The organism is Campylobacter massiliensis (genome assembly GCF_014253065.1).
GTDB classification, from domain to species: Bacteria; Campylobacterota; Campylobacteria; order Campylobacterales; family Campylobacteraceae; genus Campylobacter_A; species Campylobacter_A massiliensis.
The window spans coordinates 683,168-797,618 of sequence record NZ_JACLZK010000002.1 but is presented as its reverse complement, the minus strand read 5'-3'; the positions used below and the strand labels follow the sequence as shown (position 1 = coordinate 797,618).

126 protein-coding genes and 1 tRNA gene (2 of these 127 cut by a window edge) are annotated in these 114,451 nt (G+C 44.5%); 96 read left to right on the top strand and 31 right to left on the bottom strand.

What is annotated here, in order from left to right; translation table 11 throughout:
• On the bottom strand, positions 1–759 hold the 5' portion of the coding sequence (gene rho, locus H7R39_RS10575) for a transcription termination factor Rho (RefSeq protein ID WP_002949963.1). The gene continues 588 nt to the left of window position 1, outside the view; the window shows 759 of its 1,347 coding nt (coding positions 1–759); the start codon lies at positions 757–759; the stop codon falls past the left edge of the window.
• 142 nt (positions 760–901) lie between these two features.
• Between rho and H7R39_RS11510 the strand changes: the two genes are divergently transcribed.
• The 5 genes from H7R39_RS11510 to H7R39_RS10555 all read left to right on the top strand — a co-directional run bounded on the left by H7R39_RS11510 (position 902) and on the right by H7R39_RS10555 (position 6,058).
• The gene (locus H7R39_RS11510; RefSeq protein WP_267455035.1) at positions 902–1,357 is read left to right on the top strand and encodes a cation diffusion facilitator family transporter; all 456 of its coding nucleotides are present in this window, start codon (positions 902–904) and stop codon (positions 1,355–1,357) included.
• A gap of 19 nt (positions 1,358–1,376) precedes the next feature.
• Positions 1,377–2,012, top strand: coding sequence for a cation diffusion facilitator family transporter (locus H7R39_RS11505; protein WP_407644570.1), 636 nt, complete (start codon positions 1,377–1,379; stop codon positions 2,010–2,012).
• A 268-nt stretch (positions 2,013–2,280) separates the two neighbouring features.
• Entirely contained in the window at positions 2,281–4,680 is a 2,400-nt protein-coding gene (locus H7R39_RS10565; RefSeq protein WP_185899245.1) for a heavy metal translocating P-type ATPase, read from the top strand.
• The gene (gene ccoS, locus H7R39_RS10560; RefSeq protein ID WP_185899243.1) at positions 4,680–4,892 is read left to right on the top strand and encodes a cbb3-type cytochrome oxidase assembly protein CcoS; all 213 of its coding nucleotides are present in this window, start codon (positions 4,680–4,682) and stop codon (positions 4,890–4,892) included. Before H7R39_RS10565 ends, ccoS begins: the two co-directional genes overlap by 1 nt.
• 617 nt (positions 4,893–5,509) lie before the next feature.
• The gene (locus H7R39_RS10555) at positions 5,510–6,058 is read left to right on the top strand and encodes an NAD(P)H-dependent oxidoreductase (RefSeq protein ID WP_185899240.1); all 549 of its coding nucleotides are present in this window, start codon (positions 5,510–5,512) and stop codon (positions 6,056–6,058) included.
• Between the two features lie 217 nt (positions 6,059–6,275).
• On the opposite strand, the gene H7R39_RS10550 is transcribed toward H7R39_RS10555, so the two are convergent.
• Entirely contained in the window at positions 6,276–6,578 is a 303-nt protein-coding gene (locus tag H7R39_RS10550; RefSeq protein ID WP_185899238.1) for a c-type cytochrome, read from the bottom strand.
• Positions 6,579–6,721: 143 nt separating this feature from the next.
• Positions 6,722–7,027: a c-type cytochrome gene (locus H7R39_RS10545; protein ID WP_122861939.1), complete on the bottom strand. Its 306-nt coding sequence runs from the start codon at positions 7,025–7,027 to the stop codon at positions 6,722–6,724.
• Between the two features lie 142 nt (positions 7,028–7,169).
• Between H7R39_RS10545 and gmhB the strand changes: the two genes are divergently transcribed.
• The 6 genes from gmhB (at position 7,170) to H7R39_RS10515 (ending at position 12,287) form a co-directional block, all read left to right on the top strand.
• Positions 7,170–7,694 (top strand): D-glycero-beta-D-manno-heptose 1,7-bisphosphate 7-phosphatase, encoded by a 525-nt coding sequence (gmhB, locus tag H7R39_RS10540; RefSeq protein ID WP_185899236.1) that lies wholly within the window; start codon positions 7,170–7,172, stop codon positions 7,692–7,694.
• A complete protein-coding gene (gene rfaD / locus H7R39_RS10535) occupies positions 7,691–8,677 on the top strand; it encodes an ADP-glyceromanno-heptose 6-epimerase (RefSeq protein WP_185899234.1) in 987 nt (328 codons plus the stop codon). Before gmhB ends, rfaD begins: the two co-directional genes overlap by 4 nt.
• Positions 8,670–10,073, top strand: coding sequence for a D-glycero-beta-D-manno-heptose-7-phosphate kinase (rfaE1, locus tag H7R39_RS10530; RefSeq protein WP_185899232.1), 1,404 nt, complete (start codon positions 8,670–8,672; stop codon positions 10,071–10,073). The genes rfaD and rfaE1 overlap by 8 nt, the downstream gene beginning before the upstream one ends.
• The gene (gene gmhA / locus H7R39_RS10525; protein WP_185899230.1) at positions 10,063–10,629 is read left to right on the top strand and encodes a D-sedoheptulose 7-phosphate isomerase; all 567 of its coding nucleotides are present in this window, start codon (positions 10,063–10,065) and stop codon (positions 10,627–10,629) included. The genes rfaE1 and gmhA overlap by 11 nt, the downstream gene beginning before the upstream one ends.
• A 94-nt stretch (positions 10,630–10,723) precedes the next feature.
• Positions 10,724–11,986, top strand: coding sequence for a Y-family DNA polymerase (locus H7R39_RS10520; protein ID WP_185899228.1), 1,263 nt, complete (start codon positions 10,724–10,726; stop codon positions 11,984–11,986).
• A complete protein-coding gene (locus H7R39_RS10515; protein WP_185899226.1) occupies positions 11,979–12,287 on the top strand; it encodes a YolD-like family protein in 309 nt (102 codons plus the stop codon). The genes H7R39_RS10520 and H7R39_RS10515 overlap by 8 nt, the downstream gene beginning before the upstream one ends.
• Positions 12,288–12,569: 282 nt before the next feature.
• On the opposite strand, the gene waaF is transcribed toward H7R39_RS10515, so the two are convergent.
• A complete protein-coding gene (gene waaF / locus H7R39_RS10510; protein ID WP_407644569.1) occupies positions 12,570–13,754 on the bottom strand; it encodes a lipopolysaccharide heptosyltransferase II in 1,185 nt (394 codons plus the stop codon).
• A complete protein-coding gene (locus H7R39_RS10505) occupies positions 13,738–14,769 on the bottom strand; it encodes a glycosyltransferase family 4 protein (protein WP_185899224.1) in 1,032 nt (343 codons plus the stop codon). The genes waaF and H7R39_RS10505 overlap by 17 nt, the downstream gene beginning before the upstream one ends.
• A gap of 133 nt (positions 14,770–14,902) precedes the next feature.
• On the opposite strand from H7R39_RS10505, the gene H7R39_RS10500 reads away from it, so the two are divergent.
• From H7R39_RS10500 to H7R39_RS10485, 4 genes are read left to right on the top strand one after another with little or no spacing between them, the layout of a single operon-like run.
• Positions 14,903–15,835 carry a glycosyltransferase family 9 protein gene (locus H7R39_RS10500; RefSeq protein ID WP_185899222.1) on the top strand — a complete coding sequence of 311 codons (933 nt, stop codon included), beginning with the start codon at positions 14,903–14,905 and terminating at the stop codon, positions 15,833–15,835.
• A complete protein-coding gene (locus H7R39_RS10495) occupies positions 15,832–16,884 on the top strand; it encodes a glycosyltransferase family 4 protein (RefSeq protein WP_185899220.1) in 1,053 nt (350 codons plus the stop codon). Before H7R39_RS10500 ends, H7R39_RS10495 begins: the two co-directional genes overlap by 4 nt.
• Positions 16,871–17,944, top strand: a complete 1,074-nt coding sequence (locus H7R39_RS10490) for a glycosyltransferase family 9 protein (protein WP_185899218.1) — start codon at positions 16,871–16,873, stop codon at positions 17,942–17,944. The genes H7R39_RS10495 and H7R39_RS10490 overlap by 14 nt, the downstream gene beginning before the upstream one ends.
• Positions 17,941–19,128 (top strand): glycosyltransferase family 4 protein, encoded by a 1,188-nt coding sequence (locus H7R39_RS10485; RefSeq protein WP_185899216.1) that lies wholly within the window; start codon positions 17,941–17,943, stop codon positions 19,126–19,128. The genes H7R39_RS10490 and H7R39_RS10485 overlap by 4 nt, the downstream gene beginning before the upstream one ends.
• Here the strand turns inward: H7R39_RS10485 and H7R39_RS10480 are convergent.
• The gene (locus H7R39_RS10480) at positions 19,076–20,365 is read right to left on the bottom strand and encodes a glycosyltransferase family 9 protein (RefSeq protein WP_185899214.1); all 1,290 of its coding nucleotides are present in this window, start codon (positions 20,363–20,365) and stop codon (positions 19,076–19,078) included. The two genes, H7R39_RS10485 and H7R39_RS10480, sit on opposite strands and share 53 nt — an antisense overlap.
• 164 nt (positions 20,366–20,529) lie before the next feature.
• On the opposite strand from H7R39_RS10480, the gene H7R39_RS10475 reads away from it, so the two are divergent.
• The 4 genes from H7R39_RS10475 to H7R39_RS10460 all read left to right on the top strand — a co-directional run bounded on the left by H7R39_RS10475 (position 20,530) and on the right by H7R39_RS10460 (position 24,109).
• The gene (locus H7R39_RS10475; protein ID WP_185899212.1) at positions 20,530–21,867 is read left to right on the top strand and encodes a hypothetical protein; all 1,338 of its coding nucleotides are present in this window, start codon (positions 20,530–20,532) and stop codon (positions 21,865–21,867) included.
• Positions 21,857–22,615: a polysaccharide deacetylase family protein gene (locus H7R39_RS10470; protein ID WP_185899210.1), complete on the top strand. Its 759-nt coding sequence runs from the start codon at positions 21,857–21,859 to the stop codon at positions 22,613–22,615. The genes H7R39_RS10475 and H7R39_RS10470 overlap by 11 nt, the downstream gene beginning before the upstream one ends.
• Before the next feature lie 149 nt (positions 22,616–22,764).
• Complete coding sequence (locus H7R39_RS10465) at positions 22,765–23,592, top strand: hypothetical protein (protein ID WP_185899208.1); 828 nt, start codon at positions 22,765–22,767, stop codon at positions 23,590–23,592.
• Between the two features lie 88 nt (positions 23,593–23,680).
• Positions 23,681–24,109, top strand: a complete 429-nt coding sequence (locus H7R39_RS10460; RefSeq protein WP_185899206.1) for a hypothetical protein — start codon at positions 23,681–23,683, stop codon at positions 24,107–24,109.
• Positions 24,110–24,307: 198 nt separating this feature from the next.
• Here H7R39_RS10460 and rfaQ read toward each other — a convergent pair whose 3' ends face one another.
• From rfaQ to waaC, 4 genes are read right to left on the bottom strand one after another with little or no spacing between them, the layout of a single operon-like run.
• The gene (rfaQ, locus tag H7R39_RS10455) at positions 24,308–25,396 is read right to left on the bottom strand and encodes a putative lipopolysaccharide heptosyltransferase III (protein ID WP_185899204.1); all 1,089 of its coding nucleotides are present in this window, start codon (positions 25,394–25,396) and stop codon (positions 24,308–24,310) included.
• Entirely contained in the window at positions 25,393–26,157 is a 765-nt protein-coding gene (locus H7R39_RS10450) for a glycosyltransferase family 2 protein (RefSeq protein ID WP_185899202.1), read from the bottom strand. The genes rfaQ and H7R39_RS10450 overlap by 4 nt, the downstream gene beginning before the upstream one ends.
• Positions 26,151–27,044 carry a lipid A biosynthesis lauroyl acyltransferase gene (locus tag H7R39_RS10445; RefSeq protein WP_185899200.1) on the bottom strand — a complete coding sequence of 298 codons (894 nt, stop codon included), beginning with the start codon at positions 27,042–27,044 and terminating at the stop codon, positions 26,151–26,153. The genes H7R39_RS10450 and H7R39_RS10445 overlap by 7 nt, the downstream gene beginning before the upstream one ends.
• Positions 27,037–28,023 (bottom strand): lipopolysaccharide heptosyltransferase I, encoded by a 987-nt coding sequence (waaC, locus tag H7R39_RS10440; RefSeq protein ID WP_185899199.1) that lies wholly within the window; start codon positions 28,021–28,023, stop codon positions 27,037–27,039. Before waaC ends, H7R39_RS10445 begins: the two co-directional genes overlap by 8 nt.
• Positions 28,024–28,086: 63 nt before the next feature.
• On the opposite strand from waaC, the gene H7R39_RS10435 reads away from it, so the two are divergent.
• The 29 genes from H7R39_RS10435 (at position 28,087) to H7R39_RS10295 (ending at position 58,398) form a co-directional block, all read left to right on the top strand.
• Positions 28,087–29,004, top strand: a complete 918-nt coding sequence (locus H7R39_RS10435) for a 3'-5' exonuclease (protein ID WP_185899197.1) — start codon at positions 28,087–28,089, stop codon at positions 29,002–29,004.
• Positions 29,005–29,055: 51 nt separating this feature from the next.
• Positions 29,056–30,114 (top strand): NAD-dependent epimerase, encoded by a 1,059-nt coding sequence (locus H7R39_RS10430; protein ID WP_185899195.1) that lies wholly within the window; start codon positions 29,056–29,058, stop codon positions 30,112–30,114.
• Positions 30,111–31,022, top strand: a complete 912-nt coding sequence (locus tag H7R39_RS10425; RefSeq protein WP_185899193.1) for a DNA ligase — start codon at positions 30,111–30,113, stop codon at positions 31,020–31,022. Before H7R39_RS10430 ends, H7R39_RS10425 begins: the two co-directional genes overlap by 4 nt.
• Before the next feature lie 310 nt (positions 31,023–31,332).
• A complete protein-coding gene (locus H7R39_RS10420) occupies positions 31,333–31,548 on the top strand; it encodes an excalibur calcium-binding domain-containing protein (protein ID WP_185899191.1) in 216 nt (71 codons plus the stop codon).
• Between the two features lie 35 nt (positions 31,549–31,583).
• Positions 31,584–32,570 carry a UDP-glucose 4-epimerase GalE gene (gene galE, locus H7R39_RS10415; RefSeq protein WP_185899189.1) on the top strand — a complete coding sequence of 329 codons (987 nt, stop codon included), beginning with the start codon at positions 31,584–31,586 and terminating at the stop codon, positions 32,568–32,570.
• The gene (locus H7R39_RS10410; protein ID WP_185899439.1) at positions 32,567–33,889 is read left to right on the top strand and encodes a UDP-glucose dehydrogenase family protein; all 1,323 of its coding nucleotides are present in this window, start codon (positions 32,567–32,569) and stop codon (positions 33,887–33,889) included. Before galE ends, H7R39_RS10410 begins: the two co-directional genes overlap by 4 nt.
• Complete coding sequence (locus H7R39_RS10405; RefSeq protein ID WP_185899188.1) at positions 33,886–34,329, top strand: ecotin family protein; 444 nt, start codon at positions 33,886–33,888, stop codon at positions 34,327–34,329. Before H7R39_RS10410 ends, H7R39_RS10405 begins: the two co-directional genes overlap by 4 nt.
• Positions 34,326–35,558 (top strand): Vi polysaccharide biosynthesis UDP-N-acetylglucosamine C-6 dehydrogenase TviB, encoded by a 1,233-nt coding sequence (gene tviB, locus H7R39_RS10400; RefSeq protein ID WP_185899186.1) that lies wholly within the window; start codon positions 34,326–34,328, stop codon positions 35,556–35,558. Before H7R39_RS10405 ends, tviB begins: the two co-directional genes overlap by 4 nt.
• Positions 35,558–37,072, top strand: coding sequence for an MATE family efflux transporter (locus H7R39_RS10395; RefSeq protein ID WP_185899184.1), 1,515 nt, complete (start codon positions 35,558–35,560; stop codon positions 37,070–37,072). The genes tviB and H7R39_RS10395 overlap by 1 nt, the downstream gene beginning before the upstream one ends.
• A complete protein-coding gene (locus H7R39_RS10390; protein WP_185899182.1) occupies positions 37,069–37,824 on the top strand; it encodes a glycosyltransferase family 25 protein in 756 nt (251 codons plus the stop codon). The genes H7R39_RS10395 and H7R39_RS10390 overlap by 4 nt, the downstream gene beginning before the upstream one ends.
• A 93-nt stretch (positions 37,825–37,917) precedes the next feature.
• Positions 37,918–38,982 (top strand): glycosyltransferase, encoded by a 1,065-nt coding sequence (locus tag H7R39_RS10385; RefSeq protein WP_185899180.1) that lies wholly within the window; start codon positions 37,918–37,920, stop codon positions 38,980–38,982.
• A 1-nt stretch (position 38,983) separates the two neighbouring features.
• Positions 38,984–39,967: a glycosyltransferase family 2 protein gene (locus H7R39_RS10380; RefSeq protein ID WP_185899178.1), complete on the top strand. Its 984-nt coding sequence runs from the start codon at positions 38,984–38,986 to the stop codon at positions 39,965–39,967.
• Positions 39,964–41,091, top strand: a complete 1,128-nt coding sequence (gene pglJ, locus H7R39_RS10375) for an N-acetylgalactosamine-N,N'-diacetylbacillosaminyl-diphospho-undecaprenol 4-alpha-N-acetylgalactosaminyltransferase (protein ID WP_185899176.1) — start codon at positions 39,964–39,966, stop codon at positions 41,089–41,091. Before H7R39_RS10380 ends, pglJ begins: the two co-directional genes overlap by 4 nt.
• A complete protein-coding gene (locus H7R39_RS10370; RefSeq protein WP_185899174.1) occupies positions 41,081–43,441 on the top strand; it encodes an STT3 domain-containing protein in 2,361 nt (786 codons plus the stop codon). Before pglJ ends, H7R39_RS10370 begins: the two co-directional genes overlap by 11 nt.
• Before the next feature lie 151 nt (positions 43,442–43,592).
• Positions 43,593–44,720: a N,N'-diacetylbacillosaminyl-diphospho-undecaprenol alpha-1,3-N-acetylgalactosaminyltransferase gene (gene pglA, locus H7R39_RS10365; RefSeq protein WP_185899437.1), complete on the top strand. Its 1,128-nt coding sequence runs from the start codon at positions 43,593–43,595 to the stop codon at positions 44,718–44,720.
• Positions 44,713–45,318, top strand: a complete 606-nt coding sequence (gene pglC, locus H7R39_RS10360) for an undecaprenyl phosphate N,N'-diacetylbacillosamine 1-phosphate transferase (protein WP_185899172.1) — start codon at positions 44,713–44,715, stop codon at positions 45,316–45,318. Before pglA ends, pglC begins: the two co-directional genes overlap by 8 nt.
• Positions 45,305–45,910 (top strand): UDP-N-acetylbacillosamine N-acetyltransferase, encoded by a 606-nt coding sequence (gene pglD / locus H7R39_RS10355; protein ID WP_185899169.1) that lies wholly within the window; start codon positions 45,305–45,307, stop codon positions 45,908–45,910. Before pglC ends, pglD begins: the two co-directional genes overlap by 14 nt.
• Positions 45,911–46,145: 235 nt before the next feature.
• Complete coding sequence (gene pglE, locus H7R39_RS10350; RefSeq protein ID WP_185899167.1) at positions 46,146–47,234, top strand: UDP-N-acetylbacillosamine transaminase; 1,089 nt, start codon at positions 46,146–46,148, stop codon at positions 47,232–47,234.
• The gene (gene pglF, locus H7R39_RS10345) at positions 47,235–49,013 is read left to right on the top strand and encodes a UDP-N-acetylglucosamine 4,6-dehydratase (configuration-retaining) (RefSeq protein ID WP_185899165.1); all 1,779 of its coding nucleotides are present in this window, start codon (positions 47,235–47,237) and stop codon (positions 49,011–49,013) included.
• Between the two features lie 2 nt (positions 49,014–49,015).
• A complete protein-coding gene (locus H7R39_RS10340; RefSeq protein ID WP_185899163.1) occupies positions 49,016–49,912 on the top strand; it encodes a PDC sensor domain-containing protein in 897 nt (298 codons plus the stop codon).
• Complete coding sequence (gene hisH, locus H7R39_RS10335) at positions 49,909–50,520, top strand: imidazole glycerol phosphate synthase subunit HisH (protein ID WP_185899161.1); 612 nt, start codon at positions 49,909–49,911, stop codon at positions 50,518–50,520. The genes H7R39_RS10340 and hisH overlap by 4 nt, the downstream gene beginning before the upstream one ends.
• Positions 50,520–51,230, top strand: coding sequence for a 1-(5-phosphoribosyl)-5-[(5-phosphoribosylamino)methylideneamino]imidazole-4-carboxamide isomerase (gene hisA, locus H7R39_RS10330; RefSeq protein WP_185899435.1), 711 nt, complete (start codon positions 50,520–50,522; stop codon positions 51,228–51,230). The genes hisH and hisA overlap by 1 nt, the downstream gene beginning before the upstream one ends.
• Before the next feature lie 66 nt (positions 51,231–51,296).
• Positions 51,297–51,662 carry a chemotaxis response regulator CheY gene (locus H7R39_RS10325; RefSeq protein ID WP_039888294.1) on the top strand — a complete coding sequence of 122 codons (366 nt, stop codon included), beginning with the start codon at positions 51,297–51,299 and terminating at the stop codon, positions 51,660–51,662.
• 12 nt (positions 51,663–51,674) lie between these two features.
• Positions 51,675–52,505, top strand: a complete 831-nt coding sequence (locus H7R39_RS10320) for a 50S ribosomal protein L11 methyltransferase (protein ID WP_185899159.1) — start codon at positions 51,675–51,677, stop codon at positions 52,503–52,505.
• 18 nt (positions 52,506–52,523) lie between these two features.
• Positions 52,524–54,452: an ATP-dependent zinc metalloprotease FtsH gene (ftsH, locus tag H7R39_RS10315; RefSeq protein ID WP_185899157.1), complete on the top strand. Its 1,929-nt coding sequence runs from the start codon at positions 52,524–52,526 to the stop codon at positions 54,450–54,452.
• A 4-nt stretch (positions 54,453–54,456) separates the two neighbouring features.
• Entirely contained in the window at positions 54,457–55,101 is a 645-nt protein-coding gene (locus H7R39_RS10310; RefSeq protein ID WP_185899155.1) for a phosphatidylserine decarboxylase, read from the top strand.
• A complete protein-coding gene (gene pssA / locus H7R39_RS10305) occupies positions 55,082–55,861 on the top strand; it encodes a CDP-diacylglycerol--serine O-phosphatidyltransferase (RefSeq protein ID WP_185899153.1) in 780 nt (259 codons plus the stop codon). Before H7R39_RS10310 ends, pssA begins: the two co-directional genes overlap by 20 nt.
• Before the next feature lie 125 nt (positions 55,862–55,986).
• Complete coding sequence (locus H7R39_RS10300) at positions 55,987–57,504, top strand: 2-isopropylmalate synthase (protein WP_185899150.1); 1,518 nt, start codon at positions 55,987–55,989, stop codon at positions 57,502–57,504.
• Positions 57,505–57,699: 195 nt separating this feature from the next.
• Positions 57,700–58,398, top strand: a complete 699-nt coding sequence (locus tag H7R39_RS10295; protein WP_122861985.1) for a vWA domain-containing protein — start codon at positions 57,700–57,702, stop codon at positions 58,396–58,398.
• A 225-nt stretch (positions 58,399–58,623) separates the two neighbouring features.
• Here H7R39_RS10295 and H7R39_RS10290 read toward each other — a convergent pair whose 3' ends face one another.
• The 6 genes from H7R39_RS10290 to der form a co-directional block, all read right to left on the bottom strand.
• The gene (locus tag H7R39_RS10290) at positions 58,624–61,011 is read right to left on the bottom strand and encodes a tetratricopeptide repeat protein (RefSeq protein ID WP_185899148.1); all 2,388 of its coding nucleotides are present in this window, start codon (positions 61,009–61,011) and stop codon (positions 58,624–58,626) included.
• Complete coding sequence (gene serS / locus H7R39_RS10285; protein ID WP_185899146.1) at positions 61,011–62,255, bottom strand: serine--tRNA ligase; 1,245 nt, start codon at positions 62,253–62,255, stop codon at positions 61,011–61,013. The genes H7R39_RS10290 and serS overlap by 1 nt, the downstream gene beginning before the upstream one ends.
• A gap of 9 nt (positions 62,256–62,264) precedes the next feature.
• Positions 62,265–62,705: a copper resistance protein CopD gene (locus H7R39_RS10280; protein WP_185899144.1), complete on the bottom strand. Its 441-nt coding sequence runs from the start codon at positions 62,703–62,705 to the stop codon at positions 62,265–62,267.
• Positions 62,706–62,720: 15 nt separating this feature from the next.
• Complete coding sequence (gene trpS / locus H7R39_RS10275; RefSeq protein WP_185899143.1) at positions 62,721–63,686, bottom strand: tryptophan--tRNA ligase; 966 nt, start codon at positions 63,684–63,686, stop codon at positions 62,721–62,723.
• 448 nt (positions 63,687–64,134) lie between these two features.
• Positions 64,135–64,647: a shikimate kinase gene (locus H7R39_RS10270; RefSeq protein ID WP_185899141.1), complete on the bottom strand. Its 513-nt coding sequence runs from the start codon at positions 64,645–64,647 to the stop codon at positions 64,135–64,137.
• A complete protein-coding gene (gene der, locus H7R39_RS10265; protein ID WP_185899139.1) occupies positions 64,640–66,043 on the bottom strand; it encodes a ribosome biogenesis GTPase Der in 1,404 nt (467 codons plus the stop codon). The genes H7R39_RS10270 and der overlap by 8 nt, the downstream gene beginning before the upstream one ends.
• Positions 66,044–66,145: 102 nt before the next feature.
• Here der and H7R39_RS10260 point away from each other — a divergent pair, with 102 nt between their 5' ends.
• From H7R39_RS10260 to H7R39_RS10205, 12 genes are all read left to right on the top strand, one after another.
• On the top strand, positions 66,146–67,075 hold the full coding sequence (locus H7R39_RS10260) for a DMT family transporter (protein ID WP_228724781.1): 930 nt from the start codon (positions 66,146–66,148) through the stop codon (positions 67,073–67,075).
• Positions 67,075–67,881 (top strand): 3-deoxy-8-phosphooctulonate synthase, encoded by an 807-nt coding sequence (kdsA, locus tag H7R39_RS10255; protein WP_267455033.1) that lies wholly within the window; start codon positions 67,075–67,077, stop codon positions 67,879–67,881. The genes H7R39_RS10260 and kdsA overlap by 1 nt, the downstream gene beginning before the upstream one ends.
• Positions 67,871–68,200 carry a DMT family transporter gene (locus H7R39_RS10250; RefSeq protein ID WP_002952856.1) on the top strand — a complete coding sequence of 110 codons (330 nt, stop codon included), beginning with the start codon at positions 67,871–67,873 and terminating at the stop codon, positions 68,198–68,200. Before kdsA ends, H7R39_RS10250 begins: the two co-directional genes overlap by 11 nt.
• A complete protein-coding gene (locus H7R39_RS10245; protein WP_185899133.1) occupies positions 68,197–68,520 on the top strand; it encodes a DMT family transporter in 324 nt (107 codons plus the stop codon). Before H7R39_RS10250 ends, H7R39_RS10245 begins: the two co-directional genes overlap by 4 nt.
• A 9-nt stretch (positions 68,521–68,529) precedes the next feature.
• Positions 68,530–69,648, top strand: coding sequence for a cation diffusion facilitator family transporter (locus tag H7R39_RS10240; protein WP_185899131.1), 1,119 nt, complete (start codon positions 68,530–68,532; stop codon positions 69,646–69,648).
• Between the two features lie 17 nt (positions 69,649–69,665).
• Positions 69,666–70,136: a 6,7-dimethyl-8-ribityllumazine synthase gene (gene ribH / locus H7R39_RS10235; protein WP_103576413.1), complete on the top strand. Its 471-nt coding sequence runs from the start codon at positions 69,666–69,668 to the stop codon at positions 70,134–70,136.
• A 1-nt stretch (position 70,137) separates the two neighbouring features.
• The gene (nusB, locus tag H7R39_RS10230; RefSeq protein WP_002952859.1) at positions 70,138–70,533 is read left to right on the top strand and encodes a transcription antitermination factor NusB; all 396 of its coding nucleotides are present in this window, start codon (positions 70,138–70,140) and stop codon (positions 70,531–70,533) included.
• A complete protein-coding gene (gene pyrF, locus H7R39_RS10225; protein WP_185899129.1) occupies positions 70,530–71,216 on the top strand; it encodes an orotidine-5'-phosphate decarboxylase in 687 nt (228 codons plus the stop codon). Before nusB ends, pyrF begins: the two co-directional genes overlap by 4 nt.
• A gap of 214 nt (positions 71,217–71,430) precedes the next feature.
• Positions 71,431–71,673, top strand: coding sequence for a helix-hairpin-helix domain-containing protein (locus tag H7R39_RS10220; protein WP_185899127.1), 243 nt, complete (start codon positions 71,431–71,433; stop codon positions 71,671–71,673).
• Between the two features lie 143 nt (positions 71,674–71,816).
• Positions 71,817–71,907: transfer RNA gene (locus tag H7R39_RS10215), tRNA-Ser, on the top strand.
• 153 nt (positions 71,908–72,060) lie between these two features.
• The gene (locus H7R39_RS10210; RefSeq protein WP_185899125.1) at positions 72,061–73,353 is read left to right on the top strand and encodes a tyrosine-type recombinase/integrase; all 1,293 of its coding nucleotides are present in this window, start codon (positions 72,061–72,063) and stop codon (positions 73,351–73,353) included.
• Positions 73,354–73,444: 91 nt separating this feature from the next.
• The gene (locus H7R39_RS10205; protein WP_185899123.1) at positions 73,445–75,049 is read left to right on the top strand and encodes a tyrosine-type recombinase/integrase; all 1,605 of its coding nucleotides are present in this window, start codon (positions 73,445–73,447) and stop codon (positions 75,047–75,049) included.
• 112 nt (positions 75,050–75,161) lie between these two features.
• On the opposite strand, the gene H7R39_RS10200 is transcribed toward H7R39_RS10205, so the two are convergent.
• Together H7R39_RS10200 and H7R39_RS10195 are read right to left on the bottom strand one after the other, a co-directional pair.
• Positions 75,162–75,869, bottom strand: coding sequence for a mobilization protein (locus H7R39_RS10200; protein ID WP_323874603.1), 708 nt, complete (start codon positions 75,867–75,869; stop codon positions 75,162–75,164).
• A 167-nt stretch (positions 75,870–76,036) separates the two neighbouring features.
• Positions 76,037–76,486, bottom strand: a complete 450-nt coding sequence (locus tag H7R39_RS10195) for a hypothetical protein (protein WP_185899119.1) — start codon at positions 76,484–76,486, stop codon at positions 76,037–76,039.
• A gap of 406 nt (positions 76,487–76,892) precedes the next feature.
• On the opposite strand from H7R39_RS10195, the gene H7R39_RS10190 reads away from it, so the two are divergent.
• The 4 genes from H7R39_RS10190 to H7R39_RS10175 all read left to right on the top strand — a co-directional run bounded on the left by H7R39_RS10190 (position 76,893) and on the right by H7R39_RS10175 (position 80,551).
• Entirely contained in the window at positions 76,893–77,327 is a 435-nt protein-coding gene (locus H7R39_RS10190) for a hypothetical protein (protein ID WP_185899116.1), read from the top strand.
• 17 nt (positions 77,328–77,344) lie between these two features.
• Complete coding sequence (locus H7R39_RS10185) at positions 77,345–78,385, top strand: hypothetical protein (protein ID WP_185899114.1); 1,041 nt, start codon at positions 77,345–77,347, stop codon at positions 78,383–78,385.
• A 71-nt stretch (positions 78,386–78,456) separates the two neighbouring features.
• Entirely contained in the window at positions 78,457–78,855 is a 399-nt protein-coding gene (locus tag H7R39_RS10180; RefSeq protein WP_185899113.1) for a hypothetical protein, read from the top strand.
• Positions 78,856–79,066: 211 nt separating this feature from the next.
• Positions 79,067–80,551 (top strand): type IV secretory system conjugative DNA transfer family protein, encoded by a 1,485-nt coding sequence (locus H7R39_RS10175; RefSeq protein WP_185899112.1) that lies wholly within the window; start codon positions 79,067–79,069, stop codon positions 80,549–80,551.
• Between the two features lie 188 nt (positions 80,552–80,739).
• On the opposite strand, the gene H7R39_RS10170 is transcribed toward H7R39_RS10175, so the two are convergent.
• Both H7R39_RS10170 and H7R39_RS10165 read right to left on the bottom strand, forming a co-directional pair.
• Positions 80,740–81,417, bottom strand: a complete 678-nt coding sequence (locus H7R39_RS10170) for a metallophosphoesterase (protein ID WP_185899111.1) — start codon at positions 81,415–81,417, stop codon at positions 80,740–80,742.
• Between the two features lie 135 nt (positions 81,418–81,552).
• The gene (locus H7R39_RS10165; RefSeq protein WP_185899110.1) at positions 81,553–81,945 is read right to left on the bottom strand and encodes a hypothetical protein; all 393 of its coding nucleotides are present in this window, start codon (positions 81,943–81,945) and stop codon (positions 81,553–81,555) included.
• Between the two features lie 247 nt (positions 81,946–82,192).
• Here H7R39_RS10165 and H7R39_RS10160 point away from each other — a divergent pair, with 247 nt between their 5' ends.
• A complete protein-coding gene (locus tag H7R39_RS10160; protein WP_185899109.1) occupies positions 82,193–83,320 on the top strand; it encodes a Cj0814 family flagellar-dependent secreted protein in 1,128 nt (375 codons plus the stop codon).
• Between the two features lie 44 nt (positions 83,321–83,364).
• On the opposite strand, the gene H7R39_RS10155 is transcribed toward H7R39_RS10160, so the two are convergent.
• Together H7R39_RS10155 and H7R39_RS10150 are read right to left on the bottom strand one after the other, a co-directional pair.
• Complete coding sequence (locus tag H7R39_RS10155) at positions 83,365–83,721, bottom strand: type II toxin-antitoxin system HicB family antitoxin (RefSeq protein ID WP_185899108.1); 357 nt, start codon at positions 83,719–83,721, stop codon at positions 83,365–83,367.
• Entirely contained in the window at positions 83,721–83,945 is a 225-nt protein-coding gene (locus H7R39_RS10150) for a type II toxin-antitoxin system HicA family toxin (protein WP_185899107.1), read from the bottom strand. The genes H7R39_RS10155 and H7R39_RS10150 overlap by 1 nt, the downstream gene beginning before the upstream one ends.
• Before the next feature lie 144 nt (positions 83,946–84,089).
• On the opposite strand from H7R39_RS10150, the gene H7R39_RS10145 reads away from it, so the two are divergent.
• From H7R39_RS10145 to H7R39_RS10100, 10 genes are all read left to right on the top strand, one after another.
• The gene (locus H7R39_RS10145; protein WP_185899106.1) at positions 84,090–86,054 is read left to right on the top strand and encodes a response regulator; all 1,965 of its coding nucleotides are present in this window, start codon (positions 84,090–84,092) and stop codon (positions 86,052–86,054) included.
• 297 nt (positions 86,055–86,351) lie between these two features.
• The gene (locus tag H7R39_RS10140; RefSeq protein WP_185899105.1) at positions 86,352–86,591 is read left to right on the top strand and encodes a hypothetical protein; all 240 of its coding nucleotides are present in this window, start codon (positions 86,352–86,354) and stop codon (positions 86,589–86,591) included.
• Position 86,592: 1 nt separating this feature from the next.
• Positions 86,593–86,877 carry a type II toxin-antitoxin system RelE/ParE family toxin gene (locus H7R39_RS10135; protein WP_185899104.1) on the top strand — a complete coding sequence of 95 codons (285 nt, stop codon included), beginning with the start codon at positions 86,593–86,595 and terminating at the stop codon, positions 86,875–86,877.
• Between the two features lie 128 nt (positions 86,878–87,005).
• A complete protein-coding gene (locus H7R39_RS10130; RefSeq protein ID WP_185899103.1) occupies positions 87,006–88,073 on the top strand; it encodes a Cj0814 family flagellar-dependent secreted protein in 1,068 nt (355 codons plus the stop codon).
• Positions 88,074–88,158: 85 nt separating this feature from the next.
• On the top strand, positions 88,159–88,977 hold the full coding sequence (locus H7R39_RS10125; protein ID WP_185899460.1) for a cell surface protein: 819 nt from the start codon (positions 88,159–88,161) through the stop codon (positions 88,975–88,977).
• A gap of 9 nt (positions 88,978–88,986) precedes the next feature.
• Positions 88,987–90,168, top strand: a complete 1,182-nt coding sequence (locus H7R39_RS10120; protein WP_185899102.1) for a Cj0814 family flagellar-dependent secreted protein — start codon at positions 88,987–88,989, stop codon at positions 90,166–90,168.
• 10 nt (positions 90,169–90,178) lie between these two features.
• Positions 90,179–90,487: a hypothetical protein gene (locus H7R39_RS10115; RefSeq protein WP_228724780.1), complete on the top strand. Its 309-nt coding sequence runs from the start codon at positions 90,179–90,181 to the stop codon at positions 90,485–90,487.
• Positions 90,488–90,544: 57 nt separating this feature from the next.
• Positions 90,545–91,615, top strand: a complete 1,071-nt coding sequence (locus tag H7R39_RS10110; protein WP_185899101.1) for a Cj0814 family flagellar-dependent secreted protein — start codon at positions 90,545–90,547, stop codon at positions 91,613–91,615.
• Entirely contained in the window at positions 91,615–91,998 is a 384-nt protein-coding gene (locus H7R39_RS10105; RefSeq protein ID WP_185899100.1) for a hypothetical protein, read from the top strand. Before H7R39_RS10110 ends, H7R39_RS10105 begins: the two co-directional genes overlap by 1 nt.
• 92 nt (positions 91,999–92,090) lie before the next feature.
• On the top strand, positions 92,091–93,938 hold the full coding sequence (locus H7R39_RS10100; protein WP_228724779.1) for a response regulator: 1,848 nt from the start codon (positions 92,091–92,093) through the stop codon (positions 93,936–93,938).
• 96 nt (positions 93,939–94,034) lie between these two features.
• Here the strand turns inward: H7R39_RS10100 and H7R39_RS10095 are convergent, their stop codons facing one another.
• Positions 94,035–94,706, bottom strand: a complete 672-nt coding sequence (locus H7R39_RS10095; protein ID WP_185899099.1) for a hypothetical protein — start codon at positions 94,704–94,706, stop codon at positions 94,035–94,037.
• Between the two features lie 49 nt (positions 94,707–94,755).
• Positions 94,756–94,881 carry a hypothetical protein gene (locus H7R39_RS11500; protein WP_267455032.1) on the bottom strand — a complete coding sequence of 42 codons (126 nt, stop codon included), beginning with the start codon at positions 94,879–94,881 and terminating at the stop codon, positions 94,756–94,758.
• A gap of 340 nt (positions 94,882–95,221) precedes the next feature.
• Between H7R39_RS11500 and H7R39_RS10090 the strand changes: the two genes are divergently transcribed.
• The 6 genes from H7R39_RS10090 (at position 95,222) to H7R39_RS10065 (ending at position 97,389) form a co-directional block, all read left to right on the top strand.
• Positions 95,222–95,401, top strand: coding sequence for a hypothetical protein (locus H7R39_RS10090; RefSeq protein WP_185899098.1), 180 nt, complete (start codon positions 95,222–95,224; stop codon positions 95,399–95,401).
• A gap of 355 nt (positions 95,402–95,756) precedes the next feature.
• Positions 95,757–96,134, top strand: coding sequence for a RepB family plasmid replication initiator protein (locus H7R39_RS10085; protein ID WP_185899431.1), 378 nt, complete (start codon positions 95,757–95,759; stop codon positions 96,132–96,134).
• A gap of 6 nt (positions 96,135–96,140) precedes the next feature.
• Positions 96,141–96,323, top strand: coding sequence for a hypothetical protein (locus H7R39_RS10080; protein ID WP_185899097.1), 183 nt, complete (start codon positions 96,141–96,143; stop codon positions 96,321–96,323).
• Between the two features lie 27 nt (positions 96,324–96,350).
• Positions 96,351–96,635, top strand: a complete 285-nt coding sequence (locus tag H7R39_RS10075; RefSeq protein WP_185899096.1) for a hypothetical protein — start codon at positions 96,351–96,353, stop codon at positions 96,633–96,635.
• Between the two features lie 236 nt (positions 96,636–96,871).
• Positions 96,872–97,129, top strand: coding sequence for a type II toxin-antitoxin system RelB/DinJ family antitoxin (locus H7R39_RS10070; RefSeq protein WP_185899095.1), 258 nt, complete (start codon positions 96,872–96,874; stop codon positions 97,127–97,129).
• Positions 97,130–97,131: 2 nt separating this feature from the next.
• Positions 97,132–97,389: a Txe/YoeB family addiction module toxin gene (locus H7R39_RS10065; protein ID WP_185899094.1), complete on the top strand. Its 258-nt coding sequence runs from the start codon at positions 97,132–97,134 to the stop codon at positions 97,387–97,389.
• Between the two features lie 29 nt (positions 97,390–97,418).
• Here the strand turns inward: H7R39_RS10065 and H7R39_RS10060 are convergent, their stop codons facing one another.
• Both H7R39_RS10060 and H7R39_RS11370 read right to left on the bottom strand, forming a co-directional pair.
• The gene (locus H7R39_RS10060; RefSeq protein ID WP_228724778.1) at positions 97,419–97,988 is read right to left on the bottom strand and encodes a tetratricopeptide repeat protein; all 570 of its coding nucleotides are present in this window, start codon (positions 97,986–97,988) and stop codon (positions 97,419–97,421) included.
• A gap of 42 nt (positions 97,989–98,030) precedes the next feature.
• Entirely contained in the window at positions 98,031–98,258 is a 228-nt protein-coding gene (locus tag H7R39_RS11370; protein ID WP_228724777.1) for a hypothetical protein, read from the bottom strand.
• Between the two features lie 378 nt (positions 98,259–98,636).
• Here H7R39_RS11370 and H7R39_RS10055 point away from each other — a divergent pair, with 378 nt between their 5' ends.
• The 6 genes from H7R39_RS10055 to H7R39_RS10030 all read left to right on the top strand — a co-directional run bounded on the left by H7R39_RS10055 (position 98,637) and on the right by H7R39_RS10030 (position 101,308).
• Complete coding sequence (locus tag H7R39_RS10055) at positions 98,637–98,804, top strand: type II toxin-antitoxin system HicB family antitoxin (protein WP_185899093.1); 168 nt, start codon at positions 98,637–98,639, stop codon at positions 98,802–98,804.
• 239 nt (positions 98,805–99,043) lie between these two features.
• The gene (locus tag H7R39_RS10050) at positions 99,044–99,352 is read left to right on the top strand and encodes a hypothetical protein (protein WP_185899092.1); all 309 of its coding nucleotides are present in this window, start codon (positions 99,044–99,046) and stop codon (positions 99,350–99,352) included.
• A complete protein-coding gene (locus H7R39_RS10045; RefSeq protein WP_185899091.1) occupies positions 99,349–99,771 on the top strand; it encodes a toprim domain-containing protein in 423 nt (140 codons plus the stop codon). The genes H7R39_RS10050 and H7R39_RS10045 overlap by 4 nt, the downstream gene beginning before the upstream one ends.
• Positions 99,772–100,059: 288 nt before the next feature.
• Positions 100,060–100,704: a hypothetical protein gene (locus H7R39_RS10040; RefSeq protein WP_185899090.1), complete on the top strand. Its 645-nt coding sequence runs from the start codon at positions 100,060–100,062 to the stop codon at positions 100,702–100,704.
• 26 nt (positions 100,705–100,730) lie between these two features.
• Complete coding sequence (locus H7R39_RS10035; RefSeq protein ID WP_185899089.1) at positions 100,731–100,997, top strand: hypothetical protein; 267 nt, start codon at positions 100,731–100,733, stop codon at positions 100,995–100,997.
• Between the two features lie 65 nt (positions 100,998–101,062).
• Positions 101,063–101,308: a hypothetical protein gene (locus H7R39_RS10030; RefSeq protein ID WP_185899088.1), complete on the top strand. Its 246-nt coding sequence runs from the start codon at positions 101,063–101,065 to the stop codon at positions 101,306–101,308.
• Between the two features lie 48 nt (positions 101,309–101,356).
• Here H7R39_RS10030 and H7R39_RS10025 read toward each other — a convergent pair whose 3' ends face one another.
• Both H7R39_RS10025 and H7R39_RS10020 read right to left on the bottom strand, forming a co-directional pair.
• Positions 101,357–101,614 (bottom strand): hypothetical protein, encoded by a 258-nt coding sequence (locus tag H7R39_RS10025; protein WP_185899087.1) that lies wholly within the window; start codon positions 101,612–101,614, stop codon positions 101,357–101,359.
• A gap of 3 nt (positions 101,615–101,617) precedes the next feature.
• Entirely contained in the window at positions 101,618–102,175 is a 558-nt protein-coding gene (locus H7R39_RS10020; protein WP_185899086.1) for a P-loop NTPase family protein, read from the bottom strand.
• Positions 102,176–102,707: 532 nt separating this feature from the next.
• Between H7R39_RS10020 and H7R39_RS10015 the strand changes: the two genes are divergently transcribed.
• The 8 genes from H7R39_RS10015 (at position 102,708) to H7R39_RS09980 (ending at position 109,866) form a co-directional block, all read left to right on the top strand.
• Positions 102,708–103,034, top strand: coding sequence for a hypothetical protein (locus H7R39_RS10015; RefSeq protein ID WP_185899085.1), 327 nt, complete (start codon positions 102,708–102,710; stop codon positions 103,032–103,034).
• 85 nt (positions 103,035–103,119) lie between these two features.
• Positions 103,120–103,938, top strand: a complete 819-nt coding sequence (locus H7R39_RS10010) for a cell surface protein (protein WP_185899084.1) — start codon at positions 103,120–103,122, stop codon at positions 103,936–103,938.
• 35 nt (positions 103,939–103,973) lie between these two features.
• Positions 103,974–104,801, top strand: a complete 828-nt coding sequence (locus H7R39_RS10005; protein ID WP_185899083.1) for a cell surface protein — start codon at positions 103,974–103,976, stop codon at positions 104,799–104,801.
• Between the two features lie 9 nt (positions 104,802–104,810).
• Complete coding sequence (locus H7R39_RS10000) at positions 104,811–105,836, top strand: hypothetical protein (RefSeq protein ID WP_185899082.1); 1,026 nt, start codon at positions 104,811–104,813, stop codon at positions 105,834–105,836.
• A gap of 10 nt (positions 105,837–105,846) precedes the next feature.
• A complete protein-coding gene (locus H7R39_RS09995; RefSeq protein WP_185899081.1) occupies positions 105,847–106,938 on the top strand; it encodes a hypothetical protein in 1,092 nt (363 codons plus the stop codon).
• Between the two features lie 1,178 nt (positions 106,939–108,116).
• Positions 108,117–108,731, top strand: a complete 615-nt coding sequence (locus H7R39_RS09990; RefSeq protein ID WP_185899080.1) for an Arm DNA-binding domain-containing protein — start codon at positions 108,117–108,119, stop codon at positions 108,729–108,731.
• Positions 108,728–109,255 carry a tyrosine-type recombinase/integrase gene (locus tag H7R39_RS09985; RefSeq protein WP_185899429.1) on the top strand — a complete coding sequence of 176 codons (528 nt, stop codon included), beginning with the start codon at positions 108,728–108,730 and terminating at the stop codon, positions 109,253–109,255. Before H7R39_RS09990 ends, H7R39_RS09985 begins: the two co-directional genes overlap by 4 nt.
• Before the next feature lie 404 nt (positions 109,256–109,659).
• Positions 109,660–109,866, top strand: coding sequence for a helix-turn-helix domain-containing protein (locus H7R39_RS09980; RefSeq protein ID WP_185899079.1), 207 nt, complete (start codon positions 109,660–109,662; stop codon positions 109,864–109,866).
• A gap of 308 nt (positions 109,867–110,174) precedes the next feature.
• On the opposite strand, the gene sdhE is transcribed toward H7R39_RS09980, so the two are convergent.
• From sdhE to sdhA, 3 genes are read right to left on the bottom strand one after another with little or no spacing between them, the layout of a single operon-like run.
• Positions 110,175–111,035, bottom strand: coding sequence for an 8-methylmenaquinol:fumarate reductase membrane anchor subunit (gene sdhE, locus H7R39_RS09975; RefSeq protein WP_185899078.1), 861 nt, complete (start codon positions 111,033–111,035; stop codon positions 110,175–110,177).
• 3 nt (positions 111,036–111,038) lie between these two features.
• The gene (gene sdhB / locus H7R39_RS09970; RefSeq protein WP_185899077.1) at positions 111,039–112,001 is read right to left on the bottom strand and encodes an 8-methylmenaquinol:fumarate reductase iron-sulfur subunit; all 963 of its coding nucleotides are present in this window, start codon (positions 111,999–112,001) and stop codon (positions 111,039–111,041) included.
• The gene (gene sdhA / locus H7R39_RS09965) at positions 112,001–113,845 is read right to left on the bottom strand and encodes an 8-methylmenaquinol:fumarate reductase flavoprotein subunit (RefSeq protein WP_185899076.1); all 1,845 of its coding nucleotides are present in this window, start codon (positions 113,843–113,845) and stop codon (positions 112,001–112,003) included. The genes sdhB and sdhA overlap by 1 nt, the downstream gene beginning before the upstream one ends.
• Before the next feature lie 231 nt (positions 113,846–114,076).
• On the opposite strand from sdhA, the gene H7R39_RS09960 reads away from it, so the two are divergent.
• On the top strand, positions 114,077–114,451 hold the 5' portion of the coding sequence (locus tag H7R39_RS09960; protein ID WP_185899075.1) for a LysR family transcriptional regulator. 516 nt of this gene lie beyond the right edge of the window; 375 of the gene's 891 nt are visible here — the first part of the coding sequence; it begins with the start codon at positions 114,077–114,079; the stop codon falls past the right edge of the window.

Genomic DNA, 114,451 nt, shown 5'->3' with positions numbered 1-114,451 from the left:
TACGCAGCGCTGCATGTCGGTGACCTCCTCGGGACGCTCGTCCACGAGCAGCACCATGAGATGCGACTCGGGGTGGTTGCGCGCGATACCGTGGGCTAGCTCTTTCATGAGCTCGGTTTTACCGCTTCTAGGAGGGGCGACGATGAGGCCGCGCTGACCCTTGCCAAGTGGTGTAAAGAGATCGAGCACACGGCCGGTTAGCTTCATCGGGTCGTATTCGAGGCGAAGTTTTTCCGTCGGGAAAAGCGGGGTTAGGTTGTCAAATAGCGGTCGCTCCTTGGCCTCGATTAGCGGCATATAGTTTAGCGCTTCGATTTTTAGCAGGGCGTAGTATTTTTCCTGATCTTTTGGCTCGCGTACTTGACCCGTCACTATGTCGCCCACGCGCAGGGCAAATTTGCGAATTTGAGAGTTTGATACGTAGGCGTCGTTTGAGCTGTCGCTGAGGTTTGCGTCTACCGAGCGCAAAAAGCCGTAGCCCTCGCTCGTGATCTCTAAAATGCCCGTGAAAAGTATAAATCCGCCTTGTTTTGTTTGGGTTTTTAGGATCTCAAATATCAAATCTTGTCTGCGAAATTCGCGCGGATTCTCGACGCCTACGCTGTTTGCGATAGCGATGAGCTCCTCTAGACTAAGAGTTCTTAGCTCTTCGATTTTGTGTCCATCGACTGGGATGTGAGTGCGCGAGTTTTGGTGTTTTTTCGTGGTTTTTTGACTTTCCTGCGTGGAATTTGCAGGCTGGGTCGCGTTATTTTCCATTGTGTCCTCTTTAAAATTACGGAATAATTTTGTAGATAAATTTAAGTTTCAAAAGAAGTTTTTGAAAGTCGCATTTTATAAAATTTTGGCTTTGATGTCAAGAAGTGATATAATCTCGCCAAAAATGAAAAGGAATCTCAAAATGATGGATTTTAAAGATGGCAAGCGCGAAAAAACGATCATAAAAACCGCGCTTATCGGCATAGTTACGAATTTTATCTTAGCTGGAGCGAAAATCTTTATCGCTATGGTCTCAAACTCGGTCGCGCTGATATCAGACGCCGTAAATAACCTTAGCGATGCAGGCTCAAGTATCATCATGATATTTGGTTCAAAACTAGCTAGCAAGATGCCCGACGAAGACCACCCCTACGGCTACGGCAGGACCGAGTATATCGGCGGTCTTATAGTCTCGGTCATCGTGCTGATGCTGGGATTTCAGTTTCTAAAAACTTCGGTCGAAAATATTTTTGCGCCGGAGCCCACCAGCTTTACGATGCCGTTTTTAGCGTTTTTGTTCTGCGCGATATTCGTCAAATTTGCGCTCGGCTTTTACTATAATAAAGATCGGCAAACAGACCAGATCTATCTCGCTTAGAGCCGTCGGACAGGAGGCCTTGGGCGATGCGATCATATCGTGCGTTATCCTCGTTTCCGCCGCGCTATCGTACTTCGCCGATATCCAGATAGACGGTTACGCGGGCGCTTTGGCCTCGCTTTTTATTATCGTAAACGGCATGCTTTTGATAAAAGAAACCTTCGATAAAATCATCGGCCAGCGCGTCGAAAAGGAGATCAGCGACGAAATTTACGCCGCCGTAAATCGCTGCGAGATCGTGCGCGGCGCATACGACCTGATCCTGCACAACTACGGCGCGCAGCGATACGTCGGCTCGGTAAACGTCGAGATAGACGAGCATTTGCCTCTTAGCGAAGTTTCGCAGAGGTTAAACGAGCTTCAGATCGAGATTTATAAAATTTACAGGATTTATCTGGTTTTCGGCGTTTATAGCGTAAATTTGGGGCAGGAGCAAAGCCGCGCATGCGTGGCAAATTTGCTCTCGCACTTTAGTAGCGTGCGCGGATTTCACGCGTTTTTTATCGATACTAAGAAAAAGAGCGTGAGGTTTGACGTGGTGGTCGATTTTGCCGAGAAAAATCTAAGCCGTCTGCGCGCCGAGATAGAGCGCGAGATCTCGCTAAGCTTTCCCGGGTATAAAATTTTCATCGTGATAGACAGGGAGTTTGCGTGAGAGCGATTGATTTTATTTTGTTAAATTTGAGGTTAAAATTTAAAGCCGTTTAAAAGGTGGTTTGTAAAATTTAACTGATTTGAAATATGTGGGTTTTGGCTAAATCTGATCAAAATTTATAGTTACGTTTATGCGTGAGCAAAACTTCTCAAATTTGCCGTCAAATTCGGGCGCAAGGAAAATCCGCGCCAAAGCTTGCAAAATCAAGCGAGGCTTTAGAATTTTTTCGTATAATCTAAAATCTTAAAACGAAAGAAAAAAGTAACCGATGGGCAAATTTAAGTGCGCGCATTGCAGGGGCGAATTTGAGCGCGAGGCGCTGATGGAGCGCGGCGGGGAGCTGTTTTGCTGCGAGGGGTGCGCGGGAGTTTACGAGATACTTAACGCAAGCGGGCTTAATGAGTTTTACGAAAGGCTCGGTAAAACTACGCTAAATCCCGCCATAAGCGCAAAAAACGCGGCGCAAAAGTTGCAAGAAGACCTCGCGGCTATTTATCAAAACTACGTCAAAAACGAGAACGGATTTAATAAAATCTCGCTCATCATCGAGGGCATCCACTGCTCGGCTTGCGTCTGGCTAAACGAGAAGGTTTTATTTGCGCAGAAGGGAATTTTAGAGGTAAATATAAACTCGGTTAACAATAAAGCCCTCATCGTCTGGGACGAAAAAGAGATAAATTTGGCTCAAATTTTCGCCCTCATCCGCTCTATCGGCTATGAGCCCTACCCATACGACGCGCAGGCTCAGGAGCAAAGACTTGCGGGGCAGAGGCGAGAGTTTTACGCGCGGCTGCTTGTGGGGATATTTTGCACGATGAACATCATGTGGCTGGCCGTCGCGCAGTACGGCGGCTACTTCACGGGCATGCGCGCCGACGTGCGCTCTATCATAAATTTCGCCGAATTTATCCTCGCTACGCCGGTGCTTTTTTACACGGGAAGTGGGTTTTTTAGGGGTGCTTGGAGCGCGCTAAAAAACAAAACTCAAAACATGGATAGCCTCATCGTAACGGGTACGCTCGCGGCTTATATTTTCTCTATATATGCGATGTTTTCTAGGCGCGGCGAGGTGTATTTCGACTCGGTCGCGATGATAATCACTTTCGTATTTATCGGCAAATATCTGGAAGTCTTGAGCAAGAAAAAGGCCGCCGACACGCTTGATAATCTAAACTCGCTAAATTTAAACTCCGTTAGCGTCAAAAACGGCGACGAAATAACCATAAAAAGCGCGCAGGAGGTGCGTGTGGGCGAACTTGTAGTCGTGCGAGCGGGCGAGCGCGTGCTACTTGACGGCATCGCCATCAGCGGCGCGGCGAGCTTTGATCTCTCGAGCCTTAGCGGCGAGAGCGCACCCGCGTATCTTAGCGCGAAAGAGGGCGAAAACGAGATAAAAAGCGGCTCGGTTTGCGTGGACGGCACGCTGGTTTACGAGGTCGGCGCCGTCTTTAGCGAGTCAGTGCTAGCGCGTATCATAAATCTGCTAGAAACCGCTGCAGCCAAAAAGCCTAAAATTCAGGCGCTTGCAGACGCTATCGCGGCGAGGTTTTCGGCTGCTATCACGGCTCTAGCGCTAGCGACGTTTGCGTTTTGGTTCTGGCGCACTGGCGAGTTCTCCGCCGCGCTCATCGTCGCGATCTCGGTCGTGGTAATCTCGTGCCCCTGCGCGCTGGGTCTTGCTACGCCCGTTAGCACGCTCGTCGCGCTTGGGGCGGGCTTTAGGCGCGGGATACTTTTTAAAGAGGCGCGAATCATCGAAAGCCTCGCCAAATGCGATACGGCCGTGTTTGACAAGACCGGCACGCTCACGTCCGGGCGGCTTAAGGTGAGTAAATTTAGGCACTCGGATAAATTTGACGCAAGCGTGCTTTTTTCGCTGGTTAGCGGCTCGGATCATCCCGTTAGCCGCGCCGTTGGCGAGTATCTGCGCGCAAATTTCAGGGATTTAAAACTTTTAGAGCTAAGCGGCTTTGAAAACATCGCAGCGCGCGGCACGCAGGCTAAATTTGACGGCATAAATCTAGCCGGCGGGAGCGAGAAATTTATGCGAGAGCTAGGGTTTTATAACGGCGAAGCGGTGCGCGGGACTTGCTATTTTTTCGCCGCAGACGGGGAGATCGTGGCGGTATTTGAGCTGGAGGAGAGCCTAAAAGATGGCGCCAAAGAGTGCGTATACGCGCTAAAAAACGCGGGCATGCGCGTGGCGATGCTAACGGGCGATAATGAATACGCCGCAAAGCGCGTGGCGGAGGAGCTAGGCGTGGGTGAAACGATCGCAAACGCTCTGCCTATGGACAAGGCCGCATACGTGGAGAGACTGGCGCAGCAAGGGCGAAACGTGCTGATGATAGGCGACGGGATAAACGACGCCGCCGCGCTCGCGCTCTCAAGCGTGGCCGTGTGTATGGGTAGCGGAGCGGCCGTGAGTATCGCAAAAAGCGACGTCGTGCTAATGAGAGATGACCCAGCCTCGCTCGCGGCTGCCGTAGCGCTCGCGCGTAAAACCTACTGCATCGTGCGGCAAAATTTGGCCTTTTCGCTCGTTTATAACGCCGTGACGATACCGTTAGCTATGGCCGGCTACGTAGCGCCGGCAGTGGCTGCGCTATCGATGTCGCTAAGCTCGGTCGCGGTCGTGCTAAACGCGATGCGGGCTAGGAGCGAATGATGAGCGGGGCGGTCGTGGCGATGATGATCGGCGTCTCTACGCTGCTTGGCGCGTGCGGGCTGGCGGCGCTGCTGTGGGGGCTTAAAACTAGGCAGTTTGACGACGAGCGAAAGTTTTTGGACGGGACGAAATTTGACGACGAAGATGCGCTAAACGACGCCTATGAGCTAGAGCTTCGCCGCAAAGAAAAGGGCTACAGGCCGCCTGATTGAGGTGAATTTACGCACTTATTTGACTCGTCTTTGTCGCTAAAATTTGGTTATTTTGGGTCGTAAAATTTGCCGCGAAATTTGATTTTGAGCGTAGGCGACATTTGCGTTTTAAATTTGACGGCAAGGATTTTGGAGTCAAATTTGGACCGTAAATTTAATCCGTTGCGGTTAAATTCGTCGTTAAATTTTGACTAACTACGGCATAATGACGGGCAAAAAATTTGAGCATTGGATTTTGGCGTCTTGGACGGCAAATTTGTCGTGCAAAATGGTAAAAGTGCGCAAGTGTAATCTGGCAGAGTAAAAATCGGTTGCCTTTTGCTAGCAAGCGGGTCGTCGGCAAATTTAGCCTCTTGTCGGCCAAATTTACTCAGTCTAGTGATGCCCCGCAATCACATCAAGATCGTCGCTTGACGCACCCGTCGGGTATGTTGCCCGCTTGGAGTTTAGGTGGCTTGGAGCCGTTTTAAATTTAATCGCTGCAATCACCTAGCGGGCGCGTTTTAATCCTGTAAATTTTGTTTTCTTGCTTGCAAAAGTTCGCTCTCGCAAGCCTCCTTAATCTATTTTTAGCTTTTTAACGATATGATTTCGCAAAATTTAACAAAGGAAACAACATGAAAACGCTAGTTATCTTATCGCACCCAAATCTCGCCGCATCTCGCGTAAACAAAGCCTTGTCACAGGTAGCAAAGTCCGCCGCGGACGCTAAAGTGCGCCATTTGGAGAGGCTTTACGGCCTAGATATCGCGCGCATAGACGCCCGCGCAGAGCAAGACGCGTTGGCGGGTGCCGAGCGCATCGTATTTTTGTACCCGATGTACTGGCTAAACGTGCCGCCTATGCTAAAAGCCTATATCGACATCGTCTTTTCGCACGAGTTGGTGGGTTCCGGCGCGCTTAAAGGCAAGGTCTTGCAGCTTGCGCTAAGCGTCAGCACCCCGCTTGACGAATACTCTAAGCAAGGCGCTATCGGCTTTAGCTTGGATGAGATTTTAACGCCGCTTAAGATCGCGGCAAACTACTGCGGGATGGACTTTGCCGTGCCGTTTATCAGTAGCGGATTTGAGCCGGGCGAGTTTGGCGACGATGCCGTAGATGCCGCAGCCACGCGCTTTGGCAAGCTTTTACGAGGAGAGCTAAGTCCTAACGAGTATCAAATTTAGTTTTGCCGTCCGTAGTTACAAGCTCGTGATTTTAAGTGAAGCCGCCGGCCCGGTTTTTAGCGAGTCGGCGCTGGCGTATATAATAATTTTGCTCGAAACCGCCGCGCTCAAAGTATGATTTAAGCATTGCGAGTAAAGTCTATGTGTGAGATTGATGCGGTCGCTTCGTAGTTCATCTCATCGACCGCCGATATTTTTTATGTTAAAATCGCATGTATTATTTCAAGCTATCGATATACTCGCTAACAGCCGCCATATCCTCGTCGCTTAGGTTTTTGGCGTGCAGTTGCATGACTTTGCCCATGCCAAAGGCGTTGTTTGAGCCGTCTTTGTAGCTTTGTAGTGCTTTTATGCGGTCCTCTTTGCTGATGCTAGTTAGCGCAGGCACTTTGTTTGCGTATTTTGCGTCCGCTTTTTCGCCGTGACAGGCTGCGCATTTTTTGTAAATAGCCGCGCCATCGGCCGCAAGCAGAGATAAATTTAACGCCAAAACGGCAGTTGCAATGTGATAGATTTTCATCTTTCGTCCTTTTTGATAGAAATTTAGACGAGATTATAGCCCTAAAAGCTTAAAAGAAAAGAAATTTTATAAAAAAGTTACTAAAATGAAGCGCAAAATAAAAAGCAGAGAAAAATCGGCGGAAAAAGTTCCGCCGAAAAGGGTTATTTTAGAGTAGGGATGTACTCTGATAGAGCTGCGATGTCGTCGTCGCTAAGTGGTTTTGCGATAGGCTTCATCATAGCTGCGCTTTTAAATTTATCTAGAGTGCCTGCTTTATAGCCTTTTAGGCTCTCGGCGATCTCTTCTTTTGAAAGCGTGTTAAGCGCAGGAACTTTATTTAGATACACTTTTTCCGCTTTCGGTCCGTGACAGGCTGCGCATTTTTTGTAAAGAGTCGCGCCGTCAGCGGCAAATAGGCTACCCGCTAGCAATGCGGCTGCACCTGAAACAACGATTAGTTTTTTCATTTTATATCCTTTTGTGGGAGTTGTTGCGGGCAAATTATAGTACAAAAAGCTAAATTTTACATTAGTTTTTAGCATTAGTTTCTAGCGCGTCGCGGGCGGCGATTTTCGGTTAAATTTAGATTTTTTTTGTATAATTTTCGCCATGGATAAAACAGTGTTTAAAGCAGCGCCCAAAAAGGCGCTATTTCTTGATCGCGACGGCGTGATAAACGAGGATGCGGGCTATGTTTATAGGCGCGAGGATTTCGTTTTTAAAGAGGGCATTTTTGCCGCTTTGAGGGAATTTGCTCAGGCGGGCTACGCGCTAGTCGTGGTGACGAATCAATCAGGCATCGGGCGAGGCTACTACACGCAAAAGCAGTTTGACGAGCTTTGCGGCTTTATGCTTGGCGAGTTTGAAAAAGAGGGCGTAAAGATAGAGAAAATTTACTTTTGCCCGCATGCGCCGGAGGCTCTTTGTAGCTGTCGCAAGCCAAAGCCAGGCATGCTATTAAAGGCCGCAAACGAGCTAAACATCGACCTTGCGCGCTCAATCATGATAGGCGACAAGGATAGCGACGTGCAGGCGGGGCAAAGTGCGGGCGTAGGGGTAAATTTAAAGCTTGGCGACCGGCTAAAAAGCGTGGCTGAGGCGCTAGAGTTTTTAAAAAAAGAAGGAAAAATATGAAAGATATAAAAAAGGTCGTAATAACGGGCGCTGCGGGCTTCATCGGCTCAAATTTGGCGCATTATTTCGATGAAAATTTAAAAGACGTAGAAGTGCTCGCCGTGGATAAATTTAGAAGCGACGAGAAATTTAGCAACGGAAACCTCAAAAGCTTCGGGCATTTTAAAAATTTGCTCGGCTTTTCGGGGGAAATTTACGAGGGCGACATAAATTGCGCAAAGACGCTAGCTATGATCGAGAAATTCGCCCCAGACGCGATCTTTCACGAGGCGGCGATCTCGGATACTACGGTAACCGAGCAAGGTGAGCTAATGAGGACTAATCTAAATAGCTTTAAAGACCTACTATATATCTGCGAAAAAACGGGCGCGCGCATGATATACGCAAGCTCGGGTGCCACATACGGCAACGCAAAAAGCCCGCAAAGAGTCGGTGAATGCGAAGCGCCAAATAACGTCTACGGCTTTTCAAAGCTAAAAATGGACGATCTGGGACGAAAATACGCTAAAAGAGGCGTTGCGGTCGTGGGGCTGAGATACTTTAACGTCTACGGCGCGAGGGAGTTTTATAAAAACAAAACCGCCTCGATGGTGCTGCAGTTTGGTCTGCAAATTTTGAGCGGGAAAAATCCGCGCCTCTTTGAGGGTAGCGACAAAATCAAGCGCGACTTCGTTTATATAAAAGACATCGTGCAGGCAAACCTGCTCGCTCTAAACGCACCAAGCGGCGTGTATAACGCGGCGACGGGCACGGCAAGAAGCTTCCAAGAGATCGTGGATATCTTGCAGCGCGAGCTGGGGTCAAATTTGCCTTGCGAATACATCCCAAACCCGTATGCGCGCTCATATCAGTTTCATACGCAAGCCGATATCGAGCCGACCAAAAAGGCGCTGGGATACGAGCCTAAATTTAGCCTAGAAGAGGGCATAAAAGACTACGCAGCCGAGATAAAAAGGATATATGAGGAAGAAACAAATGCGTGAAGTACGTGCTTTGGTCGTGGGCGATCTGATGCTCGATCACTACATCTGGGGCAGCTGCGAGCGTATTTCGCCGGAAGCTCCCGTGCAGGTGGTAAAGATAAAAAACGAAACCAAACGCCTAGGCGGAGCGGGCAACGTGGTGCTAAATTTGCTTTCACTAGGCGCAAAAGTTGGCGTCATGAGCGTGCTCGGAGACGACGAAACGGGTGACGAGATAGAGTGGATCCTCCGAGAGCAGGGCGCTAGGGCTGAGTTTATAAAAAGAGAAAAAGGACGCACGAGCTCGATAAAAAGCCGCGTGATGGCGACGCATCAACAAGTCGTGCGCATCGATAAAGAAAGTGTCGAAGCCGTAACGTGCGAGGACGAGCTGGCGGCAAATTTCGCCCGCGCACTAGAGGGCTACGACGTCGCGCTGCTATCGGACTACGGCAAGGGCGTGCTAACGCCGTCGCTGTGCCAAAAGCTCATAAAAGCATGCGCGGATGCCGGCAAGCCCGTGCTAATCGATCCAAAGGGCGCGGACTACTCAAAGTACAAGGGCGCTACGCTACTAACGCCCAATAAAAAAGAAGCGGGCGAGGCTGTGGGCTTTAAGATAGAAAACGACGAGCAGCTTTTTACAGCGCTAAATTTGCTAAAAACCGAGCTAAATTTGACCCATTCGCTGATAACGATCTCGGAGGAGGGCATCGCGCTTTTAGATGACGGACGGGCGGTTAAATTTCCTGCTCTGGCAAAAGAGGTCTTTGACGTCACGGGCGCGGGAGATACGGTGCTAGCGACGCTGGGCGTGATGCTGGGTGCGGGCGAAGGTATCAAAAAGGCGATCGAGACGGCAAATTTAGCCGCCGCAGTCGTCGTGGCTAAGGTCGGCTCAGCCACGGCTAGCTTTGAGGAGATAAATGAGCTCGTGCGCCGTAAAAATGCGGCAGGCTTCGAGGAAAAAATAAAAAGCGCGGATGAACTGGCCGCGACGCTGGCAAACCGCGGCGAAAAGCGGCTCGTTTTTACAAACGGCTGCTTTGACATCCTGCACGCGGGACACGTGAGCTATCTAGCTAAGGCGCGGGAATTTGGCGATATACTAGTCGTTGGGCTAAACTCCGATGCCTCGGTGCGCGCGCTAAAAGGCGACGCTCGCCCCGTAAACGCGCAAGCCGACCGCGCTACCGTGCTAGCGGCTCTCGGGGCGGTTGATTACGTGACGATATTTGACGAGCTAACGCCTCTAAATTTGATCGAAAAGCTGCGTCCCGACGTGCTTGTAAAGGGTGCCGACTACGAAGGTAAAGAGGTCGTGGGAAGCAGCATAGTAAAAGACGTGCGGCTAGTGGATTTTGTAGCCGGCAAAAGCACGAGCGCGACGATAAAAAGGATAAAAAATGAAGACTGAAGAGATGATAAAAAGCGAGCTAGAGGGACATCTAGCAACGATACAGGCAACCTTTGCGCTGGAAGCGGATATCAAAAAGGCCTGCGAAACGGCGGTAGCGACGCTAAAGGCGGGCGGTAAAATTTTACTTTGCGGAAACGGCGGAAGTGCAGCAGACGCGCAGCATATCGCAGCCGAGCTAACGGGTCGCTATAAAACCGAGCGCGGCGCGCTAGCTGGCGTAGCTCTAACGACCGATACTTCCGCGCTCACGGCGATCGGCAACGACTACGGATATGAGTTTGTTTTCTCGCGTCAGCTGGAGGCTCTGGGCCGCGAGGGTGATCTGCTTATAGCGATCTCTACTAGCGGAAATAGCGGCAACGTCGTAAAAGCGCTCGAGCTCGCGCGAAAAATCGGCATCAAAACCATCGGTCTAAGCGGCCGCACGGGAGGCGCTATGAACGAGCTTTGCGAGCTAAATTTGGTCGTGCCGTCAAACGACACGCCGCGCATTCAAGAGATGCACATAATGATAGGGCATATCATCTGCCAAGCTATCGACGATGCGTTTTAGACTAAATTTAAAAGCATTTGCGGCGGCAGAGTCAAATTTGGCCCGCCCAGCTGCTCTCTAACTCCGCCTAGCGCGCAAGCAAATTTAATCACCCATGAAAACCCAAACTCCAGCCTACGCCGTCATCGATCTAAAGTCCTTCTACGCCTCGGTCGAGTGCGTGGAGCGAGGACTTGATCCATTTGAGGCGAATTTAGTCGTCGCCGACGCCACTAGAGGCGAGGGCAGCGTGTGTTTAGCCGTTAGTCCCGCGCTAAAGGCGCTTGGTGTAAAAAACAGATGCAGGCTGTTTGAAATCCCTAAAAATATCAAATACATCATCGCTCAGCCCAGGATGCAGTTTTACATCGACTACGCGGCTAAAATTTACGGCATCTATCTAAAATACGTCGCCAAAGAGGACATCTACGTCTACTCCATCGACGAGGCGTTTATCGACCTTACTTCGTATCTAAAATTTTATAAACTAGAAGCCAGAGCCATGGCAAAGATGATAATGGACGACATCCTAAAAACAACGGGCGTAACGCCTACTTGCGGTATGGGGACGAATCTATATCTAGCCAAAATAGCCCTTGATATCCTAGCCAAACACAGTGAGGACGGTATCGCTTTTTTGGACGAAGCGCTCTATAAAGAAAAGCTCTGGACGCACCAGCCACTAAATGATTTTTGGCGCATAGGCAAGCAAACTAGGGCCAAGCTTGAGAGATACGGGATATTTTGTATGAAAGATATGGCAAACGCGCCATTTAGTCTGCTAGAAAGAGTGTTTGGCATCGACGCCTATATCGCGCTAGATCACGCAAACGGCATCGAGCCCACCACCATAGTCGACATCAAGGCCTATAAACCCTCGACCAAATCATATTTTAGCTCGGAAATTTTACCTAGAGACTACGAGAGACTAGAGGCTCTAATCGTGCTAAAAGAGATGACCGATAGGCTAGCTCTAAAGATGATAAACGAGGAGGTGCGGGCTAGCGGGCTCACGATAAATATCAAATTCGCCGATAAAAACGAGCCCGCGCAAAGAGCTACGGTAAGGTTTAAAACCCCGAGTAATATCGCTAGCGTACTCATGGACGCAGCACAAGAGCTATATCTAAAAAAGATAAAAAACGCAGGCCTCATAAGGCAAATCGGCATATCTGCAAACGACGTCGTAAAGGAAAGCAAAACCGAAAGAAGCCTCTTTGAAGAAGAAAACGCAAAAGAAAAAACAGTGCTAAAAACCCTAAATAAGATAAAAGAAAAATACGGCAAAAACTCCATCCTAAGGGCTATCGACCTGCTGCCTGAAGCCACCGGACGAGATAGAAATAAAAAGATAGGAGGGCACAAAAGCGGTGAATAAGGACAGAGCCAAAATATTTAGCTCGTTTAATCCTCTCTCAACTCTAGAAAAAGCCCTAAAAGCGCAGGAGCGAGAAAAGAGCGAAAAGCTAGATCTTGACGAATCAAAAATAGAAGAAATCCTAAATAAAATAAGTAAACTAAAGCCCGCCGACAAGGTAAAAATCACGTATCACGACGGGCAAGGATACGTGAGCATAGAGGGGCTGGTTTCAAACGTAAATTTGATAGATAAAAGCCTAACTGTGGTAAAGACGAGAGTTAAATTTGACGATATCTACGCGGTTGAGGTTGTTTCGTGAGGCGGGATTTTGGTCGTTTTGCGGCGCGCGAGACGCTGTGGACGGCACAAATTTTGATCTGCCCGCACTTCTCTTGACGGCTAAAAATGCGGCGAAATTTTAGTCGCACAAAAAATCGGTTTAGTAAAATTTACCTTGATTAAGCGGTCTTGCGCTATCTCAAATGCTAGCTTTGCGCGCGTTAAATTTGGTCGCGCGCCTTTTTCAAAGCATTTGTGCACGAGGAGCTTTTGCTTATTTGCGGTTACTCAAGAAAATGAGCCTCGCGCTCGCCAAAACAGCCTAATCTCCTTGCGCTTTGGCAAAAAACTCTCGCTCGATCGTCTGGATAACGGCTTGCGGCGAGAGATCCTTCATGCAGGCGTGAGTTTTTAGCGGGCAGGCGCGCTTCATGCACGGCATACACTCTAGATTTAGGTGTAAGATGCGGGCGTTTTCGTTGCGCCACGGACAGGTCTGCGTAAATCTCGTTGGCCCAAAAAGCGCGATCGTAGGCGTCTTGTAGGCTGCTGCGATATGCATCGGGCCGCTGTCGTTCGTGACGAATATACCGCCGCTTTGTCCGATGCCGCCGATCATCTCGCAAAGCTCGCGCACGCTCGTTTTGCCCGCTAGATTTTCGCACTCCGCGCCGTTTTCGCGTAAAATTTGCTCGATCTGCTCGCATATATCCCGCTCGCCCGCGCCGCCGAAAATCATAATCTTAAATTTATCTTTAAAATGCAGCGCCACCTGCGCGAAGTAGGCCGGATACCAGCGTTTGGCGCTTCCGTAGCTAGCGCCCGGATTTAGCCCGAGCACGGGCGCGTCAAATTTACGCGGCTCAAAGTAAAGCTTTAGCTCGTCGTCAGCTCGTTTTAAATTTAACGCGGCTTTGACGAATTTTAGATATTTTTGCACCTGATGCGCGCTATCGTTGTTCTTTTGGAAAATAAATTTTCGCCCCGCCCGCGCTCCGAAAAGCAAAATTTTACTCGAAAACGAGCTTCTAAAGCTAAACGCCGCGTCGAATTTACCGAGATTTCTAGCCTGCCAAAATAGCCGCCAGAGCCTAAATTTAGCCTTTTTGCTGTTATCCGCGATGACGCGTTCGCAGTTTGGATGAGCTTTAAAAAGCTCGCACGCTGCAAACGAGCCGAAAAATACGATTTTGACTTGCTCTTGTGCCTCTTTTTGTAAATTTTGCGGATTTTGATTTTCTTGCGCGTTTGCGGTCAAATTTTCGCCGCGGTCAGCTTCAAATTTACCGTCCAAATTTGGCGTATCGTTTTTAAAAATTTGAATTTCTTGCGTTACCGAGCCGAAATTTTGCGACGAAAAGCTAAAATCCGGCTCGCCTGGGTCCTCAAATTTGCCCGTCAAATTCCCCGCATCAAACGCTTCCGCGTGCTTTGCGATAGCCTCTACCGCGGCGCTTGCCATCACGGCATCGCCCAGCCAGGTCGGTAGCTCAATCAAGATTCGCACGCACTATCTCCAGCGTCGCGTTCGCGTTTTTTTCGATGCTAAACTCGCTAGCAAGCGCCAAATTTCGCTCTTGCAGCATTGCGAGGCGTTTGTCATCGTTTAGGATCTCGTCGATCAGAGCGCAGATACCGTAGTCTTGCGGCGAGCTCATCACAAATTCCCCAGGCAATATCTCCGCCGCGCCGTTTTGAGCGGTCGTGATAGCGACGCAGCCGTAGCTAAGCGCCTCTAAAACGACGTTTGAAAAGGGCTCGTAAGCAGTCGGAAACAAAAACAGCTCGCTGCCTTCGTAAAATCTCGCCGCGTTTTTTTGAGCGCCCGTAAATACAGCGTTTAACCCTAGCTCCTTGGCTAGATTTTTGTAGCGGGCGGCGTTTTTGTCGCGGCCGACGATCAGGCAGTTTACGCGCGTTTTTAGACGAGCCGCGATGCGTAAAAACTCCTCCGCGCCCTTGCGTTTAAAGCCGCTTCCCACAAACAGCAGTGTCGGCAGGTGAAAATCAAGCCCGAACTCCTCGCAAAGAGCGAGCTTTGCTGAGCCTTTTTGCACGCGCATAGGCAAATTTACGCCGTTATAGACGACTGCGATCTTTTCATCTGCGATGCCGTAGGTTTCGCAAATTTGACGCTTTATGAAATTTGAGTTGGCGATGATTTTTTTGGCATTTTTAAAAGTGCGCTTCTCAAGGTAGGGAATGACGAAATTTAGGGGATTTGTGAACCAAAAAGGCTTGGTTTTCATATAGACTTTATGCACGCCGTCGCCCGCTCGGTAGATGTCGGCGCAGGTGATGCGCTCAAGGCTAAAATAAATCTCGTCCGCACCCTTTTGCCGCTTTGCTTGCGAGTTAAAAAGCAGAGCTTTGATCCACGAGCTTAGCTTTTTGCTGCCGTTAAATCCGCGCGTCTCGCACGCAACGCCCGAGTCTTTTAGAGCCTTAACGAGCCGCGAGAGATCCCTCTGCGCCCCGCCGATAGCGTCCAGATCGAGCCTTAAAAATACTATTTTTTTCATGTTCGCCTTTTAAAATTTAGCGGTATTTTATAAGCTTTTTGATGAATTTTAGGTTATGCCGGGCGTGCGAGGGATGAGGGCGTAAATAAGTATAAGCGTAAAATGGGTATAATCGCGCCAAAAAAGGAAAATCGTGAAAATTTTGCTCGTTAGAAACGATAACATCGGCGATCTCATCTGCACGACGCCCTCGATAGAGGCGCTGCGAAAGGCTCATCCGGGCGCGCAAATAGATATCGTGGTAAATAGCCTAAACGCATGCGTTGTTCGCGGCAATCCATTCTTAAACAAAATCTATATCTATACTAAACCAAAGCACGTAAAAGGAGTAGCGGCAAAAGTGCGGGCTTTTTGGGGAAAATGTAAAATTTTGTTTCAAATTTGCCGCGAAAAATACGATGCAACCGTGATTTTTAGGAGCGCTTATTCGCCCTCTGCCGCGATATTTGCCAGAGCCGCCGGAGCTAAAACGACGATAGGCGTGGCAAAGCAAAACGAGGGCGGGCCACTAATAACGCATAAACTAAGCTTTAATCCGCCGCCTCACGAGGTGTTGCTTTGCTGCGAGCTAGTAGCGCCGCTGGGAGCGAAATTTGACGGGGAAAAGATGCTTTACGTACCTAGCTTTAAAAGCGAGAAATTTAAGGATTTTGTATTTTTTCACGTATCCTCGAGGGTGGAGCAAAACCGCATGGACGAGGCTAAAATTTTACGGATTTTGGGATTTTTAAAGCAAAATTTCGGACGCGTCGCCGTTAGCGCAGAGGACGTAAAATTTGGCGAAAAAGTAGCGCAAGAAGCGGGCGTAGAGTTTGACTCGACTAAAAATTTAGACGAGCTAGCCGGCTATATCTGGGCGGCTAAATTTGTCCTCACGCTTGACGGCGGCGTTGCGCATTTAGCTCCTGCGCTTGGGGTAAAAACGGTACTCGTGCTTGGCAAAACAGACGCCGCTCGCTGGGCTCCGATTTACGGCGGCGCGGAGTGTACCGTGCTACAAAGCTCGAGTAAAAGGGCGCAGGACGTCGCGGACGAGGAAATCTACGAGGCGGTCAAAAATATATGAAAAAAACGGACAAAATCAACATCCTAGAGCTTGAAAGCTCGCTGGGCTTTGGCGGTCAGGAGCACCGCACGCAGCGCGTCATAAACGGGCTAAACAAGGATAAATTTAAGGTATTTTACGCGCTAAATCCCGGCTCAAAAAGCTTTGAAAAGCCGATTGATTGCGAGTTTGTGAAATTTAACCTAAGCAAGGTCTATAATATTTTTGAAATTTTTAAAATTTGCCGTTTCGTGCGCGAAAAAAATATCTCCGTCATCGCCACGCACTCGGGCAAGGATGGCAACATTGGCGCGATCGTCTCAAAGCTAACGGGTGCTAAAGTAGTGCGCACCAGACACCTGCAAACGCCGATCAGATCGGCATTTAGTTATAATGTAAACGATAAAATCGTAGCCGTTTCAAACGCCGTCAAAACTCAGCTAGTCTCGCAGGGCGTGCGGGAAAATTTGATAGACGTTATCTACACGGGCGTAGATACGGCGCGGTTTAATCCAAATTTTACTAAAAATATAAAAGAGGAGCTAAATTTGAGCTCGGAGTGCGTCGTGGTGGGTATCGTGGCGGTCTTGCGCGCGGCGAAAAATCATCAGCTTTTGTTTGAAGCCTTTAGTGAGCTAAATCTACCAAATACCGCTCTAGTCGTGGTCGGTGACGGTCCGCAGGAGGAAAATCTAAAAAAAATAAAAACGCCAAACATCTATATGCTAGGCTCGCGCACCAACGTGAGCGAGTTTTTGGGCAGTTTTGATATTTTCGTGCTGCCCTCAAAGATGGAGGCACTGGGCACGGCGCTACTCGAGGCGCAGTCGTGCGGGGTGCCTTGCATCGGTAGCGACGCGGGCGGTATCGGTGAGGCGATAAATAGCGGCGAAACGGGGCTTTTGTTTAAAAACGGCGACAAAGAATCGCTCAAAGAGGCTTTAAAAACGCTGATAGAAGACGCGGCGCTTCGGGCGAAATTTAGCGTGAACGCGAGGGAATTTATCGTGCGAAACTTCTCGATAGAGACGATGGTTGCGCAGACGGAAGCGATGTATGAGGCTTTTTGAGGGCGCGGCGCGGCTCATTTTGCGATTTAAAAGCGTACGCAAAACGCAGCTGGTTACGCAGCCCGTCCAAACGGTCTGTTTTTTTAGCAACACCGCGCTTGGCGACACGATTTTTAACACGCCCGTTTTTCGCGTCTTTCGGCAAAATTTCCCGCACGTACGCACGGTTGCCTTGCTAAATCCATCTACCGCGCCGCTTTTTAAAACCGATCCGAATATCGATGAAATTTTGCTTTATGACGGCAAAAAAGGCGGCTTTTTGCGCTCTTTATCGCAGCTAAAAAAGATAAAGCCGGACATAGTTTTTATCCTGCACTCAAACGAGCCGCAGGCTACGCCGCTAGCCGTTTTAAGCGGAGCCAAATACGTCTTTAAACTACCCAATGCCGGCAGTAAATTTAGCCCCTTTCACTCAAATGAGCCAGAGCCATACGGAGATGAGAGGTACGTCGTACTAAACCGCCTCGAGCAGCTTAAATTCGTAGGCATCAAAAGTCGCGACACGAGGCTAAATTTGTATCTGCGCGATGAGGATTTCGCCCGCGTCGATGAAATGCTAAAAAAAGACGGCAAACGCAAATTTATCGGCTTTCAGATGGGGGCTAGCACGGTTTCCAGGCAGTGGTTTTGGCAGCGTTGGCGGGAGCTGGCGGGAATTATTTTGGAGCGCACGGACGCCGTCATCGTGCTAACGGGCAGCCCCGCCGAGCGAGCGATGACCGCGCAGTTAGACGAGGAGTTAAGAAGCGCGCACGTGATAGATGCGGCGGGTAAATTTAGTCTGCGAGAGGCCGCGGCGCTGATAGCTAGGCTTGACGTGCTTGTCACGCCCGATACCGGCCCGCTGCACGTCGCAGCCGCGCTAAGGACGCCCACGATCGGGCTTTTTGCCGTCGCCTCGCCCGTAAACTCAAATCCGGATTTTGACGAAAATATCCATAAATTTATCAAAAAGCCGCGCACCTGCTCGCCTTGCGTCGGCAAAAACTGCAAATTTCAGGAGTGTATGCTGCAAATTGAGGCGCGCGAGGTCTGGGAGATGTTAAAGGAAATGATTTGAAAAAGATTTTTTTCGTCGATACGGGGCGCGAATACGGCGGCGGAACGAAGAGTTTTTTGTATCTTTTGCGCGGGCTTGCCGCGCAGCAAAAATACGAGCTTTGCGCTTTTTTTGAGACTGATTACGAGGCGGGCGGGCGCAATATCTCGCAAATCATAGAAGAAGCCGGGGCGAAATTTATAAAATTTAAGCCCAAAAAACAGCCCTCAAAGCTAAAAAAAGAGCTTTTGCGCGCGCTAGGCGGTCAAATTTTAGCAAAATACCTCTACAAAAAAGACTACGACTACGCGCTTTGCTTGCTGCGGCAGGTGCGGCCAGACGTAGTGCATTTAAATAATCACTTTTCAACCAATCTCGCCTACATCGCCGCCGCAAACACCCTAAATATCGCGGTAGTACAGCATCTGCGCAAAAACTCGGCCGTCGAGCCCTTTAAGCTTGAGATTTTAAAGCGGCTAAAATTTACGCCCGTTTGCGTTTCAAACGCGACTTACGATTTTTACGCCGCGCAGATAAAAATGACCAAAAACGTTGTTTATAACCCCGTGGAGGCGCCTGCTTTAAGGCGGGAAAAGTCTGAGACGGATGAAAATTTGAGCCATTCTCGGTCAAATTTAAAAAATAGCGGCGACGATAAAAGCGCCACCCTAAAAGCCAAATTTGACGCCGAAAAAATAAATATCGTAATGCCCGCAAATTTCTTGACGCTAAAGGGGCACGAGCTAGTTTTTGACGCGCTTGCGGGACTAAAAAGAAGCGATATAAAGGTTTATTTCGCAGGCGGAGGCGAGCTAAAGGCGGGCGCGAAAGCCAAATTTGACGCACTGATAAAATCGGACAAAGCCGAGTATCTGGGCTTTGTCTCCAAGATGGACGAGATTTACGCAGCGTGCGACTACGTGCTTGGATTTTCTAGCGACGAGGGACTACCTAGAGTCGTGATCGAGGCGCTTGGCTGCGGGCTTGGCGTGGTGTACTCTGATATCGCCGTCATAAGGGAGATTTATGAAATCTCCTCAAAAAAGCAAGATTTTTTTATAGTTCAAAGAAGCTCGGACGCGCTTTTGGCCTGCTTTGAAAGCTTGCGAAAACCCAGCTCAAAAAGCCCCGATGAAGCCGTTATAAAGGCATTTAGCATAGAAAATTATCTTCGCGGGATAGATAGGATATATAGCGAACTTTGACGAAGGCCTCGATGTCTGCGAGGTTTTGCTCGCTAAGCTCGAAAAACGCGCTCGCGTCGATATCCCGCACGGTTTTAAACACGGAGCTAACGGGCGATAAATTCGAGTTTATCACGAGCGAGTCGGCGACGCCTCTTTGTTCGCTAGCAAAGCAGGGCCCCATCAGGCAGATCGTGGGCGTGCGAACGCTATCTGCGACGTAGTAGTTGCCCGTATCCGAGCTCGCGTAAAGCTGCATCTGCGAGAGGTAAAACGGCAGCTCCTCAAGTTTGATTTTATCTATCAAAGAGATGATTTTTAGCTCGTTTTCACCGAATTTTTTCACGTAAGTATCGCAAATTTGCGAGCTAAAATTTGACTCGCCGCCAGTACTGCTTTCGCTGCAAATTTGAGCTTTTGGTTGCTCTTCGTTTGCATTTTTAAGATCGCCGCAAATTTCGCTCGTATCGCTACCGGCTAAATTTGCGCAAATTTGTCCATCGCTCGGATTTTCCGTCTGTTTTTTGTCCGTATTTTCCGCGAGCAGGTTTTTTAGCAGCGCAGCCTCTTCGCCGACGCCGAAAATGTAAACCTCGCAGTCAAATTTAGCGAAAATTTCAAATATTTTTTCCCAAGTATGTTTTGGCGGCATTTTCATTTTGTTGCCCGCGCTCAGGCTTACGCCAATCTTAAATTTGCCGCTTTTTATTAGATTTTCTTGCGGGATAAAGAGCGGTTTTTGCAAACATTTTTCATATTTTAGCTCGCTCTCGCCCAGCGTTTTTAGGTAGGTTAGCAGCGTGAGGTCTTGCAGGGTATGCGGCACTTTTTTCATACCGAGCGCCAGCAGGGCAAAGTCGCTAGATGCCGCGTAGTGGTGCACGGCGACTATGTTTTTAGCTAGCGTGCAGCGCGCTATAAAGAGATTTAGACTGTTTGGCATCAGCACGTAGACGCTCTCGTAGTTGCGCGAAAAAAGCTCGAGTGCGAGTCCTAGTTTGGAGGTTTTTTTGCGTTTTACGCCGTTTATCGTAAATATTTTTTCTATTCGGCTGTCGTGTTTTGCGAAGGCTAGATTTATCTCGTCGATGAGTACGTCAAATTTGCCCAGTTTTTCAAAGATCACGGTCGAGTTTGCGTAGTCGCCGATTTTAGCGGTTTGGATGAGTAAAATTTTGCCTTTTTCGCCTTTAAATTTTAGCTTTTTCATCGCAAAAAGATACGGATATAGCAGCAAATAAATGAGAAAATATATCAAAACGTAAGCCTTTATTATTTATAAAATTTAGCCTAAATTTAGCATAAATTTATAAATTTACGGACATTTTTGAGCGAGCGAGAGTGAAAATTTGACTCAAAAACCGCTTACTGGATTTTAATGATTTTATCGTTATAATGGGCGTTTAAAATTTAAGGAAAAAAATGACGAAACTGCAAAACCGCCTGCAAAACACCGCCTTATATCTCGTTTGCGTTTTTATCGCTTGCGAGCATATGCCGCGTATGACGGCGGCGAAAAACGTCTCGCTTTATCTCGCGCTTGTCTGCGCGATCTGGCTTTATTTCACGGATAGGACGCGATTTGCCGCAAGGGTCGGCGTAAATTTTAGCCTTTCTCGCTCGCCCGCGTTTTGCCTTATCGCATTTACCTTTTATGCGTTTTTGATCTCGGCCTTTCCCTACGCGCCGCAGTTTGATTCGCTGGGCAACGCTGCGGGCGAATTTGGGCGCGGATTTGCTTTTTTGCTCATTGTCTACGTCGCGGCAAACGGCGAGGCCGCTCAAGCAAAATCATTTTTTTACGCGCTGATAGCGGCCTTTGCGGTTATCAGCGTTTATTACGCCGCGCCGCTTTTTAGCGAGTTTGGGAGGCTTGGCAGCGCGGGCGAATTTGACGCGCGGGTCGTGCGCCGAGCGTACGCGGACTACGTGGATAGATTTTTGCCTTTTGTGCTGGCGGGAGTTTTTATCTTTAGGCGGCTTTGGGCGCGAGTTTCGTGCGGCGCGCTTTGTCTTGCGGCCGTAGGGCTTGATATTTTGAGCGGCACTAGGGGTAGCTGGGGTGCGGTACTGGCTTGTTTTGTTTTATTTGGTTTTTGTTTGTATATCTTAGGCGGCGAAGCGAAACGTAAATTTAAACTCTTTGCCGTTATTTTCGCCGTTTGCGTAGCGGGCGCATCGGTGGCGGTTTTGAGCTCGCCCACGGCGATGTATAAATTTTTGCAGATCGGGATAGTGAGCGAGGCAAACCTCGAAAACGAGAGCATGAGAGAGCGTATCGCGGGTGCGGGCTTTAGCTCGGGGCGCGACCTAATCTTAAAGGAGCGCTTGCCGCTGCTTTTTGCTAGTCCGCGCGCGCTAACCGGGCTTGGATACGGCAAGGAGCAGTACGATGCATTTTTGCGCGACGAGGCGGACAAAGGCGCACATATCTCGATGATGCAGACGAGGCCAAACGGCGAGCGGTACTGGTTTAACGACGAGCCTTTTTTTATCGGGCATTACTACTACTACGGCGCGGTCGGCACGGCGCTGTTGTTTGGCGGTTTTATCTCTCTCTTGGCGTATGCGTTTAGGCATTTTTTACGCTCGCGCGAGCTGCTTTTTGCTGCGATTTTTATCTCGCTAGCGTGTTATTTCGGCGTGCGCGGGCTATTTGAGGCGATAAATTTACGCATACTTTATATGTTTTATATGCTTGGATTTTTCGTATTTTTAGCGGCGCGGACGGGAGCTAAAGGAGGCGGCGTTGAGCGTTAGCGTTTTGATGTATCATCACGTTTTAAAAAAGGGCGGATTTATCGCCTCTAGCGTAGGGGATTTTGCCTCGCAGATGAGATTTCTCGCCGAGGCGGGCTATAAAACGCTTACGATGAGCGAATTTATCGCCTATAAAAAGGGCGAGCTAGCCGTACCTAAAAAAAGCGTCCTCATCACCTTTGATGACGGTTGGAAGGATAACTACGTCTACGCTTACCAGGTCTTGCGCGAGCTTGGGCTACGGGCGACGATATTTTTAGTGACGCAGTGGATCGAGCGCGCAAGTATGCGGCGGGGCGAGTTTATCGAGCTAATGCACCAAGAATACAAAAAAGCAGCGCCCCAGCGCCCACAGGACGTGTTTTTAAACCTTGACGAGATAGCTGCGATGCGGGACGTTTTTGACTTTCACTCGCATACGCATACGCATTTTGACGAGTATTTCAGCGCGCTCCCGCCTGAGGAAAATTTCGCTCGGTGCCGTGAGTTTATGCGCGCAAATTTGGGCGTCGAGGATAAAATTTTATGCTGGCCGCGCGGCAAATACGACGAAAATTTGATGCGTCTAGCTAGACAGGCGGGATACGAGGCGTTTTTTACGACGCAGCGAGGTATAAACAGACCAGACGGCGACCTATCGGCTATCAAGCGCATCGCCGCTAAAAAGGACGCCGCGTGGCTAAAACGCACGCTTTTTATCTATCAAAACGACATTTTGGGCGGGATATACTCGAAGATAAAGAAGTAAAATTTGCTCTAAATTTGAGTCAAATTTTGGTACTTTGACGAGCCTGGCTAAAATTTGACCCAAATTTGAAAGGCACGAAGTAGCGGGCGTAATTTCGCTCGTCGGCGGGGTGTGCGTTTGCTTCGTTGGCGGCATTTAAAGGATCCATTATGAAATTTCGCAAATATAAATTTAAAATACTAGCCGCGGTGATACTTTTCTGCGCCATATTTGTCCGCATCGTGCCAGATTACTCCACTTCGCAAGGCTCCTCCGTAGTTACCATTTTTAGCTATTACAAATATCAAAAGGGATACTGCCTAAAAGAGAATAGAGCTTTAAGCAACGAAGAGCTACTTCAAAATGCCGCTATAAATTATTTTAAAAGATATCACGACTATGAAATTTTGCGAAATACCATTATCGATGAGCACGATATAAAAAATTTCGGCCATAGTTTTTATACGGCGAGCGTCTCCAAGCTCTATCTAATCGGCGATTTCAATGAAGAAAACTGGTTTGATTTTTTAGTTGAAAATACCGACAGAAAGAGTTTTGATTATGAGATAAAAGACAAGACGCAAATAGATATCTCCGATCTATCTAAATATTTTGTGTATAAGGATGAAATTTTAGGCTTTAAAAAGCCTATCATCTTGTCCGAAGAGAAAAATCCGCTTCATGGTGGAAAAATGTTTTTAGAAAAATCATTTTTAATTAAAGAGAATAAATTTTTTGTGAATTATGCCAGACCTGGTTATATAAGTTGGTATATCGAGCTTAACAATAAAGAAGATTTAACAAAAATCAAAAGCAAAGAAAATTTAATGCGAATAAAAAGCGGATATGAGAATTTAGAAAGCTTTAACGAAGTCTTGGCTTACACTCATATGAAGCATTTGCGACGTAAATTCTTATACGATAATTGCGGAAATATAAATTTTGATATCAAAGTCCCGGCAAGACAGGAGCTGGATATGTGGATTCACGGCGGATAAAGTTGGTTGAAATTTTATTTTAACGAATGTAACCCAAAAAGGATAAAACGCGGAACAAAGATATAAATTTCACAGGACGGCGAGGTATTTGCTGGCGGTGCCGATGGTTTTCTTGCTTGATTGGTGGGCGGCGGCATTGATCGGTCCGGTTTTGCAGGTGGCAGGCACGCCAAACGCGGCGATTTTGGCGGTTTTGCCTTTTGAGGGCGCGCTAAGGATTGCCGTTTTTGCGGCAATATTTGCTATTTTGGCTTGCGCGCTGCTTTGGTATCTACTCAAAAGATATAAAAATTTTAAGCCAAGCAAGCTGTTTGTAAAAAATCCAAATCTTAGTTTGCTACTTTTTGCGGTAGAAAATTTATCGCTCGGCGCTTTTTACGGCGGGTTTTTGGCATGCCTCGCAGCGGGGTATTTTTGGGGCGAGCAGGCTGCCGGCTGGAGCGTGGCCTTTGCGTTCGCGCCCATTTGCCTGATCGTTTTCGTGATTTCGTATATGTTTAACGAAAAGAAAGCGTAGGCGTCAAATTTAAGCACCCAAATTTATAAAATCAAGAAGTTCAAATTTGACGGCTAGCGTTCAAGTAAAATTTGACTTTGCAAGATCCGAGCCGATAAATTTGATCGTCAAATTTAACCAAAGCAGCCAAACTTACCGCTCGCGGCTCAAATTTGCTCGTAAAATTTAGCCAAAGCGGCCGCATTTTACAAAGCGCGCTTAGTTTCGGCTCAAATTTTCCCTGATTTTGCTCTTTATCGCCTCTAGCTCCTCGCCCTCAAATCTCATCAGCGTCCGCTCCACGTCGTGCTTTATCATTCCTTCTTTGTCGCACGGCACAAAGTCCCAGTCTTTTTGAAATACCGCGTGCTTGCCCATGGTTTGGTTGCCGTTGCGCTGCGTGTAGCCGCTTTCGTCCAGATCGTTGTCCCACGGCCCCCACTCAAACGCCCCGCTAGGCCCAAACAGTGCGATCACGGGCACGTCGTTGGCTGCGGCTAGGTGCATGATCGCCGTATCTACGCCGATGAACATCGCGGAGCGCTTTGATAGCGCGGCGGTTTGTTTTAGAGTGAGTTTGCCACCTAGATTTACGGGGCTAGAGGAGCACAGCGCCAGCACGTCGTCTAACTTTTTTAGCTCGGCGTCGTTGTTATCGGCTGTTAGCACGACCCCTACGCCAAGACCCTCGCAAAAGTCGATTATCGCGGCCATAGTTTCGTCGTCCGCGCACTTAAACATCCAGCGGCTAGTTAGGTGCACGTGGATAAATTTGGGCGGCAAATTTAGATGACTGATGCAGTCCGGATCGAAATACACGCTAACTCTTTTGCCGCTAGGCTCAAGCCCGAGCGCGGCCAAGGCGTCTAGATTTCTATCCACGGTGTGGCGCAGGCCTCCTATTTTTGGGGCTTTGTGCGTTATCATTTTATTTACGGTCTTGTTTTTGCCCTCAAAGCCCACGATGGTTTTGATTTTAGCGTATTTGGCGACGATGATGCCGCGGTCGCCCGTCGTGGTCTGCACGGCGATGTCGTATTTTTGCTTTTTGATAGCGCGGATAAACTTTAGCTCGCGCCAAAGTCGCTTGAAAAAGCCGACCTCTTTTATATTTGCGCGGTCGTAGACGTGGATGTTTTGGATGTCCGGGTTGCCTTCGATCATCGCCTCGGTGCCCTTGTTTAGCGCGAAATCTATCTGCGCGTCAGGGTAGATGCGGCGCAGGTTTTCGATGAGCGGAGTCGTGAGCAGCACGTCGCCGATGTTTCTAAATTTCATAACTAGGATTTTGATTTTTTTATCTTTCATTTTACATACTTCCAAAATGTGTATTGCGCGTAAAGCCTTGCTATCACGTAGCCGCGCCAGCCCTCGCGCCAGCCGCCTTTTAGGAAAAATAGCTTAAAAAACGTCCACGCGGGATTTAAAACGGCCTTAAATTTACTTGATTTTGCGCCCTTTGCGCCCAGGCTCGAGTAGCGATTTTGCTTGGCGATAAACTGCTCGATACTATCGTAGGCATAGTGCTTGAAGTGGTTTTTTAGCCTGCCGATTTGATTTTTGGTAGCGGTTAAATTTGCGCCGTCTGCCGGAGTTTGTTCGTCCGTTTTGGCCGCGCTTTTTAAAACGACCTTTTCGTGTATCTCGCGCCCGTCAAACTTCGCCAGTGTCCTATCAAAAAGCCTAACCGTGCAGTCCGGGTAAAGCCCCATAGTGCGCACTTCTTTACCGAAAAAGATATTTGCGCGAGCTACCTCGTATGCGCAAAACTCGGGACACTGCAAAACCTGCAAAATTTCATCCCGCAAAGGCTCTAAAATCACCTCGTCGCTATCTAGCACGAAAACCCAGCTATTACGCGCTAGATCCACTCCCAGCTGCTTTTGCGCGCTAAATCCCAGCCACTTTTGCTTGTGAAATTTGACGTTTTTAAACCCAGAGCAAATTTGCTCCGTAGCATCCTGCGAGCCGCTATCGACCACGACGACTTCGTCTGCGAATTCGCAGCTTTTTAGTACCTCGGCGAGGTATTTTTCGCTGTTTAGCGTGAGGATTACGACGCTTAGCATTTATAAATTTCCTCGTTAAAATGCTTAAAGCGTTTGTGAAACCAAAAGTACTCGTCCGGCTTCTCGCGCACGGCGGCCTCGGTCGCGTCTGATTGAGCTTGCGTGGCCTTTAGCACGGCTTCGTCTTTTTCAAATTCTCTAACGTCAATCGGCGGGAAAAAGCAAATTTCGCTGAGGTTGCGCGCTTTTTCACGGATAAAGGCCGGCACTATGAGCGCGTCCGTTTTTTGCGCAAAGATGCTAACTGCAGGCGTATGCAGGACTTTTCGTCCGAAAAACTTGACCTCTACGCCTTCCTCTTTGGCGGTGTTTTGATCGACTAGGATGCCCACTAATCGGCGCGCCTTGACCGCTTTTAAAATTTGCTTGGCGCCGCCCATTTTATCGATGAGCTCGATGTCAAAGCGAGTTCGATTCGCCTCCAAAATGCGCTGCATGACCGCGCTATCAAGAGCGCGCCCGACGATGCTAACGCCACCAAATTTCGCCGCCATCGCGAGAGAAAAGAGCTCCCACTGCCCGTAGTGCGCGGTTTGCACGATGATCGGGCGGCCAGAGGCGAGCGCGTTTTGAAAGATTTCTAAGTTTTTAAATTCGACTTTTTCTAGGATTTTTTCCTTGCTCGCGTTTTGATTTTTTATAAAATTTACCGCAAATTTGGCGTAGTTTTGGTACGTGTCTTTGATGATCCGCTCTTTTTGCGTGGCCGTAAGCTCGTCAGCGTAGGCGAAATTTAGATTTGCTCTGATGATTTTGGTGTGTTTGGCGTCAAATTTATAAAACAAAAACGCGATGAAATTTAAAAACGGATCCAGCAAAAACGCGGGCGTAACGGTAAAGATAAATTTAAAAAATTTATAAAGCCAAAGGTAAAATAAATCACGCATCAAGTAGCCTTTTTGCCGCGTTTGCGATAGTCTGCGGCGCGATATCTCGCACGCAAAAGTCGCTTTTGTCTATCTTTTTCGCGTCTATTTTTTTGCCCGCGTCAAGCGTTAAATTTACGGGGCTAGCAAAGGCATTTCGCTCTGCTGGTCGGTTGCCAAAAAGCGTGATAGAGGGGCGATTTTGCGCCCAGGCGATATGCGTCACGCCGCTATCGTTGCCGATAACCAGATCACAGCTTGAGATAAAGCTCACGAGCTCTTTTAGGCTCAAATTTAGAGTTTTTGCGTTTGAGTTTTTTATCAAATTTAGAGCCTCTTTTTCCTCTTTTTCGCCGTTAAAGCAGACGAAAATTTCATTTTTCGGATCGTCTAGCAGCGCGATAACATCGCCAAATTTATCGTAAATTTTACTCGGTTCGCTAGCAAAGGGTGCTATCAAAATTTTCTTTTTTGAGCTATCAAATTTACTTTGAGAAGCGCTAAAACAAGGCTGTTTGGCTAAAATCTCATCCTCGCTAAAGCTAAATCCCAGAGCAAAAGCTGTAAGGCCCAAATTTCGCAAGATGATATTTTGGGCGTAGTCGCAGCTAAATTTATGCCCGTAAAACAGTGCCGCAAGCGGTTCCTTAACGCTAAATTTATCAAATCCGTAACTGTTTTTGCCAAGAAGTTTCGCAACCGCGGCGGATTTGATCAGCCCTTGCAGGTCGATGACGTAGTCAAATTTGCCCTCTTGCTTAGCAGACGCGATCAGCTGCAAGCTTTTTTTGTACTCGCCGTTTTTTAGCGGTAGCGATACGACGCGCGAAATTTGCGGGCAAAGGAACAAAATCTCGCTAAATTTAGCATCGGCAAACCACGTAATTTTGGCTTGCGGCAAGTGCTTTTTGATAAACTGCAGCACGGTCGCCGCATGGACGATATCGCCCAGGGCGGAGAGCTTGATAACGGCGATGTTTGGGCTTAAATTTTTACTCATTTACCGCTTTTATAAAGATTTTTAGCTATCATTTTAGGCAAAAATAGCTAAAAAAGGTTTGAAATGGCTAAAAATTATATCTGCGTTTTTGACTGCGAGACGGTGCCCGATACCGCGCTTTTGCGTAAAATTTACGGGTATGAGGGAAGCGACGCGGAGGTGGCAAGGCAGGCGTTTGCAGCGCAAAAGGCAGCAAGCGGAAGCGAGTTTTTGCCCGTGATGTTTCACCGCGTCGTGGCGATATCTGCGGTGATGGCGGACGAGTACGGTAAATTTTTGCGCGTAAGCACGATGAAAGGCGCAAACGAGCGCGAAATCCTAAATAAATTTATCGGTTTCGTAAACTCGCACAACCCGCGCCTGGTGAGCTTTAACGGACGGGGTTTTGACCTGCCGATGATTTTAACTCGCGCGATGAGGTACAACGTCTCGTTTCCGAGCTTTTACGAGGTCGAAAACAAGGAGCTTGGCAAAGGCAAATGGGACGGCAACTACCGCGACAGGTATAGCGGCAAATTTCACTTCGATCTGCTCGATCACGTGAGCGAGTTTGGATCCGTACGCGGGCTAAAGCTAGATACTCTCTGCGCTAGCCTAAATTTGCCCGGCAAATACGACGTGCACGGCGATCAGGTGATGGAGCTGTTTTTTGACGGCAAGATCGACAAGATCAACGAATACTGCGAAAGCGACGTGCTAAACACATACTGGCTATTCCTAAAATACGAGCTTTTGCGCGGAAATTTGACGCTGGATGATTACGCGGACGATATCTCGGTGATGAGCGAGTGGCTCGCGGCAAACTGCGCTCAGATGGGCTATACGCCGGTGTTTTGCGAGGCTGTAGAGCGCGAGCTCGTGCGCCTTGAAACGCAAAACTACGAGGATGAGCCGGAGCTTAATGACGACGACGAGCAGGCCGGGGCGGAGGAGTACTACACCGAAGAAAATATGCCCGAGATAAATTTGGACGAGCAGTGAGAACGGGCGCAAAAATACGCTAAAATAAAGTCAAATCGTAAAGGAAAAAACATGAAAATTTTAGTAACCGGAACGGCGGGATTTATCGGATTTCACTTGGCAAACGCCCTCGTAAAAAGGGGCGACGAGGTCGTCGGATACGACGTGATAAACGACTACTACGACGTAAATTTAAAGCTTGCGCGCCTAAAAACGGCCGGCTTTGACATAAGCGAGATAGACTATGGCAAGCTTATCACCTCAAAAACGCAGCCTAATTTAAAATTTATAAAGTCCGATCTAGCCGATACCCAGACAATGAAAGAGCTTTTTGAGAAAGAAAAATTTGACTGCGTCGTAAATTTAGCCGCGCAAGCGGGCGTGAGGTATTCGCTCATCAATCCGCAAGCCTACATCGACAGCAACGTCACCGGCTTTATAAATATCCTTGAGTGCTGCCGCCACAATGAGATCAAAAATCTAGTCTATGCAAGCTCTAGCTCAGTCTACGGCCTAAACGAAAATATGCCATTTAGCACGCACGAGGGCGTAAATCACCCGATCAGCCTCTACGCCGCGACTAAAAAGAGCAACGAAATGATGGCGCATACGTATTCGCATCTATTTGGCGTGCCGACTACAGGGCTGCGATTTTTCACCGTTTACGGCCCGTGGGGACGCCCTGATATGGCGCTGTTTTTGTTCGTCGACGCCGCGCTAAAGGGCAAGAAAATCGACGTCTTTAACTACGGCAAGATGAAGCGCGACTTTACCTACGTGGACGACATCGTAAGGGGCATCATAAAATGCGTCGATAACCCAGCCAAGCCAAATCCCGCGTGGGACCCGAAGCATCCCGATCCCGCCACGTCAAGCGCGCCGTTTAAGGTCTATAATATCGGCAACAATAGCCCCGTCGAGCTCATGGACTACATCAAGGCCGTCGAGCTAAAAATCGGCCGCGAGGTAGAAAAAAACTTCCTCCCGCTGCAAGCCGGCGACGTGCCTGCAACCTTTGCGGACGTGAGCGATCTGGTGACGGACTTTGACTATAAGCCCGCAACTGGCGTAAATGACGGGGTGGCGAGGTTTATCGAGTGGTACTGCGAGTTTTACGGAGTTAAAATTTGAGATTTTTCGCGCTCTTGCTGGCTGCCTTTTTAAATTTAGCTTCGGCGGCGCAGGGCGAAAATCTAAGTAGCGCCGCAAGCACAGATGCCGCTAAAAACGCTAAATTTGAGCTTTTAAAACTTAGCGAGTACAAAGGTCAAAACGTCGGCGGCTGGCTAGCTAGCGAGAAGCTTGACGGCGTGCGCGCCTACTGGGACGGGCGAAATTTGCGTTCGCGAAACGGTAAAATTTTAGCCGCGCCAGAGGGTTGGAGTGCGCATTTTCCGTCTTTTGCGCTCGACGGCGAGCTTTACACCGCACGGGGCGAATTTGAAAAAATACAATCGATCGTGATGGACAAAATGCCCAGCGTCGCGGAGTGGAGCGAGGTTAAATTTTACGTTTTTGACGTACCTGAGGGCGGCGGCGGACTTTTAAAACGACTTAGCGAGCTTGAAAAATTTATCTTGCAAAATCCTCAAGCCGGGCAAAATTTAAAGATAATCAAGCAGGTAAAAGTAAAAGATAACGCCGAATTTGAGGCGTTTGCGGAGGCTGTCATCGCAAAGGGCGGCGAGGGCGCGGTCGTGCGCGAGCCAAACGCGCCATACGAGCGAAAACGAAGCAAAAACGCGCTGAAATATAAAAAATTTAAAGACGCCGAGTGCGAGGTGATGGCGATAAACGCGGGCACGGGCAAATTTGCGGGTCTCATGGGCTCGGTAACCTGTAAGGCGCTTAGCGCGGCGGGCTCAAACTCGGACGAGCAAATCGCTGGCGGAGTAAAATTTAAGATTGGCTCGGGCTTTAGCGACGAAGAGCGCGCAAATCCGCCTAAAATCGGCTCTATAATAACCTACAAATATCAAAATTTAACCGCAAAAGGGGTGCCGAGGTTTCCGGTATTTTTGCGGGTTAGAGAGGATTAAATTCGGCCGCTTCGGGCAAATTTGCCCGCTGATTGCTTTGAGGTCGGTGTCGTAAATTTACGCTAAGCGCGTGATAGGACGGCTAAATTTAACGCTTGCGTTTTTTGTATTTTACAAAACACTGCTCGTCAAGCCGATCTAATTCTTTTTCTACTATTTGAAACAGTTGCGTCAAAAACCGCTCGTTTTACGCAGCTGTCGCTCTCTTGGGCAAATTTAACGGGCGCATTGCTGCAAAAGTTTTCTATAAGTTTAATCTACATATAATACCGAAGCTATCTAAAATCACCCATCTTTTAAGGAGAAAAATATGAAATATGTTTTGCTTGGTTTAATGGTCGCAAGTTTTGCTTTCGGTGTCGAAATAGATTGCAATAAAAAGACTCTTTGCAGTCATTTTAATAGTTGTGCAGAGGCTAAATGGTATTTGAAAAAATGCGGAAGATATGAGAATGGGGGCACTCAAAAAACCGACGGCGATAACGACGGCATACCTTGCGAAAAGCAATTATGCAAAATATTATGATAAATTTGTGCATAAAGCAGAAATAGGAATCGCATATGAAAATTTTAATAACAGGCGGAGCGGGCTACATCGGCTCTCACGTGCTAAAGGCGCTTTTAAAACAAGGCGGGCACGAGATAACGGTCGTGGATAATCTCTGCAAAGGCACGACAAAGGCGCTTGACGCGCTTGAAAAAATCGGTAAATTTAAGTTCGTAAAGGCAAATTTAGAGGATGATTTAAGCGGGATTTTTGCGGAGGGCAAATTTGACGCAATCATCCATTTTGCCGCATTTATCGAGGTTTTTGAAAGCACGCAAGATCCGATAAAATACTACCTAAACAACACCGCAAACGTAGCTAAAATTTTAACCTATTGCAAAGAGTACGGCGTAAATAAATTTATATTTAGCTCCACTGCAGCCGTTTACGGCGAGCCCGAGATCGGCGAGGTCGATGAGCAAACCGCGGCAAATCCGATAAATCCGTACGGCCGAAGCAAGCTAATGAGCGAGTGGATCATCAAAGACTACGCCGCTTCAAATGAAAATTTCAAATTTGCGATTTTGCGGTACTTTAACGTCGCGGGCGCCGACGAAGAGGGGCTCATCGGGCAAAACTACCCAAACGCCACGCACTTAATCAAAGTCGCGACGCAGACGGCTCTGGGCAAACGCGAAAGCATGGGAATTTTCGGTAGCGACTATCCGACCGCAGACGGCACCTGTGTGAGGGACTACATCCACGTGAGCGACCTAGCCGACGCGCATCTAAGCGCGCTGGAGTACCTAAACGAGCATGAAAAAAGCGAAATCTTTAACGTCGGCTACGGCCGCGGCTTTAGCGTAAAAGAGGTTATAGAAACGGCTAAAAAAGTAAGCGGGGTTGATTTTAAAGTAATTAGCGCGCCTCGCAGAGAGGGCGATCCCGCGCGTCTCATCGCAAAGCCGGGAAAGATAAGAAATTTAACCAACTGGCGGCCTAAAAGAGAGGATCTCGCGCTCATCATAAAAACCGCGCTCGAGTGGGAGAAAAGGCTGTGAGAATCGCAGTCGTGGGCACGGGGTACGTGGGGCTCGTTAGCGGCGCGTGCCTAGCTAAAATGGGCAACGACGTCATATGCGTGGACGTGGACGAAGCAAAGATAAACGCCCTAAATAGCGGCGTCATACCGATCTATGAGCCGGGTCTTGGCGAGATCGTCGCGGAGTGCAGGGCAAACGGCGCGCTTAAATTTAGCGTCGATATAAAAGAAGCCCTGGCGCATGCTAGCGTGCTATTTATCGCGGTGGGCACGCCTATGGGCGCGGACGGGCAGGCAGATCTGCGCTACGTGCTAGAGGTCGCAAAAAGTATCGGACAAAATTTAACCTCGCCGCTAATCGTCGTGGATAAATCAACCGTTCCCGTGGGCACTGCGGAGAACGTAACCGAAGTGATCGCAGGCGAGCTAAAAAAGAGAAATATGGACGTCAAATTTGAGGTCGTCTCAAATCCCGAGTTTTTAAAAGAGGGCGCTGCGGTCGAGGACTTTTTAAAGCCAGACCGCGTCGTAGTGGGCGCTAGCAGCGAGTGGGGGCAAAGCGTTATGCGCGAGCTTTACGCGCCCTTTATGAAAAATCACGACCGCTTTATCGCCATGGACGTAAAATCGGCCGAGATGACCAAATACGCCGCAAATGCGATGCTAGCGACTAAAATCAGCTTTATAAACGAGATCGCGGGTATCTGCGAGCGCGTGGGAGCGGACGTAAATTTGGTGCGAAAAGGCATCGGCAGCGACTCTCGCATCGGTTATAGCTTTATATATCCTGGCTGCGGATACGGCGGCAGTTGCTTTCCAAAGGACGTCGAGGCGCTCATCTACACCGCTAGGCAAAACGGATTTGAGCCGCAGGTTTTAAGCGCGGTGGAGGCTAGAAACGCAGCGCAAAAAACGGTACTTTTTGAAAAAATTTCAGCATTTTTCGGCGGAAATTTGAGCGGAAAAACGGTGGCGATTTGGGGGCTAGCGTTTAAACCAAATACCGACGATATGCGCGAGGCTAGCTCGCTAGTGCTCATAAAGGCGCTAGAAAACGCGGGCGCAAACGTCGTCTCCTACGATCCAAAGGCCGTAAACGAAGCCAAAAAATACCTACCTAACTCAAATTTAAAATTTGCCCCAAATAAATACGACGCGCTAAACGGTGCTGACGCGCTCGCGCTCGTGACCGAATGGAGCGAGTTTAGGTCGCCTGATTTTATGGAGATGAAGCAACGCCTAAAAAACGCCGTGATCTTTGACGGGCGCAATCAATACGACGCGAAAAATCTGGCAAATTTGGGCTTTAAGTATTTCCAAATAGGAGTGAAATCATGAGGAAAATTTTACTTTTTATCGCGGCTTGCGCGTTGCCGTTTGCACTTTTGGCGGGCGAAAACGCAGCTAAAACCGAGGAAAATATTTTTGAGCTACCTATCTCAAAGATGCCGCCTGATTATTTTAAATACGAGGTCGCGTTTTTTAAAGATATGCAAATCGACTGCAACTTCGCCTTTTTACTCGGCGGAAAACTCGAGGAAAAAGAGGACGCGCGCGGTATTTATTACGAATTTAGCGGCGGGGATGAGCTAGCGCAAACGATGATGCTTTGCAAGGACGGAAAGAAAAAGAGGCGGGTTTATTATGAGCTCACTCAAATTTTACCAGGCGTTAGCCCCGTAAAAATAATAACTCCGCAGGGCGTAGGCGCGGAAATAAGAGTGTATGAACGCGTAAAAACGATAGAACCAAAAAAATTAAAAAGGAAAAATAAATGAAAATAGCCGTTATCGGACTAGGATACGTCGGGCTGCCATTGGCGGCGGCGTTTAGTGAGAAGTACGAAGTCACAGGCTTTGACGTAAATGCTGCCCGTATAGAGGAGCTTAAAAGCGGGTATGACCGCACGCTGGAGCTAAGTGCTGAGCAGATGAAAAAAGCGATAGAGAACGGCATGAAATTTAGCCTAAATTTGGACGATATAAAGGATTGCAACTTTTTTATCGTCACCGTTCCGACACCGATAGATAAAAATAAGCGCCCAGATTTGACGCCTGTCATAAAAGCCACGCAAAGCGTCGCTAAAGTGCTAAAAAAAGGCGATATCGTCGTGTATGAAAGCACCGTGTATCCTGGCGTCACGGAGGAGATCTGCGTGCCGCTACTTGAGCAAAGCGGGCTTAAATTTAACGAGGACTTTTTCTGCGGATACTCGCCGGAGCGCATAAATCCGGGCGATAAAGAGCACACCGTAACTAAAATCAAAAAAATCACTAGCGGCTCGACGCCCGAGGTAGCCAACGAGGTCGATGAGGTCTACCGCTCGATCATAACGGCCGGCACGCACAAAGCACCTACTATCAAGGTCGCTGAGGCCGCCAAAGTCATCGAAAACACGCAGCGCGATATCAACATCGCCTTTATGAACGAGCTTGCTATGATATTTAACAAGATGAACATCGACACGAACGCCGTTTTGCAGGCTGCGGGCACAAAGTGGAATTTCTTAAATTTCCGTCCTGGGCTAGTGGGCGGCCACTGCATCGGCGTGGATCCCTATTATCTCACGCATAAGGCGCAGGAGCTTGGCTTTCATCCGGAAATGATCCTAGCCGGACGCCGTATAAACGATAATATGGGCAAATACGCTGCAGATCAAGTTGTAAAACTAATGATAAAAAGGGGTGTTTTGATAAATTCGGCCCGCGTTTTGGTGCTTGGCCTTACGTTTAAAGAAAACTGCCCAGACATCCGCAACTCGCGCGTGATAGACGTGATCGAGGAGCTTAGGGATTTTGGTTGCAGCGTGGACGTCTACGATCCGTGGGCGGACGAAGCCGAGGTGAAGCGCGAATACGGTATCGTACCTCTAAAAAGCTTTGACGAGGCGGACTACGACTGCGTAGTGATCGCCGTCGCTCACGATAAATTTAAAGGGTTAAAATTTAGCAAAGCTCTCGTTTACGATATCAAAAACGTCTACGAAAACGCCGACGCAAGGCTGTAATGCTCGTAAATTTGATCAGCTCTATCGTCGTTTTTATCGTCTCGATGGGGATAAATTTTTTCCTTACGCCTTACATTCTAAAAAGCCTAGGCAACGAAGCCTACGGCTTTGTCGGGCTGTCTAACGCTATCGTAGCTTACGCCCTAGTCGTGACCGCTGCGATAAACTCCGTTAGCGGCCGCTTCGTCGCGTACGAGTGGCACAGAGGGGGCATCCGCGCGGCAAACGCCTACTACTCGTCGGTTCTAGTCGTAAATATCTTTTTTTGCGTTCTTATTTTGCTGGGCGCGGGCATTTTTATCTTAAATTTACAAAGCGTACTAAACGTGAGCGACGCGCTACTAGGCGACGTGCGGCTTACTTTTGCGTTTTATTTTATAAATTTTTGCGTCGGGCTTTTTAACGGCGTCATCAGCGTCTCGATGTTTATCAAAAACAAGCTCTACATCATCTCCGTTCGCAACGCCGCGTCTAGCGCCATTTTGGCCGCTCTTATCGTCGCGCTTTTTTATTTTTTCAGACCGATGATCGCTTATATCGCGATCTCCGCTCTAGTCGCGTCGCTCTTTGTGTTTTTTACGAGCGTTTGGGTTTTGCGTCGCATCACGCCAGAGCTTAAATTTAACCCGCGCGAATTTGACTTTATGCGGATAAAAGAGCTGCTAAAATCAGGCGTCTATAATAGCTTTAACGCCCTAAACCGCGTGCTTATGAGCGGTATGGATCTGTTTATCTGCAACATCTTTTTAAGCGCTAACGCGACGGGAATTTTAGCCGTTTCAAAGGCGGCTCCGATCATTTTGGAGAGCTTTGTGGCACAGCTTAGCGCGATATTTGCGCCAAAATTCGTCGAGCACTACTCTAAATCAAATTTGACCGCGCTTGTTGCGGAGGCTAAATTTTCGATGCGAGTTACGGCGTTTGTTATGAGCGTGCCGGCGGCTATTTTCGTGGCTTTCGGGCGCGAATTTTACACGCTTTGGTTGCCGTTTAAAAGCGCGGACGAGATAAGTCTAATCTATAATCTCTCGATGATAACTCTAGTGCCGATTATATTTATCAGCTACGTTTTTTCGCTTTTTAATCTCGACGGCGCGACGAATAAACTAAAACGCCCCGCGATAGCAAACACGATTTTGGGTGCGGGCACGATTTTGGCGCAGATTGCCGTGCTTAAATTTACGCCTTACGGCATTTACGGTATGACGGCCGTCGGCGCCGCGCTTTATTCGGTGCGCATTTTGGGATTTGACCTCATAAACGCCGCGTTAAATTTGAGCCTACCGCTTACTACTTTTTACGGCGTTTATTTTAAAAATTTAGCCGTTTTTGCAGCCGTTTGCGGACTGTTTTTTTGGCTGCGAAATTTCGTGCAAATTTCAAGCTGGGGCGAATTTGCCGCGTATTCGGCGATTTTGCTTGCGCTCGGTTACGCCGCGAGCCTATTTTTGATATTTGACAAAAGAGAACAACTGGTCGTGATAAATAAAATCAAATCGAAGTTTAAAAGATGAAAAATTTAGTATTCGTTATTTCGCTAAAAAGCGACGAGGCGCGCAGGCAAAAGCTAAAAGAGCGGTTTAAAAACTACGGCGAATTTAGGCTTGTTGAAGCAACCGACGGTAGGGCGATGAGCGCAAAGGAGTACTACGGCTACGCGCTGCCTAGCCTTGAGGCTTACGGCAGGCTATTAAGCCCGTCCGAGGTCGGTTGCTCGCTCTCTCACGTGCGCGCTTACGAGGAGTTTTTAAAAAGCAAGGCCAGCTTTGCGCTCATTCTAGAAGACGACGTCATCGGCGATGAAAGCGGCGTAAAAAAGGCGTTTGAAACGGCTACTAAGATGGATGCGGGCTCGGCGCTCATTTGCGGCGCGCAAGACGGACTAGATGGGCGATTTAGCGCATTTGGCAAAAAGCTGGAGGAGGATTTTTGGCTAGTCTCAAAGCGCTCTTACGGAACGATCTACCGAGCGGCAGCCTACGTGCTTGATAGGCGCGCGGCGGAAAAGATCTTGCAAACGCACAAAAAGGCGCTTTGCGTGGCTGATTTTTGGCGAATTTTGCTTTTACAAAACGGCTTAAAGATGTATTTTAGCGATATTTTTGCGCATCCGACCGATTTAGCGGACTCAAATATCCAAGCCGAGCGGGTGCAAAGAGCACAGGCAAAAGTCTCGCCGCTAGCTCGTCTAAATAGCCTAAAATATGTCGCCGCAACGCGCTTTGAAGCGGCAATTTTAGGCTATGAGCGGATATTTAAAAGGTAAGAAACTAAGCGATTATAAAGCTCAAAATTTATAAAATCAATAATTTTGAAGATTTATTAAATTTTCGCGCACCGATTAAAATTTGGAGAGAGAATGAAGGTTTTATTTATAATTTCGACACTGCAAGCAGGCGGCGCCGAGCGCGTGATGAGCTTGCTAGCGAGCTATTTTGCGAAATTTCACGACGTAACGCTTTTAAAATTTGACACCAAACCGCCGTTTTACGAGCTAGACGAGAGGATAAAGCTGATAGATCTGCCTTTCCCGATGGTGAAAAAAGGCTTTTTCGCAAATTTAATAAGGCGCGTGAAAAAGTTTTTTTATCAGCGAAATTTGATCAAAAACGGCGGATTTGACGTCGTTATCTCCTCGATGGACAGCACCAATATCAACGTGATTTTGTCGAATTTATTTATAAACAAGCCGCTTTTTATCAGCGAGCATTCAAGCGCCGATTTTTTCAAAGGGCGCGGCTGGTTGTTTTTGCGCCGCATGCTCTATCCGCTAGCTAGCGGCCTAACGGTTCTGACGAAAGAAGACTACGAATACTATAGCTTCGTAAAAAATAAAACCGTGATGTACAATCCGATGTTTGAAGCCAAAAAACAGGGCTTGCCGAAGGAAAATATCATCCTTTTCGTCGGCCGTCTCATCTCGCTTAAAGGCTGCGACGTATTTTTAAAAGCTATGAGCCTAGTCGATAAAGAGCTTTTAAAAGAGTGGAAAATCGTGATAGCGGGTGCCGGCGAAGAGAGGCAAAGGCTAGAGCTCATCGCGCACGAGCAGCTGCATCTGGATGCCGAATTTATCGGGCAAACGAGCGATGTCGCTTCGCTTTACGAAAGGTCTAAAATTTTAGTCTCAAGCTCCAAAACCGAGGGCTTGCCAAACGTTTTAATCGAGAGCGTATTTTTTAACTGTGCCAGGGTGGCGACTGCAACAAGCGGCGCAAAAGAGCTCATCGAGGACGGCAAGGACGGATTTTTAGTGCCGATAGACGACGTAAAAGCGCTCGGAAGCAAAATCGAACTCTTGATGCGCGATGAGGAACTGAGGCAAGAGCTGGTAAAAAACGCCAACGAGCGTGAAAATAGCTTTAAAACCGATCAAATTTATCAAAAGTGGATGGATTTTATCACGCAAAATATAAAGGGCTAAAATGCTAAAAGTAAGCATAATAATCCCGACCTACAACCGCAAAGAGCTTTTTGAAGCCGCCCTAAAAAGCGCGCTGGCTCAGGACTACGAAAACAAAGAAATCATAATCAGCGACGACAACTCAAACGACGGCACGCGCGAGCTTGCGCAAAGTTACGTCGCTAAATTTGACAATGTAAAATACGTCCTAAACCAAACTTACGACCGCGGCCCAAACGGCAATAAAAACAACGGCTTCGATCACGTTAGCGGCGATGCTTTCGTGATACTAGACGACGATGACTTGCTGATAGAAGGCGCTATAAGCAAGATGGCGGCCGTACTAGAGCAGGGGTATGCCAGCGTCTGGGCGAATTGTTATTTTGAGATTGACGGCGAGCCGACGACGAAATTTTCGGGATTTGGACTGAGTAAAAGCGGGGAAATTTCGCCGCAGGACTACTACGACGGCAAGATAACGGGCGAGTTTTTGATAATGTTTCGCCGCGACGCCATCGGGCAGAGGCGCTTTGAAAAAGGGCTTTACGGTAGCGAAAATACGCTTTGGATCTATCTTTTTGACCTTCCTGCTTACTATCTGCACGACGCGGTGCGTATTTACCGCTTTCACCGCAGCGACAGCGTCACGATAAACTCGTTTAAGCGTCCGCTTTGCATAATGAAAGGCTACGCGATGACTGCGGAGCTCATTTTGCAAAAGATTGCCGAGAAAAACGCTCAAGCTAGCGCAAACGGCACAAATTCTGACGAGCCGAAATTTCGCGTAAACGATGCTCATATCGCGATCCTATATAAAATGGCGGCGTACTATGCAAAATTTGGCGGCGAATACAAAAAAATGTACGAGTATCTTTTTAAAAGCCTCAAATTTAAATTTACAAAAGAAGCGCTTGCGATGCTGATTTTAAGCCCGTTTCCAAAGTCGATGATTTTGTTTTTAACTAAAATTCGCGTTTGGATATACAAAAAAACGCACGGCGAATGAAAAAATTAGCCGTTTTTCTCTACTCGATGGGGCCGGGCGGCGCGGAGCGCGTGGTTTCAAATTTGCTCCCCGCTCTTTGCGAAAAATACGAAGTTCATCTCGTTTTGATGAGCGAGGTCGTAGCCTACGAGATACCAAGCGCGGTAAAAATTCACTTCCTCGAGCGCTCAGATCCCTATGAAAGCGGCGTAAAAAAGCTATTTCGTTTGGGACTTTTGTTTCCGTTTCTAGCCCTAAATTATAAAAAACTTTGCGACGATTTGGCTATCGACCTACATTTTGTCTTAATGAACCGGCCTTGTTATATCGCGCTTTTGGCAAGGATCGCCGGAGTAAAAGGACGGATGGTAATAAGCGAACGCAGCTGTCCGTCGGTCATCTATAAAAGCGGCCTTAGCGGGCTTGCCAATAGAATTTTGGTTAAGGCGCTTTACCCAAAAGCCGATCTTATCCTGGCTAACGCGCAGGGAAACGCCGATGATCTCGTGCGAAATTTCGGCTGCGACGCCGCAAAAACTAAAGTGCTATATAATGCGGTCGATTTGGCTGCGATAAAAACTCTTGCCGATGAGCCGCTAGAGGACAAATTTAAGCCGTTTTTTCTAAATATCGGCCGGCTTGATAGCGGTAAAAATCAAGCGATGCTAATAAGAGTAGTCGCAAATTTAAACGACGAGCGCGCGACGCTTGGGATCCTTGGCAAAGGGCCTTTGCAAGGCGAGCTTCAAAATTTGATCGATGAGCTTGGCGTAAGCTCGCGCGTAAAACTGCTAGGCACGGATAAAAATCCGTTTAAATTTATCAAAAACGCGCAGTGTTTCGTCTGCGCTTCGGGGTTTGAGGGCTTTTCAAACGTGCTTTTAGAGGCGCTTGCTTGCGAGAGATTTATCATCTCCACCGATCACAAAAGCGGCGCTAGGGAGCTTCTAGGCGACGATGAGTACGGCGTTTTAACGCCCGTTGACGACGAAAAGGCAATGGAGACTGCGATGAGGCGAGCGCTTGAGGATGAAAATTTAAGGCAAGATTATGAAAAAAGAGCTTACGGCCGCGTAGTAAAATTTGATAAAAACTCCGTAGCGGCGGAGCTCATAGGATATTTAGAGGGTGAAAATGGCGAGTAAAATTTTAGAATTCCCCGGCAAATTTAAATTTTCAAAGCAAACTTGTTTTTTGATGCTTGCGGCGTTTATCTTTAGCGTAGTTTGCAGGCTGTACTGGGTGTACTGGGCGGGCGAATACCAGCACTTTTTCTGGAACGATCAGCTCATGATCAGTACAAACGACGGCTACGCCTTCGCCGAGGGCGCGCGCGATATGATAGCGGGCTTTCATCAGCCAAACGACCTTAGCTACTACGGCCGCTCGATGCCCACACTTACGTATTTTTTGTATCAAATTTTACCTTTTAGCTTTGAGAGCATTTTGCTTTATATGAGCGTGTTTTTTAGCTCGCTTATCGTTATTCCCGTGATTTTGATAGCCAAAGAGTACGAGATGTCCGGCGCGGGCTTTGCGGCGGCGCTGCTAGCTAGCATCGCAAATAGCTACTACAACCGCACGATGGCGGGCTACTACGACACTGATATGCTTACGATCGTGCTGCCAGCGTTTAGCGTCTGGGCGATGATACGCCTCGCGCAGAAAAAAAACGTAAACGATCTCATTTTTATCCCGATTTTTATCCTGATAAACGACTGGTGGTATCCGAGCTCGTACTCGCTAAATTTTGCGATGCTGGGCGCATTTTTGCTCTATACTTTGGTTTTCGATAGGAAAAACGCGCTAAACTACGAAGCTGCTATTTTGATGATAGTCGCGCTTACCTATATCGATTTTTACGCTAAAAGCGCGCTCGCGGTCGCGCTTTATCTAGCGATGAGATTTCGTCCGCAGATCTGGGATAAGCGCGCTATCGCGGCTTGTCTTGCTTTAGCCGTCGCGCTTCTAGGTTATAGCGGCGGACTAAATCAAATTTTATTTCAGCTTAAATTTTACATATTTCGTGGAGTTTCGGAGAGTAGCGAGCCGGTTTTTCATTTTTATAACGTAAATAAAACGATAATGGAAATGAGCGATTATTCGTTTGAGTTTGAGTCGATAAACGCCTTTGCTAAGCGTATCAGCGGGCATATCGTTACTTTTGCTTTATCGCTCGTAGGAGTCGCGGCGCTTTGCCTTAAATTTCGCTCCTTTTTACTCGCTCTTCCTATGCTCGCGCTTGGGTTTTTGGCACTAAAAGGCGGGCTTAGATTTACGATCTACTCCGTGCCCGTGATGGCGATAGGATTTGGGTATTTTGCGGCGCTTTGCGTGATTTTTTTCAAAAAAGATAAAATTTTAGACAAATTTTGCACAGTTTGTTTAGCGGCATTTTTTGCGTTTTTCTTTTTGTATTTTGATAAATATTACAGCCTTTTGCACGGCAAATCTCCCGTTTTTGCGCCAAATTTTGACGGCGAGGTGGGCTTTGGCGTATATCTAGCCACGTTTGCGGCGATGGCGCTTATTTGTGGGGCGGCTTATTTTATGGTCTCAGGCCTTAGCTCGCTCAAAAAACACGCGCTTTTAGAAAAAATTTGCGTCTTTTGCATTGCCGCACTTTCTTTGATGCCGTGTCTTGAGCACATTTACGGCTACAAAGTCGGCACTGTCTTTGCCAAAAGCGAGGTCGAGAGCCTAGATAAACTACACAAGATCGCAGGGCGCGAGGACTACGTGCTGGCGTGGTGGGACTACGGCTATCCGATCCGCTACTACGCAGACGTCAAGACCCTCATAGATGGTGGCAAGCACCTAGGCAGGGATAACTTCGCCGTGAGCTTTGCGCTAGCTAGCAATCAACGCATGTCGGCAAATATGGCGCGCCTAGAAGTCGAGTACACCGAGCGAAATTTCAGCGAGAGATTTGGGTTAAATTTGAACCAGATGATAAAGGACTACAACGCCACGAGCGTAAATTCGTTTTTGTATTCGCTAAATAGCAAGGATTCCCGCCCGCCGCAAAAAACGCGCGAGATTTACTACTATCTGCCTGACTCCATGATCGATATTTTTAGCGCCGTTTTGCGCTTTTCAAACCTCGATCTAAACAGTGGCGAGGAGTACGGAGCGATATTTTATCCGGGCAAACCTTACTCGGTGGACGGCGATACGATAAATATCGGCGGAGGGTTTAGCGTATCGGGCGACGCGTCCAAGGTCTATATCGGCGAGCGCGAAATATCCGTAAATACGTACTTTGAAACAAGCTACGACGAAAAGGATAAGCTGGTCGTCAAAAAGCACGAGATGAACGCGGACGGTAAAATTTATCTTATTTTTATGAAGGATTATAGGCGGTTTTTGGTGCTTGACGAAGCGGTGCTAAACTCGGCCTACATACAGCTTTTCGTACTCGAAAACTACGACAAAGAGCTGTTTGAACCGGTCGTTTTAAACGGCGCGGTTAAAATTTATAGGTTGCTAAGATGAGGGCGCAAAATTTAAAGGAAAATTTTAAAAATGGCTAAATTTGGATTTTTATCTCATGCCGATGTGGGCCGAGACGATACAAATTATCGTCGCGACTCGGCGAGCCGCCTTGAGCGAATATCTGCAAAAATTTCAGAAAAGGCGGCATAGCATGGCTAAATTTGGATTTTTAAGTCACGCCGATATGAGCATTTATTTTTTCCGCGCGCCGATTATGCGCGAGCTAAAGCGGCTCGGTCACGAGGTGTTCGCTATCGCGCCAAAGGGCGACTACACGGATAGGCTAAAAAGCGAATTTAACTGCGTGACATACGAGCTTGACCGCGCGAGCCTAAATCCTCTAACCGTGCTTGAAAACTCAAAAAAGCTAGCCGAGATTTTGCGCGGGCTAAATTTGGATCTGCTGCAAACCTCGGCGCACAAGTCAAACGTGTTCGGCACCTTTGCGGCTAAAAAAGCGGGCATAAAGCGCGTGATAAATTTAGTCGAGGGGCTTGGCAGCTTTTATATCGATAACGACTTAAAAACCCGTCTGGTGCGCGCCGCGATCGAGACGCTTTATAAAAAAGCGCTAAAGATGAGCGACGGCTGCGTCTTCGTAAATGAGGCCGATCCGGCGTATTTTTTGAGCCGCGGTTTGATTGCCGAAGAGAAAATTTTTAAGATAAAAAGCGTGGGCGTGGATACGCTCAAATTTGACGAAAACAGCGTGCTGGCCGCAAATTTGGGCGAAGATCTTCGCGGCAAAAAGATCGTGCTGATGATAGCGCGCGCGATGTGGCACAAGGGCGTGCGCGAGTTTTACGAGGCGGCCGAGCTTTTACGCGGGCGCGAGGACTGCGCGTTCGTATTTGCGGGCGAGGGGTTTGAGGGAAACAAAAGCACGGCCGATGCAAAGTTTTTAAAGGGCGGAGCCGTGCGGTATCTGGGCGCTAGAGACGACGTGCCCGAGCTTTTAAAGGCTAGCTATCTGCTTGCGCTTCCAAGCTACAAAGAGGGCTTTCCGCGCACGGTTTTAGAAGCGATGAGTATGGGTAGGCCGGTCGTTGCTAGCGACGTAGCGGGCTGCAACGAGGCCGTAACGAACGGCTTTAACGGCCTGCTTTGCGAGGTAAAAAGCTCCGCCGATCTAGCCGCAAAGATAGAAATTTTGTTAAACGACGAAAATTTGGCCGCACAGATGGGGCAAAACGGGCGGGAGCTCGCCGTGCGCGAGTTTGACGAGCGAGCGGTCGCTAGGAAATATGTAGAAATTTATAGGAAATTTATCGATGTATAGGGCGTTTTTTAAGAGATTACTGGATATTTGTGGCGCGATTTTTTTGATCGTGCTTACGTTGCCGATCATGGTGGTCGTCGCGGTTTTGATATATTTTAAGGTTAGCCGTGACGTCATTTTTACTCAGGCGCGCCCGGGTTTGCACGCTAAAATCTTTAAAATTTACAAATTTAAAACGATGAGCGACGAGCGCGGCGCGGACGGCGAGCTACTGCCCGACGAGATGCGCCTAAGCGGCATCGGCAAGACCATCAGAAGCCTCAGCCTTGATGAGCTGCCGCAGCTTTTTAACGTGCTAAAGGGCGATATGAGCTTCATCGGGCCGCGTCCGCTTCTGGTCGAGTATCTGCCTCTTTACGACGCCGAGCAGGCGACCCGCCACGACGTGAGACCCGGCATCACGGGGCTAGCGCAGGTAAACGGCCGCAACGCGATTAGCTGGGCGGAGAAGTTTAAATTTGACGCGAGATACGTCCGCGAGCTTAGCTTTGCACTGGACGTGAAAATCGCGATTTTAACCGTGCAAAAGGTGTTAAAACGAAGCGGTGTGAGTAAAGAAGGCATGGCTACGACGGAGAAATTTAATGGCCGCAACTAAAATTTACGTTTACGGCTTTAGCGGACACGGAGCAGTCGTAGCAGACGTAGCTAGGGCGTGCGGATACGGCGAGATCGTGTTTTTGGACGACTCCAAATTTGACGGTAAAAATGTGCTCAAATTTGACCCGAGCCTCGAAAAAGCGGACGTGATCGTGGCTATCGGAGATAATAAAATCAGACGTATCCTGCAAGAAAGAGTAAAAAACGCCGGCCTTCGCGTAGTAAATTTAATCCATCCAAGCTCGGTAGTAAGTAGTAGCGCAAAAATAGGCGAGGGCGCGGCCGTGATGCCAAATGCCGTCATAAACGCGCGCGCTGTAATAGGCGAGGGCGCGATAATAAACACTGGCGCGATCATCGAGCATGACTGCGAGATCGGCGATTTTGCCCATGTTAGCCCAAACGCGGCGCTAGCAGGCGGCGTGATAGTCGGGCAAAATACCCACGTAGGCATAGGTTCATGCGTCATCCAGTGCGTAAAAATCGGCGCAGACTGCGTCATCGGAGCGGGTGGCGTCGTGGTAAGAGATATCGCAGACGGTAGCGTCGCCTACGGCAATCCGGCTAAAGTTAGGCGAAATTTGAGCTAAATTTGAGAGCCAAAATACCGCTCGTCAAATTTACGCCCATAGCGACAAAGGACGGTGCAGGCAAAATAGATAAAGTATCCCGCAAGGCGTCAAATTTACCGTTTTAAAATATATTTTGACGCAAAATTTAACAAAATCCCCATTTTCTACGGCCTAAAAGCAAATTTAAACGAGTTTTTATAAAAATATTTAGATTTTAAGTGCTACAATGAGTAAATTTCTTTAAGGAATAATAATGCAAAGAATTTTCCTAAGTCCGCCGCACATGAGCGGCAAAGAGCAAGAGTACATAAACGAGGTTTTTAAGAGCAACTATATTGCGCCGCTTGGCGAATACGTGAATAAATTTGAAGCAAGCGTGGCAAACTACGCAGGCGCGCCCGATGCTTTGGCGCTAAATTCCGGCACGTCGGCGATCCACTTGGCGCTAAGGGTGCTTGGTATCGGAGCTGGGGACGTGGTGCTAGCGTCTACGTTTACCTTTATGGCGTCCGTTAGCCCGATACTTTATCAAGGCGCTACGCCTGTTTTTGTCGATAGCGACGAAAGCTGGAATCTAAGCCCCGAGCTGCTAAAAAAGGCGATCGCAAATTCGCCTAAAAAGCCAAAAGCGCTCGTCGTCACGCATCTCTACGGTCAGGCGGCCAAGATGAAAGAGATCTGCGAGATTTGCGAACAAGAAAACATCGCCGTCGTCGAGGACGCGGCCGAGGCGCTGGGTGGATTTTTGAACGGCAAAGCGCTGGGCACGTTCGGGCGACTTGGCGCATATAGCTTTAACGGCAACAAAATCATAACCACAAGCGGTGGCGGCATGCTAGTGGGCGAGAAAGAGCTCGTCGAGAAGGCGAGATTTTATAGCACTCAAGCTAGAGAGCCGTTTTTGCACTACGAGCATAAAGACTACGGCTACAACTACCGCCTAAGCAACGTCCTAGGCGCGATCGGAACGGCGCAGATGGAGGTGCTCGAGCAGCGCGTGATAAAAAAACGCGAAATTTTTGAAAAGTACAAAAAAGAGCTTCCCGAGCTTGAGTTTATGCCAGAGATTGCAAATTCTCGCGGCAACCGTTGGCTAACGACCGCGCTATTTAAAGAAAAAGGCGCGCATATACGCGTTATAGACGCACTCGCTAAAGAAAACATAGAAAGCCGTCCGCTTTGGAAGCCGATGCATATGCAGCCGGTGTTTGAAGGGGCGCTAGCGTTCACGGACGGGACTAGCGAGGAGATGTTTGCGCGCGGTATCTGCCTGCCTAGCGGCACGGCGATGGGGGACGAGGAGTTTGCGCGAGTGGTAAAAATCGTAAAGGAAAATTTATAAATGTTTAAGGCGACGAAGCTAAAGCGGCTTGCGTTTTTTCTGGGCTTTGACGTCGCGATATTCGTCGCGTCGTTTTATCTGGCGTATTTGCTTAGATTTAGCGGCGTGCTGCCTGATTATTTTAGAGGCGGACTAGTTGCAGGCTGCGCTACGATGGTGGTTTTAAAGCTATTTTTCATGTGGCTTTTTAAAATTTACAAGGTGCCGTGGAGATTTTTTGGACTAAACGAAGCGAGGAAAATTTTCCTCGTTCATCTTTGCGCGATCGTTTGCTTTTGGATCGTTTATTTTGCGGCGCCTAGTCTTTTTAATCCGTTTCCGCGAAGCGTGATTTTTATCGACGCCGTTATCTCGTGCCTGCTAATCGGAAATTTAAGGATCGCCAAGCGTATGTTTTTAGACTTTTCTAAAAAGCCGCACACGGGCGAGCCTTGCGTAGTTATCGGCGCTACGTCAAAGGCGCTTCACGTTTTAAAAGGGCTTAGGCAGGGCTATATCGATCTATATGCCGTGGGCGTGGTAGACGGCAGGAGCGATCTAGTCGGCACTTACTGCGACGGATTTTTAGTGCAGCCAAAGAGCGAAATCGCAAATTTGATCAAAGAGTACAACGTAAAAACCGCTATCATCGCGCTAGCACTCGGTCAAGACGAGCTGGCGGAGCTTTTTGACGAGCTTACGGCTTACGGTATCCGCGATATCAAGATTTTTTCTATGTTTGGCACCGGCAAGGACGCGATCAAAGATATCTCGATCGAGGATCTGCTAGCTAGAAAGCCAAAAGACCTAGATAGCAGCGCGGTGGAGAAATTTTTAGGCGGTAAGGTCGTTTTGGTCACGGGAGCCGGCGGCAGTATCGGTAGCGAAATTTGCAAGCAGTGCCTTAAATTTGGCGTTAGCAAGCTAATTATGATCGATCATAGCGAGTTTAATCTCTATAAAATCGGCGAGATAACCCACAGCGACAAAACCGTGAGCAAGATGATAAATATCGTAAACGAGGATGATCTGCGCGCGGTATTTGAGGAGTTTAGGCCGCAGATCGCTATCCACGCCGCAGCCTATAAGCACGTGCCGCTTTGCGAAGCAAACCCGAAAGCAGCAATCGTAAATAACATAATCGGCACTAAAATTTTGATCGATTTATCTATCGAATACGGCGTTAGCAAGGTCGTGATGATATCCTCTGATAAGGCCGTGCGCCCGACGAATATCATGGGCGCGACTAAACGCGTGTGCGAACTTTATGCGTTAAACTCAAATTTGCCGGCTAAAACCGAGATCGTCGCGGTGCGCTTCGGTAACGTTCTGGGCTCAAGCGGCAGCGTAATACCGAAATTTAAAGAACAAATCGAAAATAATAAACCGCTAACAGTAACGCATCCTGACATCACGAGGTATTTTATGTTGGTTTCCGAGGCCTGTCAGCTCGTGCTTCAGGCTGCCTCGATCGCAAAAGGCGGCGAGCTTTTCGTACTTGATATGGGCGAGCCGATAAAGATCGCAGATCTAGCTAAAAAGATGCTGATTTTATCAAACAAAGAGCACCTTGGCGTCGAATTTGTCGGTCTTCGCCCGGGAGAGAAGCTTTACGAGGAGCTTTTAATAAACAAAGACGACGTAAAAACCGAGTTTCAGTCTATTTTCGTGACGCACTCGGGCGAATACGACGTGGCTAAACTAAACGAGCAAATCGAAAATTTGACGCACGCGGACGATGTCGCGGCGGCGCTCAAAGAGATCGTGCCAGAGTTTAATCACGCGCTAAATAAGGAATAAATTTGACGTTACAAGATATACAGAGGTTTTCGGAGTTAAGATACAAGGCTAGAGCCTATATATGCTATCTTTTTAGTAAAAATTTGCCAAACAGGCTGCCGGGGGTAAACGCCGAGTCGATAAAAAGCGGCTTTGATAAAATGGCGCACGAGATAGAGGGCTTTGACGCGTTTTACGTGCTTGACGCAAACGGCGTGCAAATAGGCGACGCCGTAAGCCTAAACGAAAAATACAAAGCCGGCGGCGGCGAAAACTGCAGCAATAAGTCTTATTATTACACTGCGGTGCGCGAAAAGCGCTGCGTACTAAGCGACCCGTATCCGTCCTCGCTCACGGGCGAGCTGTGCGTGACGGCGTCCACTCCGATATATGACGACAAAGGGGAGTTAAAATTCGTCGCGTGTATCGACGTTTCGCTCGAAAATATCCTGGCCATCGTCTCCCACGGCAAGCTAGAAAGCTACTTCGGCAAATTTCTAAAGGTCGTTTACGCCGCGTTTTCGGTCGCACTTTTTACCATAGCCTTGTTTTTGTTCGCCGACGCGCTCAAGGGGCTTTTGGCTAACGATCTTTTAAATATCGAAGTAGAAAAGATGTTTGAGCATACGATCGTGCTTACGCTGGCGCTTGCGATCTTTGATTTGGTTAAAGCGATATTTGAAGAAGAGGTGCTGGGTAAAAGTAAACGCGGCGAGGATATGGAAAACAAGACGATGATTAGATTTATTGGATCGATCATTATCGCGCTTGCGATCGAGGCGCTGATGCTCGTGTTTAAATTTGCCATCACGGCGCCAGATCACATCATAAACGCGATCTATCTCATCGGCGGCGTTGCGATGCTGATGGTTGCGCTTAGCGTCTATCTTTTTGCAACCAAGCAAAGGAGCTCGCATTGATCGGCATTATCGACTATGGAGCGGGAAATTTAAAGAGCGTTTTAAACGCGTTTGAGAGTTTAAATTTAAAGGCTCGGCTAGCGGTTCGCGGCGAGGAGCTGGGTAAATTTGACAAGATAATCTTGCCCGGCGTCGGGGCTTTTGGAGAAGCGATGCAAAAGCTAAAAGATAGAGATTTTATCCCCGCAATAAAAGAAGCCGTAGCCGGCGGAAAGCCGTTTTTAGGCATTTGTCTGGGTATGCAGCTACTTTTTGAGCAAAGCGAGGAGTTTGGCCTAAACGAGGGGCTTGGGCTCGTAAAAGGGCGAGTGGTTAAATTTGACCCGACTAAATTTGATACGCCGCTAAAGGTGCCTCACACGGGGTGGAATACCATAAAATTTACCAAGCAAACGCCGATAAATAAGGATCTGGCGGCTAGCGAGTATTTGTACTTCGTGCACTCTTATCATGTAGTTTGCGAGGACGATGCGGCGCTTGGCTTTAGCGAATACGGCTATAAATTCGTAAGCGCGGTGCGTAAAGATAATATTTTCGGCTTTCAGCCGCACCCCGAAAAGAGCCACGAAACGGGGCTAAAAATTTTACGAAATTTCGGAGAGATGTGATGGAAATTTTCCCTGCGATAGACTTAAAAGAGGGCAAGGCGGTTCGGCTTTTTAAAGGCGAAATGAGTAGCGCGAAAATCTACTCGGACGCTCCGTGGGAGCTAGCTAAAAGGTTTGGAGATATGGGCGCAAAGTGGCTTCACGTCGTCGATCTTGACGGAGCGTTTGCGGGCGAAGCGGTAAATCTAAAAACCGTAGAAAAGATCGCAAAAGCCGCAAATTTACAAATCCAAATCGGCGGCGGGATACGCGATGAGTCGCGAATAAAAAGCTACCTTGATAGCGGCATAACACGCGTTATCTTGGGCTCGGTAGCGTTAAAGGATCCGAATTTTACTAAAGAAATGGCGCAAAAATACCGCGTCGCCGTCGGCATAGACGCCAAAGACGGCTTCGTCGCCGTGCAGGGCTGGGCAGAGGTGTCGCAGATGAGGGCGACCGAGCTAGCGCGCAAATTTGCCGGAGCCGGAGTCGAAGCGATCATCTGCACCGACATCTCAAAAGACGGCACTCTTAGCGGCGTAAACGTTGAGTTTACCTCGCAGATCGCAAAAGCAGGCGGTATAAATACGATCGCGAGCGGCGGCGTAAAAGATATAGAGGATATCCGGGCGCTAAAGCGCGCGGGAGACGTTCACGGCGCGATCGTGGGCAAGGCGTACTACGAAGGGACGCTTGATCTAAAAGAGGCCTTTAAACTGGGCCGATAAATTTTTAAAGTAAATTTAAATATAAAATTTGCTAGAATTGGACATTTTTTAAAAAAGGATGCGATTGTGAAAATACTAGTAGTCGACGACAGCTCTACTATGAGAAGAATTATAAAAAACACCCTACAAAGGCTCGGACATCAAGAGATTTTAGAGGCCGAGCACGGAGTCGAAGCGTGGCAAATTTTGGGCCAACACAGCGATATAAACGTGCTTATCACCGACTGGAATATGCCTGAAATGAACGGCCTTGAGCTCGTAAAAAAGGTCCGCGCCGAGCAAAAATACGTCGATATGCCTATCATCATGGTAACGACCGAGGGTGGTAAAGCCGAAGTTATCACTGCGCTAAAAGCAGGCGTCAATAACTACATCGTAAAGCCGTTTACGCCGCAAGTTTTAAAAGAAAAACTTGAAGACGTTTTGGGCTAAAAGAGCGTAAATTTGAAAGATAAATTTTACGAGCTTGAAGTTCTTTGCTCGCAGGAGCTTCGCGAGCTTTTTGAAGATCTCGTTTTTTCTTTGGGCGTTACTTGCACGCAGGAGACTGACGGCGGGTTTATCATCCGAGACGAAGACGAGCTAGACGAAGTGGAATTTGGCCTACGAGAATACGCAAAATCTCTACAAGACGCGCTCGGCCGCGAGATCGAATTTAAGATAACAAAAAGCCAAAAAGAAAATAAAGACTGGCTAAACGAATACAAAAAAAACGTAAGACCGATAGAGATCGGTAAATTTTACATCCACCCAAGCTGGGAAGAGTCTAAAGACGGGTTTGAAAACATCATTATCGATCCCGCGCTTGCTTTTGGCTCGGGTCACCACGAGAGTACGAGCGCTTGTATAGAGTATCTGCAAAAATACGCCGCAAACGGCATGAGCGCGCTTGACGTGGGTTGCGGAAGCGGGATACTAAGCATCGCTCTAGCAAAACTAGGCTGCGTCACGGATGCCTGCGATACTGACGAGCAAGCGGTGCAAAGCTCGCAAAAAAACGCCGAGTTAAACGGGGCTAAATTTAATCAAATTTGGACCGGTTCGGTGGCGAATTTGCATAAAAAATACGATGTCGTCGTCGCAAACATCATTGCCGACGTGATACTAATGCTAAAAAATGATCTGATAAATTTGCTAAAAGAGGGCTCGTATCTCGTTTTAGCAGGCGTTTTGGATAAATACGAAACGCGAATTTTAGAGGCTTTTTCGTCGCTCAAACTGGTAGAAAACCAAACCAAAAATGAGTGGAAAAGCTTCGTATTTCAAAAAGCGTAAAATAATTTAAGGAACATAATGGATAACAGAAAAAACGATGATAAAAATTTAAATAACGGCGGAAATAATTTTTTTAATAAAAATCCGATTTTGATTTTCGCCATTTTTGCTATCGTGATAGTGATAGCATTTCGCGGGCTCGGAGGCGGCGATATGGACGGCACGCTACTAGGACAGAGTGCGGCCGGCTCGAAAAGCACCTCATACTCCGAGATAAAAGAGATGATAAAAAACAAGCAAGTAGCGCAAGTAGGCATCTCCGAAACCTCGATAAAAGCCGTGGATAACGGCGGCAGAACATACTTTGCCAAAAGGGTCAACGATCCGACGCTAGTGCCGATTTTAGAGGAGCAAAAGATTCCTTACGGAGCGTATAGCGAGACGAACTGGTTTACCGAAATGCTCTTTTCGTGGATACTTCCTATTTTTATTTTCTTTGGAATTTGGATGTTTTTGGCAAGCCGTATGCAACGAAATATGGGCGGCGGTATCCTTGGAATGGGAAGCTCTAAAAAGCTAGTAAATTCGGAAAAACCGAAGGTTAAATTTGCCGACGTAGCGGGCGTACAGGAAGCAAAAGAAGAAGTTAAAGAGATTGTGGATTTTCTAAAGCATCCGGATAGATATATAAATTTGGGCGCCAAAATCCCAAAAGGTGTGCTTTTAGTTGGACCTCCGGGTACGGGTAAAACATTGCTTGCAAAGGCCGTTGCGGGCGAAGCGGACGTGCCGTTTTTCTCGGTTTCCGGTTCGAGCTTTATCGAGATGTTCGTCGGCGTGGGTGCTAGCCGCGTGAGAGATCTTTTTGAAAATGCAAAAAAAGAAGCGCCGGCGATCGTTTTCATAGATGAGATCGACGCTATCGGCAAAAGCCGCGCAGCTAGCGGAATGATCGGCGGAAACGACGAACGCGAGCAAACGCTAAATCAGCTTTTGGCCGAGATGGACGGCTTTAGCTCGGACGCGTCGCCGGTTATCGTACTTGCCGCGACGAACCGCCCCGAAGTGCTTGACGCCGCGCTTTTAAGGCCGGGTAGATTTGACAGGCAGGTGCTTGTCGATAAGCCTGATTTTAAAGGTAGGATCGAAATTTTACGCGTACATATAAAAGATATCAAGCTTGACCATAGCGTTAGTATCGAGGATATCGCGCGCATGACGGCGGGCCTTGCGGGAGCGGATCTAGCAAACATCATAAACGAAGCTGCGCTACTAGCGGGCAGAAAAGAAAAAGGCAAAGTCGAGCAGGCTGATTTGCTCGAGGCCGTTGAGAGAGCGATCGCTGGTCTTGAGAAAAAATCTCGCCGCATAAATCCGAAAGAAAAGCGTATCGTGGCCTATCACGAGAGTGGACACGCACTCGTAGCCGAAACCACCAAAGGCGCAAACAGAGTCACCAAGGTGTCGATCATACCGCGCGGCCTTGCGGCGTTGGGTTACACGCTTCATACGCCTGAAGAGAATAAATTTATGATGCAGCGCCACGAGTTGATGGCTGAAGTGGATGTGCTTTTAGCAGGACGCGCAGCTGAAGAGGTTTTTATAAAAGAGATTTCGACCGGTGCTGGCAACGACTTAGAGCGCGCGACCGATATACTTCGCTCGATGATCTCGATATACGGCATGAGCGATATCGCTGGACTCATGGTGCTTGAAAAGCGCCGCAGTACTTTCCTAGCCGGCGGTCAGGCCGATAGGGACTATAGCGACAAGACGGCGGAAAAAGTGGATGAATTTATTAAAACCACGCTTGACGAGCGCTATAAACACGTGCTTGAGACGCTAAGAACTTACGGCGACGCGATAGAAAAGATGGTTGAGGCGCTTTACGAAGAGGAAACTATCGAGGGTGCGAAGGTTAGAGAGATCATCGCAAACTATGAAAAAGAGCGCGGGATGCCTAGCAGGCTCGTAAATTTAGAAGAAAACAAAGAGGAACAAGCGTAAAGATATGCAAAACATCGGGCTAATCGCAAAACAGGGCTACAAATACGTTTTCGTTTTAGGGCTTTCGCTTTTGCTTGCGCTGGTTTTGGGCGTATGTCAAATTTTATTTTTCGCGCTTTTTGCGGTCTGCGTATTTTGGTTTAGAAACCCGGAGCGAGCTTTGGGTAGCGACGATGCGTACGCCGTGCTTAGCCCGATCGACGGTAAGATAAAAAGCATAGATAAAATTTACTATTTTGACACGCAGTGCGTAGCCATAACTATCCGCAAAGGCGTATTTGACGCGGGCGCGCTCAGAGCTCCTTGTGATATGGAGCTTTTAGAAGCTAAACAAAGGCATGGCCTGTTTTTGTGTAACGCCATGGAGGCTTCTAAAAATTTAAACGAGCGAGCATTGTTTGTATGTAAAAATTTAAATAATAAATTTGCGATCCGCGTCATCGTCGGACCTCTTAGTAAGGGTATTTCATTTGAAAATTTTAGCCGTCTAAAGACGGGCAGGAGATTTGGCTTTTTAAGTAGCGGCGAGGCGATTTTGATACTACCCGCAAATACGAGAATAAGCGTCAGCGTAGGCGAAAAGGTCGCGAGTGCGGGCATTTTAGGGTTTTTTAGCTACGAGGAAAAAGATGCAAGACAATCAGCATAAACTTCAGTTAATGTACATTTTGCCGAATTTATTCACGGCAGCTTCGGCGTTTTTGGGTATTATCAGTATTATCGCTTCCGTTCGCGGCTACATCGCGGTCAGCGCAGGACTAGTCGAGGAGGCTAACGGCTACTTTTTCAAAGCTATTATTTACATAGTTTTATCGCTATTTTTGGACGGACTTGACGGTCGCGTAGCGAGACTAACTAAAACCACATCAAAATTCGGCGTAGAATTCGACAGTCTTGCCGATGTGATAGCTTTCGGCGTCGCGCCGGCGATGCTTTTTTACTTTACGGTCGGGCATAGCTTTGGACGTTTGGGTTCGCTTGTCGCCGCGCTGTTCGTAGTTTTTGGCGCTATTAGACTTGCGCGGTTTAATGTAATGACCGGCACCTACGAGCCGTCCGTCTTTATCGGCCTTCCGATACCTACGGCCGCCATCGTTTCGGCATTTTGGGTCGGGTTAAGCTTAGAATACGACTTTACGAGGAGCGCCGAGTGGTTTTTGATGTTTTTGCAAATTTTGCTTTCAGTTTTGATGGTGAGCAATATCCGTTACCCTAGCTTCAAAAAAATCGATCTAAAAAAAGCTGATTTTCTTCGCATTTTAGTCGGTCTTACGGTTGTGTTTTCGGTCATCTATGTCTATCCGATCGAGGCCGTTACGGCTTTAATGAGCGTTTATGTTTCTTACGGTATAATTAGGTACATCTTTATGAGATGTAAAAACAAGAAAATCCAAAAGGAGAGCGAATGAACGGCAATGTCAAATTTAACGCATTTTTCTCTCTACTTCTGCTGCTGCGTTAAGCAGCGACTCTTTCACACCCTAATAATCAAAATTTAACCACACAAATAAAAACTCCAAAAGAAGGATAAAAAATGAACAATGATAAAATAATAATATTTGATACGACTTTACGAGACGGCGAGCAAAGCCCCGGTGCCTCGATGAATACCGAGGAGAAAATCCGCATCGCGCGACAGCTAGAGCGTCTAAACGTGGACGTTATGGAGGTCGGTTTTGCAGCAGCTAGTAGGGGCGATTTCGACGCGATACATCAGATCGCCAAGCAAGCCTCAAACGCCTCCATCTGTTCGCTCGCCCGCGCCGTAGACGGCGATATAAAGGCCGCCGGAGAAGCTATCGCGCCTGCTAAAAACAGACGCATCCACACCTTTATCGCTACAAGCCCGATCCATATGGAGTTTAAGCTAAAAATGGCCCCCGACGAAGTAATCAGGCGCGCCGTGAAAGCCGTGGAATACGCCAAAACGTTTTGCGACGACGTGGAGTTTAGCTGCGAGGATGCGTGCAGGAGCGAGATGGGTTTTCTAAAGGAAATTTGCGACGCCGCTATAAACGCCGGAGCAAAAACGATCAACATCCCAGACACCGTGGGGTATCTATATCCCGAGGAGATTACCGCTCGCATAGGAGAAATGGTTAAATTTATAAACGGTCGCGCAGTCGTCTCCGTGCATAATCATAACGACTTAGGCCTAGCTACGGCAAACTCGCTAGCCGCGATAAAAGCGGGCGCCAGGCAGGTTGAGTGCACGCTAAACGGCATCGGCGAGCGCGCTGGAAACGCGGCTCTTGAGGAGATCGTGATGGCGATAAAAACGCGCCAAGATATATTCTCGCCACTTTATACCGACATCGTTTGCAAGGAAATCTACCCTAGCTCGCGCCTATTATCCGGTATCATCGGTATCGAGCCGCAGCCGAACAAAGCCATCGTGGGTAAAAACGCCTTCGCTCACGAAAGCGGCATCCATCAAGACGGCGTGCTAAAGCACAAAGAGACCTACGAAATAATCAGTGCCGAGAGTATCGGGCTAGATAAAAACTCGCTGGTGCTTGGCAAACACTCGGGCCGCCACGCCTTTAAAGATAAACTAATCAGCCTTGGCTTTGAGCTTGAAGATAGCGCGTTAAACGAGGCGTTTGAGAAATTTAAGGCGCTTGCGGATAAGAAAAAAGAGATCTTTGACGACGATTTACGTGCGCTGGTTACGAGCGAGATTATCAAGATCCCTGAGGTTTTCGAGTTCTTGACGCTTACGCAAAGCAGCTGCAACAAAGGCCTAAGCAGCGCGGCGATCACGCTTCGTCACGCCGACGAGATCAAGAGCGATGCGGCGCTAGGCAACGGTACGGTGGACGCGATATTTAAGGTCATCGACCGCCTAAGCGGCATCCACGGCGTGCTCAAGGACTATAAGGTTAGCGCCGTTTCGCAGGGCAAGGACGCGCTGGCAAACGTCGTCGTTAAGGTCGAATTTGACGGCAAGACCATCATCGGACACGGACTTGATATCGACACGATGACGGCGAGCGCTAGAGCGTATATAGGCGCGCTAAATAGCTACGTAAAGATTGCCGCAACAAAGTAAAATTTGAGCGGTTTGACCGCGTCACTTAACAAATTTAAGGCTCGGATTCGGGTCTTAAATTTGTAAAATTAACCTTTAAATTCGGCTTGTTTTAAAACCAACAAAAATATAAAACTCAAATTTAAACCTCCTCGCATTTACCGCTGCGCCGTTAAGTTTTGCTATAATCAAGCCAAATTTTTCAAAGGAGAAAATATGAAAAAAATCGCGTTTTTGTTGATGATTATCGGGGCGTTTGCGTTTGCTAAAAGCGAGGAAGCGCCGCAAAAATCTACGCCAAAGCAGCTTGAGATGGTGCTGATCCTCGATAAATCGGGCTCCATGAGCGGGCTTGAGAGCGATACTATCGGCGGCTTTAACTCGATGATCGACAAGCAAAAAGAAGCGGGCGTGGACGCAAAGGTAACTACGGTACTCTTTGATACAAATTTCAGGACATTGCACGATAGAACAGATATCAAAAAGGTCGAGAAGTTAACGAACAAGGACTATGTCGCGGGCGGCAATACCGCTCTACTAGACGCGGTCGGCGATACGATAAATAAAATCTCAAAAGTCGAGGACATCTACGCTAAAAACAGAGCCGTGCTTTTCGTCATCATCACCGACGGGCAAGAAAACTCGAGCAAGGAGTACTCAAAGGCGCAGATCAAAAAAATGATAAGCGATAAGCAAGAAAAATACGACTGGGAATTTATATTTTTGGGAGCGAATATCGACGCTGTTAGCGAGGCGCAGAGTCTGGGCATAAAGGGTACAAACGCAGTGAAATACAAAAACAGCAGTGAGGGCGTGCAGAAAAACTTTGAGGCTGCGGCTGAGATGTCTAAAGACATGGCGATGGATAAAAAATCAAGCTCGAAGTGGCGCGAAAAGGTGCTTGAGGATAAGTAAAATTTGACTTGAGGCACGGCCTATTGCCGTGCTTTTGTAAATTTGCGGTTGTTTTTTTAAATAGCTAGTCATAGCGCAAAGCGTAGCAGGGCGATCAAATTTGACGAGGCGAGTTGTTTTTGCTTCTCGTCAAATTTAACAAAGCCGTTTCGCTTTGGCGCTATTATCTATAAAAATTATTCGGGCGACTTTGCGACGGATTTATCGCCTATCGCCCGCACAAAACTACTTTTTCAGCTTCTCGTAATCAATCATAAAATCAACGAATTTACTTTTAAAATTCGGATCTTTTATTAGTCCGTATTGTATCGTTGCGGCTTCGATATTATCGATCTCTTGGTATAGGTGCCCGAGCGCCACGCGGCTTTCCATCGCGTTTGGATCGGTGAGCTTGGATAGCTCCAAAAGCGCGGTTGCGTTTTGCGGGTGATTTGAGCCGATGGCGGCTACGGCTGCTAGAAATAGCGTGCCAGCGTCGTTTATCTTAAACTCGTCGATTATGCGGTTGTAGATCTGATAGCTTTCCTCGAAATCGTTCGTAAAAATGTCGATATAAGCTAGCGTCTGGAGCAAGTCGGCGTTATTGGCGCCTTGTTTTAGTAGCGCTTTTAACTTCTGGCGTTCGTAGTTTAGTAGGCCCGAGATTTGCAAAAGCTTGATGTATTGCTCTTTGATGATGTTTGCGCCGTGATAAAACGCCGCGTCGTTTAGCCGCTTGTCGTGGAAGTAAATTTGAATCTGCTCGACGTATTTTTTGATGCCTTCATCCTTGTAGTTTGCGATAAAATCAAGGATGTTCGCTACGATATCTTCAGGTAGCTTGGTCTTTAAAATTTGCGTCTTTTTAGCAAACTCGCCGCCCTTGTCGGTCATCTTTGCGATTATCGCGTCAAAGGCTAAATTTAGCGCGGTCTCTTCCTTATCTTCTTCTAGCCAGCGCATTAAAGCGCCGCTATTATTTGCTATGAGAGCCATCAGAGCCTGGCTAACGGGCGCGTCTTTTGAGCTTGAGTCGTGGTCGAGATTTTCTGAAATTTCTTGTAGTAGTTTGGTATTATCCACTGCGTTTATGTCGTTTGCGATAGCGCCCAGCACGCCTGCTAGGTGGTTCGTCGGGTCTAGGTGATAGCTCGTGATAAAGTGCTTTGCCGCCATGCTAAAGTTGCCTAGCTGAGCGTAGCTAAGCGCTAGGTCGTAGTGTAAAACCGAGTGCTCGGGATAGAGCGAGATGAGCGAGGCGAACTGCGCGTTGGCCTGCTTTAGCTTGTAATTTAGGGCGTTTGCGATGGCTGATGAGAGCTCTAAATTTACCTTTGAGAGCGCGCCGCTAGCGTTTAGGTAGTTGCCCGCTGCGCTTGCGTCGTCCAAAAACAGGCTCACGCCGCCTTTTCTTATATAGTTTATCGTTTGACCCGGATCAAAAACCTTGTAAGGCGCGAAGTAAAACAGCGTCTCATAGCGTTTGGTTTTATCGAAAAACAGGTCGTTTCTAAAGTGCGCCTGAGCCAAATTTACGTCGAAAAGCTCGGGTTTTAGGATCGTTTTTATCGGAAAGTTCGCGTTTAAAAATAACGGATCCTCGTGAAATACGGCTTTTAGCTCGTCGGTCGCAGCCTCAAATTTGCCGTCTTTTAGGTTTATGATGGCTATCATTGCGTTGATTTTATTTGAGTCGCCGTCTCTTTTTAGCGCTAAATTTAGCCTATTTCTAGCTCTTTCATACTGGCCGAGCCTCGCGTAAAGCATGCCAAGCGCAAGATCTGCGTTAAACTCTTTTTGCGCTTCGAGCTTTTTTATCGCTTCGGCATCGTCGCCGATAAAGCTTAAAATTTTAGCCGCGAGGTAGTCGTAGCGGTCTTTGTAGTAGCCGTTTTCTGCGTGCGAGAGAGCCGCTAGAGCCTCGACGTACTGGCCTTTATAGTAGTTTATGAGCGCGTAGTAGTAGTTGTATAGCGGGGTGCCGGCTTCTTTATACAAAAATGAGTTTGCGAGATTTATATAGTAGTCGAAATTTTGCTGGTTTTTTAGCTCCAGCGAGCTAACTGCGGCGTTTATGGCGCTAACGGCGACGTTTTCGTCGTTTGCGATCGCTTTTTTAAAGCTCTCTAACGCGTCTTCGAATTTACCTTGCCTCATCTGCGAGACGCCCAGATTGTAGTTTGAGAGGCTTTGATTGTAGACGGCGATGTTTTCGTAGATTTTCAGCGCTTCAAATTTATTGCCCTTTTCGTATAGCAAATTTGCCTTAGCGATCATGTCGTCGATCTTTGAGCTGCCGAATTTTTGCGACTCGTAGTGCTCCTCGATATCTTTTACGATCTGTTTTTCGTCTATCGGCGGCTTTTTCTCGCCTCTAAAAACGAAAAACAAAACTACGGCTAGGATGATGACGCCCGCGCCCGCTCCGCCGAAGATAAAAAGCTTTTTCTTGCTTTTTTTGGCCTCTTCTTGCTCGTCTACGGGCTGTTCGATGGCTACGGGCTCTAGTTCGTCAAGCGAGACCAGACCGTCGCCGTCGCCGTCTTCTTGCTCATCTAGCGATTCTGTTTCTTCGTCTTGATCAAAATCGGCCTCCTCGAGGATTACTACGTTTTCGTCGTCGTTTTTCGCCACTAAATATACCTTTTAAGAACTTCCGGGATCTCTATGCTGCCGTCTGCTTTTTGGTAGTTTTCCATTATCGCTATGAGCGTTCTGCCTACGGCTAGGCTCGAGCCGTTTAGGGTGTTTACCAGGGCGTTTTTCTTGCCGTCTTTGTAGCGGATTTTAGCTCTGCGAGCTTGGAAGTCGCGGGTATTTGATACCGAGCTTATCTCGCGGTATTTGTTTTGTCCCGGTAGCCAGACCTCGAGATCTATCGTCTTTGCCGCGCTAAAGCCCAGATCTCCGCTACAAAGCAACATATGGCGGTGCGGCAGCCCAAGGCTCGTTAGCAAGTCGCTGGCGCACGCCACCATCTCGTCTAGCATCCGCGCGCTTTGCTCGGGAGTCGTGATAGCTACGAGCTCGACCTTTTCAAACTGATGTTGGCGTATCATGCCGCGCGTGTCTCGTCCGGCGGAGCCTGCTTCTTTGCGGAAGCACGCCGAGTAGCAAGTCATCTTTATCGGCAAGCTCTCTACGGGCAAAATTTCGTCGTTGTAAAGATTCGTCACCGGCACTTCGCTAGTAGGGATCAGATACAAATCCTCGCCCTGAGCCTTGTATAGATCGTCTTCAAATTTAGGCAGCTGTCCGGTGCCGTAAAGCGTGTTTGCGTTTACCAAAAACGGTACGTTAACTAGCTCGAAGCCGCGCGCGTTGTTAAAGTCGATCATATAGTTAACTAGGGCTCTTGACAGGCGCGCTCCCATGCCTTTTAGCACGCAAAAGCGCGAGCCTGAAAGCTTAACTCCGCGCTCGAAATCAAGCCAGCCTAAGCTCTCGCCAAGCTCATAGTGCTCCTTCGGCGCGAAGTCAAATTTAGTCGGCTCCAGTACCGTTTTTACGCAGACGTTATCGTCCTCATCGGCGCCAAACGGCACGTCGTCGTCGGTGATATTAGGCACGCAGCTTGCGATGTTTTCTAGCTTTTCCTCGTATGCGCGCACGATATCGGCGGCGTCGCCCATCGCGGCTTTGTTTAAATTTAGCTCGTTTTTTAGCTCGTCGGTGTTCTCGCCGTTTCTGGCCTTTATGCCCAGCTCCTTGCTCTTGGCGTTTTGGATCGCTTGGAAATTTTCTAGCGCTTGACGCTTTGCTTTTAGCTCGTTAAACGTCGTCAAAAGCTCGTTTAAAACCTCTGGCTTTACGTTTTTTCCTTGCAATTTTTTTACGAACTCGTCATAGCGAGTGTCGAGTAGTTTTAAATTTATCATATCCTCTCCTTAAACCATAAACATAACTTTAGCAAGTATCACGACGACTGCGGCCGCCGCAAATGCAAACGGATGAATGTTGCCTAGCGGGCTAGGGCGCTTTAGTATAAATTTGCACGTGAGATTGGTTGCTACGGCCGCAAATATCAGCATCGCCAAAACAACCTTTATCATCAAAGCGGTTTGTAAATTTGACGCGAAATATCCGCCTGCTTTCGAGCCGACCCAGCTGCTCATCATCATGCCGCCGGTTAAAATCAAAATCAGCACGCAAAGCGGCATGATCTTTATCGCGACGCTTGTGATAGCCTGCTGCGCTTTTTGCGCTATTTCGGCGGGCAGTTTCTTTTTGGCTCTTGAAAAAATAATCACGTCGAAAAATAAAAATCCGACGAAAATGATAGCACAGATCAGATGAATAAGATGCGCGTAAGGGTAGATTGCTTGCACTTTTTTCCTTTAAATTTATTTATAGATGCCGGTTGCGGCGCGTATTTTTTCCATTATCGGCGCTGCGACAGCTCGCGCTCTTTTGGCGCCTTCGTTTAAAATTTCATCCACTTCGCCAGCGTGATTTAGATAATAATCAAATTTCTCTCTCGCGTCCGCAAAATAGTCCCAAACCAGCTCGTTTAGATACATCTTGAAGTGTCCGTGTCCTTCGCCGCCTCGCTCGTACCGCGCTTGCAGTGCCTTTTGTCCGTCCTCGTCTAGGAATAATTTAGCAATATTATAGACGTTGCAGTTTTGCCATTGCTTTGGCGCTTCAAGCGGCTCCGAGGTCGTCACGATGCTTGAAATTTGCTTTTTTAGCTCTTTGGCGCCGGCGAAAATATCTATCGTGTTGCCGTAGCTTTTGCTCATTTTTGCGCCGTCTGTGCCGGGCACCGTAGCGACGTTTTCATCGACTTTGTACTCTGGCAGGACGAAGATGTCGCCGTGCTCGTTGTTAAATTTGATCGCGATGTCGCGCGCGATCTCGACGTGCTGGATCTGATCCTTGCCCACTGGCACGACCTGCGCGCCGTATAGCAGGATATCGGCCGCCATCAAAACCGGGTAGCTAAAAAGTCCGTGATGCGAGGTTAAGCCCTTTGCGACCTTGTCCTTGTAGCTGTGTGCGCGCTCGAGCAGGCCCATAGGCGTGTATTGGCTCAGTATCCAGTAGAGTTCTAAAACCTCTTTGACGTCGCTTTGTACCCAAAATACGCTCTTTTGCGGATCGATACCCAGCGACAAAAACGCGCTTGCCGCCTCATATGTGTTTTGTTTTAGCTTCCCCGCGTCGGCGACCGAGGTCATGGCGTGATAGTTTGCGATAAACATAAACATCTCGTTTTGCCCCTGCGCCTCAACCATTTGTTTGATGGAGGCGAAGTAGTTGCCTAGGTGTAGTTTGCCGCTTGGTTGCAAACCTGTTAGTACTCTCAAATTTTATCCTTTTTGCGGCTTATCTTTTTCCGCTTTACTTTGTTAGATTTTGCTTCGCTTCACTGCGACGCACGACAAGTGCGCCTCATTCGCAAAGCAAAATCTGCCGCGTCTAGCGAAAAAATATCGCGCCTTATTTTTGTTTTTATAAAATTTGCACGGCTATTTGACAATATTGCCGCTTATTAAATTTTACAATCTGCAAATTTAAAATTTTTTATCTGTCTTTTTTTGCGCTAAATTTTGCAATTCGTCAAATTTAGACTCGAATTTTTAACTTGCTTAAAAATTCGACGTTTGCCGCTCAAATTTTAGCGATACGAACCGCGCCGAATTTTCACGCCGATACGTTCAAACGCTTTCGCATTAAATTTAAACCGCTCAAATTTAAAAATAGAAATTTAAAGCCGCGAATTTTAAAATTTACGCTCAAATTTCAACCCAAATTTTACTTAATCCTTTTTTCTAAAATCTCTTTCGCGACTTGCTCTAGCCCTTTGCCTTCGACGTCGATTATGAGATCGGCGACGCTTTTATACATCTTTTTTCTCTCGTCAAAAAGTTTTTTAGCCGCGTTTAGATCGCGCAAAAGCGGGCGTTTGGCGTAGTGCATCTGCGCTTCGCCGCTCTCGTCTATGCGCTTTAAAATCGCCTCGAAACTTGATTTTAGATAGATGATTTTTCCGATTTTTTTAAGACCTTTAACCTTTGCAAAGCCTCCGCCAGCCGCGATCACCGAGGACTTTACGTTTTTGGCCAGCTTTTTAGCGAGTTTTGCCTCGCACTTTCTAAAATATCCCTCGCCCTTAGTCTCGAAAATTTCTCGGACTTTTAAATTTTGCTCGCTTTCGATCAGCTCGTCGGTGTCTAAAAACAGCTTGCCCGTTTTTTTTGCGATATGTCTTGCTACCGTGCCTTTGCCAACGCCCATAAAGCCGATGAAAACTAAATTTTTACTCACTTTTTTCCTCGTTTTCCTCGTCTGAGCCGCTGCGATTTTTCGGGATCAGCACGATCGGTGTGCCCGATAGTTCGAATTTCTCGCGCAGTTTGTTTGTTAGGTAGCGTTTGTAGCTAAAGTGCAGGGCGCGCGGACGGTTCATCACGAGCGCGATCTTAGGCGGCGCGAAACCAAACTGCACCGCGTAGTAAATTTTCACGCTTTTGCCCTTTTCGCGCGGTATCGGGTGCGCTTTTACCGCCTCTTCGATAGCTTCGTTTAGCCTTGCGGTTTGGATTTTTTGCGTGTAGTTTTTGTAAACTTCTAAAATCAGCGGGTAAATTTTATGCACCCTTTTGCCGCCCAGAGCCGAAACGCTGATGATCGGCGCGTAGGCTAGAAATTTAAATTTATCCCTGATCTCGCGGCTAAATTTATCAAAATCTTCCTCGCTTTTGTCCCATTTGTTTAGCACGATTATGACGCCGAGCTCAAATTTAGCCGCAAGGCCCGCGATACGCTCGTCAAGCTCGGTTAGCGGTTCGGAGCTATCAAGCACCAAAAGCGCGATGTCGGCGAGCTCGAGCGCGGACTCGGTGCGGTTTAGCGCGTATCTTTCGATACCTTCTATCTTGCCGCGTTTTCTGATGCCCGCGGTATCGACGAACTCAAAAATCCTATCCTCATAGACGAAAGTCTCGTTTACCGGATCTATCGTCGTGCCGGCTATGTCGCTCACGACCGCGCGGGACTCCTTTACGAGCGCGTTTAGTAGCGAGCTTTTGCCGACGTTTACGCGTCCGATGATGCCTACTTGGATATTTTTGCGTTCATAATCCTCGCGAGCCGATATCTCTTTGATTACCTCGCCGTCGTCGCCGAAATTTTCTAAAAACTCATCCAAATCCTCGCCTACGTCGGGGCGGATCTCGTCTTTTAGCTGCTTGTAGATCCAGTCTGCTAGCTCGTCGATGCCCGCGTTGTGGCTTACCGAGATAGCAAAGCTCGTTTTTGCGCCGAAATTTGCAAACTCGTAGCTTCGTAGCTCGTCTTTTTTGCTATCGACTTTATTGATTACGAGCGCGGTCGGTAAATTTAGCTTTAAAAGCGCGTAGTATAGGGCTTTATCCTCGTCGCTAGGCATCATTTTGCCATCGACCATAAAGATTATGGCGTCCGAGCTTCTAGCTTCGGCTAGGGTTTTTGCCTTGACGTTTTTAAAGAGCTCGCTACTGTCGTCCAGTCCGCCGCTATCGATCAAAACGCAGCTTCTGTCATAAATTTCTATAATCGTTTTATTTGTATCTCGCGTCGTACCGCTAACGTCGCTGGTGATAGCTATACGTCTGCCGGCTAGGCGGTTAAAGAGCGAGCTTTTGCCGACGTTTGGCTTGCCGACTAAAATTATCTTTTGCAAAATTTTCCCTTAAAAATCCCGTTAAATTTACGGCGAAGTTCGCCGCGTTAAATCCCAATTATACAAATTTTTTGCTTACATTGTTTATAAATTTAAGCCGTTTTGCATTACAATACGCCTAAATTTAAAGGAAAAATTTTGTTTCGTAGATACGTTTTGCACCATTTGGGCGCTTATTATATGATCATCGCGTGTATGTTTTTTGCCGCCGTCGGAGGCTTTGCGAAGGTTTTGAGCGAGCAGATGCCCAGTATCGAGGTCGTATTTTTTAGAAATGCCGTCGGTCTTGCTATCGTGCTTTATGCGATTTACAAAAGGCCGCCGACGCGCCAAAAAGGCGGGCAGCTTTTTGTGCTTATGTTTCGCGGATTTATCGGTACGATCGCACTTTTTGCTCTTTTTTACAACATTGCTCACATAAATTTAGGCGCGGCTTATACTTTTCAAAAAACCAGCCCGATTTTCACAGCGATTTTTGCGGCGATTTTCTTAAAAGAAGCGCTTAGCAAAAAGGGCTGGGGCGCGATATTTCTGGGCTTTATCGGCATACTTTTTATCATCCAGCCAAATTTAGGCATCAGCAAAACCGACTGGCTGGGGCTTAGCAGCGGCGTTGGAGCGGCGCTTGCGATGCTTAGCGTCAGAACTCTGCGCAAAAGCTACGACACGAGCGTCATCGTGCTTAGCTTTATGGCGTGGGGAACGGCTTTGCCGATGCTTTTGATGGGCGTTGCGGAGTGGGTCAAATTTGAGCCTCTAGATTTCTTGCTTTCGCCGTTTGTGGCGCCGAATTTTAAAGGCGTAATCCTAATCGTGCTAATGGGGCTCGCGGGCTATTTTTTCCAGTTTTATATGACGAAGGCGTATGCGGCAAGCAAAAAGGCGGGCTCGGTCGCCGCGATAAGCTATATGGATGTTGTATTTTCGCTAGTAGTGGGCTTTTTTATGGGCGATACGCTACCTAATGCGGCGGCGTTTTTTGGTATAATGCTGGTCGTTATCAGCGGAATAATCGTAGCAAGGGAGAGATGATGATACTAATAGCAGGGCCTTGCGTCATCGAGAGCGAACAGCTCGTTTTCGAGGTGGCAAAAAGGCTAGTTAAATTTAACGAAGATAAGCGGATAGATTTTTATTTCAAATCAAGCTTTGACAAGGCAAATCGCACGAGTATAAGCTCGTTTCGCGGGCCTGGACTTGAAAAAGGGTGCCAAATTTTAGCCAAGGTAAAAAAGGAATTTGGTTTTAAAATTTTAACCGATATCCACGAGAGCTATCAGGCTGCACCCGTAGGCGAAGTGGCCGACGTGCTGCAAATCCCGGCGTTTTTGTGCCGCCAGACCGATTTACTCGTGGCTGCTGCCAAAACAAAAGCCGTGGTAAATATCAAAAAAGGGCAGTTTTTAGCCGCCTCTGCGATGAAGCACTCGGTCAAAAAAGTGCTAGAAACGCGCGGCGTAAATGGCGACGGATACGAGGTCGCTAAACAAAACGGCGTGTGGCTAACGGAGCGAGGCAGCACATTTGGCTACGGAAATTTAGTCGTAGATATGCGAAATTTGGTGCTGATGAGGGAATTTGCGCCGGTGATTTTCGACGCTACTCACAGCGTGCAGATGCCAAGCGCTCTTGGCGAAAAAAGCGGCGGAGATGCGAAATTCGTGCCGTATCTAGCGCGAGCTGCGGCAGCTGCGGGCGTGGATGGATTTTTCTATGAGACGCACGTAAATCCTTGCGAAGCGCTTTGCGACGGACCGAATATGCTAAATTTGGACGAACTAGACGCGAATATCGCTCAAATTTTTAAGATAAAAGACGCCCTGGGCGATGCAAACTAAGGGCTTTTTGTGGGTGCTGGGCGGTGCGGTGGCCGAGTGCGGCTGGGCGTACGGACTAAAACACGCCTCAAGCGCGCCGGAGATCGCGCTCACTGCGATGCTCGTTTGCGTTAGTTTTACGTCCTTTATAATGGCGATGAAATACTTGCCCATTAGTATCACATACACCGTGTTTGTGGGGCTTGGGGCGTTTTTCGTCGTGATCGCCGAGATCGTGAGCGAATTTCGCGCGAGTGGCCAGACGCCAGATCTCTTGCGACTATTTTTTATAGCGACGCTGATCGCGGGCGTGTTGGGGTTAAAAAGGCTAAAATCTTGACGCACGTCTTAGCTCTTTTGGTGGCAGGGTGTTGCGAGGTCTCGGGCGTATTTTTTCTAACCAAATTTCAAAAAAGCTTCGGCGTGAAAAAAGCGGCAAATTTTTTGATCTTGGTCGCAAATTTTGCCATTTCGCTCTGGCTTTTGAGCTACGCGATGCAGGCTATGCCGATGTCGGTGGCGTACGCGATCTGGACGGGTATCGGAGCGGTCGGGGCCGTGGGTGTCGGGATAGTGTTTGATAATGAAAAAATGAGTGCGCAAAAGGCGTTTTATCTATCGCTAATAACGCTAAGCGCGGTAATGTTAAAAATAATCTAAAGGGCAAATTTGGAGGTAGTAGAGCAGGTCACGTCGAGAGATGAGACCATCGTAAAAACGGGCCTCATAGGCATAGCGGCAAATGCCATTTTAGCGGCTATAAAGGCTGTAGTGGGCTTTGCTAGCGGCTCGATCGCTATCATTTTAGACGCGGTAAATAACCTAAGCGACGCGCTCTCGTCGGTCATTACCATTGTCGGCATAAAAATAGCCGGAAAAAGCCCTGACAAGGAGCATCCATTTGGCTACGGCAGAGTAGAGTATCTAACGGCTATCGTTATAGGCGTGATCATACTTTATACGGGCGGCACCTCCGTGGTCGAGTCAGCTAAAAAGATCATCTCGCCAAGCACCCCAAACTACGATACTATCTCGCTTGTTTTGATCGCCGTTTTGATTGCGGTCAAATTTGCGCTTGGGCTTTACACGCAAAGGGTCGGACAAAGGGTAAATTCCGACTCGCTCATAGCAAGCGGAGTGGACGCGAAATTTGACGCTCTCATCTCGCTTGGTACGCTTTTGGCGGCTTTGGTCTTTGTATTTTTTGGCGTTAGCCTTGAGGCGTATCTTGGCGTGATCATATCACTACTTCTTATCAAGGCGGCACTTGAAATTTTACGTGACGCTATAGATAAAATTTTAGGCGCGAGGATGCCTAACAGCGACAGCTCGCAAATTTATGAGTGTATAGGCTCGTTTGACGCCGTGCTTGGGGCGTATGATCTTATATTTAACGACTACGGCCCAGACAAGAAGCTAGGCAGCGTGCATATAGAGGTGGCGCACGATATGAACGCCGCTCAGATAGACGCGCTTACTAGGCGCATACAAAATGAAATTTTTGCGAAATTTAACATTGTTTTAGATACCATTGGCATCTATGCATTTAACAAAGAGGATAACGCAACAAGGCTAAACGTCGAAAAGATAGTTTTTGGGCATAAATTTATCAAGCAAATGCATGGATTTTACATAAATAAAGAGACAAATACGATCACGTTTGATATCGTCATAGACTTTAACGCGCCAGATAGCTCGGCACTCTACCGCGAAATTTTATCGCAAGTAAGCAGCGCCTACCCTAGCTACAAGGTCATCATCACGCGTGACACGGACTACAACGGATAGAAATTAAAGGAGCAGACATGAAAATAATCGAAGGAAATTTGGCTTTAAAAGGCGGCGAAAAGATCGCTATAGTGGGCGCGAGATTTAACCACATCATCACCGATAGGTTGGTAGAGGGCGCGAGGGATGCGTTTTTACGTCACGGCGGGGATGAGGCGAATTTGAGCCTCATTTTGGTGCCGGGCGCGTTTGAGATACCGATGGCGCTTGAAAAGGCGCTAGCTAGCGGTAAATTTGACGCCGTTTGCTGCGTGGGAGCGGTGATCCGCGGCTCTACGCCTCACTTTGACTACGTTAGCGCCGAGACTACCAAGGGAATCGCAAACGTCACGCTAAAATACGGCAAACCGGTGACCTTTGGCGTGCTAACGGTTGATAGCATCGAGCAAGCCATCGAGAGAGCGGGCTCAAAAGCCGGAAACAAGGGCTTTGAAGCGATGACTGGCGTGATCGAGATGCTAAGCTTATATAAAAATTTGGAGGCGTAAAATGGCAACTCGTCATCAGGTCAGGCAGGCCGTCGTTTCGCTGCTCTACGCGCGCGAAATGGGCAGCTGTAGCGAGGAGTTCGTCGAGGAATTTTTAGAAGAAAAAAAGATCCGAAACGATCAGCGAAGCCTTGCGCTATCGCTTTTTCACGGCATTTTGGAGCATGCAGAGGGGCTTGACGCGCTACTAAACGCACGCCTAAAAGAGTGGAAGATAAACGAGATCGGCAGCATCGAGCGCGCCGTGCTACGGCTGGGGGCGTACGAGATGAAATTTACCCCGACCGACAAGGCCGTCATCATAAACGAGGGCATCGAGCTTGGCAAGGAGCTGGGCGGAGACTCGGCGCCGAAATTTATAAACGGCGTGCTAGACGCGCTAAAGGCAGATCTGTGAAGCTCTGCGTCGCGCTTGATATGAGCTCGAAGCAGCAGTGTTTGCAGCTGGCGGACCGGCTTGCGGACTTTTCGGATAAAATTTGGCTCAAAGTTGGGCTACGAGCTTATTTGCGCGACGGAGCAGGCTTTATCGAGGAGCTAAAAAGGCTCGGAAATTTTAAAATTTTTCTCGATCTAAAGCTCTACGACATCCCAAACACGATGGCAGACGCCGCCGAGGAGATCGCAAAGCTTGGCGTAGATATGATAAACGTGCACGCAAGTAGCGGCAAGCGCGCGATGGCTACGGTAATGCAGCGACTGGACGGGCTCGGTTCGCGCCCGCTGGTGCTTGCGGTTTCGGCGCTAACGAGCTTTGACGAGGCCGAGTTTAGCGCGGTTTACGAGCAAAATTTAAGCGATGCCGTGCGCAAATTTAGCGTGATGAGCTATGAAGCGGGGCTTGACGGCATGGTCTGCTCGGCATTTGAGAGCCGCCTGATAAAGGACGCAACGAGCGCAAATTTTATTACGCTCTGCCCGGGCGTACGGCCGTTTGGCGAGAGTGTGGCAGATCAAAAGCGAGTGGCGGATCTGGGCGTCGCACGCGAAGCGAGGGCTGATTTTATCGTAGTCGGTCGCCCGATCTATCAGGCGCAAAACCCACGCGAAATTTGCGAGCGGATTTTGGGTCAAATTTAACTCTCGAGCTTACGTAAAATTTGGTGAAAATCATTTTAAGCATGTTTTTTGCGCGAAAGAAATTTTAATTAAATCATCGCAAAAGCGCGACTTGGACGGTGACTTCGCGCAGCAGCGAGATAAAATTTAGCGAGCTTCGTAGCACGCGAATGAAATTTGAAATTTCACTCAAAGCGGCGAGTTTGGCGGAGTTTAAACGAAAATTGAGGTAAATTTGAGCGATTTTAAAAAAATTCCCTATGTCGGCGAGGCGACCGAGGCGGATCTGATGGCGCTAGGCTACACTGACATCGCTTCGCTAAAGGGCGCGGATGCGGACGAGATGTTTGAACGCACAAAGGCGCTCGGACGCGGCAGCGACAGGTGCATCCTCTACGTTTACCGCATGGTTTGCTATTACGCCAGCACGCCCCGTCCCGACAAAGCCAAGCTGAAATGGTGGCTTTGGAAGGATTAAATTTACGAATTTGACCCGCGGTGAGTCGTTTAAATTTGAGTAGTTTTGCGCGGCTATTTTTCTGCGGGAGAGCGGCAGGCTCGAAAACGCAAATTTAAGCAAGATATCAGCGGTATTTAATTATAATGCGGTTTCTTTTTTGTGGACAGATGGGTGAGTGGCCGAAACCACACCCCTGCTAAGGGTGCAGCTTCTAACCGGGGCTCGAGGGTTCAAATCCCTCTCTGTCCGCCACCGCATATGTAATTTTTTTCACAAACTACGTATCTATCGATATCTTAATCCAAGTTAACTATAAATTTATTGTTCTGAAAATTGGACACTTTTTATTTATTACAGAAAATTTGGTATTTTGTTCCAGAAAATCTTCGAGACATAAGGTCAGATATGCTTTCTAAGCTGATCACGAAAATTTCAAAGAGACCAAATTTCTATTATTTTGATACAGCCATAAAAGACGGTAAAAAAACTACTATTAAGTATTGCCTTTTTACTAGCGACGAAAATGAGGCTCGCATGCTTGCAGAGAAAATAAAGTCTGAAGTAAATTTGGTGCTAATGCAAAGAGTTGTTAAAAAGCCGACCTCTCTAGCTTTATTAATAAAAAACCAAAGAAGATCAAAAGAAGATATCGACTCTTTCATAAAGACTAACAAACTATTTTTAGACATTCAAGAATATAAAAGTCTTTTTCAGTCTACTGTAGCTAAATTTTATAATGTAAGTTTGTATTCGGAACAAAATGAATCTACTTTAGAAATTTGCCCTATTGTACAAAAAGATACACAAAATCTTAAACAGCATACAACATTTGAACAAATAGCCAAACGCTATGTGAAAAACGAATGTGAAAAATTAAAATCAAGCAATAAAACAAAAGGTTACTATATTAAAACAGGCAAAATTTTAGATGAGTTCTTGAAAAATAAGCATATATCAAATGTTACTTATAGCGATGCCGAGAGTTTTCAAATTAACTTGCTGAATGCCCAAAAACTCCATAAAAAAACCGTAAATAATTATATATCTTACTCTAAAAGGCTATTTGATTATGCTATAAAAATTAACGAAACAACCAGTAACCCTTTTAAAACCTTAACTTCATTCAAGATTTCACTCGAAGAAAAATCTCCAAAAGACAACTTTACTATGGATGAGCTTAAGCTAGTGCTTAATACCAACAGGCTTGATTTGCGAGACTATATGATGTTTGCTCTATATACTGGCCTACGATTAAATGAAATTTGGCAGCTTGATAGTTCAAGTATAGGCGAGCAAGAAGGCATTAAATTTATCAACGTAAAGACTGCTAAACAAAAAGGAGGCGCCGTTAAGTATAGGCAAATACCGGTTCACCGGGATATATTATATCTTAGTGATATGAGATGGCTAGAGGAAATAAAGATGGGCAAGAATAGCTGTGACTATTTTAGCAAGCGACTAAATAAGCATATTCACAAAATCATACCTGAAGCAAACGTATCGTTTCATCGTTTGAGAGGAAATTTTGCAAAAGCCATAAAGGATTATTGTTTGGAGAATGGAATTGCCGATATCACATCCATACTTTTAGGGCATTCTGCTGACCTGGCCACTGATACTTATGCAAAAGGCATATCACTCAAAGCTAAACAAAAAGCCATGGGAGGTTTGGATATATTCAAGTTTTTAAAAGAGTAAAAGGATACTAAAAAGCCTATTTGACGATATTCAAAAGCTCTTGAAAGATAGCCTATAAATTTTCACTTATATTTCAAAAAAAGGATAATAAGTGAAATTAGATGTAAGGAAGCTATTTGATGTAAGTAGATACGAAGAGCTTGACCATGATGCCATCAGGGAGTACTATATGTATGAGCCTAAAAAGTTGCATGAAGATATAAAAAGTTGTTTTAAACAAATCAGTAGGATTAAGGGGGCTCCTAGAGAAAAATGGTTTAAGGCCTCAGGGGTGCTTATAAGTAAATACTGTGAAAATATTTCTAAAAGAGATATTGAAAAATATAGATCTTTGTCGGACTATTTTAGCAAAAATAACAAGAATAAGAATTTTTTAAGGTTTCAAAAAGAGATTGCTGAAATCATAGATTGCAAACTATCAAATTTTTGTTGTATAAATAGGACGAATTCTTGTCCAGAAAAAGAAACGATAAAATTTATGAATGATGGTGCCTTGGTTTGTGGAGAATTTATTTCGAATCGTATCATAAAGGTTATTAGTGATTATGCATTAAAAAAATGTAAAAGTAAATATAGCGATAAACAATTAAAGAATAACGCGCTACTTAAAAACATTAAGGAATTATTAGAGGATTACCTGAAGAATAAGAGTAAGCAGCGTTGTACTGAATCTACAATGAAAGAGTATAGGCTTGCAGTGGATAGGCTGGAAAAATTCTTGGATAAAAATAAAGTTGGTTTTGTTGATGTGGGGTATGAGGAAGCCAACAAATTTCATGAATACATCGCAAACAATATTAGCAAGGATAGGGCAAATAATACAGTTGGCTATCTGTATAAATTTTATAACTATTTTATAAGCAGGAATATAATAAGCAAAAACCCATTTTCTAAGGAAACGGTTATTAGGTATAGTGTAGATATAAGTAATAAAAAAAGAAATTTTACATTGGATGAATTAAAAAAAATATTCTCTGGAGGATATGGGATAGAAAAGGAAATACTCGACTATATTAGATTTACATTGCACACAGGACTTCGTATGGAAGAGTTTATGAGGTTAGATAAAGACAGTTTTTTTGAAAGAGGTGATATAAAGCTTATTAGGGTAAAAACAGCTAAAGGAAAATTTGGGCATACTTCTGAAGATGAGATGGTTCTTCATAAAAATATTCATGACCTAGCCAATTATGACTGGATAAAAAAAATAAAGAGTATTTGTAAGACCAAAAATGCTTTGGAACATAGAGTTAATAGGGCGATTGATAAGGTTGTAAAAGATAAAGATGTTAGTGCTCATCGCTTAAGGGGAACTTTTGCTCAAATAATTAGCGCATATGACGCCCATGCTGGTATTGGCGAGTCTATGCCGAATATTGCTTTGGCATTAAGACATGTGCCAAGCAAGTCAAAATTTATAGGCAACAAACAAGAACAATTGTCAAATGTGACTAAGCTAATGTTGCGAAAAGACAAGTCTAATTCTATTCTGATCTATTCTCAGGATAGCGCAATAATTACGCAAGTGCATATATTGAAAGCGTTTGATGGGATTTCAAGTATTTTTGAGTATCTTAATATGGAAAATTTAACGCAACTAAAAGCTAAAATAATCAAACATGAACAAAGAAATAAAAAGATTACAAATCACACTTATATAAATACCGCTTCTACGCCTTGCTTTGGCGTTATTTAGACTTGAAATTGGTGAAGGGTAATAATGAGCTATTATTACCCTATATAAAATGGTATTTAATTTGTTCTCATTGTCCTTGCGAGTAGGTATCCTAAGCGGATACCTGGCGTAGTCAAATTTCATCTATATGATAATCGACGCCTTCAAAGATTCTCGCAAATGCTTTACTGCATTTGGTTTCAATCTCGTTGTGGCTTTGCTCTTCAGGCAGTTTTATTAGTTTTTTTAATTTTTCTAGCTCGTTGCCTTTTTGCGCAAGCGTATTTTCAAGTTTTTCTATCTTGTTTGTTAGTTGTGCGGTAGTCTGAGCAAGGAGCCTGTATACTTGATGAGGCAACCCTTTTCTGGGCGTTTGGCCGATGGCGGAGTAGTTGATGCCTCGACGCATGCCTAAAACGTTTGCAGCTAGAGTTTGCAGCTCCTTCATCTTTAGTGGTCCAAAGTCGCGGCTTTTGTATAAATTTACTCCATCCGTTCCAAGTACGAAAAATTCGATATGCGCATGCAAATTTGGATGCCAAACGCCGTCCTCGTCGAAGCAGCCCTCGTCCCTGTGGATAGCGATTTGTATCGTGCGCCATCCGTATTTTCTCTCTATTACATCGCAAAGCCGTCTGACGTCGTCTAGAGTATGGCGGTCTTCGATCAGTACTATGGCCGAGCGCCTGATGTTTTTTGGATCGACTTGAACTCTTTGACCCGTTCTAGCTATGTAGTTTTGGATCGCCTGCGTAAGCATACATAGATATCTTTCTTCGGCCAGAAATGCACTCGCGTCGACTTCGTTGAGATGCGAAAACTGGGGGTAAGCGTGATCCACCGTTTGACTGCGGTCATTATGTGCAAAAGCGTTAGGCGCGCTACGCTGAATTTTAAAACACGTCATTTTACTTGTAAACCGATTATTTTTTAAAACTGACATTTTTGTCTCCTTTTTTAAATTTATCGTCGTTAGCGCGGTATCCATTATGGATACCGTTAGATAGGCTACTTTTTCTTATCATCCCCGACCTCCGCTTTCTTGTCGGTAGAAGTCGTAGTAGCCGACTGTTTGTTTTCTTTGCCGGTAGAGTTTTCGTTAGCCGACTGCGACGGAGGTGCCGATATGCTAGAAATAGGCCTAGCTGCATCTTTGTTGAGTACCTCGATGAGCCCATCTATATCGGCGACCGTGTAGTTTGCGTTTTCTGGCGCGCCCTTTTTTGACGTCCGTTCCATATCGATTAGCATCGATAGATAGTATCTTTTTTGGTCGCAGAGCGGCAATGCAAGGCTGTATTCGCGAAAATTCTTTTCCAAATTTTCCATTTCCGCATTGATTTTGGCCAGTCTAAAAAGCGTATTTTCCTTTTTAGCTAGCAACTTTCTCGAAAGAGAGGCGTAGTAGGTCCTTGCTTCCTCGAGACTGTTAAATGTTTTAGGATCACTATTTTTCATAGCAATTCCTCCTTTTGTTTAAAATTGAAATCAGCTTTTTGCCAATCCCTACATTAATTATAGAATATTTTATGTAATTTGAATTTCAGAACTAAAATATTTTATTTTCTGAAAATACATAAACCAGGTTGCACAGTAAACGGTTAAATATAGGTTTATTTGTGCGCACTCAAAGAGTATATGTTTTAGGGTGTCAACCTGTGCGGCTGCAAAAAGTGAACTTAGCTTATCGACAAGTCAACTGGGTCAAGTAGTTCTTTATTTTTTAAAAAGAGCAATAATCTAGTCTATTTCGGTAGCTTTTGGGATTTTATAAATACTATTTTAGTATCCTAGGGGGGCGAGTCCACTTTTACAAGCCTTTGCAAAGCCCAAATTTGGTATAATTCAGCCCAAAGGAACGAAAATGAACGATCTAAAAAGAATAACGTCTCTAAGCGTTAAATTTGATAAAAAACGCTTTTATAAACAGCACATCGCTGTTGCTATGGAAAACAATCTTTTTGAGTGCGCTTTTGAGCTAAATTTGGGACTTTTGGAGCTTAAAATTTCAAAGAAGGGAAAAGAAGAGGCGATTTGCGAGCTAAAAGACATAGTTCGCAAAGTCCCGCAAGATCAGCTTGCCAGATGTCTTTACAGGCTCGCCATTTGCCTTTCGAGACAAGATAAGCTCGGCGAAGCTCAAAAGTTGCTCAAGGAAGCGCTTGAGGCTTTAGACCGCGACGACGAACATCTAAGGGAAAAAATCGAAAATGAGCTTTATGAGATAGAGCGCAAAAAACATCCTTTACGAGGAATTTGTAATAAGAGTAATGAAGACGACTTATCGCTTGAATTTTAGATTTGACAGGATAAAGAATGAATAATAAAAATAAAGCATCAAAAGTGCGCGAGGATAACCCAAATCAGCTGGAATCAAACAGAAAATCCGCTCTTTTGGCTAGGTATAACAGATTAAAATTAATATATTCAAGCCATAGGGTTAAAACAGAAATTTTATTCAAAGAAGCATACGGAAGATTTTTTAATAGCAAATACGACATGTTTCGAGAATTTTTTCAAAAGCTGATAAACAAAGGCGAGTCGGAGGCCATGGATTATCTAAAACCCAAATTAACTCCTGACGACATAAAAACAGGATATACGCCAAATCAAATATCTACTTTATGTTATTTTGAGGAAGATGCAAAAGGTCTACAAAGAAAAAGAGGGCTACAAAAAGATCAATTTGCGGATCTACTTAGTGGCAAATATATAATAGCTATACTGTCGGAAGGTAAAAATAATAGGGTATGGCTTCCGATAAATGAAAATAATTTTTTGGAAGCATTAGAAGCCGTTTTTCAAATAGAGGCCGATGGGCCGGAAATGCTATATGCACCATTTTTTATTATGATTGATTCGGAGATTAATATGCATGGTGCATTAGAAGCAAAATTTCCTAAAAATCTTTTTGAAGACTTTGCTCTAGGGATAGATAAAATTTGTAAAATCGTGATTGCAAAAAAAATGACCAATCTTGCAAAGTCGCCTCCACCGAGTCCGTCCGCAATGATGTACGCCGCCCCATCACCGGTCAAATTAGCATCGCCTACAATGGCTTTTTTTACGCAAAATTTAACCTCAAATCCAATCACCCTAATAGACTTCAAAGAAAAAATAGCTATCAAGATCCAAGATAAGACCCTGCATGTCATGGGGCTGTTTTCAGATAAACTAATAGAGTTTTTAAAAGAGTGCAAGCATATCTTAAACAAAAACAAGAAAGACGAAATTTTACTAGTTAGTCCAAATGCCAAAGAAGACGAGGATACGACGACTCAAATTTTGACCCTTTACTCTGTTTTGTTTATGCTAAATCCAAATTTCATAAACGATCTATTTCATCCTAAAATGTAGCAGTGGCGACTTTCAAAAGCTTCTGAAAGATTAAAGCTAGAATTCTTGCATATTTTTATAAAGGAGAAGATATGCAAGAACCACAAGATAGTGCGCAAAGCGAAATAGCCGGGAAAAGCGGCGAGGAGATAATCGCCTATATCAAGGAAAAATACGATAAATTTGCCGACGAAACCCAGAACTCCGTCGAGGCGCTAGAGATAAAATTCGTGCTAGCAACGGCCGGTATAGGCATAGACGACCCTAAAGAAACCATCGAGAGATTACAAGACTGCGTTGCCTACTTTAAGGAAAATATCTTTCCGTGCACCTATTTGCTAAGACAAAGGGCGATAGAATATACCGAGTGCCAAACAAAGCTTCTAAAAACGGTTAATACTTTTCAAAAAAACGTCCCCCTCATAAGGCTTGAGACATTTGCCCTAGGAACTATATTTGGCGTTTTTTTGATGTTTTTGCTGCATTTGTAGCAAATTTGGGCGCAAATATTACCGCGCCCTTTAGATTTAACTCAAATTTTTACCTTTTCGCTAAATTTTTACCTCTTTTGCCTTAATTTTCTCAAATTTGCCTCTATTTTTTTAACTCAAATTTTAATCAAACCCCGACAGGCGCGTCATTCAAAAGCTTCTGAAAGAAAGATGCGACAATTCCATCATAATTTCAAAAAAAGGAGAAAAGATGAGACCGATAGGTTTTCTAAGGTACGAAGAGGGCGAGCAAAGCTCTGGCGAGATAGGATTTGCCCAGCAAGAAGAAGCCGCGCAAATTTGCAAGGAGGGCAATCTCATAATCCCTTGCAACTTCACTCACGCTGCTATCATCGGCGAGACTGGCTGCGGCAAGACCACCTCGATGATATATCCAAATTTACTCGATAGGATGCAGCGAGGACACGGAATATTCGTGTTTGACTACAAAGGTTGCGAAGGGGATGCGGTTAAGGCACTAGCTAAAAGAGCTGGCAGGCTAAAAGATGTCGTTGTTGTCGGGACATTTCTTGGCGAGAAGATAAATTTAGTACAAGATATCTCTGCTAGGGATTTTAAAAATGCCGCTAGCGCTCGCATGCAATCTCGCAACGATAGCCTTTGGCAGGAGTACGGCGCAAATTTGACCCTAACCATATTTAATTTTCTAAAAACTCTGAGCGAATTTGTAGACGTCGCTAAGAAGTATAATGTAAGAGGCATTGATGCTGCTATCAAACTTAGCAGCATATATCCGTTCAACATCCATACGATAAGAAATCTGACACAAGAGCTTTTAAAATTTAACGAGTTTTTAGCAAGCATTAAGCGTTATTTGAGTCCAAACCCGTATTTGGTTAATGGTGAGAAAAAGGAGGTTCGTTTGAGGTTTAGAGATCTACTAAAGGCTAGGCAAAATTTGATCGATATTATGAGTAGATTTGACGTTACTGATGCAAAAGATAACGAGAAGATAGCAAACGACTTTAGGAACCTTTCTATTATGACTACAGTGATCAACGAGCTAGCTGATGACGAGGCGATGAATGCCGATAAAAACAGCATCTCGCAGTATCTAAACGAAGGCAAGATCGTCGTATTTAATGCCCTAAACTCAAGCAGTCAGACTTTAGCCATGCTTTTAGATAGTTTTATCCCTAGCTTCATCGCAAGAGCAGGTAGGGAAAACGTAATACCTATTAGTTTATTTTTGGATGAAGCCGCCAAAATAGCTAGTGAAAATTCAAATTTCCACGAGGAAATTTTGCGTCAGAGCAAGGTTGAGCTTATTCTTGCGTTTCAGAACGAATATACTTTAAAAAAAGGGCTAGGGTACGAGAAATACGAAGCTTTGATGGGAAATATGGTGGATATTTATCTGATGAAAAACAAAAGCCTGTTTACCATTGGCGCGGATGCGGTAAACTGCTCTAGGCTAAAGCCTTTTGAGTGTTTACACGACGGCGAAAAGGTTTTACTAAATCATATATTTATTAATGATCTTGAAAAACGAGAGGCGGCGTACGAGTTTGAATGTATAAATAAGCTACAAGAAAAAATGCTAGAAAAAAAGGCCAAGGGATGTGTGATGAAATTTAGTGAATGGCATTTTAGAAACGGGCAAATAACTCTCGTGGACGTAAAGAGCGGAAAGGAGAAGATTGGTGAGCTAAAAGATAGTGTGCTTGGAATTTAACTGGCGCATAGAGTTTGTTTAAATTTATCCTCACCCCGAGAGCTGCTTTATATCTAGTATGTATGTTTCCTTGCCATTTCGGGGGAGGGCTAGCCTGTGTGATCTCGCTAAATTTGAGAGCCTGCCTGCATTTATCCTATTAAAACGCTAAATTTTTGCTTAAATTCTCGCCTGAACTTGTAATGATATTATAGGCTCACTTCAAATTTCTTGCCGCTTTTTATCTCCATTATCTCTAGTCTTTTAAAAAACACGGCTCCCACGTCCATAGAAAAGACGTCGTTTGCGCGCCTGGTTATTCTATTTTCCTCGCTTACGACGTGCCCGTGAAATATCCGCTTGCCCGTATTATTACTCTCCCAAAATGGATCTATGCTCCACAGCACGTAGTCCTCGTCCTGTTCCTCTTCGCTTTTATCGCCGTCAAAGGCCGCGTGGACGAATATGCTTTGCTCCGAGCTTACGACGTGAGGCATGTCGTTAATGAAATCTTTGAGCCACGAGAGCGCGAAGCTGTTTAAATTTCGCTTGTAGATCGACCTTTTGGTTTTATCTCCGCCGTTTCTAAGCCAAATTTGATGATCTAGCGCGTCGCCGCCAAAATACCCGTCCATCATCATTTTCTCGTGATTTCCCAGTACGTGGATCAGCGCGTATCCGTTTCTAATAAGCTCGGCGTACTTTTTATATAGTCCGATCGTATCCTCGCCGCGGTCGCAGCTGTCGCCCAGGATGATTATCAGATCTTTTTTGCTCAAATTTATCTTTTTAAGCATCAGGTTAAAAAGCCCGAGGGAGCCGTGCAGATCGCCGAATACGAAAATCCGCGCGTAGTCGTTTTCGTTTATGTGTTTTATCTTTATCATTTTTTGTTCTTGATTTTTAAATTTGCGGAAAATTTTTGGGTTAAGTTTTTTGTATAGAAGTACTGAAATTGTATATTTTAAAAACTAATTTGAGCTGAAATCTGCGTAAACTAACACAAATTTCAGTTACGAAAATTATTTTAGGTACAACCCCTGGCTATTTTTTGCGATCTTGTCTAGTTCGGCTATTCGCTCAGTATCGTCGGGATGAACGAATTCGTAGCTCTTGACGTGAAACACCCCATCGTCCTCGTCGCCGTCTAGGTAGTACTCGACAAAGCAATAGTAGTCGTGATCAGAAAAATAATAGGGATCAATAAAACAAGTATAGTCAGGTTCTCCATTTAATGGATTTACACTAATACCTGTTTTTTCCATAGTTTCCCAGCAGTTGATCCACGATTCTTCATCGTTGCTAAGGGTTTTCGTTTGCATTGGTCTACCGCCGTAGCCAATAAACTCAAACATCTCGCCGTTAAAATAAATACGGCAACTTTTGAAAAAATCTACATACATATTTTTTTTCATACTTATCTCCTTTTTTTATAGATGAGACTAATATATCGAATTTCAATAATATATGCAAGCAAAAACGACCTGCGTATTAAAAAAAATCAACTATTTTTTAAAAAAACATCAATAGAGCTTCTTATCTATATTATATATTCACTGGACTAAAGAGTTCTAGATGATTTTAAAACACAGATCTTAGGGCAATAATAAATCTGGAATAAATATTGCTTGCTCCTTATCATAATTCAATAAGGAGCAGGCGATGAACGAAATCTCTTTACAAAAACAATATGATTCCGTAATATCTACCTCAAAAGAGTTAAAGGCCAAAAAAGAGGCTGGAGGAACGGCCTTTGGAGCTCAAATTTTAGCCCAAAGCTATGATCTAGAGTTAATGGCTCAGGCCAGCATGGTATCGCAAGCTACCGCTAGAGTAACGAGTGCCGGAACAAGCGCGTTTAACGACAGCAATGTATTAAATTCTAATCTGCAATCAAACATAAATCAAGTTAAGTATTCACCCAATACATATGGATATAGCATCGATAGTCAAGGTTTTATGGGTGCGGACTTTAACAAAGCCGCCGGGCTTCCGGAGGATTTTAAAATGCATAAAAGCACTCTTGATGAAATTTATGATTTTAACGAAAGAAGCTATATTCACAAGCCGGCATATACCGCTAAAACCTTTGAAAATATCGATATGGCCGATACCATAAAACAATATTACAAGGTATTTCAAAGCGTAGTGGGTTCAAACGACAAGCAAACATATACGAGCGAAGATCTAAATAGACTGCCTAAAGGCTTTAGCATTAGCGGTAACGACGCCGCTGAAAATGGAAACTATTTGCCGGATGTAAGCAGCTACAAAGTTACGAACGTCTACAAAACGGGTGACCAATTTGACGAAGCAAAAGCTTTGGAGCGCGAACTAAGCATGCTCACTCCGCCTCGCTACACTTATAGGCTAAATCTTAGCTCTAGCGAAATCGGACGCGATAACGGAGGCGGACTTAAATTTAACCCCGATATGTCTATGTATAAAACAGATGGCGGCTACAGCAAAGAAGGCGTATTTGTAGGATTTTTAAAGAATTTTAAACCAAAAGCTAGCGATAGCGGGGAAACCGAGCTTACCGATCAGATAAAAACCTACTCAATACTCAATATAGAACAAGGGAAAAAGGATATAGACTTCATAAAAAGAGTAAATAGCGGAAACGATATGGCCAGGGACAGAATTATGCAAGAAGAAATGACAATAGCCGAACTCTTGAGATATAGACCGGGCAAGACAAACCAAATTTTAAGCGATAAAGACAGAGAGGAATATGTTAAGACCGTAAAAGAGAGAGTAAACGCTCTAGCGTCTATGACCTCGGTTTAAGATAACTACAAAGGTCGTCTATACGGCGGCCTGCTCCGTACTCTTTATTGCACTGCTAGCGCCTTTTTAGCTAACTCGCTAAGCCATGCCGAGCGGTTATTCGTAACCGCATCGATTGCATTTAAAAGGCCTTTAGGTATAGTTAAATTTATGCGGACTTTGACGTTTTCATCAATCGGCTCATAGATGCTTTCGCCGTTTTTAAGAGCCCCTTCGACATAGCAAGCAAAGGCTTCTTTTAGATCTGCTATCGCTTCAGCTTCAGTAGCTCCCCAGCCGGCCATTAGATTATTTTTAGTTAGCCCCATATCTGCATACTGAGCAAAATAATCGCCGTCATCTAGTCTTTTGATCGTGATTGTATACGGTAAGTTTAAATAATAGTTCAAGTCTTTTTTCATCATGACTCCCTTATCTTTGCTAAGATTTGCAAAACATAGATCTCTTTAATCGGTTTATGATATGGTACAACTATCGTGTCGCCGCCTTTTTTAAATTTATGGTGCGAGCCTTTAACGTGATCTAATTCATATCCGTGATTTAATAGCAGGCGCTTAACATCGTCAAAGCTTGCGTTTTTAGGATTATTTTCAAGTTTTTTGATTAGCTTATCAAGACTCGACACGCCGCCCCTTTTTATGTTTTATACTTACTATTATACATACTATTTTTTATAGGATGCTTAATAGCCATATAGTAAACTTGTTATCAATCCTAAATATTTTTAAATTTTATCCGATATACAAGTAAAGCTTTTAAAAGGATTTAAATGATAAACAGTTCAAACAATGTCTCGTTTTTAAAGCTACCAGATATAGATATCGCCAGAGTAAATAAAACCCAATCTTTAAAAGAGACCGTCAAGGTTGGCGACGAAAGTATGACTTCGGCGGAATACCTAAATAGGCAAGCGCAAATAGAATATAGGGCAAAAGACTTTTTAAGGGCTCAGTCAAGTGGCATCATCTCAAAGCTACGCGTAAATAACGTTATGGATATTAGCGATAGCAACACTTTAAACAAGGGCGAATTTAATATTAACAATCTGCTTGGTAGAAACAGCGGCTTAGATTATCATTACAGCTCGTCTCCTACTTTGACGGGAGACTTTGCCAGATACGATTTTACGTATCTTGGCTCAAGGTACTCGGTCAATCAAGAACAAAGAATAGATAGCGTAGTAAACGATCATAATGCGTTAAAAGAGATAAAGCAAAAATACGGGGTCGATACCTCAAATGCCTATCTAAACGGCTCTCTTAGGGGCGAGAGATACTTTCAGGGTATAAATGCGGATCCTCACTCGATAAATATGTCTTTTATAGATCAAAGCGGATATCTCGAGAATACCAAATCATCAAATTTAAACTCTTACGCTTCTTCAAGTACCCTGCATACTAAATACGGCGACGTAGAGGTGTTTTTAGATCTATACGGCGATAACGACAAGCTAGGTATCGGCAAATTTAGCTCAAATGCAATACTTTTTAACTTTGACAGTAACGGCGACGGAATTTTAAATAGCTCCGATAAGCTATTCTCAAAGCTCAAGGTTAGAGGATACGATAAGGACGGCAACGAAAAGATAGCAAATTTAAGCGACGTAGTATCGGACATCGATTTGACTAAATTTATAAATTCGGATGTTGTTAACTGGAATCAAAAAAGAAGAGATATCATCAACTCCGAATCTCTTGCCAATAACGATATGAGAAATTTCGTAGATACTACAAACATAGATCATAGGATATCTTACTACTCTTCAAACCCATACGCCGTATTTGCCCCTGAGAGCAGATACAAAAAGATAGAAAGCGACGGCGTCAAAAATTTCTTTGATGCATACGCGGATAAAGACGGCTGGGTAGATCTAAGAAACAATAACGTATTTAATAAAAATAGCCTATTTAATAACTTTGCCTATGAAAAAGTTGGATTTGACGGAAAGCTAAAGCTTAGCGAATTTAATCCTATAATAGGATCCGACGCCCCCAAAGATAAAGACTTCTCTTATAACGGATACCAAAGAAGCAGCTTTATGAAATTCTACGGCGATTATAACAAAGAGCTTGACGCCCACAATAAAGATATAGAGTGGCTAAGCAAGAACTTAAAAGACTATAACGTAGAAAATGCAGATGAGCTAATATCAAAATTATCGCAGAGTAAGTCCGCCTATATGGTAGCTATGGAAAATGAATTTGAGGCTGCTACCGGATTAAAATTTAGCGAGGAGAATTTAGAAAAAGTTAGGCGTGCTTTTGAAACCGATATCGATAGAGCGGCGTCATCATTACGAGATAGCGACAGCGTAATAGCCATGAAGCTAAACGATAACGGATCTATAACCTTAAAATTTGATAGCGGTAGAGAAATAGAAGTAACGGAGCTGTATTCTGATACGGGTAAGCTTTTAGGGGATAAAACCAGAAGGGCAAGCCTAAATTTAGAAACTAAAGCCATGAGCGACATCGAGCTTGGCTCTATAAGCTTTAATAATATAGGCATACTAGACACCGACGGCAAATATAAGACGCTCCAGGAAATAGGAGCTAGCGCTATAAAATCCTTTTCTACTAAGCATGGAAAACAGTTTTTGATATACCTGGGAGACAATAAAACCTTAACGGCGAAGGATCTATACAATATTTCGTTTTTAAATAACGAGCTTGACAAAGGCGCTAATGTGGGCGAGAAGGATAGATTCTACAAGAAGATAGATGTAAGGGTTTAGGAATGGGCAAGATGGCCAGTCTATTTGTTTATATGTTTGGCTATCAAATTTCTAAGCACTTGATTTTTGCTGACGCCTTTTTCTTTGCCCTCTTTGGTTAAAAACTCCATCCCATTATCCGGTAGATACATAGCCGCCTGATAAATAGACGGATCTTCCGAGAAAACATATGAAAGATATTAAGCTGAGTCTAAACACACAAAAGGTATAAGTATAAATTTAGAGATCTATCGTCAGAGAAAATGTCAGCTGTTAAAAAGGGTGCGATATAATGACGATAAACACAAGGAGCAAGAAATGATAACTTCAATAAATATCCAAACCGCAAACCATAGCATTATAGAAGCTATTAGAGCTATTATTGCGCTAGATCCTGAAACAACCATTACTTATGACAATGAAGATTATCTAAACCAAGCCGATCAGCAGGATTTAAAGAAACTAGTAGAGGCCGATAAGCACGGCGAGCTAAAATACCAAGCCTTTGACGAATTTAAAACCGAGATGAGATCCTACCTAAAAAACAAAGGCGCTTAAAGTGGAAATTATCTTAAGCGAACAATTCAAGGAAGAAATTAAAAGTATTTTAGATTTTTATGCGGATAGAAGCAAGAGCGAGAATGTAGCAAACGATTTTCTTGAGGGCTTATTTAAAAAAATCGAAAGTTTATCTACTTTTGCTTACCGATTTAGAAAAAATCAATACTTTCACAAAGACAATATAAGGGATCTAATTTTCAAAGGGTACGTTATTCCTTTTATAATCGAAGACGACACCATAAAGATCCTATCAATCTACAAGCATAATCTACCAAAATTTTAAGGTCTAAAATTTAGACCTGGCTTGCATAGTATAATCTTTTTCTCAAAGACCCTTGCGCAAATGTCGCGAATTTTAGGTAATAAATTTTGCTTATCCTTCTTTAAATTTATTTTTAAGAAGGATAAGCCGTGAACGTTTCCGCCGCCAAGATAAATTATTCGTCGATACTATCCAAAGCTCAAGAAAAGAAGCAAGCCAAAACACAGGACGTTAGCTTCGCAAATCTTATTCAAAACACTAGTGCGTCTGGTGCTACCTCATTTAAAACATACGACCTACCATCTAGCGCCACGCAAGATCAAAATTTAAACTCGTTAAAATTCGGCTCAAATTTGGCTTACGGATACTCGGTGGATAATCTCGGCTATATGGGTAGCGATTTTAACAAAGCAGCCGGCCTTCCCGAAAATTTCAAAATCCACAAAAGCTCTATCGACGAGATAGTGAGGTTTAACAATAAGACTTATTTGTTTACGCCCTCGCCGGATCAAAAACCCTTTGAAAATATCGACGTAGCCGACACGGTGAAACAATACTACAAGCTGTTTAACGCAGTAGTCCCTGAAGGCAAAGAAACGTATAGCCAAAGCGACTTAGAAAAGCTACCCAAGGGCTTTAGCGTAAATGTCAATCAAAAACCGTTTGACAAGAGTAATTTTTTAAAAGACGTTAGCCTATTTGCCGTATCAAACGTCTATAGTACTCAAGCTCAGCTACAAAACGCCGGCGAACTCTCAAGCGATATTAAAAAATACGGAGTTAGCCTTAGCGTATATCCTTTAATTTTTTCTACCCTAGGCTCGTCAAATTTGCAGGAAAAAGACGGCTTTAGCTTTAACTCCGATACGTCGGTCTACGAAAAAGAGGGCGGATACGCCAGAGAGGGCGTATTTATACAGTTTTTAAAAGGCTTCCCGCCCATAGCGAGCGATAGCGGTGAAACTAGGCTAACGGATCAAGTCCAAACATACGCGCAAGATATGAGAAGCCAAAGCTTTGACGATATGCCTATAACCATATCCGATTTTCTAAAAAATACCAAAATCATAAAGGAATTTTTAAAGAAAATTCTAGGGGACGGGCTTATGGGTCTACACAAGAACGAAACGCCGGATAGCATAGTGGATAAACTGGCACTAAGGCTGGAGGCGTTTCAAAAAGAAACCGTCCGCCCTAAAGGCGAAACGAATATCTAGCCTGATATTTTATTACTACAATTGGCTTCTTGGTTTATGCTAAAGAAAAGTCGTTTTTATCCGATATAGTCTTAAAGGATTGAAAATGATAAGCGGCTCAAATTTAAATATTTCTACGGCAAATTTCAAGTCAAATTTAACTCCTGCAGATAAAACCGCTAAGACGAATTTGGCGAACGAGCAAACGCAAGCTCCGAAAAGCAAAGAGGAAATCCAAAAAGAGCTACAAGAATACAGAAGTAAAACCATCATAGAAATCGTAAAAGATGCTATCGACATAGACGAAAGCGACGAGAACTGGATAACAAAGACGATTGATAAGATAGACGGCATATTATCCAAAAAATATACGGCCGAAGAGCTGCGCTATATAGGACAAAAAGACCCTGAGAGCAAAGAAGACATCATCGACGCCAATCTGCAAACCTATATGTGGATGCTGATGAGTAACTCCAGAGATGGTAAACCCACTATCTGGGGTAAAATTTTAGGATTTGGAACAAAACAAGAGCAAGAAGAGCTTAATGCATTTAGAGACTCTTTGCCAGAAGGAGCCGCCATGAGCGACTTTGGAGATAGCTTAATGCATAGAGCCGACATTAGTATAGAAGATTTTAAAAAACTCTATGCGGAAGACGTCGAAAAGACTATGAAAGCTCGCAAGGAGATGAACGAGCAAATGCGCAAAGAACTCGAAGAATACAACGCAAATTTATCTAAGCAAAGAGCAGAAGCCAAATTTAAACCTATCCAAGCCACGAGCAAAAGCCAAACCTATGTTTATAAGGATATAAAGCGCGAGTTTTTCGAGAATTTCCTAAAAGCCGAGCAAGAAAAAGGGACGGATATAACTGAAATTTTAAATCAACTAGTAAAAATAGGTAAATTTGACGTAAAAGCATAAAGGATTAATATGATAAACGCTCTTAACAACTATTCCGCTTTTTCTAGACAAAGTTTTTCCCTAAACGTAAATGTTAAGCATGGCTCAAAAACTGAGATTTTAAAACAAAATGAAATCTCGCAGCCGGATACGGTCGAGCACAAATTTAACGAAGTTTTAGGCTACAAAGTCGATGAGGACGGATATTTTACGTCCGAATTTAACGAAGCCGCAGGTATCCCAAAGGACTACAAAATCCACTCAGATACCTTAAAATCTCTCGTGAACGTAAATACTAATTCGGGCATTTTAAAAGCCGATTTTAAAAACATAGATATAGCAAAAACCGTCGGCAATGCATATAAAATTTTATCCCAAGTAGTCGGCGAGGACGTTTTAAATTCCAAAGAAAGTTTTAACAAAGAAGACCTTGCCAAATTGCCTCAAGGATACGAATATGACAATAAAACGCTCAAGGTATTAAAGCTTCATAGTAAAATATCAGACTATATGGGAGCCGATAGTAGCTTTCAAAGAAATGAACGAACTAGCATAACGACTACTTTTTATAATAGCTCCACGATCGGTTACTACTCAGAGCATAAGAGCTTAAAACCATCTACCGACATATTAAACAGCAACAGTGGCGGCAAAGAGGATATAAACAGTGGTATGTATTTTGATACTACAAAAGACAAATATACCGATAAAGACGGCAATATAACCAAAGGTGGGCTTTTGGTCGGCATTTTAAACAAAAATAGTCACGCCATAGAAGGTGAAACCACCTATCACGGCAAGATTAACGGACTAGATAAAAACATATCCTCACAAGAGTACCAAGCAAAAATTAAAGCCTTTACCGACTTGCATGGACATAAATACGATAAATACTCGCAATCTTTAGTGGATTCATTGCCTCAAGATTTAAAAGATTTCGTAGATTTTGCAAGGAGTTTAAAATTTGTCGGCGAGATAAACGTCAGCGACGACGGCAAAGAATCAAAAAGCCTCTTTGAAATAATGCAAGAGGATATGAAAGAGGCGCAAAAACGCCTAGAAAAGCTAATCGAGCAAGAAAAGCGAACACAAAAGATGCTGGATAAAAACAGAAAATACGACAAAGAGCTAGAGCAAAATACTAGAAAAAATTTAGAAGAACTTGAGGCGATGATGAAATTTAACGCTAAGAGCGTGGATATAAAGGCTTAAAAGGATTAATATGATAAGCGGTATAAACGGATTTAACGCAAACGTAAATTATGATTTTAGTAGCTCTCATGGGCAAAATTTAAAGACGCATGAGGAAAAAGAGACGGCAAATCAAGCTTTAAATTTGACGATCGCACAGCCGAATTTAACAGCACATATTGATTATGACGCTCTTGATCCAGAAAAACTAGACCGAGATCAGCTCAAAATTTGGGCGGAAAATGTCGATCCAGGGAAGCTAACGGGTAAAAACTTAAGCAAATGGCTGGGAAGATTGTTTAAAAATGATCTAAGTAGGATATTGGTTACTAGGTATTAATTTATTTTTAACCCACAAAGCAATATTTGTGGGTTTATAAACTCTATAGGAAAAAAGATGATAGGTAGATTAAATAATTCTTTTGGTTTCGCGCAAAATTTTCAAATAAATATTAGACATAACTCTAAAATAGAAATATCAAAAGAAAATGATATTGCGCAATCGAACATACCGGCTTCAAATTTAAATAGCGTCTTGGGGTACAACGTAGATAAAGATGGCTATTTTACAGCTGAATTTAATAAGGCTGCAGGAATCCCTACAGACTATAAAATTCATTCAAGCACGATGGAGTCGCTTAGCAGGGTAGTGGGTGGTGCATCATTCTTAATGAAAACTATGAAAAACGTAGATATTGCCAAAACCGCTGGCAATGCCTATAAAATTCTTACTCAAGTAGTTGGCGAAGAAATCTTAAACTCAAAAGAGAGCTTTACTAAAGAAGACCTTGCCAAATTTCCACAAGGGTTTAGTTATGATAAAAGAACGCTTAAGGTAGATAAAGTTTATAATAGTGTATATGACTATGATGCCGCTGCAGCAGAGTTTAATTATAAGGATCAAAGCAAAGATATAGACACATTATTTTTCAATGAATCTATGAGAGCAGGCAAAGATCCAAGAGATAAAAACTATACCCCAGCTACATCTATTTTTAGCAACAATAACGGTGGCAGAGAACAGGATAAAACAGGAGTTTATATAAATGTTAATGGAGAGAAATATTTAAATTCTGATGGAAGTATTACCAAAGGTGGGCTGTTAGCTGCTGTTATAAATAAAAATTTAAATGTAAGAGAAGGCGAAACAACCATTATAGGTAAAATGCAAGGATACGATAAGAATGTAGATGCGAAAGCGTTTAGAGAAAAGATCAATTTATGGCATAGTCAAAATGATATGAATAATATCTCAGATGAACAAATAAATTCAATGGATGAAGGCATGCAAGATTATGTTAGATTTATGAAAAACCTTCTAAAGACTACGCCTAAAATAGAAGATGATACCAAACTAAAAACACCAGCAGAGTTATTGTTTGAACAAATAGAAAAAGCCAATAAGGAACTTTTAGAAGCACTGGAAGCTAAAAGACAAGAACTTAGGCTATTGAATATTAAAATTTAATGATTAAAGCAGGCATATTTAGAAATAGACCAGTATTTACTCCGACACCAGGAAAGCCTAATGGAGTTCATGATGATAAAAATGCTGTTATTAGGTTAGACAAACACTTTTGGCAAATATTCCCTGACACAATTGCAAAATTTGGTATAACTAATTATTTTTGGAATACCAATATACCAATGTTTGCCAATATAGGCAAGGATGATCTAAGCGGTATGGTTGTTTATCAACAAAGCCCCGCTTTAAAAATGGACTTAACTTTTGTAAATAAAGTTATAGGTGATTTACAGGGCAATACAAACTATTTTCCATTGGGTAAATTAAGAGCATATGTTGACGCAAACGGCAATCTAGCCGCAGCAGACGTCAGGGAAGTTTACTAACTAGTATTCTTATGGGGCGGATTATCCGCCCTTGCCTAAATAAATTTTAAAATTTGCCGATTTGGTATTAAAACATTTAAAAGGATTTTAATATGGATGTTCTGTTAAGAAACGGCTATGACGTAAATTTATCATTATTAAGACAAGGCCAAATGCAAGCTTCCGCATCTAGACTCGCCGGACAAGAGCTAGTCAAGGTGGGCAATGAGGCAATAAGCAAGGACGAATATATCAGTAGGCAATACGATCTTTTAGAAAAAGCCAACGATATACTAATGCAAAATTCGCAAGCCTATCTATATAAAGGCGGATCTGATAGTGTAAATGGATATTCTACCGGGTTTTTAGGATCAAGCGCTTATAGGGCAAGTCTGCCTATGTGGTCCAATATGGACAACTCGGATAGAGTTACTCAAGACGGATATAATAGATTTCAAGGATCGTATGAGAATAGCGGATATTGTTTTTCTATCGGTTTGCCAGATTCCGGGGCGCCCGTAATAGAAGAATTTGCCGGCGGCGGATATTTTAAAGGCAGCAAATCAAATACCATCCTAAGTCAAGACAGAAACAATCTAAACGACTATGCAAGCGAAAATATACTAAAAACTAAATACGGCGACGTAGAGGTATTTTTAGATCTATACGGCGATAACGACAAGCTAGGTATCGGCAAATTTAGCTCAAATGCAATACTCTTTAACTTTGACAGTAACGGCGACGGAATTTTAAATAGCTCCGATAAGCTATTCTCAAAGCTCAAGGTTAGAGGATACGATAAGGACGGCAACGAAAAGATAGCAAATTTAAGCGACGTAACCAGCGGTATAGATCTGGCGCAGTTTATTAAAAAAGATATAGATATAAACCATAGGCGGAAGCAAATAGAGGATCTAAATGCCAAACTGAAAGAAAAAGGCAAGACTCAAATCGACATCTCAAAGATCGATAATCGCATTTTTTACTACAAGGAAAACCCCTACACCGTATTTGCACCGGAAAGCAGATACAAAAAGGCGGAAACCGATAGTATTAAGAACTTCTTTGATGCATATGCGGACAAGGACGGCTGGGTAGACCTAAGAAACAATAACGTATTTAATAAAAATAGCCTATTTAACAATTTTGCTTACGCTAAGGCTGGATTTGACGGAAAGCTAAAGCTTAATGAATTTAATCCGATCATATCAAGCAAAAAGACGAGCGACGACTTCTCGTATGAAAACTATCAAAAAGATAGTTTTATGAAATTTTATAGAGATTATGAAAAAGAATCCACCGCCCACGCAAAAGACGTAGAGTGGCTATCAAAAAATCTAAAAGAGTATAACGTAGAAAATGCAGACGAATATATAAGTAGGCTAAACGGTAGCAAGTCGTCATACATGATCGCCATGGAAAATGAATTCCAAAAGGCTACAAGGCTAGAATTTAGCCCAGAAAACTTAGAGAAAGTAAAAAGAGCCTTTGAGGATAATCCGAGTAAAGCGGCCTTAATGATGAACGACAGCGATAGCGTAATAGCTATGAAGCTAAACGATAACGGGTCTATAACCTTAAAATTTGATAGCGGTAGAGAAATAGAAGTAACGCAGCTGTATTCTGATACGGGTAAGCTTTTAGGAGATAAAACCAGAAGGGCAAGCCTAAATTTAGAAACTAAAGCCATGAGCGACATCGAGCTTGGCTCTATAAGCTTTAATAATATAGGCATCCTAGATACCAACGGCAAATATAAGACGCTCCAGGAAATAGGAGCTAGCGCTATAAAATCCTTTTCTACTAAGCATGGAAAACAGTTTTTGATATACCTGGGAGACAATAAAACCTTAACGGCGAAGGATCTATACAACATTTCATTTTTAAATAACGAGCTTGAGGCAAATACAAAAATAGATGAAAAAGATAAATTTTATAGAAAAGTTAATATTTTAGCATAAAAAATGTTTATTTATAATTCTGTACTATATTTTAGTATAAGAAAGTTTTAGTTATTATTTTATATCATATATTAACGTTATTTACTATAAAATAACTTACTTAGTAATATCTAACTCTTTATTATGCTCTTTTACTCTTTCGCCCTTCTTAACGAGTTTTTCGTTATTGTCTTTTCCACTTTTAGCCAAAATTTGAAGAATATTTTTTATATCTTTTTGCAGTATCGACTCTTGGTCTTTTGGATTTATGGCCGATTTCATAGTAGCTATAAAAGAACTTACAAATTGCGATGTTTCCTCGCCGGCGGTTTGTGATATGGTTTCGATTGTCTTTAGGCTTCCGGCCAACACCTTATCAAAAGTACTTTCTCGCTCCGGGTTTTTAAATTTTTCAATGCCCCCGTCTCCAAATTTCTCAATTATCGTTTGATACTCTTCTTTTTCTTGCCGCGTCGGCCTATTTCTTGATATATCCTTGCTCGTCAAATCTATCAAGCGATCAAGCTGTTTTGAAAAGTTATCTTCACCCATAGGAATTTCAAGATCATACGTGCCGCTTTCCATTTTTAGCTTGACGTCGATCTTGTCTTTTGAAAATTTCATATCTTGCTTATTTTTAAAATTTAGCATTTTATCGACGACGCTTAGCGATTGTATAAGAGCTCTGGCTTCTTCGCCCCTATAGGCTTCATTGGTCTTAAAAAGCGTTTTAAGCTCGTCTCTGAGGTTATCGGTAGATTTAACAGTTATTTCAAAGTCTTGTTGCACGTCTAGCCCTTATGATGAATTTTGCATTTCAAAGCATATGCGATCCTTTTTATGCTTTTTTGTCTGCGTAGTATACGGTTTGACCGCTAGCAGCGACTATAATACCGTGTTTTTGCCTGATTTCGTCAAATATTTTGAGTTTCAAATAGTCTTTGTTCTGTTCTAAAATTTCCATATTTTCTCCTTTTTACCGATGATATTTTACCAAATTTGATTTATATCCCTAAAAATTGTTATTTTAGAGATATTGTGGTGTATATTTTTATTTAAGAAAAAAATTAAGTTTTTTGATTTTTGGAATTCTTATTAAATTTAAATTCTTATAAATTTAGGGGGTGTGAATAACTTAGTTTTTCACTTGAAAATTTTTCTTATCATTTTAGGGAAAAAATATTGTTTTATACTGAATGTATACTTAAAATAAGCTATATTTAAGTAAAAACGGCTTAGTTTAGTTAATTTTTGAGTGCACCCCCTCCCTAAAAAGCCAAGATTTTTTAGCACAAGTCACTAAAATGACCCCATTTTTTGATTTTTGGGAGCTTTTTAGGGAGAAAATTTGTCAAAATTTAAAAACGTCGTATAAGAATTTCAATAAAAGGAAAAAGATACCTCAAGATATACCCGATATAGACGACGATTTGGAAGAAGAGCCGGGCTATGATGATTTAGAAGAGGATTTTTTGCTCCTGTAGCCATAGATCCGCAAGGACAAAGAATTTATGAGGCCGATTATTTAAAGGGCGATAGCTATATCAAACTTTTAAAAGCGAATTCGGTTATTAGGGGCAAGGTGGTCGCCGATAAGAGAGGGCTAAAGATCAATATATACGACTTAAAGGTCTTAAATTTCTTACTAAAAACCCCTCAAGAGTGTGTTAAAAAAGACACCAAACCGGTTAAATTTACTACCCTTGTAATTCCTTTGGAGCTATTTAAGCGCGTGGTAGGCGATGCGAAGAACTGGAGAACGAATTTTATAAAGTCCGTGGAAAAACTCGAGTATGTAGCCTTTGAATTAAATAATTACAGGGACTGGGAAAAGAATGAATTTATCATCTGGCAAAAACCAGGCTCGTTATAACTCCAAATTTCAAGACGAAGGGCGAGGAGCGTAAAAAAGCTACGTGCGAGGTCAGTTTTGCAAAGGAGTTGGCTACGGCTTGCTGGCAAAAGACCGATTACACACTTTTAGACTTTAAGACGTTAAATAGCTTTACGAGTAAATACGCCATCAGGTTTTACGAGGCCTTTGTAACCAAGATCAAATACCGCACTAATTTTAACAACTACAAGACCGAGTATGACTTTAAACAAGAGGAGCTGGAAGGGATTTTCGATGCAAAATTATCGGATTTACCAAATGGCTTTGTGTATTTATTAAGTAATAAAATTCATTTTGATGATATCGTTATCCCCGATCTTTAGAGCAAGTTGCATTTCGACTACGAGATACATAGCAAAGACAAGATCATTACGTTTAAATTTCAAAAAGACTACCTGGAGCAATTTAGGACCAGAAAGGCCGATACGGTTGATCTGGCCATAGAAAAATTTAGAAATCTCATCGACGCAAAAAAACATACGATGACGGTCATACGAGAGTTTACGAGATAGATACCGATAGACCTGAAAACGCCTATGATGGATTTTTTATTGAACATCAGCCAATACTACTACGGCGTTTCGCTACTTAAAAGACATGAGGAGATAAACCGGTTCGGAGAGGTAGCTATGAGCCGCGAGGGGGGGGATTTGTATTATCTCAATACCCATAAAAGAATTTCATACGGTCGGGCGAAGAAATTTTTGATCTATCTGTATAAAAACTATTATGAGCAGATCACGCGCGAGATCAGGGAGCTGAAAGAAAAAGGGGAGGTCGCCGCAAAAGCCAAGCAAGAAAGAAGCTTGTTTGATAATATCTAGGGCTCTGATTTGAGGTTTCTAAGTTTCATCTCGGCCGTTTGTATTTCTTGGTTTTTTAAACTTAGTTCTCTGATGAATTTGTAAATAGCGCACCGCCCCCTTGCCCCCTGTTTTGCCTTGCTTATGCGCTAAAGCGCCGCAAGGCTACGTCTTTTAGTGGTAATGATTGCTGATCATGGCTAAAATGCTATACTTTTATGATACAATGTATTACAAATAATTAAAAAGGATAGATAATGGCACAAATTAGTATAAGAGTAAAGGATGACGTCAAGAAAAACGCCGAGCTTGTATGCGCCGAGATAGGAATGTCTGTATCGACGGCAATTAATATATTTCTAAAAAGACTAGGCAGTGAAGGAAGGATTCCATTTGAGATCGGTATAAACGATCCGTTCTACAAAAAAGACAATATCGAGTACTTAGAGCAAAAGATGGCTAAATTTAAAGCCGGTAAGTTAAATTTTAATAGCCACGAGCTAATAGGAGAGTAGCCTTGCAAATTTTATGGGACGACGATGCATGGCAAGAATACTTATCTTGGCAAACCCAAGACAAGCAGAATTTAAAAAAAATAAACGAGTTAATCAAGGACATAAGCAGAAACCCATTTGACGGCATAGGTAAACCAGAAGCCCTAAAAGGAAATCTAAGCGGCTTTTATAGTAGACGCATTAATCACGAACATAGGCTGGTTTATGCCGTTAAAGACGATACGATCTACATCATCTCTTGCAAAGGGCATTATGAATAATGTCTAAAACTCTTCATGTCAATTAATTTTTAATAGCCTTTTTCGTTTAGCTTTCTGTAATTATCACATCCTAACTGAAGCCCTAAATCACAAGCCTTGCCATGGTATTGTTTTGCAGTGGAAAAATCCTGTTTTACACCTTGGCCGGTTTCGTATAAAAACCCTAAGCTAGAGCAGCCAAAAGCATCTCCCCCATCACAAGCTTTTTGATAAAGCTCGGCAGCTTTGTGGTAGTTTTGCCTTAGGCCTTTACCGTTTTGGTATAAAGCTCCTAACCCAAAGCAACCCCTAGCTACTTCACTATCACAAGTTTTTTTAAACAGTTCAGTTGCTTTTTGGTAATTTTGTTTTACACCTTGGCCGGTTTCGTATAAAAACCCTAAGCTTCCACAACCCAAAGCCTCTCCCCCATCACAAGCTTTTTGATAAAATTCAGCTGCTTTTTGGTAGTTTTGTTTTACACCTTGACCGTTTTTGTATAAAACCCCTAAGTTAAAGCAACCTAAAGCCTCCTCGTCATCGCAACCTTTCTTAAATAATTCAGTTGCTTTTTGGTAATCTTGTTTTACACCTTGACCCTTTAAATATAAAGCCCCCAAACCAACACAACCCTTAACACTTCCCCCATCACAAGCTTTCTGTCATAATTCAGTTGCTTTTTGGTAATCCTGTTTTACACCATGACCTTCTGTGTATAAATGTCCTAAGCTTCCACAACCCAAAGCCTCTCCCCCATCACAAGCTTTTTGATAAAGCTCGGCAGCTTTTTGGTAGTCGCCTTTCTTGTAAGCTTCGCTTCCCGATTTAATAAGATCTTTGGAAAACCCAATAGAAAATAAAACTACAAGTAAAACTAAAATTCTTTTCATTTTTTATCTCTTTAATGTAACCTATATAGATGATATTTTGTCTTTTTTAAACTTAAATTATTATTAATTATATATTTATTTTTGTGATAAAATAGCATATATAAACTTACCTGCCATTTCCTATACTTTGGATATAAGCAGAATCTCTTACAAAGGGCATTATACATAATGTCTAAAACTTTTGACGCTACGGCTCTAGTAAGACCGTTTACGATTCTTTAAAATTCCGTATAATGCTTCGTGATCTCCTCTCTACTATGCCCCATGTCTAAAGAGGTTTGATACAAAGCTTCTAAAAGCGAGTATCCTTTTTTTGCAGCTGTGCTACCCTTTCTTGTGCAAATAGAAGCTTTTTCTTGCTTGCTTGACGTATTGATAGTGGAAGGAGAAGAGATTAGAGAGCCCGCGCCGATCGAAAAGAAAGTAAGGGTTAACGTAATCCTCCCTGAAAAACTACTAAAATCTATCAGCAAGCTAACGACCAATAGATCAGACTTTTTGAGCAAAGCCGCAAAGTACACGATAGATAACAAGATAGCTTTATAAAAAATGCCTAAAATAGGCGTTTTTTGCCGCAATATACGAAAATATTCGTATGTTTTTCGTATTGCGGTGAATTTCTACTCATGAAAATGTTTGTTTTCAATAGTAAAAGAGAAGAAAGCCCTAGTTTAGGGCTTTTTGGAATGGTATGTTTTTAGTTTAAGGTTTATGAGCGGCAAGGCCTGGCGAAGCTTAAAGTGCGGAATGCCCTATTTTAGGGGGTTTGGGGCTTAAGGATTTTTATGATGCAAGAACAAACGCAAACGGTCTATATCTTAAACCATTTGGGCTACGAAATAGACAAAAACGGCAAATTTAAGCTAAGGAGCGAGCATACGGCGTCGGCTTCAATAAAACCTCGCAACGGAAAAATCAAAGATTTCGGGAGCGGGTGGGGCGGCTCAGTGATCGATCTGATGGTAGAATTTCACAGCTACTCCAAAAAAGCCGATCGACTGATAATGCCTATACGCGATGAATTCGGAAATTGCTTGACCCTCTGGAAATACAACAAAAACCCGTCCCTTTTATGGGTCAAGACGGGAATATGATCCAGCTACCAAAGCTTATGTTTTCAAAAAACAGGAGACGTTGCCCATTTAATATGGCCGACCTAGTATCATACAGAAACGATCTGCAAGCGCCCATATTTTTAATGGAAGGCGAAAAAGATTGCCTTAACGCCTTGGCCAAAGGTTTAAGGGCGGTTACTTTGGGCTCGGCCAGCGCAAAAATAGAAGATAGATATTTGAATTTATTCAAAGATACGAATATGACGATATGTTACGATCACGACGAAGCCGGGGCAAACGGCGCAAAAGCCGTAAAAAAGCAGCTAACGGGCATTTGTAAAAATATAGAGATAATCGACTGGGAGAGAATATTTAAAAAAATGGGCTGGTCGCAGCCGATCAAAAAAGGCTTTGACTATACCGATTATCTCGTGGAAACCAAGCTGGCCAAAGAATAGGGCAAACAAATTCAACAAGATATCAAAGAAAGATAATACGCTTAGTTAAAGTACTCTATCTTATATTTATTTAATGTTATTAATAATAAATAAGTATATTTTAAACTTCAGTATACTAAAATAACATCAAGTATTTTAGCTAAGCGATTTTATTAAAAGGCTAAAATATGGCAAAACGTAAAAGAGAGTGGAACGAAGGCGGCGATAATTTATTCAGCGAAGCAAATTTAGCTCAAATGGATGCTATAAACCAGCGGCTAGACGAAGCGATAAAGGAAAGGACGGAAGATGGAAAAGAAGATCAAGATAGGCAAATACGAGCTAACGCAGGAGGAGATGAGAGAGGTATTGATGCTGTATCCTCGCCCGTCCCGGGAGGGGATGACGCCGGAGGAGGAGGACAAATATCTAGAAGCATACCTGGACGCGCAGAAGGAGCAGGACGAGGAGGCCTTGAAGAAATACCAGGAATATCTTCAAATAAGGGAGGATATGAGCAACGGTACGGGAATAGAACCGATGGAATTTCAAGTGGATTGGACGATGCTCAAAAGGACTCTGAACGAGAAAACATACGACCAAATCTTCAACGAGTGGATGAATACGGACGTGCCGTATTACCGCATGATGATAATACACAGATGGTGCAGGCACCTGGAGCTGATGGGTTACAGCCAGGAGAGCTTGAACGTAACCGCGACGGAGCTCTTGACGGCAGCGCAAATTCAAGAGAACGTAGAATTCAAAGTCTTTTCGACTCCGATAGCCAAACAAATGAGGGATGCGGGCAGTACGGATCTGGAGATACTAAAAGCGGCGGAGATCAATCTTTATCAGGGATACATAGAGACATTGCGAACGATGAAAATGGGCAAGGACAGGATATATCCATACTCCAGGCAACTCCTGGAGGAGAAGGTTTTTATTATGTAACGAGCACTGGCGACACCTCTCAGGCTTTGTCCTGGAGGACGAAGTCTGAGTCTCCAGGACAAAAGATATTAGACAGGCTTTTCGCCAAAGACGGGCAAGAGGTAAATTTCGTTGATTTTAAGGGCTTTAGGGCTAGCGGATATTATGAAAGAACACTTAACGCGGTAGTGTTTGAATTAGAAAATCTATCCACTGGAGATACTCTAGCTCCTTCAAATTTGACCTACAATCAGCAAAGCAGGACTTCTCTTATATGCGACGAAATTAAATTTAGCGGCTTTTTAGGCGTTTAAACAACTTCATAAACTCCATGGAAGAAACAATCGGCAAAAACGAGAAAAGAATATTGGAGCTCAAAATGCAAAACAACGACTTAAGGCGAATCATCTCCGAAAGTCAAGAGTATGGCCGCATGAATATCTTAGAACTCCTTAGAGAAGACGACAGGAAGATCAACGCGGAACTTGATAAAGTAGCCGTCAATAAAAATCATAAAAGCACCTTTGTCGCTAGATCGTTTGAGCTCTTGAAAGAACATTCCGAAAAAACCGTACAAAAACAAAAAATAGGCGATATTGCAAAAGGTGAAGATGTTGAGCGATAGGTAAACTGGAGGGGCAAGAGCTGCAACTTGCCCCACGATCTTAAATTTTTATTCCTCCGTATCCATTTTTTTATTGATCAACGAGCGTAGGAGTAAATTTTTGCTAATGAAATTTCTCTTGCAGTATTCCTCTACGAAATTATACTCGGCTTCGGTGCAGTATAGGGTTATACGCTTATTCGCCTTATTCGCCTCTTCAAGCCTGGGTCTGCCCATTCTTTCTTTTTTATCCTCTGAGCTAAACGTGCGGTTAGCCCCAGTTCCTTTTAAAACCGAATCTATATCTAGCTCCATATTTTTTGCCATGATTTATCCTTTCAATTTTGTAAGTAGCGATTGATATTCGTCAAAGAAAAGCTGGTAACTTCTTTGCGATAAAGCGTTTTCATTATAAAGCTCCGTAAATGATAACCCGGTATTAATAGCATTATTTACTATTTTAGAGTTTTTAAAGTAAAACATCGGAATATTTTCAAATCTGTTCTTCAAGTTAGAATTTAAAAACTCCAATTCTTTGTCGTCCTTGTAGTTGGTAGCTATTATTATAATGCCGGGGTTGACGTGCGAGATCTCCTCGACGGTTTCAACGGTCCTCAAAACGGCATTATAAGAAGGAGTACAAGGCACTATGATAGCTTTGCAGCCTTTTAAGATGTCCAGGACGCCTCCTGCGACGAATCCTCCGAAGTCGTAAACGCAATCGTCTATACTTTGAACTTTATCTAAAATTTTAGCCTTCTTGGGATAAATATTTTCTATGCATGATTTATCGTTTGATTGCAAAAAATACCCTAAATCCTTTGCTATACTAAAAGCAAACGGCGTTTTCCCTACGCCACCCTTCTTGTTGATTACGGCTATTTTCATTTTTTATCCTTATAAATCATAAGATATTTTACTTTAATATACTTTAAAATAAATTAGTATACTCTAATTTAAAGTATCTTATATTACCCTTAATTATATTAATATACTGTATTTTACAATAATAAAGTTTAAATTTCGTCTTTCTCTTTTATCTTTAAATTCTTTTAAAGGCTCTCCGACTGGTTTAACTTGTTGCAACGCAGGGGGCAATATTTACGTCAGCCAAATCGTTTGGCCTTTCTTTGTTGCCGCTATCTATAGTTTTAAACTGCGGCCTACTAAATTTGACTAGGGGCTTGAGTTTCTTTTCGGCTCTATCCAGAATGGATGCATCCCATTTCTTTTTAAACACAGTTTTTTCTTGAGCATATGTGCTTTTGCCGAGCTCGTTAGTCTTTTTAATTTTTTTTCTAAATTTAACCCTTACCTCCTCTTTGCCGGTGATTGCAAACCTGACGAATTCTCCCGTATAAATATTGTTTTCTTCTAAGCGCTTCAGAAATGAGAGAGGTAATAGGAGGCTATGACTTTTATGGATTGTTTGAATTATATTTTGCAGCAGTTTCTAAAAGGCTTCCCGCCCATAGCGAGCGATAGCGGTGAAACTAGGCTAACGGATCAAGTCCAAACATACGCGCAAGATATGAGAAGCCAAAGCTTTGACGATATGCCTATAACCATATCCGATTTTCTAAAAAATACCAAAATCATAAAGGAATTTTTAAAGAAAATTCTAGGGGACGGGCTTATGGGTCTACACAAGAACGAAACGCCGGATAGCATAGTGGATAAACTGGCACTAAGGCTGGAGGCGTTTCAAAAAGAAACCGTCCGCCCTAAAGGCGAAACGAATATCTAGCCTGATATTTTATTACTACAATTGGCTTCTTGGTTTATGCTAAAGAAAAGTCGTTTTTATCCGATATAGTCTTAAAGGATTGAAAATGATAAGCGGCTCAAATTTAAATATTTCTACGGCAAATTTCAAGTCAAATTTAACTCCTGCAGATAAAACCGCTAAGACGAATTTGGCGAACGAGCAAACGCAGGCTTCAAAAAGCAAAGAAGACGTAAAAAGACAAATTCAGATATATCAAAGCAGACCTATCAAGGAACTTGCGGACGAAGTTATCAAGGTGGACGAGAGCGAGGAAGGCTGGATAACTAAAGTCATAAACCAAATCGATGATATATTGTCTAAGAAATATACGCCCGAGCAGATAAAAACCCTGCGAGCCAAAGAGCCCGAAACCATGGAAGAAGCTGTAGAAGGCATGCTGGCGAGGTATTCTAGGTTATTACAATCCGATTCGATAGACGGCAAACCGACTATTTGGGGCAAGCTTTTGGGGCTCGGAACAAAAGAGGAGCAAGAGGAACTAAAAGCATTTAAAAACTCTTTGCCCGAAGACGCTGTGATGGGCAGCGTCGGAGCTGCTTTGCTACAAAGAACCGATATTAGTATAGAGGAATTTAAAAAACTATATGCGGAAGATATCGAGAAAACTACGAAAGCCCACAAAGAAGCCGTAGCAAAAATCAATCAAGAGATGAGAGAATACAACGAAAATTTAGCTAAGCAAAGAGCCGAAGCCAAATTTAAACCCATACAAGCCACAAGTAAAAGCAAAACATACGTAGATAAAGACATCAGACGAGAATTCTTTGAAAATTTCTTAAAAGCCGAACGCGAAAAAGGGACGGATATTTGGGATATTTTACAAAAGCTCAATAAAATAAATAAGGTCGATATTAATGTATAGGATATACTGCCGAAACGAATTTTAGGAGATCAAAAATGATAAATGGCTCAAATTTAAACATTTCTACGGCAAATTTCAAGTCAAATTTAACTCCTGCAGATAAAACCGCTAAGACGAATTTGGCGAACGAGCAAACGGAAATTGCAAAAGAACAAGACAAGGCAAAAGAAAAAAGCCAAATCGACGCCCTTATGCATATACCTATTAAAAATGCGGTAGAAAGCATCATAGATATAGACGAGAGCGAAAAAGGCTGGATAACAAAAACCATAGATAAAATAGACGGCATACTCTCTAAGAAATATACTGCGGACGAGAGGCGAGCGCTGTCGATGAAATATCCACCCGAGACCATGGATGGGGCAAAAGATTTGGTGTTACAGCTTTATGCGAATACTCTCAAAAGGTATTCAAAGGATGGCGAGCCGACTATCCAAGGTAAGCTTTTGGGGCTGGGCACCAAAGAGGAACGAGAGGAATTAATCGCTTTTAAAGACTCTTTACCAGAAGGAGCTACGATGAGCGACGTCGGAGCCAATTTGCTGTTAAGAACCGACATCAGTATAGAAGAATTTAAAAAACTCTATGCGGAAGATATCGAGAAAACCACGAAAGCCCACAAAGAAGCCGTAGCAAAAATCAATCAAGAGATGAGAGAATACAACGAAAATTTAGCTAAGCAAAGAGCCGAAGCCAAATTTAAACCCATACAAGCCACAAGTAAAAGCAAAACATACGTAGATAAAGACATCAGACGAGAATTCTTTGAAAATTTCTTAAAAGCCGAACGCAAAAAGGGGACGGATATAACTGAAATTTTAAATCAACTAGCAAAACTAGGCAAATTTGACGTAAAAGCATAAAGGATTAATATGATAAGCGGCGTAAACGGATTTAACGCAAACGTAAATTATGATTTTAGTAGCGCTCATGAGCGAAATTTAAAAGCACGCGAGGAAAAAGAGGCTATAAATTTAACCTCAAATCAGGCTTCGAATGTGGCGGTCGCACAGCCAAATTCGACAAATCAAGCGAACCCAAAAAATAGCGAAAACGTATCAAGCCTAAAAGCTGTCGACATAGGCTTTAACATCAAAGAGATGCAAGCGGCCATCAGGGAGATAAAAAAGCTCCCGCCCGGTGCACCGGCTAATATACGAGGCGTTTTTTCTCTGAGCGGATATACTCTGGACGAAAAGATAAGCGTATGGGGTAAGATAAGCGGGTTAGACGGCTCTTTTAGTAGGAGCGAAGCGGAAAATCTGAAGAAATTTATAAATAGTAGCGGGGCATTTGGTTTCGATAAGCTTACTCGGGATTTGGCGGAATACGATACGACCGACGTCGATGAATTTACGAAAAAATACATAAACCGCGAATACCCATTTTTGGGCATAGAATATAATGCAGGGAATAAGGGGATGGAAATCCTCGACTCCGATATGAGCGTGGACGAGTTTAAGGATAGGTGGGCTGAATATACCGTGCTGAAGCGTTTGGGCGAGAGCGGCGCGGAAAGAATATCCGTAGATGGCGAAAATATCACGATAGTCATTAATAAAAACAAGGCTCCCGTGGAGTTTAGGGAGCTTGAGAGTATCGAGTATAAGGACGAGCAGAGCAAAAAGGCGTTTATAAAATTCGTGCGGGATGCGATAGAAAAAGGTCTGGATATACAAAATCTACTTGAGGGCAGGGCTGAATTTAAGGAAAATACAAGCGAGGCGACGGCGTTTAAACCCATCCAAGCCACCAGTAAAAGCAAAACATACGTAGATAAAGACATCAGACGAGAATTCTTTGAAAATTTCCTGAAAGCCGAACGAGAAAAGGGGACGGATATAACTGAAATTTTAAGTCAACTAGCAAAACTAGGCAAATTTGACGTAAAAGCATAAAAGGATTAATATGATAAGCGGTGTAAACGGATTTAACGCAAACGTAAATTATGATTTTAGTAGCGCTCATGAGCGAAATTTAAAAGCACACGAGGAAAAAGAGGCTATAAATTTAACCTCAAATTCGGCGCCGTCTCGATCAAATTTGACCGAACCTATTGATTATTATGCTCTCGATCCTGACGAACTGGACGAAAACGAGCTTGCCGTTTGGGCGCAAAACGTAGAGTTTTCAAGACTAAACGACAAGCAGCAAAATAGGCTTCTTGCTATAAAAATGGGCTTTAAAAAACCGGTATATAAACCTTATGATCCCGTGGTTGTGCGTAAAGCGTATTCGCTAAGCGGCTATACGGAAGATGATAAAATCAGCGTTTGGGGCAAGATAAACGGGCTTGATCCAAACATGAGCAAGGGCGAGGTCGCAGAGCTAAAGAAATTTATAGATAGCACGAAGGTCTTGCAAAGCAATTCAAGCATGGAAAACGATGTTTTTAGCGTAGACGGGTTTATGAGTGCGTTTAATGTGGATCTAGGAAGCTTTGGCGTTGGCCACACAAAAGGTATCGGACTTAAAATGGCGGTCGATATGGCAAAGCTACTAGACTCCGATATGGATTTGGAAAAATTTAAAGATAAATGGCTTGAGGTTGCCGCCGAAAAGATACTAGGAGAGAATGCAAAGGTTAAAATCTCACTCAAAGACGGTAAGTTAAATTTTGACCGGATATCAGGAAAACGACCTGCGGTCTTTTGGGGACAAGAGATGGTAAAACAGGTGAGCTACGCAGACGAAGCAACTAAAAAAGAGTTTTTAAATTTCTTAAAAGATGCATTTAAAAAAGGCGAGAGCATCGCAGACATACTGCAAAATATAGCCCTAAGAGAAAGTGCAGTAAGCGATCAAGCTCCTAAAGAAACACCCGGAGAGAATAAATTTAAACCTATCCAGGCCACGAGTAAAAGCCAAACCTATGTTTATAAAGATATAAAGCGCGAGTTTTTCGAGAATTTCCTAAAAGCCGAACAGGAAAAGGGGACGGATATAATGGAAATACTGCGCAAAGTGGGCAATATTGGCAAGACGGATATTATCGCATAATGCCTAAAATCCATACACGAGTAAAGGTTTAAAAAGCATTTTAAATAAATATTTCGCCGAGTTTGGCGGATCGAGCGCTTACAGGGCAAGTGCCTATACGAACAAAAAGCGTACAACTTGGATGAAGCTACGCAAGCTGGTATTAGATTTTGCGGATCTGCGAAAATGGCAAATTTAGCTTTTTGTAGGCTTGCATGAACATGTAGGGCCTGCAACAAAATAGTGCATCCAATTAATCCCCCCCCCATGTTAAGATTATCTTTGGTTATAAAATTTCATATTCTTTTCCGTTTTCTCGTCAAATTTATCCAAAAGACTACTTTTAGCGACGCGATGAGTTTTTATAAATATTTTTAGAGCATCCTTGTATTTCGTTAAGGTCACAATTTAATTCGTCCTTATGTAGGTGGAGTAAATTTCTTGCGAATATTTTTTGATCTATTTGGTCCGATCGTTGTCGTATGGCACTGTGTATGCAAGACAAAATAACAGAGGTGGACTTAAAGGGATTTGAACCCTATGCCCTAAAAGGGATTTGAATTGAGAGAGAAAATCTTATCAAAATTTGTTCTTAAATTTGTCACAAATTTAAGACGGTTTTTGGTTATAAAATCACTTATAATATCGATATACCAGTATTTTATTTGTTACATAAAATTTCTAACTTTATTACATAAAATAATAGCAGATAAAGGTGAAAATTTGTATAATACAATTTAACATAAAAAACCCTGTATTTTGGGCTTTTAAAGGCAGCAAATGGCAACAAAAATATATAAGATGGCGGAAAGTCCCTCTCTGTCCGCCACCATACTATTTTCTCTGATTTTTTCTATTTCTTTATAGTTTATCTAAATACCTAAAATACGTCGTTTTAAGCAATATTATGCCTTATTTTGTTTACTTTTGATCTCTAAAAGTTGCCGTAATTTCCTCTCAATACTGCGTTACTCTAAGTGCGTTAGTTGTAAAAAAACTACGAATTGTAAAATGCGTCAGTTGCATAAAATATCGATTTTATCGTACTTCAAGCGCATTTTTACTAACGCGCCTTTGTTTTAAATCCCTAAATTTAGGGGTTTAAAATATCTAAAATCAATAAAAAGTGCGTTAGTAGCCCAAAAATTTGGCCACAAAAAGTGCGTTAGTTGGCTTAAAATAAACTAAAAGGTTAAAAAATGGAGGTTTCAACCGAAAAAGAAATAGAACGTATAAATATATTAGAAGGCAAAAAAGAGTTTAGTGTCAAGGGCATTAATGGCCTAAAGCTTTTTTGCTACGCTACAGGCGGAAAAATTTTTAAATTTAAATACCAGCTAGAAGGCGGTAACTATACAACTAAGACCTTAGGCGAGTGGATAAAGGCTGTTTATGGTATAAAACAAGCAGGCGATGACGCTATTGAGATTTTACGCAAGATAAAATCTGGAGAGGATGTATCCGGAAATAACTCTCTTGTTAAAAATTTCGGCGAACTTTGGGCTATATATAAAGAGGACGCTTTAAAAACCCAAAAATTTAAAACATTAAAATCGGAGATGAGTAGATTTGAGTTTAATTTGCTCGATATCGTAAAGCACGTGGATATAGAAACTATAAAAAAGCCATCAAAGGCAACTCCGTTATTTTTAAATGCGCTTAGATCGCTTCAGGACGAGGATAACCCAAAGAGCGACACTGTCAAAAAGGTTCTAGGCAGACTTAATCAGGTTTTTGATTTTGCGATTATAAAAGGAATCATCAAAGTAAATCCAACGCGAATACTTTCTCAAAATTTCTCCAAAAATTTATAAAGGTAGAGCAGACCCCAAGAAAAGCCATAGTCGATATAGATAAATTTAAAATTCTACTGACCGACATAAACGAATACTGGGGCAGCATTCATATCAAAAACTGTATAAAATGGGTAGCTATGTATGCACTTAGACCGTCAAATGCTAGGTTTATGAAATGGGAAGATGTTGATTTGCTAAAAAAGTGGCGCATAAAAAATACCGATATGAAGATGGGTGAAGAGTTTATTTTGCCTCTTACGGATGCGGCGATAGAGTTTTTAAGGGCTCAAAAAAGCTTTAGTACGCAAAAATCTCAGTATGTATTTGAAGGCGTAAAATACGGCGAGCCAATCAGCGACAATAGCATGCGCATAGCTCTAAAAAAGATAGGGTACGACGGAGTAATGGATATGCACGGGTTTAGAAGCTCGCTTAGAACTATTTTGTCTGAGCTAAATGTAGAAGAAAGGCTTGGTTTTAGCGAAGAAGTGCTGTCTCTTTGCATAGATCAATCACCGTTTACGCAATATCATAAAATCTGATTAAAGCTATCAAAGGGCGAAATTTGAAAAGGCAAAAAAGGGAGGTTTTTGAGTATTGGCATTCAAAAATCACAGAATGGGGACTAAAAATTTCATAAAATTTATTTTAAAATACAAAAATAGCCTCATGAAACAGCGATGAAATTTTATAAAAAACGATGTTTATCGCCAATTTTATGATACCTAGAAGCAATCCTTAAAAAGTCCAATCTAAAATATAAATTTATTATTTTTTAAGCCAACTCGCTATATAGATAAGTAGTTTTTGTATTATGAGTTGACTTATACTATACTTAAAATCATTAAATTTCGTAAAAATCATCAAAAATATTAATATCTATCTTAAGGATTCAGCGAGAAAAGTACACTATAATCGCGCAAAATTAAACTACTAGGAAATAGATATGATTTTAGAAAATCAATATATCAAAGACGAAGAAGTTGCCGAAGCACTAAACGTCACGCCAGATACTCTTGCTAAGTGGAGAATGAAAAATAATAACGGCCCTAAGCTACCTTATGTGAAAATAGGGCGAAGCATAATGTATCGCCGTGAAGCTATAGAGAAGTGGTTGCGAGAAAACGAAAGAATCGATACCAATACTACTTGATGCATTGCTATGGGTACTGTAATGCTAAGAAAGCTATTACTTAATTCTGCTTTTGAGTAAGTAGTTTTCTATTTAGTATTTTTTATGTATTCGAGCGAGCCCTACAAGTCAGAGCCTTGTAGGGCGTTAAAGAAGAAAAATGGCACATGACGAAAAAGAGACTTTGTTCTGGGATCATCTTGGGGGGATGTTTATTTAAATTTAAAAATGGCACCAAGTAAAACCTAATAGTCTAAAATTTAAGCCGTCAAATTTAACGGAACGTTTCCGCGCCAAAAGAGCGCAAATAAGCACCGGCGCGGAAAAATTTAAGCCAGCTTGGTCGCGTCTATGATGTTTAGATCAAGACCTAGCTGTTCGTTGCTAAGCCCGAGCGCAAGGCCCACTAGCTGCGAAAGGTTGATGATAGGCTTTCTCACGTCCGAGTTTTGCGCGTCTTGATAGCGCTCCTGATAGATGTCAAGCTGCATCTGGCAGAGCGGACAAGGCGTCACTACGCAATCAGCGCCGTTTTTGTCGGCATTGCCTACGATCTGGCTGGACATTTTTTGTACCGATTTTACCGCAGGATAGCTCGCGTGAAATCCGCAGCAGTCAAGCCTCTTTTCAAACGGCACGATCTTTGCGCCAATGGCTTCTACGACGGTTTCAAAGCTATTTGGGTTGGTTGAGCTCTCTTTAACCAGCTCTTTTTCGGGGCGCAGGCTGTGGCAACCGTAAAATAATGCGACCTTTAAATTTGAAAGCGGCTTTATGACCTTGGCTTTTAGGGTTTCGACGTTTTGATAAAGCACCCAAAGCAGGCTCGTTATCTCACTCGTGCCTTGATACTGCATGTTTCCTTCTTTTAAAAAGGTATTTATGCGCTCTTTTGCGCCTTTATCGAGGGCGTTTTTGGCCTTTGTGAGCGTGAGCATACAGGTGGAGCAGGTGGTGAGTACCGGCATATTCATCTGCTCGGCTAGAGCGATATTTCTAGCGTTTGCGACGAGCGCGGCCATCGGATCTATACACTGAGCTTGAGAGGCTCCACAGCAGCTCCAGCCTTTTATCTCGTGTAGTTTGATACCAAGGATCGGCGCGATCGCCTCGAGCGACATCTTGGATTCTTTTGCTGCTTGACTTAGGACGCAGCCAGGGAAAAATGCAAATTCGTTTTGTGCGCTCATCTCTTACTCCTTGCTCGCGGCGCGCGCGGCTTTTATCATTTTTACTAGGTCTTCGTGGCCTTCGATCTCATCGCCCTCAAATATATGCAGCGGATTCATCTTGCCAGCGCCCATTAAGTTAAAGGCGATGTCCATCTTGCCCATATTTTTGATGACGCCCTCGGAGCGAAGCGCGAGTTTGATCTCGTTTAGTCGCCCGGTGCCCTCTACAATATCGGTTAAAAACGCCGTCGCATGTCCCGGTCCTTCGCCCTCGTCAAGACCGTTTGCTACGGCTTTAACGCGTAAATTTGCGATATCGCTAAACGAGCTTATACCCTTTGGACAGCGATCGGCGCACTCTTGGCAGTGCACGCAGTTCCATAGCCCGTTCATGACGGAAGGTTTTACGTGTATCATCGGGTCTTTTGAGCGAGAGTCGGCCGCGGCGCGGTATGCGTGAGTAAATACGAACGGCTGCATATAGTCGCTAGCGTCCGCTTCTAGTTTGTTGCACTCGGACGCGCAGCAACCGCATAGGATGCAGTCCCACTGCTTTTTGATGCGATTTACTTCCTCTTGGGTCTGCTTACAGCCGTGTTTGTTTGAAAATGCCTCTTGCGGCGTGATGGTCGGTTTTATCTTGCGTAAATTTTCTATACTCGGCTCCCAGTCCACGACTAGATCGGAGATCACTCTAAAGTTATTTAGAGGCGAGATAGTCATGGAGCTAGGATTTTTATACTCCTCTAGCAGCTCCTCCATCTTGGTATCGCAGGCGAGATAGGAGTGGCCGTTTACTCTCACCGCGCAAGCACCGCATATCGCCATGCGGCAAGCAGCGGTAAAATTTAGCGTGATGTCTTGCGTGCGTTTGATGTGCTGTAGCAGACTTAATAGCGTCTGACCTTTTACTTCGTCCATGCTAAGCTCATAGGCTTGTTTATATTTTTGCTGTCCGTCGAAACGGTCGATGATAAATTTCATTAGTATTTCCTCTCTTCGACTGGATATTTCGTGATGACGACGTCTTTGTAGCTAAGCTGCGGTTTGCCGTCAACTAGCGTAACGATGCTGTGTTTTAAGAAATTTACGTCGTCGCGCTTCGGGTAGTCCTCTCTAGTGTGAGCGCCGCGGCTCTCGTTGCGATTTAGCGCTCCTAGGCACGCACAGCGCGCTAGTAGGATGAGATTTCCCAGCTCCAGATAGTCCGTGATCGCGGTGTTGTAGATAGGATTTGGATTTGGGATCTTTAGTGCATCGTATCTAGCCTGTATCTCCTCGAGCTTGATTTGTAGAGCTTCTAGTTTTTCTTTCGTTCTAAAGATACCCATATTGTCCCAATTTTGTTTGCCTAGCTCTTCTCGCAGATCATACATCTCGTTTGACGTGCCACCGCCACTGGTTAACTCTTTAAATTTAACTCTCCATTTTGCCGCCAGCTCGGCGCTAAGTTTGCCGGAACCAAAGCCCGTTCTCTTTGATGCGTATTCGCCTGCACCTTCGCCAGCTAGTTTGCCGGTTACCGCGGCATCGGTTAGGCTGTTTCCGCCTAGACGGTTTGCGCCGTGGATAGATGCGCACGACGTCTCTCCTGCGGCAAAAAGCCCAGACAAATGCGTGCTCATATCGTCAAATTTGGCTATCTCTATACCGCCCATCGAGTAGTGTGCGGTCGGGCGGATTTTTATCGGTTCTTTAACTAGGTCCATATTTTCAAAAAGTAGTCCGACGTGGCGGATCTGCGGTAGCTCGTGCATGATCTTTTCCTCGCCTAGATGTGTGACATCAAGCAGTACGTAAGATCCCATGCCCTCGCCGTAGCCGCGTCCCTCGCGGATCTCGGTCTCTATCGAGCGAGCTACGATGTCGCGCGGAGCTAGTTCCATTTTTTTAGAGTATCTAGACATAAAGCGCTCGCCTTGATTGTTTATCAGCTTGCCGCCTAGTCCGCGCGCTGCCTCCGTGATAAGCGCGCCGCCGTTTGCTACTCCGGTAGGGTGAAACTGAAGCATCTCCGGGTCTTTAAAAGCTACGCCTGCTCTAAGAGCGGCCGCTATACCGTCGCCAGAAGCGTTAAAAGGCGTAGAAGTTCGGTTAAAAAATACTCTCGTATAGCCGCCCGTAGCCAAAACCACGGCTTTTGCCAGCACCGGCACTACGTCGCCCGTTTGCATGTCTCTTAGCACCACGCCCTCGCATACGCCGTTATCCATACCGATATCTAGCAGGTAGTGATCGAGTAGAAATTTGACTCCAGTCGTGATCGCCTCGTCAAGGCAAGTATGCATCATAATAGAGCCCGTTTTGTCCGCGGCATAGTTGCAACGCTCAAATTTAGCCCCGCCCGCAAAACGGCGAGCTACGGTGCTGTCTTTTTGTCTATTAAACGGCATGCCGGCGTAGTCAAGCTCGTAGATGGCTTCGGTGGCCTTTTCGACAAATTTGATGATCGCGTCTTGATCGCCCAAAAAGTCGCTGCCTTTAACCGTGTCGTATGCATGAAGCTCGTGGCTGTCGCCGTGCTCAAAGTCTATGACGCCGTTTATACCGCCCTCGGCCATACAGGTAGCGTTTCTTGACGGCATACCTTTATTTACGACGACGATGGTTAAATTTGGATATTTTTTCCTTACGGCTACGGCAGCTCTTAGTCCGGCACCGCCGGAGCCCACGATCAGTACGTCGCAAGATGGAAGCCCGGCTTTGTTTCCGCTCTCTTTTTTGCCTGCGGAAACGCTAGCGCTCTCGCAGCCGCTAAGTGCCAAGGCTCCCGCGCCGATACAGGCCGTTTGCAGAAAGTCTCTTCTGCTAAATTTTTGTTCGCTCATTGATTTTCCTTTGAACTTTGAATTTTACTCGCAAAGTCGCATTTTTGCGCTCTGCACGCCTTTTATCCTCTGGCCCAGGTCTTACGTTTTCTGGCCTCCTTATTATTTGCTTAAATATTATATGTAACTTTTTAAATTAATTTCAGGATATTAACGCAAATTTTAATATAAGTCAAATATTATTTTATATATAATATGATAATTTTAATATTATGACAAAAGGCATAAAGTATGAATTTAAGGCAAATGGAGCTGGTTTTAAAGGTAGCTAGCGAAAAAAGCTTCACAAAAGCGGCAAATGCGCTCAAAGTCCCGCAGCCATCGCTATCGCAAAGCATTTTAAATTTAGAAAAAGAGATCGGCATGCCGCTTTTTAACCGCGAAACAAATCCCGTTTCTCTCACAAACGCGGGCGAAATTTATCTATCTAAAGCAAAGCTCGTTTTTGACGTACTAGAGGACTTAAATACCGAACTAAACGAGCTTGGCGGCGCAAAAAGAGGCAAGATCCGCATCGGATTTTCTCAAAACGGATACAACATGATCCCCGAGGCTTTGCCTAAATTTTGCAAAAGATTTAGCGGCGCGAACATAAAAGTCATGCAA

Coding starts and splice junctions, on each gene's coding strand:
- H7R39_RS10300 (WP_185899150.1), top strand. CDS start 55,987: ATGAACAATGATAAAATAATAATATTTGATACGACTTTACGAGACGGC.
- H7R39_RS11370 (WP_228724777.1), bottom strand. CDS start 98,258: ATGAAAAGAATTTTAGTTTTACTTGTAGTTTTATTTTCTATTGGGTTT.
- pglE (WP_185899167.1), top strand. CDS start 46,146: ATGCAAAGAATTTTCCTAAGTCCGCCGCACATGAGCGGCAAAGAGCAA.
- H7R39_RS10100 (WP_228724779.1), top strand. CDS start 92,091: ATGGATGTTCTGTTAAGAAACGGCTATGACGTAAATTTATCATTATTA.
- hisA (WP_185899435.1), top strand. CDS start 50,520: ATGGAAATTTTCCCTGCGATAGACTTAAAAGAGGGCAAGGCGGTTCGG.
- H7R39_RS10170 (WP_185899111.1), bottom strand. CDS start 81,417: ATGATAAAGATAAAACACATAAACGAAAACGACTACGCGCGGATTTTC.
- H7R39_RS10565 (WP_185899245.1), top strand. CDS start 2,281: ATGGGCAAATTTAAGTGCGCGCATTGCAGGGGCGAATTTGAGCGCGAG.
- H7R39_RS09990 (WP_185899080.1), top strand. CDS start 108,117: ATGGAGGTTTCAACCGAAAAAGAAATAGAACGTATAAATATATTAGAA.
- H7R39_RS10475 (WP_185899212.1), top strand. CDS start 20,530: ATGACGAAACTGCAAAACCGCCTGCAAAACACCGCCTTATATCTCGTT.
- H7R39_RS10550 (WP_185899238.1), bottom strand. CDS start 6,578: ATGAAAATCTATCACATTGCAACTGCCGTTTTGGCGTTAAATTTATCT.
- H7R39_RS09995 (WP_185899081.1), top strand. CDS start 105,847: ATGATAAGCGGTGTAAACGGATTTAACGCAAACGTAAATTATGATTTT.
- ribH (WP_103576413.1), top strand. CDS start 69,666: ATGAAAATAATCGAAGGAAATTTGGCTTTAAAAGGCGGCGAAAAGATC.
- H7R39_RS10125 (WP_185899460.1), top strand. CDS start 88,159: ATGATAAGCGGCTCAAATTTAAATATTTCTACGGCAAATTTCAAGTCA.
- H7R39_RS10045 (WP_185899091.1), top strand. CDS start 99,349: ATGATCCAGCTACCAAAGCTTATGTTTTCAAAAAACAGGAGACGTTGC.
- H7R39_RS10405 (WP_185899188.1), top strand. CDS start 33,886: ATGAGGAAAATTTTACTTTTTATCGCGGCTTGCGCGTTGCCGTTTGCA.
- H7R39_RS10430 (WP_185899195.1), top strand. CDS start 29,056: ATGAAAATTTTAGTAACCGGAACGGCGGGATTTATCGGATTTCACTTG.
- H7R39_RS09980 (WP_185899079.1), top strand. CDS start 109,660: ATGATTTTAGAAAATCAATATATCAAAGACGAAGAAGTTGCCGAAGCA.
- H7R39_RS10495 (WP_185899220.1), top strand. CDS start 15,832: ATGAAAAAAACGGACAAAATCAACATCCTAGAGCTTGAAAGCTCGCTG.
- H7R39_RS10110 (WP_185899101.1), top strand. CDS start 90,545: ATGATAGGTAGATTAAATAATTCTTTTGGTTTCGCGCAAAATTTTCAA.
- H7R39_RS10015 (WP_185899085.1), top strand. CDS start 102,708: ATGGATTGTTTGAATTATATTTTGCAGCAGTTTCTAAAAGGCTTCCCG.
- H7R39_RS10420 (WP_185899191.1), top strand. CDS start 31,333: ATGAAATATGTTTTGCTTGGTTTAATGGTCGCAAGTTTTGCTTTCGGT.
- H7R39_RS10040 (WP_185899090.1), top strand. CDS start 100,060: ATGGAAAAGAAGATCAAGATAGGCAAATACGAGCTAACGCAGGAGGAG.
- nusB (WP_002952859.1), top strand. CDS start 70,138: ATGGCAACTCGTCATCAGGTCAGGCAGGCCGTCGTTTCGCTGCTCTAC.
- H7R39_RS10505 (WP_185899224.1), bottom strand. CDS start 14,769: ATGAAAAAAATAGTATTTTTAAGGCTCGATCTGGACGCTATCGGCGGG.
- rfaE1 (WP_185899232.1), top strand. CDS start 8,670: ATGCGTGAAGTACGTGCTTTGGTCGTGGGCGATCTGATGCTCGATCAC.
- H7R39_RS10075 (WP_185899096.1), top strand. CDS start 96,351: ATGGATTTTTTATTGAACATCAGCCAATACTACTACGGCGTTTCGCTA.
- rfaD (WP_185899234.1), top strand. CDS start 7,691: ATGAAAGATATAAAAAAGGTCGTAATAACGGGCGCTGCGGGCTTCATC.
- H7R39_RS10020 (WP_185899086.1), bottom strand. CDS start 102,175: ATGAAAATAGCCGTAATCAACAAGAAGGGTGGCGTAGGGAAAACGCCG.
- H7R39_RS10005 (WP_185899083.1), top strand. CDS start 103,974: ATGATAAATGGCTCAAATTTAAACATTTCTACGGCAAATTTCAAGTCA.
- H7R39_RS10185 (WP_185899114.1), top strand. CDS start 77,345: ATGAATAATAAAAATAAAGCATCAAAAGTGCGCGAGGATAACCCAAAT.
- H7R39_RS10390 (WP_185899182.1), top strand. CDS start 37,069: ATGAAAAATTTAGTATTCGTTATTTCGCTAAAAAGCGACGAGGCGCGC.
- H7R39_RS10175 (WP_185899112.1), top strand. CDS start 79,067: ATGAGACCGATAGGTTTTCTAAGGTACGAAGAGGGCGAGCAAAGCTCT.
- H7R39_RS10000 (WP_185899082.1), top strand. CDS start 104,811: ATGATAAGCGGCGTAAACGGATTTAACGCAAACGTAAATTATGATTTT.
- H7R39_RS10090 (WP_185899098.1), top strand. CDS start 95,222: ATGACCCCATTTTTTGATTTTTGGGAGCTTTTTAGGGAGAAAATTTGT.
- kdsA (WP_267455033.1), top strand. CDS start 67,075: ATGATACTAATAGCAGGGCCTTGCGTCATCGAGAGCGAACAGCTCGTT.
- H7R39_RS10385 (WP_185899180.1), top strand. CDS start 37,918: ATGAAGGTTTTATTTATAATTTCGACACTGCAAGCAGGCGGCGCCGAG.
- rfaQ (WP_185899204.1), bottom strand. CDS start 25,396: ATGAAAGATAAAAAAATCAAAATCCTAGTTATGAAATTTAGAAACATC.
- H7R39_RS10450 (WP_185899202.1), bottom strand. CDS start 26,157: ATGCTAAGCGTCGTAATCCTCACGCTAAACAGCGAAAAATACCTCGCC.
- tviB (WP_185899186.1), top strand. CDS start 34,326: ATGAAAATAGCCGTTATCGGACTAGGATACGTCGGGCTGCCATTGGCG.
- H7R39_RS10380 (WP_185899178.1), top strand. CDS start 38,984: ATGCTAAAAGTAAGCATAATAATCCCGACCTACAACCGCAAAGAGCTT.
- sdhA (WP_185899076.1), bottom strand. CDS start 113,845: ATGAGCGAACAAAAATTTAGCAGAAGAGACTTTCTGCAAACGGCCTGT.
- H7R39_RS10310 (WP_185899155.1), top strand. CDS start 54,457: ATGCAAAACATCGGGCTAATCGCAAAACAGGGCTACAAATACGTTTTC.
- H7R39_RS10490 (WP_185899218.1), top strand. CDS start 16,871: ATGAGGCTTTTTGAGGGCGCGGCGCGGCTCATTTTGCGATTTAAAAGC.
- H7R39_RS10435 (WP_185899197.1), top strand. CDS start 28,087: ATGGCTAAAAATTATATCTGCGTTTTTGACTGCGAGACGGTGCCCGAT.
- H7R39_RS10445 (WP_185899200.1), bottom strand. CDS start 27,044: ATGCGTGATTTATTTTACCTTTGGCTTTATAAATTTTTTAAATTTATC.
- H7R39_RS10070 (WP_185899095.1), top strand. CDS start 96,872: ATGGCACAAATTAGTATAAGAGTAAAGGATGACGTCAAGAAAAACGCC.
- ftsH (WP_185899157.1), top strand. CDS start 52,524: ATGGATAACAGAAAAAACGATGATAAAAATTTAAATAACGGCGGAAAT.
- H7R39_RS10395 (WP_185899184.1), top strand. CDS start 35,558: ATGCTCGTAAATTTGATCAGCTCTATCGTCGTTTTTATCGTCTCGATG.
- H7R39_RS10190 (WP_185899116.1), top strand. CDS start 76,893: ATGAACGATCTAAAAAGAATAACGTCTCTAAGCGTTAAATTTGATAAA.
- H7R39_RS10520 (WP_185899228.1), top strand. CDS start 10,724: ATGAAAACCCAAACTCCAGCCTACGCCGTCATCGATCTAAAGTCCTTC.
- sdhE (WP_185899078.1), bottom strand. CDS start 111,035: ATGAGCGCACAAAACGAATTTGCATTTTTCCCTGGCTGCGTCCTAAGT.
- galE (WP_185899189.1), top strand. CDS start 31,584: ATGAAAATTTTAATAACAGGCGGAGCGGGCTACATCGGCTCTCACGTG.
- H7R39_RS10160 (WP_185899109.1), top strand. CDS start 82,193: ATGAACGAAATCTCTTTACAAAAACAATATGATTCCGTAATATCTACC.
- H7R39_RS10545 (WP_122861939.1), bottom strand. CDS start 7,027: ATGAAAAAACTAATCGTTGTTTCAGGTGCAGCCGCATTGCTAGCGGGT.
- pglA (WP_185899437.1), top strand. CDS start 43,593: ATGGCTAAATTTGGATTTTTAAGTCACGCCGATATGAGCATTTATTTT.
- gmhA (WP_185899230.1), top strand. CDS start 10,063: ATGAAGACTGAAGAGATGATAAAAAGCGAGCTAGAGGGACATCTAGCA.
- H7R39_RS10025 (WP_185899087.1), bottom strand. CDS start 101,614: ATGGCAAAAAATATGGAGCTAGATATAGATTCGGTTTTAAAAGGAACT.
- H7R39_RS11500 (WP_267455032.1), bottom strand. CDS start 94,881: ATGGAAATTTTAGAACAGAACAAAGACTATTTGAAACTCAAAATATTT.
- pglD (WP_185899169.1), top strand. CDS start 45,305: ATGGCCGCAACTAAAATTTACGTTTACGGCTTTAGCGGACACGGAGCA.
- pglC (WP_185899172.1), top strand. CDS start 44,713: ATGTATAGGGCGTTTTTTAAGAGATTACTGGATATTTGTGGCGCGATT.
- H7R39_RS10210 (WP_185899125.1), top strand. CDS start 72,061: ATGCTTTCTAAGCTGATCACGAAAATTTCAAAGAGACCAAATTTCTAT.
- H7R39_RS10165 (WP_185899110.1), bottom strand. CDS start 81,945: ATGAAAAAAAATATGTATGTAGATTTTTTCAAAAGTTGCCGTATTTAT.
- ccoS (WP_185899243.1), top strand. CDS start 4,680: ATGAGCGGGGCGGTCGTGGCGATGATGATCGGCGTCTCTACGCTGCTT.
- waaC (WP_185899199.1), bottom strand. CDS start 28,023: ATGAGTAAAAATTTAAGCCCAAACATCGCCGTTATCAAGCTCTCCGCC.
- H7R39_RS10370 (WP_185899174.1), top strand. CDS start 41,081: ATGGCGAGTAAAATTTTAGAATTCCCCGGCAAATTTAAATTTTCAAAG.
- sdhB (WP_185899077.1), bottom strand. CDS start 112,001: ATGAAATTTATCATCGACCGTTTCGACGGACAGCAAAAATATAAACAA.
- serS (WP_185899146.1), bottom strand. CDS start 62,255: ATGATAAATTTAAAACTACTCGACACTCGCTATGACGAGTTCGTAAAA.
- H7R39_RS10010 (WP_185899084.1), top strand. CDS start 103,120: ATGATAAGCGGCTCAAATTTAAATATTTCTACGGCAAATTTCAAGTCA.
- H7R39_RS10295 (WP_122861985.1), top strand. CDS start 57,700: ATGAAAAAAATCGCGTTTTTGTTGATGATTATCGGGGCGTTTGCGTTT.
- pssA (WP_185899153.1), top strand. CDS start 55,082: ATGCAAGACAATCAGCATAAACTTCAGTTAATGTACATTTTGCCGAAT.
- H7R39_RS11510 (WP_267455035.1), top strand. CDS start 902: ATGATGGATTTTAAAGATGGCAAGCGCGAAAAAACGATCATAAAAACC.
- H7R39_RS10105 (WP_185899100.1), top strand. CDS start 91,615: ATGATTAAAGCAGGCATATTTAGAAATAGACCAGTATTTACTCCGACA.
- pglF (WP_185899165.1), top strand. CDS start 47,235: ATGTTTAAGGCGACGAAGCTAAAGCGGCTTGCGTTTTTTCTGGGCTTT.
- H7R39_RS10145 (WP_185899106.1), top strand. CDS start 84,090: ATGATAAACAGTTCAAACAATGTCTCGTTTTTAAAGCTACCAGATATA.
- H7R39_RS10115 (WP_228724780.1), top strand. CDS start 90,179: ATGATAAGCGGTATAAACGGATTTAACGCAAACGTAAATTATGATTTT.
- H7R39_RS10465 (WP_185899208.1), top strand. CDS start 22,765: ATGAAATTTCGCAAATATAAATTTAAAATACTAGCCGCGGTGATACTT.
- H7R39_RS10120 (WP_185899102.1), top strand. CDS start 88,987: ATGATAAACGCTCTTAACAACTATTCCGCTTTTTCTAGACAAAGTTTT.
- H7R39_RS10195 (WP_185899119.1), bottom strand. CDS start 76,486: ATGAAAAATAGTGATCCTAAAACATTTAACAGTCTCGAGGAAGCAAGG.
- pglJ (WP_185899176.1), top strand. CDS start 39,964: ATGAAAAAATTAGCCGTTTTTCTCTACTCGATGGGGCCGGGCGGCGCG.
- H7R39_RS10155 (WP_185899108.1), bottom strand. CDS start 83,721: ATGAAAAAAGACTTGAACTATTATTTAAACTTACCGTATACAATCACG.
- H7R39_RS10250 (WP_002952856.1), top strand. CDS start 67,871: ATGCAAACTAAGGGCTTTTTGTGGGTGCTGGGCGGTGCGGTGGCCGAG.
- H7R39_RS10050 (WP_185899092.1), top strand. CDS start 99,044: ATGATGCAAGAACAAACGCAAACGGTCTATATCTTAAACCATTTGGGC.
- gmhB (WP_185899236.1), top strand. CDS start 7,170: ATGGATAAAACAGTGTTTAAAGCAGCGCCCAAAAAGGCGCTATTTCTT.
- H7R39_RS10180 (WP_185899113.1), top strand. CDS start 78,457: ATGCAAGAACCACAAGATAGTGCGCAAAGCGAAATAGCCGGGAAAAGC.
- H7R39_RS10030 (WP_185899088.1), top strand. CDS start 101,063: ATGCAAAACAACGACTTAAGGCGAATCATCTCCGAAAGTCAAGAGTAT.
- H7R39_RS10555 (WP_185899240.1), top strand. CDS start 5,510: ATGAAAACGCTAGTTATCTTATCGCACCCAAATCTCGCCGCATCTCGC.
- H7R39_RS10140 (WP_185899105.1), top strand. CDS start 86,352: ATGATAACTTCAATAAATATCCAAACCGCAAACCATAGCATTATAGAA.